78 protein-coding genes and 1 tRNA gene are annotated in these 87,466 nt (G+C 69.1%); 37 read left to right on the forward strand and 42 right to left on the reverse strand.

Going from position 1 to position 87,466, the window contains the following annotated elements; translation table 11 throughout:
• The coding region (locus AC07DF_RS14065; RefSeq protein WP_478970332.1) for a hypothetical protein at positions 1 to 194 on the forward strand (194 nt) is incomplete at its 5' end.
• A 31-nt stretch (positions 195 to 225) separates the two neighbouring features.
• Here AC07DF_RS14065 and AC07DF_RS14070 read toward each other — a convergent pair.
• Positions 226 to 1,191: an NAD(P)-dependent alcohol dehydrogenase gene (locus AC07DF_RS14070; protein ID WP_478970334.1), complete on the reverse strand. Its 966-nt coding sequence runs from the start codon at positions 1,189 to 1,191 to the stop codon at positions 226 to 228.
• A 107-nt stretch (positions 1,192 to 1,298) separates the two neighbouring features.
• On the opposite strand from AC07DF_RS14070, the gene AC07DF_RS14075 reads away from it, so the two are divergent.
• The gene (locus AC07DF_RS14075; protein WP_478970336.1) at positions 1,299 to 1,967 is read left to right on the forward strand and encodes a TetR/AcrR family transcriptional regulator; all 669 of its coding nucleotides are present in this window, start codon (positions 1,299 to 1,301) and stop codon (positions 1,965 to 1,967) included.
• On the opposite strand, the gene AC07DF_RS14080 is transcribed toward AC07DF_RS14075, so the two are convergent.
• A complete protein-coding gene (locus AC07DF_RS14080; protein ID WP_478970338.1) occupies positions 1,954 to 3,321 on the reverse strand; it encodes a hypothetical protein in 1,368 nt (455 codons plus the stop codon). The genes AC07DF_RS14075 and AC07DF_RS14080 overlap by 14 nt on opposite strands.
• A 114-nt stretch (positions 3,322 to 3,435) precedes the next feature.
• On the opposite strand from AC07DF_RS14080, the gene AC07DF_RS14085 reads away from it, so the two are divergent.
• Positions 3,436 to 4,659 (forward strand): molybdopterin-dependent oxidoreductase, encoded by a 1,224-nt coding sequence (locus AC07DF_RS14085; RefSeq protein ID WP_478970341.1) that lies wholly within the window; start codon positions 3,436 to 3,438, stop codon positions 4,657 to 4,659.
• A gap of 316 nt (positions 4,660 to 4,975) precedes the next feature.
• On the opposite strand, the gene AC07DF_RS14090 is transcribed toward AC07DF_RS14085, so the two are convergent.
• From AC07DF_RS14090 to AC07DF_RS14100, 3 genes are read right to left on the reverse strand one after another with little or no spacing between them, the layout of a single operon-like run.
• Positions 4,976 to 5,728, reverse strand: coding sequence for a class I SAM-dependent methyltransferase (locus AC07DF_RS14090; protein WP_478970343.1), 753 nt, complete (start codon positions 5,726 to 5,728; stop codon positions 4,976 to 4,978).
• Positions 5,725 to 6,342 (reverse strand): TIGR04282 family arsenosugar biosynthesis glycosyltransferase, encoded by a 618-nt coding sequence (locus AC07DF_RS14095; protein ID WP_478970345.1) that lies wholly within the window; start codon positions 6,340 to 6,342, stop codon positions 5,725 to 5,727. The genes AC07DF_RS14090 and AC07DF_RS14095 overlap by 4 nt, the downstream gene beginning before the upstream one ends.
• Complete coding sequence (locus AC07DF_RS14100; RefSeq protein ID WP_478970347.1) at positions 6,339 to 7,019, reverse strand: glycosyltransferase family 2 protein; 681 nt, start codon at positions 7,017 to 7,019, stop codon at positions 6,339 to 6,341. The genes AC07DF_RS14095 and AC07DF_RS14100 overlap by 4 nt, the downstream gene beginning before the upstream one ends.
• A 123-nt stretch (positions 7,020 to 7,142) precedes the next feature.
• Between AC07DF_RS14100 and AC07DF_RS14105 the strand changes: the two genes are divergently transcribed.
• Together AC07DF_RS14105 and AC07DF_RS14110 are read left to right on the forward strand one after the other, a co-directional pair.
• Positions 7,143 to 7,862, forward strand: a complete 720-nt coding sequence (locus tag AC07DF_RS14105; protein ID WP_478970349.1) for a response regulator transcription factor — start codon at positions 7,143 to 7,145, stop codon at positions 7,860 to 7,862.
• Between the two features lie 2 nt (positions 7,863 to 7,864).
• Positions 7,865 to 8,977: a sensor histidine kinase gene (locus AC07DF_RS14110; RefSeq protein ID WP_478970351.1), complete on the forward strand. Its 1,113-nt coding sequence runs from the start codon at positions 7,865 to 7,867 to the stop codon at positions 8,975 to 8,977.
• Positions 8,978 to 8,997: 20 nt separating this feature from the next.
• Here the strand turns inward: AC07DF_RS14110 and AC07DF_RS14115 are convergent, their stop codons facing one another.
• Positions 8,998 to 9,999 (reverse strand): NAD-dependent epimerase/dehydratase family protein, encoded by a 1,002-nt coding sequence (locus AC07DF_RS14115; RefSeq protein WP_478970353.1) that lies wholly within the window; start codon positions 9,997 to 9,999, stop codon positions 8,998 to 9,000.
• A 124-nt stretch (positions 10,000 to 10,123) separates the two neighbouring features.
• Here AC07DF_RS14115 and AC07DF_RS14120 point away from each other — a divergent pair, with 124 nt between their 5' ends.
• The 4 genes from AC07DF_RS14120 to AC07DF_RS14135 all read left to right on the forward strand — a co-directional run bounded on the left by AC07DF_RS14120 (position 10,124) and on the right by AC07DF_RS14135 (position 14,022).
• Complete coding sequence (locus AC07DF_RS14120) at positions 10,124 to 10,855, forward strand: flavodoxin family protein (RefSeq protein WP_478970355.1); 732 nt, start codon at positions 10,124 to 10,126, stop codon at positions 10,853 to 10,855.
• A gap of 169 nt (positions 10,856 to 11,024) precedes the next feature.
• Positions 11,025 to 11,462 (forward strand): NfeD family protein, encoded by a 438-nt coding sequence (locus tag AC07DF_RS14125; RefSeq protein ID WP_478970356.1) that lies wholly within the window; start codon positions 11,025 to 11,027, stop codon positions 11,460 to 11,462.
• Positions 11,463 to 11,491: 29 nt separating this feature from the next.
• On the forward strand, positions 11,492 to 12,616 hold the full coding sequence (locus AC07DF_RS14130; protein ID WP_478970357.1) for an SPFH domain-containing protein: 1,125 nt from the start codon (positions 11,492 to 11,494) through the stop codon (positions 12,614 to 12,616).
• Positions 12,617 to 12,777: 161 nt separating this feature from the next.
• Positions 12,778 to 14,022 (forward strand): ABC transporter substrate-binding protein, encoded by a 1,245-nt coding sequence (locus AC07DF_RS14135; RefSeq protein WP_478970358.1) that lies wholly within the window; start codon positions 12,778 to 12,780, stop codon positions 14,020 to 14,022.
• A 40-nt stretch (positions 14,023 to 14,062) separates the two neighbouring features.
• On the opposite strand, the gene AC07DF_RS14140 is transcribed toward AC07DF_RS14135, so the two are convergent.
• Positions 14,063 to 15,880: a thiamine pyrophosphate-requiring protein gene (locus tag AC07DF_RS14140; protein WP_478970360.1), complete on the reverse strand. Its 1,818-nt coding sequence runs from the start codon at positions 15,878 to 15,880 to the stop codon at positions 14,063 to 14,065.
• A 356-nt stretch (positions 15,881 to 16,236) separates the two neighbouring features.
• Here AC07DF_RS14140 and AC07DF_RS14145 point away from each other — a divergent pair, with 356 nt between their 5' ends.
• Both AC07DF_RS14145 and AC07DF_RS14150 read left to right on the forward strand, forming a co-directional pair.
• A complete protein-coding gene (locus AC07DF_RS14145) occupies positions 16,237 to 16,425 on the forward strand; it encodes a hypothetical protein (protein WP_189232018.1) in 189 nt (62 codons plus the stop codon).
• 54 nt (positions 16,426 to 16,479) lie between these two features.
• A complete protein-coding gene (locus tag AC07DF_RS14150) occupies positions 16,480 to 16,806 on the forward strand; it encodes a plasmid stabilization protein (protein WP_478970362.1) in 327 nt (108 codons plus the stop codon).
• A gap of 259 nt (positions 16,807 to 17,065) precedes the next feature.
• Here AC07DF_RS14150 and AC07DF_RS14155 read toward each other — a convergent pair whose 3' ends face one another.
• From AC07DF_RS14155 to AC07DF_RS14175, 5 genes are all read right to left on the reverse strand, one after another.
• A complete protein-coding gene (locus AC07DF_RS14155) occupies positions 17,066 to 17,803 on the reverse strand; it encodes a cation efflux transmembrane domain-containing protein (RefSeq protein WP_478970364.1) in 738 nt (245 codons plus the stop codon).
• Positions 17,803 to 18,138 (reverse strand): ArsR/SmtB family transcription factor, encoded by a 336-nt coding sequence (locus AC07DF_RS14160; protein WP_478970366.1) that lies wholly within the window; start codon positions 18,136 to 18,138, stop codon positions 17,803 to 17,805. Before AC07DF_RS14160 ends, AC07DF_RS14155 begins: the two co-directional genes overlap by 1 nt.
• A gap of 188 nt (positions 18,139 to 18,326) precedes the next feature.
• Positions 18,327 to 19,118 (reverse strand): ABC transporter permease, encoded by a 792-nt coding sequence (locus AC07DF_RS14165; protein ID WP_478970368.1) that lies wholly within the window; start codon positions 19,116 to 19,118, stop codon positions 18,327 to 18,329.
• Positions 19,115 to 20,137, reverse strand: a complete 1,023-nt coding sequence (locus tag AC07DF_RS14170; RefSeq protein ID WP_478970370.1) for an ATP-binding cassette domain-containing protein — start codon at positions 20,135 to 20,137, stop codon at positions 19,115 to 19,117. The genes AC07DF_RS14165 and AC07DF_RS14170 overlap by 4 nt, the downstream gene beginning before the upstream one ends.
• A gap of 17 nt (positions 20,138 to 20,154) precedes the next feature.
• Complete coding sequence (locus AC07DF_RS14175) at positions 20,155 to 20,826, reverse strand: DUF4097 family beta strand repeat-containing protein (protein WP_478970372.1); 672 nt, start codon at positions 20,824 to 20,826, stop codon at positions 20,155 to 20,157.
• Positions 20,827 to 21,051: 225 nt separating this feature from the next.
• On the opposite strand from AC07DF_RS14175, the gene AC07DF_RS14180 reads away from it, so the two are divergent.
• Positions 21,052 to 21,807, forward strand: a complete 756-nt coding sequence (locus tag AC07DF_RS14180) for a GbsR/MarR family transcriptional regulator (RefSeq protein ID WP_478970374.1) — start codon at positions 21,052 to 21,054, stop codon at positions 21,805 to 21,807.
• A gap of 85 nt (positions 21,808 to 21,892) precedes the next feature.
• On the opposite strand, the gene AC07DF_RS14185 is transcribed toward AC07DF_RS14180, so the two are convergent.
• From AC07DF_RS14185 to AC07DF_RS14235, 11 genes are all read right to left on the reverse strand, one after another.
• Positions 21,893 to 23,083: a cytochrome P450 gene (locus tag AC07DF_RS14185; protein ID WP_478970376.1), complete on the reverse strand. Its 1,191-nt coding sequence runs from the start codon at positions 23,081 to 23,083 to the stop codon at positions 21,893 to 21,895.
• A gap of 309 nt (positions 23,084 to 23,392) precedes the next feature.
• Positions 23,393 to 24,025: a potassium-transporting ATPase subunit C gene (locus tag AC07DF_RS14190; RefSeq protein WP_478970378.1), complete on the reverse strand. Its 633-nt coding sequence runs from the start codon at positions 24,023 to 24,025 to the stop codon at positions 23,393 to 23,395.
• Between the two features lie 25 nt (positions 24,026 to 24,050).
• Positions 24,051 to 26,183, reverse strand: coding sequence for a potassium-transporting ATPase subunit KdpB (kdpB, locus tag AC07DF_RS14195; RefSeq protein ID WP_478970380.1), 2,133 nt, complete (start codon positions 26,181 to 26,183; stop codon positions 24,051 to 24,053).
• Positions 26,183 to 27,880 (reverse strand): potassium-transporting ATPase subunit KdpA, encoded by a 1,698-nt coding sequence (gene kdpA, locus AC07DF_RS14200; protein WP_478970382.1) that lies wholly within the window; start codon positions 27,878 to 27,880, stop codon positions 26,183 to 26,185. The genes kdpB and kdpA overlap by 1 nt, the downstream gene beginning before the upstream one ends.
• Positions 27,881 to 27,886: 6 nt before the next feature.
• Complete coding sequence (gene kdpF / locus AC07DF_RS14205) at positions 27,887 to 27,976, reverse strand: K(+)-transporting ATPase subunit F (RefSeq protein ID WP_037672136.1); 90 nt, start codon at positions 27,974 to 27,976, stop codon at positions 27,887 to 27,889.
• 216 nt (positions 27,977 to 28,192) lie between these two features.
• Positions 28,193 to 30,034, reverse strand: coding sequence for an APC family permease (locus AC07DF_RS14210; protein WP_478970385.1), 1,842 nt, complete (start codon positions 30,032 to 30,034; stop codon positions 28,193 to 28,195).
• Positions 30,035 to 30,503: 469 nt separating this feature from the next.
• Positions 30,504 to 32,462 (reverse strand): APC family permease, encoded by a 1,959-nt coding sequence (locus AC07DF_RS14215; RefSeq protein WP_478970989.1) that lies wholly within the window; start codon positions 32,460 to 32,462, stop codon positions 30,504 to 30,506.
• Positions 32,463 to 33,201: 739 nt separating this feature from the next.
• Entirely contained in the window at positions 33,202 to 34,725 is a 1,524-nt protein-coding gene (locus AC07DF_RS14220; protein ID WP_478970387.1) for a pentapeptide repeat-containing protein, read from the reverse strand.
• A gap of 1,000 nt (positions 34,726 to 35,725) precedes the next feature.
• The gene (locus AC07DF_RS14225; RefSeq protein ID WP_478970389.1) at positions 35,726 to 36,574 is read right to left on the reverse strand and encodes a lipase family protein; all 849 of its coding nucleotides are present in this window, start codon (positions 36,572 to 36,574) and stop codon (positions 35,726 to 35,728) included.
• Positions 36,571 to 41,013, reverse strand: a complete 4,443-nt coding sequence (locus AC07DF_RS14230; protein WP_478970390.1) for a P-loop domain-containing protein — start codon at positions 41,011 to 41,013, stop codon at positions 36,571 to 36,573. Before AC07DF_RS14230 ends, AC07DF_RS14225 begins: the two co-directional genes overlap by 4 nt.
• Positions 41,014 to 41,348: 335 nt before the next feature.
• Positions 41,349 to 42,446, reverse strand: coding sequence for a DUF1152 domain-containing protein (locus tag AC07DF_RS14235; RefSeq protein ID WP_478970392.1), 1,098 nt, complete (start codon positions 42,444 to 42,446; stop codon positions 41,349 to 41,351).
• Positions 42,447 to 42,590: 144 nt separating this feature from the next.
• Between AC07DF_RS14235 and AC07DF_RS14240 the strand changes: the two genes are divergently transcribed.
• The 13 genes from AC07DF_RS14240 (at position 42,591) to AC07DF_RS14300 (ending at position 51,165) form a co-directional block, all read left to right on the forward strand.
• Positions 42,591 to 43,331, forward strand: a complete 741-nt coding sequence (locus AC07DF_RS14240; protein WP_478970394.1) for a GntR family transcriptional regulator — start codon at positions 42,591 to 42,593, stop codon at positions 43,329 to 43,331.
• A gap of 276 nt (positions 43,332 to 43,607) precedes the next feature.
• On the forward strand, positions 43,608 to 44,048 hold the full coding sequence (locus tag AC07DF_RS14245) for an ATP-binding protein (RefSeq protein WP_384153213.1): 441 nt from the start codon (positions 43,608 to 43,610) through the stop codon (positions 44,046 to 44,048).
• Between the two features lie 86 nt (positions 44,049 to 44,134).
• Positions 44,135 to 44,863: a GntR family transcriptional regulator gene (locus AC07DF_RS14250; protein ID WP_478970396.1), complete on the forward strand. Its 729-nt coding sequence runs from the start codon at positions 44,135 to 44,137 to the stop codon at positions 44,861 to 44,863.
• 135 nt (positions 44,864 to 44,998) lie between these two features.
• Entirely contained in the window at positions 44,999 to 45,349 is a 351-nt protein-coding gene (locus AC07DF_RS14255; RefSeq protein ID WP_037765211.1) for an SCO3933 family regulatory protein, read from the forward strand.
• Between the two features lie 5 nt (positions 45,350 to 45,354).
• Positions 45,355 to 46,728 carry an FtsK/SpoIIIE domain-containing protein gene (locus AC07DF_RS14260; protein ID WP_478970398.1) on the forward strand — a complete coding sequence of 458 codons (1,374 nt, stop codon included), beginning with the start codon at positions 45,355 to 45,357 and terminating at the stop codon, positions 46,726 to 46,728.
• Positions 46,729 to 46,808: 80 nt separating this feature from the next.
• Positions 46,809 to 47,465 (forward strand): DUF2637 domain-containing protein, encoded by a 657-nt coding sequence (locus AC07DF_RS14265; RefSeq protein WP_393067062.1) that lies wholly within the window; start codon positions 46,809 to 46,811, stop codon positions 47,463 to 47,465.
• An 18-nt stretch (positions 47,466 to 47,483) separates the two neighbouring features.
• Positions 47,484 to 47,675, forward strand: a complete 192-nt coding sequence (locus AC07DF_RS14270; protein WP_104783024.1) for an RING finger protein — start codon at positions 47,484 to 47,486, stop codon at positions 47,673 to 47,675.
• A complete protein-coding gene (locus AC07DF_RS14275; protein ID WP_030901893.1) occupies positions 47,675 to 47,866 on the forward strand; it encodes a mobile element transfer protein in 192 nt (63 codons plus the stop codon). Before AC07DF_RS14270 ends, AC07DF_RS14275 begins: the two co-directional genes overlap by 1 nt.
• Positions 47,867 to 47,875: 9 nt before the next feature.
• The gene (locus AC07DF_RS14280; RefSeq protein ID WP_030901895.1) at positions 47,876 to 48,070 is read left to right on the forward strand and encodes a hypothetical protein; all 195 of its coding nucleotides are present in this window, start codon (positions 47,876 to 47,878) and stop codon (positions 48,068 to 48,070) included.
• Between the two features lie 26 nt (positions 48,071 to 48,096).
• Positions 48,097 to 48,354 (forward strand): SpdD protein, encoded by a 258-nt coding sequence (locus AC07DF_RS14285; protein WP_393067060.1) that lies wholly within the window; start codon positions 48,097 to 48,099, stop codon positions 48,352 to 48,354.
• A 131-nt stretch (positions 48,355 to 48,485) separates the two neighbouring features.
• Positions 48,486 to 49,787, forward strand: a complete 1,302-nt coding sequence (locus AC07DF_RS14290) for a replication initiator (protein ID WP_478970402.1) — start codon at positions 48,486 to 48,488, stop codon at positions 49,785 to 49,787.
• Positions 49,784 to 49,996, forward strand: a complete 213-nt coding sequence (locus AC07DF_RS14295) for an excisionase family DNA-binding protein (RefSeq protein ID WP_086605896.1) — start codon at positions 49,784 to 49,786, stop codon at positions 49,994 to 49,996. Before AC07DF_RS14290 ends, AC07DF_RS14295 begins: the two co-directional genes overlap by 4 nt.
• Entirely contained in the window at positions 49,996 to 51,165 is a 1,170-nt protein-coding gene (locus AC07DF_RS14300) for a tyrosine-type recombinase/integrase (protein ID WP_478970404.1), read from the forward strand. Before AC07DF_RS14295 ends, AC07DF_RS14300 begins: the two co-directional genes overlap by 1 nt.
• Before the next feature lie 49 nt (positions 51,166 to 51,214).
• Here AC07DF_RS14300 and AC07DF_RS14305 read toward each other — a convergent pair.
• A tRNA-Gly gene (locus AC07DF_RS14305) sits at positions 51,215 to 51,288 on the reverse strand.
• Between the two features lie 559 nt (positions 51,289 to 51,847).
• Between AC07DF_RS14305 and dcd the strand changes: the two genes are divergently transcribed.
• On the forward strand, positions 51,848 to 52,423 hold the full coding sequence (gene dcd / locus AC07DF_RS14310) for a dCTP deaminase (RefSeq protein ID WP_454362213.1): 576 nt from the start codon (positions 51,848 to 51,850) through the stop codon (positions 52,421 to 52,423).
• Between the two features lie 56 nt (positions 52,424 to 52,479).
• Entirely contained in the window at positions 52,480 to 52,977 is a 498-nt protein-coding gene (locus tag AC07DF_RS14315) for a phosphoribosyltransferase (RefSeq protein ID WP_478970991.1), read from the forward strand.
• A gap of 65 nt (positions 52,978 to 53,042) precedes the next feature.
• Here the strand turns inward: AC07DF_RS14315 and AC07DF_RS14320 are convergent, their stop codons facing one another.
• The 11 genes from AC07DF_RS14320 to AC07DF_RS14370 form a co-directional block, all read right to left on the reverse strand.
• Entirely contained in the window at positions 53,043 to 54,062 is a 1,020-nt protein-coding gene (locus AC07DF_RS14320) for a Yip1 family protein (protein WP_478970407.1), read from the reverse strand.
• 83 nt (positions 54,063 to 54,145) lie between these two features.
• Complete coding sequence (locus AC07DF_RS14325; RefSeq protein WP_478970409.1) at positions 54,146 to 55,576, reverse strand: FG-GAP-like repeat-containing protein; 1,431 nt, start codon at positions 55,574 to 55,576, stop codon at positions 54,146 to 54,148.
• 17 nt (positions 55,577 to 55,593) lie between these two features.
• Positions 55,594 to 57,039: an FG-GAP-like repeat-containing protein gene (locus AC07DF_RS14330; protein WP_478970411.1), complete on the reverse strand. Its 1,446-nt coding sequence runs from the start codon at positions 57,037 to 57,039 to the stop codon at positions 55,594 to 55,596.
• Between the two features lie 68 nt (positions 57,040 to 57,107).
• Complete coding sequence (locus AC07DF_RS14335) at positions 57,108 to 58,526, reverse strand: hypothetical protein (protein WP_478970413.1); 1,419 nt, start codon at positions 58,524 to 58,526, stop codon at positions 57,108 to 57,110.
• Between the two features lie 35 nt (positions 58,527 to 58,561).
• Positions 58,562 to 59,968: an FG-GAP-like repeat-containing protein gene (locus AC07DF_RS14340; RefSeq protein ID WP_478970415.1), complete on the reverse strand. Its 1,407-nt coding sequence runs from the start codon at positions 59,966 to 59,968 to the stop codon at positions 58,562 to 58,564.
• Positions 59,969 to 60,598: 630 nt separating this feature from the next.
• Entirely contained in the window at positions 60,599 to 61,153 is a 555-nt protein-coding gene (locus AC07DF_RS14345; RefSeq protein WP_478970417.1) for a dihydrofolate reductase family protein, read from the reverse strand.
• A 23-nt stretch (positions 61,154 to 61,176) separates the two neighbouring features.
• On the reverse strand, positions 61,177 to 61,758 hold the full coding sequence (locus AC07DF_RS14350) for a dihydrofolate reductase family protein (protein WP_478970419.1): 582 nt from the start codon (positions 61,756 to 61,758) through the stop codon (positions 61,177 to 61,179).
• Between the two features lie 97 nt (positions 61,759 to 61,855).
• Entirely contained in the window at positions 61,856 to 63,148 is a 1,293-nt protein-coding gene (locus AC07DF_RS14355) for a glycosyltransferase family 2 protein (protein ID WP_478970421.1), read from the reverse strand.
• Position 63,149: 1 nt separating this feature from the next.
• Positions 63,150 to 63,308: a hypothetical protein gene (locus tag AC07DF_RS14360; RefSeq protein ID WP_478970423.1), complete on the reverse strand. Its 159-nt coding sequence runs from the start codon at positions 63,306 to 63,308 to the stop codon at positions 63,150 to 63,152.
• A 123-nt stretch (positions 63,309 to 63,431) separates the two neighbouring features.
• A complete protein-coding gene (locus AC07DF_RS14365) occupies positions 63,432 to 64,697 on the reverse strand; it encodes a nucleotide sugar dehydrogenase (protein ID WP_478970425.1) in 1,266 nt (421 codons plus the stop codon).
• Positions 64,698 to 65,586: 889 nt separating this feature from the next.
• Positions 65,587 to 66,195, reverse strand: coding sequence for a DUF2867 domain-containing protein (locus tag AC07DF_RS14370; protein ID WP_478970427.1), 609 nt, complete (start codon positions 66,193 to 66,195; stop codon positions 65,587 to 65,589).
• A 97-nt stretch (positions 66,196 to 66,292) separates the two neighbouring features.
• On the opposite strand from AC07DF_RS14370, the gene AC07DF_RS14375 reads away from it, so the two are divergent.
• The gene (locus AC07DF_RS14375; protein ID WP_478970429.1) at positions 66,293 to 66,850 is read left to right on the forward strand and encodes a TetR/AcrR family transcriptional regulator; all 558 of its coding nucleotides are present in this window, start codon (positions 66,293 to 66,295) and stop codon (positions 66,848 to 66,850) included.
• A gap of 125 nt (positions 66,851 to 66,975) precedes the next feature.
• Positions 66,976 to 68,073: a lysostaphin resistance A-like protein gene (locus tag AC07DF_RS14380; protein WP_478970431.1), complete on the forward strand. Its 1,098-nt coding sequence runs from the start codon at positions 66,976 to 66,978 to the stop codon at positions 68,071 to 68,073.
• Between the two features lie 41 nt (positions 68,074 to 68,114).
• Here AC07DF_RS14380 and AC07DF_RS14385 read toward each other — a convergent pair whose 3' ends face one another.
• The 6 genes from AC07DF_RS14385 to AC07DF_RS14410 form a co-directional block, all read right to left on the reverse strand.
• Positions 68,115 to 68,792 (reverse strand): HNH endonuclease family protein, encoded by a 678-nt coding sequence (locus AC07DF_RS14385; protein ID WP_478970433.1) that lies wholly within the window; start codon positions 68,790 to 68,792, stop codon positions 68,115 to 68,117.
• A 599-nt stretch (positions 68,793 to 69,391) separates the two neighbouring features.
• Positions 69,392 to 70,528 carry a patatin-like phospholipase family protein gene (locus AC07DF_RS14390; protein ID WP_478970435.1) on the reverse strand — a complete coding sequence of 379 codons (1,137 nt, stop codon included), beginning with the start codon at positions 70,526 to 70,528 and terminating at the stop codon, positions 69,392 to 69,394.
• Entirely contained in the window at positions 70,525 to 71,478 is a 954-nt protein-coding gene (locus tag AC07DF_RS14395; protein WP_478970437.1) for a diguanylate cyclase regulator RdcB family protein, read from the reverse strand. Before AC07DF_RS14395 ends, AC07DF_RS14390 begins: the two co-directional genes overlap by 4 nt.
• Before the next feature lie 44 nt (positions 71,479 to 71,522).
• On the reverse strand, positions 71,523 to 72,377 hold the full coding sequence (locus AC07DF_RS14400; protein WP_478970438.1) for a hypothetical protein: 855 nt from the start codon (positions 72,375 to 72,377) through the stop codon (positions 71,523 to 71,525).
• Between the two features lie 3 nt (positions 72,378 to 72,380).
• Positions 72,381 to 74,234, reverse strand: coding sequence for an Hsp70 family protein (locus AC07DF_RS14405; protein WP_478970440.1), 1,854 nt, complete (start codon positions 74,232 to 74,234; stop codon positions 72,381 to 72,383).
• A gap of 890 nt (positions 74,235 to 75,124) precedes the next feature.
• Positions 75,125 to 77,452 (reverse strand): (Fe-S)-binding protein, encoded by a 2,328-nt coding sequence (locus AC07DF_RS14410; protein ID WP_478970442.1) that lies wholly within the window; start codon positions 77,450 to 77,452, stop codon positions 75,125 to 75,127.
• 238 nt (positions 77,453 to 77,690) lie between these two features.
• Between AC07DF_RS14410 and AC07DF_RS14415 the strand changes: the two genes are divergently transcribed.
• The 7 genes from AC07DF_RS14415 (at position 77,691) to AC07DF_RS14445 (ending at position 85,668) form a co-directional block, all read left to right on the forward strand.
• Positions 77,691 to 78,683 carry an MraY family glycosyltransferase gene (locus AC07DF_RS14415; protein ID WP_478970443.1) on the forward strand — a complete coding sequence of 331 codons (993 nt, stop codon included), beginning with the start codon at positions 77,691 to 77,693 and terminating at the stop codon, positions 78,681 to 78,683.
• 140 nt (positions 78,684 to 78,823) lie between these two features.
• Complete coding sequence (gene dnaK, locus AC07DF_RS14420; protein WP_478970445.1) at positions 78,824 to 80,680, forward strand: molecular chaperone DnaK; 1,857 nt, start codon at positions 78,824 to 78,826, stop codon at positions 80,678 to 80,680.
• Positions 80,677 to 81,324: a nucleotide exchange factor GrpE gene (gene grpE / locus AC07DF_RS14425; RefSeq protein WP_454362170.1), complete on the forward strand. Its 648-nt coding sequence runs from the start codon at positions 80,677 to 80,679 to the stop codon at positions 81,322 to 81,324. The genes dnaK and grpE overlap by 4 nt, the downstream gene beginning before the upstream one ends.
• 36 nt (positions 81,325 to 81,360) lie before the next feature.
• Entirely contained in the window at positions 81,361 to 82,548 is a 1,188-nt protein-coding gene (dnaJ, locus tag AC07DF_RS14430) for a molecular chaperone DnaJ (protein WP_478970448.1), read from the forward strand.
• 5 nt (positions 82,549 to 82,553) lie between these two features.
• A complete protein-coding gene (locus AC07DF_RS14435; RefSeq protein WP_382492708.1) occupies positions 82,554 to 83,006 on the forward strand; it encodes a heat shock protein transcriptional repressor HspR in 453 nt (150 codons plus the stop codon).
• A gap of 277 nt (positions 83,007 to 83,283) precedes the next feature.
• The gene (locus tag AC07DF_RS14440) at positions 83,284 to 84,393 is read left to right on the forward strand and encodes a sugar ABC transporter substrate-binding protein (RefSeq protein WP_478970450.1); all 1,110 of its coding nucleotides are present in this window, start codon (positions 83,284 to 83,286) and stop codon (positions 84,391 to 84,393) included.
• Between the two features lie 237 nt (positions 84,394 to 84,630).
• Positions 84,631 to 85,668, forward strand: a complete 1,038-nt coding sequence (locus tag AC07DF_RS14445) for a helix-turn-helix transcriptional regulator (protein WP_478970452.1) — start codon at positions 84,631 to 84,633, stop codon at positions 85,666 to 85,668.
• A 12-nt stretch (positions 85,669 to 85,680) separates the two neighbouring features.
• On the opposite strand, the gene AC07DF_RS14450 is transcribed toward AC07DF_RS14445, so the two are convergent.
• Positions 85,681 to 86,625: a helix-turn-helix transcriptional regulator gene (locus tag AC07DF_RS14450; protein WP_478970454.1), complete on the reverse strand. Its 945-nt coding sequence runs from the start codon at positions 86,623 to 86,625 to the stop codon at positions 85,681 to 85,683.
• 367 nt (positions 86,626 to 86,992) lie between these two features.
• Here AC07DF_RS14450 and AC07DF_RS14455 point away from each other — a divergent pair, with 367 nt between their 5' ends.
• Positions 86,993 to 87,328: a Rieske (2Fe-2S) protein gene (locus AC07DF_RS14455; RefSeq protein WP_184594372.1), complete on the forward strand. Its 336-nt coding sequence runs from the start codon at positions 86,993 to 86,995 to the stop codon at positions 87,326 to 87,328.
• The last annotated feature ends 138 nt before the right edge of the window (positions 87,329 to 87,466 follow it).

Raw genomic sequence — 87,466 nt, forward strand, 5'->3', positions numbered from 1 at the left:
TGCTGCGCACGTTGCTGTCCCGGCGAGACCTCGGACCGGACGAGGTCCGTCAGACAGTCTCCTCGGCATTCACCTGGCTGGGTCGCCACGCCACGACCCGCAACGCTCACCTCGTCCTGAAGCCCCTGCAAGCCCGCATCGACCTCACTCCGGAAGATGCCCAGCGGGCAGCCGTGTTGGCGGCAGCAGAGTAAGACGGCCCACGTGGCATCCTCCCAGCGAGCCCTAGTCGACCCTGACCACGTACTTCCCCCGCACTCCGCCCGCCTCCAGCGCCCGGTGTGCCGCCGCTGTCTCCTCCAGCGGGAAGACCGTGTCCACCGCCGGTCGCAGCTTCCCCTCCGTCACCTGGCGGGCGAGGTCGCCGAAGAGCGCACGTTTGGGGTTGCCGCTGAAGAAGCGCACCCGGCCGCGTCCGTGGAGGGTGCTGGCCGCGATGTAGCCCAGTGAGGCGGCGGGCCGCGTCAGGTCGAAGGCGATGGTGACCATGCGACCGCCCGGCTTCAGCAGCCGCCGGAAGGTACGCAGGCCGGTGCCCGCCGTGTCGAGGACCACGTCGAACAGGCCCAGTTCCGCCGGCAACACAGCCTGGTGGTCGACGGAGTGGTGGGCACCGAGCGTGCGGACGAAGTCGAGGTTGGCAGCGCGGGCCAGGGCCGTGACCTCGGCGCCGTACGCCTGCCCGAGCTGGACGGCGGCGTTGCCGACGCCGCCCGCCGCGCCCCGTACGAGCAGTCGTTCGCCGGGGCGCAGCGCGGCCTTGTCGCGAAGGGCCGTGACGGCCGTGGTGGCCACCGGCAGCGCGGCGGCGGCCACGAGATCCAGCCCGTCCGGGACCCGGCCGAGCCGCTCGGGCCGTACCGTCACGTACTCGGCGGCGCTGCCGAATCCTGAGCCGCGGCCCAGGACGCCCCACACCTGGTCGCCGACCGCGACGCCGGTCGCGCCGGTGCCGAGTGCGGCGACCTCGCCCGTGAAGTCCAGCCCGACGCGCTGCGGGAACTTCCGGCCGGTGATGAGGCGGGCCCGACCGGAACGGGCCGCCAGTTCACCTCCGTTCACGCTGAACGCTCGCACGCGCACGAGGACCTCGCCGGGTGTGGGTACGGGACGTGGCACCCGGCCCACGTACAGCACCTCGGGGCCCCCGAAGCGGTCGAACAGTACGGCTTTCATCGTGCGGTTCTCCATCGCTCTCACCTTCGCCGACACCAGCGGCCGTGTGGGGGATCCGGGCGCCGAGCGTAGGCTGCCAAACGGACGAGATCGTCCACTTGAGCCGGAGGTGAGAGACAGTGGTGGGGGAATCCTCTCGGATCGCGGGTCAGGACGGGCTGCGGGCGGACGCCCGGCGCAACCGGCGGCGCATCCTCTCGGCTGCCCGCGCGGTCTTCGCCGAGCACGGCATCGACGCGCCCATGGCGACCGTGGCCCGACGGGCGGGGGTCGGTGTGGCGACGCTGTACCGGCGATTCCCGACTCGGGACGCCCTGGTGCGGGCCGCGTTCGCGCACCAGATGGACACCTGTGCCCGGGCGCTCACCGACGCGCTGGCCGACCCCGATCCGTGGCGGGGCTTCCAGCGGCTGGTCGAGACGGTCTGCGAACTGCAACGGGAGGAACGGGGCTTCCCGGCCGCGTTCGTCGCGGCCTTTCCGGACAGCACGCGAGAACACGCGCGAGTACGGGAACAGGCCGAGCGGGACTTCATGACCCTGGTCCGCAGGGCTCAGGCGGCGGGCGCGCTGCGAGCCGACTTCCACCCCTCCGACCTCGCCGTGGCCCTGCTGTCCCACTGCGGTCTGGTCACCGCGCTGCCGGGCGACCGTGCGGCGTCCCGGCGTCTGGTGGCGTACCTCCTCCAGTCGTTCCGTGCGGACGCGGCCCACGGGGCGCTCCCGGCGCCGAGCGCACTGTCACTGCGCAGTCTTCCGCTCACGCTCCCGCACGGGGTCACCACCCGGTGAGCAGCAGATGGTTGAGGAGGAGCGCGAGCACCGCCTGGGTCGCCAGCCAGGCGCGGGGACGGGTGAGGAACGCGCAGGCCGGCAGCAGCCATACCGCGAAGGGGAGCCAGATGCGTTCCGTCTCGGCCTTGCTCATGCCGGACAGGTCGGCGACCAGGAGGGCGAGGAGGGCCGCGGACACGAGAAGGGCGAGGCGGACGTGCCCGGGAGGTCCGGTGCGCCGCCGCAGCAGCACGCCACCCGTCCGCCGTAGCCCCGGTGCCGTCGCCAGGCCCGTGATCAGGACCGCGCAGGCGAGGTTCGCCCACACCCAGTAGCCGTAGGGGCGGGTACCGCCGACACCCTGGTGGTAGCGCGTGACGAGAAGCCGGTACGCCTCCCACCAGTCGAACCCGGCGAGGGTGAAGGCCGCCGGGACCACGGCCAGACCGGCGAGCAGCGGCAGGAGCAGCACCGGCCGTTCCCGGACGCGCCGCCGGCCGAGCAGCAGTACCGCCGCGCCGATGAGCGCGACGAGGGTGAGGCCGTACGAGAGGTAGCAGGTGAGCCCGAAGAGGAGCCCGGCCGCCGCCGCGCTCCCCCACTCCCGGCTCCGCTCGAGCGGCGGGACCCCCATCGCCGGCCTTCCGCTGACCGCGAGGGCCAGCAGCGCCACGGCCCACGCGGCGACCGCCGCGAAGTACGCGTCGGCGGAGGTGCCCATCCACACCGCGGCCGGGGCCAGGACCAGGAAGGCGGCAGCTCGTCGCGCGAGGCTCTCACCGGCCAGTGCCCGTACCGCGACCAGCACGGCCACGCATGCCGTGGCGCCGACGGCGACGCACCACACCCCGGCCCAGCCGCCGCCCCGCAGCCCGATCCGGTCGAGGAGGACGAAGGTGAGCGTGGCCGCGGGCGGGTGCCCGGCGACATGGGCGGGCCAGTTGTCGGGGGACTCCAGAAGGATGTGGTGGGTGAAGTCCCGCAGGGTCGCCGGGATGTCGTCGAAGCGGTCGATGACCTGGAGGTACTCGTGGCGGGTGGTGAGGCGGTCCGCGATGCCCCGCTGCCAGCCGTCGACCAGGGCGAGGGAGGCGATCCAGGCCGTTGCCGTCGCCCATGCCGCCGGGAGCAGGGCCCGCCAGGGCAGCCTGGCGGCGAGGGCGGGGCCGTACGCCACCACGGCCGCCGCCACGAGCAGGGCGGCCGGGGTGCCGGGGCCGGCATGGGGGTACCAAGTGGCGAGCACCGGGGGCCACTTGACGAACAGGGTGTGGTGGGAGTCCTGGATGTGCCGGCCGGCCAGCACGGCCGCCGTGACGAGGAGGGCGGCTGCTAGGGCGGCGTACAGATCGCGGAGGAGGGGGCGGGTCACATCCGCACGCTAGGCCGGGTGATGGGGGGAAGTACCTCCGTCCGGGCCGGATGTCAGCGTTTCGTCATCGGCCGCGCGGCCTTTTCGGGGGTGGGCCGGGCCTACGGTCGGGCCATGACACGGTCTCCTTCCTCGCCGGGTTTCTGGCGCAGCCCCCTGCGCGGCCCCTGGTTCACCTCGGTGCTGGGCGTCGTCCTGCTCGGCGGGATCACGGTGCTGTTCGTGACGGGGCTGGTGTCCTACGCCGCCTACAACCCGAACCTGTCGCCGGTGAACGACAAGACCCAGGACAAGGGGATCCTCGGCTTCTACCTGTTCTCCTGGCCGACCGACCCGCACTGGCTCTACCGGCTCAACCAGGGCGTCCACGTCACGCTCGGCATCACGCTGATCCCCGTGCTGCTGGCCAAGCTGTGGTCGGTGATCCCGAGGCTGTTCGCGCTGCCGCCGGCCCGCTCCCTCGCGCACGCGCTGGAGAGGATCTCGCTGCTGCTCCTCGTCGGGGGCGTGCTGTTCGAGTTCGTGACGGGTGTCCTCAACATCCAGCTGGACTACGTCTTCCCGGGCTCCTTCTACACCCTGCATTTTTACGGGGCCTGGGTGTTCTTCGCCGCGTTCGTCGCCCACGTCCTGCTGAAGATGCCGACGGCCCTGCGCAATCTGCGGCACCTGCGGGAGGAGAAGAACGACCTCGTGTCACCGCGTCCCGCCGAGCCGACCGTCTCCCGGCGGGGGGCGCTGTGGTTCGTCGGGGGCGGCTCGCTGCTGCTGTTCGCGACGACGGCCGGGCAGAGCTTCGACGGTCCGCTGCGGCGCACCGCCCTCCTGGCGCCCCACGGCGGCGGTGAACCCGGCAGCGGCCCGAACGGGTTCCAGATCAACAAGACCGCCGCGTACGCCGGGATCGACGCGGCCGAGACGGGCGAGGACGCGTGGCGGCTCGTCGTGACGGGGCGGACGGGCACGGTCCGTCTCAGCCGTGCCCAGCTCGCCGGACTCTCCCTGCACAGCTCGGCGTTGCCCATCGCCTGTGTGGAGGGCTGGTCGACGTCGGACCAGTGGTGGCGCGGGGTCCGGCTGCGCGACCTCGCGGCGCTCGTCGGGTACGACGACGACCCGCCGGACGTGTTCGTCGAGTCCCTTCAGGCACGCGGCGCCTTCCGCAAGGCCGCGCTGCGCGCCGACCAGGTGGCCGACGCGCGCTCCCTGCTCGCCCTGTACGTCAACGGCGAGGACCTGTCCCCCGACCACGGCTACCCGGCGCGGATCATCGTGCCCGCGGCGCCCGGTGTGCTCAACACCAAGTGGGTGGCCCGGATGACGTTCGGAGAGCTGTGATGCGACAGCCCAGGATCCCGCTCGGAAGTCCCTTCCAACTGCTTCTGCTCGCCTGCTCGTTCGCGCTCGCCGCCTACGCGGGGGTGCGGCTGCTCGCGGACGACTGGTTCGCCGTGGCCCTGTGGTTCGTGGGCGCGGCGCTGCTGCACGACCTCGTGCTGCTGCCGTTGTACGCGGCCCTTAACCGGGCGGTCGTGCGAGGGCTCGGTGCGGTCCGCCGCCGGGAACGGACGATGTACGTCCGCGTCCCGGCGGCCCTGTCCGGCCTGCTCCTGCTCGTGTGGTTCCCGCTGATCAGCGGGAGGGTGGACCGGCGCTACCGCCTGGGCACCGGGCTCTCGCCGGACGGCTTCCTCGCCCGTTGGCTGCTGATCACCGCCGTACTCTTCGGCGCCTCGGCGCTGCTGCTGGGCCTGCGGCTGCGCAGGGCGACGAAGCAGCGTCCGCCGGCAACCCACTGACCGGCGGCACGCCACCTCGCCCGGCGGGCGTGCCGCAGCAGGGCCGGGGTCCCGAGCCGCGCCCAGGGGAACGCACCGCCCGCTCCACAGCTGTGGACGACGTCGACGACCTGCACCTCGGCGCGCTCGTCGATGTCCAACGGGGCGGTCTCGGCGATCAGCAGGCCGCCGGGGCGCAGGACTTCGGCCACCCGGTCCAGCAGGGCGCGCGGATCGCCGCCGATGCCGATGTTGCCGTCCATGAGCAGGACGGTGCCCCAACGGCCCTCGCCGGGCAGGGGGTCGAAGACGGAGCGCCGCAGTGCCTGGCCCCCGATCCGTACGGCGTGGTGGACGGCGGTCTCGCTGACGTCGATGCCGAGGACGGCCCGGCCACGGGCGGCGAGTTCCGCGACCAGGCGGCCGGGTCCGCAGCCGACGTCCAGCACGCTGCCCTCGCACCGGTCCAGCACGTCCCGGTCGACGGCGTCGGCCTGCGCGCACCAGCGTTCGACGTCGAGCGGCAGCAGCCAGCCGTCGGCGCGGCGCAGGAACAGCGGGCCACGGCCCGCGCGCAGGGCGGTGGCGTAGGGGTCGGCGGCGGCCCAGGCCGCGGGCGCCGTGGTCATGGGCGCTTCGCCGTCCGGTACCGGGCCAGCCGGCCCGCGAACGTCCCGTGCGGGGCCAGCGCGGCGACCGCATGGGCGTCGGCGGCCGTGTCGACGTCCCGCAACCGGGGCAGGTCCCGCACCCGCAGGCCTGCGGCGACGAGCCTGCTCCGTTGCACCGCGCCCGTCGTGGACGTGGACATGGGGACGCCCCGCAGCAGGGCGGGGTCGGGGCGCGCCAGGCCGAGGGCCCAGAAGCCGCCGTCCTCGGCCGGGCCGAAGTGGGCGTCGCAGCCGGAGAAGTCCACGGTGAGCAGCTCCGGTGTCACCTGCGGGGTGTCCATGCCGATGAGCAGCGCCGGGCCGTCACAGCGCGCGAACGCGTCCGCCAGCCGCTCGTCCAGCCCGCCCGCGCACTGCCGTACGACGTCGAAGCCGGGCGGCAGCCAGGGGCCGGGCGCGCCGTCGAGCACGAGGACGCGCCGGGAGGCGGGCGTGCCCGCCACGGCCCGCAGGGTGTCCGCGAGGGACGCCTCCGCCAGGCCGGCCGCCTCCCCGGGCGTGAACGGCGGGGTGAGGCGGGTCTTGACCCGGCCGGGCCGCGGCTCCTTGGCGATGACGAGGAGCGTGGTCACCGCGGGGTCCTTCCGTCGGCCAGGACGCGGCTCATGTCCCGTACGGCCTGCCAGGTGCCGCGCCACGTGCCCGTCACCTTCGAGGCCCCGGTGCGCGGCAGGTAGGGCACGTCGTGCTCGGTGATCCGCCAGCCGTCGTCGGCCGCGCGCACCACCATCTGGAGCGGATAGCCGCTGCGCCGGTCGGTGAGGCCGAGGGCGAGCAACGGCTCGCGGCGGGCGGCGCGCAGGGGCCCGAGGTCGTGCAGCCGCAGCCCCGTGCGGCGGCGCAGCATCCGCGCGAGCGCGAGGTTGCCGGCCCGGGCGTGCGCGGGCCACGCGCCCCGGCCCTGCGGACGCCGTCGCCCGAGCACCAGGTCGGCCTCGCCGTCCCGCACTTCGCGGACGAAGGGGACGAGGAGCGACGGGTCGAGGGAGGCGTCGCAGTCGCAGAAGCACACCACGTCGGCGGTGGCGGCGGTCAGCCCGGCGTGGCAGGCCGCGCCGAAGCCCCGGCGCGGCTCGCTCACGACGGTCGCTCCGAACGCGCGGGCGACCTGGGCCGAGCCGTCGGTGGAACCGTTGTCGACGACGAGTGCGCGCCAGCCCGGCGGGATCCGTTCGAGGACCCAGGGCAGCGCCCGGGCCTCGTTCAGGCAGGGCAGCACCACGTCGACGTCCGAAGGAATCGTCGTCACGGTCTCACCCTACGAACGCGAAACGGGCATAGCGGACTTCTGCTCCTTACGAAACGCGGACGTCAGCGGCCCGGAGACCTCCGCCGCACGGCACCGGCGGGCGCCCGGTGCCAGGCTGGAGGCATGCAGCAGCCCCATCAGCACGAGGAGCACCTCGACGGGCCCCCGCGGATCCTGGTCGTCGACGACGACCCGACCGTCGCCGAGGTCGTCGCCGGGTACCTGGACCGCGCCGGTTACGCCGTCGACCGCGCGGACGACGGCCCGACGGCCCTCACCCGTGCCGCCGCGCACTGGCCGGACCTGGTCGTCCTCGATCTGATGCTGCCCGGGATGGACGGCCTGGAGGTGTGCCGGCGGATGCGGGGGCACGGGCCGGTGCCGGTCATCATGCTCACCGCCCGCGGCGACGAGGACGACCGCATCCTCGGCCTGGAGGTCGGTGCCGACGACTACGTCACCAAGCCCTTCAGCCCGCGCGAGCTGGTCCTGCGCGTGGAGTCGGTGCTCCGCCGCAGCAGGCCCGCCACGACCGGGCAGTCGCTGGGCGCGGCCGGCCTGACCGTCGACCCGGCGGCCCGCCGGGCCACCAAGAACGGCACCGAACTCGCCCTCACCCTCCGCGAGTTCGACCTGCTCTCCTTCTTCCTGCGCCACCCGGGCCGGGCCTTCGGCCGCGAGGACCTGATGCGCGAGGTGTGGGGGTGGGACTTCGGTGACCTGTCGACCGTCACGGTCCACGTGCGCCGTCTTCGGGGCAAGGTCGAGGACGACCCGGCCCGGCCCCGGCTGATCCAGACCGTGTGGGGCGTGGGCTACCGCTTCGACCCGGGTGGTGAGTGAGCATGCGGGACACCCTTCTCATCGCCGTCTACGCCTTCGCCGGTGCCGCCGCCACCGGGCTGGCCGGGGCGGCCGTCCTGCGCCTGATCCGGCGCCGCTCGCTCACCGCCTCGCTCGCGGTGGTCGCGGCGGTCGGGATCGTCGCGATGCTCGCGGGCACGCTGGCCGTGGCATGGGCGATGTTCCTGAACCGGCACGACCTGACCGTCGTCACGACCGTCGTCGCCATGGCGGCCGTGGTCTCCATGGCCACCGCTCTCCTCCTGGGCCGCTGGGTCGTGGCCCGCAGCCGCGAACTCGCGGTCGCGGCACGGTCGTTCGGCGACGGCGGGAGCTTCGCCGCCCCCGACGGACCGACCACCGCGGAACTGGATGACCTGAGCCGCGAGTTGGCGGCCACCAGCGCCCGGCTCGCAGAATCCCGCGAGCGGGAACGCGCACTGGAGACCTCCCGGCGCGAACTCGTCGCCTGGATCTCGCACGACCTGCGCACCCCGCTGGCCGGTCTGCGCGCCATGTCGGAGGCCCTGGAGGACGGCGTCGCCGCCGATCCCGACCGCTATCTGAAGCAGATGCGCACCGAGGTCGAACGCCTCAACGACATGGTCGGCGACCTCTTCGAACTCTCCCGCATCCACGCCGGCACGCTCCCTCTCACCCCCACCCGGCTCTCCCTCTACGACCTGGTCGGCGACGCGCTGGCGGGAGCCGATCCGCTCGCCCGGGAACACGGGGTGCGGCTGGTGGGCGGCCGGATCGAGCGGGTACCGGTGGAGGTGGACGGCAAGGAGATGAGCCGGGTTCTGGGCAACTTGCTGGTCAACGCCATCCGCCGGACTCCGGCCGACGGCACGGTCGCGATCGCTGCCGAACGCACGGCCGAGGGTGTGGTGCTGTCGGTGACGGACGCCTGCGGCGGCATCCCCGAGGAGGACCTGCCGCGCGTCTTCGACACCGGCTGGCGCGGCACGCACGCCCGCACACCCCCGGCCGGCGCGGGCCTGGGGCTCGCCATCGTCCGGGGGATCGTGGAGGCGCACCAGGGCCGGGCCACCGTACGCAACATCCCCGGCGGCTGCCGTTTCGAGGTGGTGCTGCCCGCCGCCGCTTCCTGATGCGGGCAGCACCACCGGTCCTATGCGCCCCGCATCTCGGCCCGTGCGAACTCCGCCATGCCCTCCTCGAAGCCGACCGCCGGCTTCCACCCCAGCCCGTCCCGCAGGCGCGACGAGTCCGCGGTGATGTGCCGTACGTCCCCGAGCCGGTACTCGCCGGTGACGACCGGCTCGGGCCCGCCGTACGCGGCGGCCAGGGCCCGGGCCATCTCGCCGACGGTGTGCGGGTCGCCGCTGCCGGTGTTGTAGGCCGTGAGCGCACCCCGCTCGGACTCCGTCTCCAGAGCCACCGCGCCCGCCGCCGCCACGTCCCGCACGTGCACGAAGTCCCGCCGCTGGCGCCCGTCCTCGAACACGCGCGGTGCCTCACCCCGGGCGAGCGCCGAGCGGAAGAAGGAGGCGACACCGGCGTACGGGGTGTCGCGGGGCATGCCGGGTCCGTACACGTTGTGGTAGCGGAGCGACACCGCCGACCCGCCGGTGCAGCGGGCCCAGGCGGCGGCCAGGTGCTCCTGGGTGAGTTTGGTGGTGGCGTACACGTTCCCGGGATCAGCCGGCGCGTCCTCGCCGACCAGACCGGGTGAGAGGCCCGCCCCGCACACCGGGCAAGGCGGCTCGAACCGGCCCGCGTCGAGGTCGGCGACGGCACGCGGCCCGGGCCGCACGACCCCGTGCCGCGGACACTCGTAGCTCCCCTCCCCGTAGACCACCATGGACCCGGCCAGCACGAGACGCCGTACACCCGCCTCCGCCATGGCGGCCAGCAGCACAGCGGTGCCCAGGTCGTTGTGCGAGACATACTCCGCCGCGTCGGCGACCCCGTCCCCGAGCCCCACCATCGCGGCCTGATGACACACGGCGTCCACGCCGGAGAGGGCCCGACGAACGGCCTCGGGGTCGCGCACGTCGGCGCCGGCTTCCTCCCGGACGTCGAGGACGACCGCCTCGTGCCCCCGCTCCCACAGGGCGCCGACCACATGGGACCCGATGAACCCGGCACCGCCGGTGACCAGTACACGCATACGGCCACGCTAGGCCCGCACCGGCGCCGCGCCACGGGACCGCGCCCGCTCGTCATGACTCCGTAAGGCATGCGAGTGTGCGTCGAACCCGGACAAAACGGAATCCACGCGAGACGCTGCACCCATGACAGCCGATGCCGCGACCGAATCCCCGTACCGCTTCGACGACCTGACCGCCCTCTACATCAACTGCACCCTCAAACCCTCCTCGCAGCTCAGCCACACCCAGGGCCTGATCGACAAGAGCGCGGAGATCATGATGTCGCGCGGGGTCACCACGTCCGAGATCCGCGCCGTCGACCACGACATCGCACCCGGCGTCCACCCGGACATGACCGAACACGGCTTCGCCACCGACGAGTGGCCCGCGCTGTACGAGCGGGTGATGGCCGCGGACATCCTGGTCATCGCGGGGCCGATCTGGCTCGGCGACAACAGCTCCGTGACGAAGAAGGTGATCGAGCGCCTCTACGCCTGTTCCAGCCTCCTCAACTCACAAGGGCAGTACGCCTACTACGGCCGCGTCGGCGGCTGTCTGATCACCGGCAACGAGGACGGCGTGAAGCACTGCGCGATGAACGTCCTCTACAGCCTCCAGCACCTCGGCTACACGATCCCGCCGCAGGCGGACGCCGGCTGGATCGGCACGGCCGGCCCCGGCCCGTCGTACCTCGACCCGGGATCGGGCGGCCCGGAGAACGACTTCACCAACCGCAACACCAGCTTCATGACCTGGAACCTGATGCACCTCGCCGCCCTGCTGAAGCGCGCCGGAGGCGTCCCCGCGTACGGCAACCAGCGCTCGCAGTGGGACGCCGGCTGCCGGCCGGGCGCGGACAACCCCGAGCACCGCTGACGGTCGGGCCCGCCCCGGCGCGCAGTGCTCGCACCCCGTAGTCGCTGACCTGTGCTCATGTGACTCGGCGGCGCGTCCAATGATCATGAACCGCGGATGTCGTGTCTGTTCTGCCCGGCGTGTCCGGGCGGTAGCTTGGTGGAGAGGGCCCGTGAAGGAGGGCGATTCGATGGCGTGGTTCGCATGGCTCCTCGCCGCCGCGGCACTGGGTGTCGCGGAGTTCTTCACCCTGACGCTGGTCTTCGGGCTCCTGGCGGGCGCCGCGCTGGTCGCCGCTGTTGTCGCCGGTGTGGGCATCGGCGTACTCGGTCAGTTCGTGGCCCTCGGAGTCGCGGCGGCCGCGGGCCTTCTCGTCGTCCGTCCTGTCGCGCTGCGGCAGATGTCACAGCAACCCCTCACCCGCGACGGCAGCGATGCGCTGATCGGTAAGCGGGCCGAGGTCATGCAGGAGGTCACCGCGACCCGTGGTCTGATCAAGCTCTCCGGCGAGGAGTGGTCCGCCCGCGCCTTCGACGAGAGCCTGGTGATCCCGGTGGGAGCGCTGGTGGACGTCATGGAGATCCAAGGCGCCACGGCCGTCGTCTACCCCCGCGAGCTTCTTCCGTGAACGGCTGAACGCATAGCAACGGAGGCACTGTGGATCCAGTTGTCGTCCTCGCCCTTGTAGCCGCCATCGTCGTCGTCTTCCTCGTGGCCTCCAGCGTGCGGATCGTCCCGCAGGCGCGCCGCTACAACGTCGAGCGGTTCGGCCGCTACCGCCGGACGCTGCAGCCCGGGCTGAACCTGGTCGTGCCGGTGGCGGACCGCATCAACACCAAACTCGACGTGCGCGAGCAGGTCTACTCGTCCGACCCCAGGCCGGTGATCACCGAGGACAACCTCGTGGTGAACATCGACACCGTGCTCTACTACCAGATCACCGACCCGAGGTCGGCGGCCTACGAGGTCGCCGACTACCTGCAGGCGATCGATCAGCTCACCGTGACCACGCTGCGGAACGTCATCGGCAGCATGGACCTTGAGGAGACGCTCACGTCGCGCGAGGAGATCAACTCCCGGCTGCGCGCCGTCCTCGACGACGCCACCGGCAAGTGGGGCATCCGGGTCAACCGGGTCGAGATCAAGGCCATCGATCCACCGCACACCATCAAGGAGGCGATGGAGAAGCAGATGCGGGCCGAGCGTGACAAGCGCGCGGCCATCCTGCACGCCGAGGGGGAGCGGCAAGCCAAGATCCTCACCGCGGAAGGCACGAAGCAGAAGGACATCCTGGAGGCGCAGGGCACGCAGCAGGCCATGATCCTGCGGGCGGACGGTGAGGCGAAGGCGGTGGAGCTCGTCTTCCAGGCCGTCCACCGCAACAACGCCGACGCGAAGATCCTGGCCTACAAGTACCTGGAGACGCTCCCGCACCTGGCGAACAGCGACAACAACACCTTCTGGGTGATCCCCGGGGAGCTGACCGAGGCGATCCGGACGGTCACCACCGCGTTCGGCGACCAGTCGACAGCGGGCCCGCCCCGATCCACGCGCCCCGAGCACCCCGAGGAAGCAGACACGGCCGACCCTGGCGACACGTCGTACGAAAGCCGGACCCCGGAGCTGGGCACCGGCTCGGCGGTTCAGGTTTCGCTCGATGCCGCCGCGGCCGCTGACGAGGCGGGGAGGCAGGCCGCCGCCGCGGTGAACGATGCCAAGGCCGAGGCCGAGGCCGCGAAGTCGCCTCAGTCACCGCGCCGGGGGCAGACGCCGGGGGGTTGACGCCGAACTCGGCGGGGTGCCGTTCCCACAGCGCCTCCAGGCCCGGTCCGTACACCCACTGGGCCGCTGAGAGGCCTTCCGGGTACTCCCCGACGACCTCCCCCTCTGAGCGCGTGCCATAATGCGTGCATATTGTCGCGAAAGGGACGTATGGACGTTCTATGACGGGGCCGCGCATCGCAACGAGGGCAGCCGTCGCCCTGGCTCTGGCCGGGGCGCTGGTCATGGCGTGCGGCGCCGACGGCGGCGACTCCAAGACGTTGACCTGGTCGATGTGGGCCAGTGGAGGCGAGGAACAGCAGGTCTGGCACGAACTCGCGGACCGGGTGTCCAACGAGGACCCGCGGATCACGATCAAGCTGGAGACCTCGTCCTTCGACGACTACTTCGCCAAGCTCGGCACCCGCCTGGGCAGCGGCGACGCCCCCTGCGTCGTCTCGATGCAGGCGCTGCGCACCACGGGCTACACCCAGGGCATGCTGCCGCTCGACGACCTGATCGCCGAGAACGATTTCGATGTGACGGACTTCGACAAGTCCGTCATGGACGGGCTGAGCGCGGACGGCAAGCAGTACGCGCTGCCGTACGACGTCGGTCCGGTGATCCTCACGTACAACAAGGACATGTTCCGGGAGGCGGGGGTTCCGGAGCCCAGGCCGGGGTGGACTCTGGCCGAGTTCGAGTCGGCCGCCCGTGAGCTGACCGGGGGCGGGAACTACGGGTTCGTGGCGGCGCCTCAGGATGTGTGGATGTTCTCCATGGTGCTGACCAAGACCGGGGCGCAGCCCACCGACGGCTCGGGCGGACTACGGCTCACCACGCCCGCCATGACCGAGGGCGTGCAGTGGTACGCCGACCTCGCGGCCAGGCAGAAGGTCGCCCCCCGTCTGCCGGCGGACGATCCCGCGTTCTCCGACCGGCAGTTCCTCAGCGGCGATGTGGCCATGGGAACCAACGGGCCGTGGGCGTTGCTGAACCTGAAGAACCAGGCCGGCTTCCAGGTGGGCCTGACCACGCTGCCCGCCGGCCCGGACGGCAGCAGGACGTACACGTCCGGCTCCGGGTTCGGCATCTCCAAGTCCTGCCCCGACCCGGAGGGGGCGTTCAGGGCGATCACGCTGATGACCGCCAAGAAGCAACTGGAGTGGCTCGGCGGGGTGGGACGTGCCTATCCGTCACGTGAGTCGGCACAGCACGCGTGGTACGAGAACGCCGGCCTCGCCGATGCCCGAGAGGTCCTCGAAGCCGCCGACGCCACAGCCGTTCCGCTGCGTACGACGAAAAACTGGGAGCGGGTCAACCAACTGCTCAACCAGTACGGCCCCGACCTCTTCAGCGGCGTGAGTTCCGCGCATCAGGTACTGGAGCAGGTGCAAAGTCAGGCCGGGCAGACGACACCGCCTTGAGCCGTTCCCCCGCCGAGCCTGCCCGGCCACGCCCACGCCCCTAGGTTCCGGGCCGGTCCTCGCGGCTGCGGTTGCGGTTGCCGGGCAGGAATTCCTGCACCTTGGCCTTGAAACCCTGCCGGACCATGCCCGCGCGGTCGCTGTCGCCCTTGAGGATCGAGGTCGCGGCAGCCTCGATCTGGTCGAGCGTGGCGTGCGGCGGGATGGGCGGTACGGCCGGATCGGTCACGAAGTCCAGCACGCAGGGCTTGTCGGCGGCCAGCGCGGTCTCCCAGGCGCCCCGCACGTCGCCCGGCTTCTCGATACGCACGCCCTCCAGGCCGGCCAGGCGGGCGGCCTCGGCGTAGGGGAAGTCGGGAAGGGACTGGGAGGCTTCGAACTGGGGAGCGCCCTCCAAGGCGCGCATCTCCCAGGTGACCTGATTGAGGTCCTGGTTGTTGAAGACGGCCACGATCAGCCGCGGGTCGGCCCACTCACGGTAGTACTTGGCGATGGTGATCAGCTCGGCCATGCCGTTCATCTGCATCGCCCCGTCGCCGACCAGGGCGATGGCCGGGCGGTCGCCATGCGCGAACTTGGCTCCGATCGCATACGGCACACCAGGCCCCATGGTGGCGAGCGTGCCGGACAGCGAACCGCGCATCCCGCCGCGCAGCTTCAGGTGGCGGGCGTACCAGTTGGCGGCCGAGCCGGAGTCGGAGGACAGGATCACGTTCTCCGGCAACAGGTCGTTGAGCGCGTGCACGACGTACTCGGGGTTGACCGGCTCGGCGTCGACCGCCGCGCGCCGCCGCATCACCTCCCACCAGCGGGCGGTGCCCTTCTCGATCTTCTTGCGCCAGCCGGTGTCCTTGGCCTCGTCGAGCAACGGCAGGAGCCGGGTCAGCGTCTCGCGGGCATCGCCGACCAGGTTGACCTCGAACGGATAGCGCAGCCCGACCATGTGCGGGTCGATGTCGATCTGCACGGCCCGGGCCTGCCCGAACTCCGGCAGGAACTGGGTGTAGGGGAAGGACGAGCCGATGACGAGCAGGGTGTCGCAGCCGGTCATCAGCTCGTAGGAGGGCCGGGTGCCCAGCAGGCCGATGGAGCCGGTGACGTACGGCAGATCGTCGTCGAGGGCGTCCTTGCCCAGCAGCGCCTTGGCCACTCCGGCGCCCAGCCGGTCGGCGAGCGCCATGACCTCCTGACGGGCCCCGCGGGCGCCCTGCCCGACCAGGACCGCGACCTTCTCGCCCGCGTTGAGCACCTCGGCGGCTCGGGCGAGGTCATCGTCGCTCGGCACCGGCGCGTAGTGCGGCATGCCGAGACTGGAGGGGACCATCTTGAAGGCGTGCTCGGGCGGTGAGTAGTCCAGTTCCTGCACGTCGGCGGGGATGATCACGGCCGTGACCGAGCGGCGGGCCATCGCGGTGCGCATCGCCCGGTCCAGCACGTTGGGCAGCTGCTCGGGGACGGTGACCATCTCGCAGAAGTCGGAGGCGACGTCCTTGTACAGGCTCACCAGGTCGATCTCCTGCTGGTAGGAGCCTCCCATGGCGCTGCGGTCGGTCTGCCCGACGATGGCGACGACGGGCACGTGGTCGAGCTTGGCGTCGTAGAGGCCGTTGAGGAGGTGGATGGCGCCGGGGCCGGAGGTGGCGGCGCACACTCCGACCTTGCCGGAGAACTTGGCGTAGCCGACGGCTTCGAAGGCGGACATCTCTTCGTGACGGGACTGGATGAAGCGGGGGTTGTCGCCGGCGCGGCCCCAGGCCGCGAGCAGACCGTTGATGCCGTCGCCGGGGTAGGCGAAGACATGCTCCACCTCCCATTCGCGCAGGCGCTCGAGGAGATGGTCGGAAACCTTCTTCGACATGTTCACGCTCCTTTCCGGTAGGGCGGTGATGCGTGCCGGGGGCTGGGGGAGGGCGTGCGGGTGCGAACCAGGGGCGGCGCAGCGCGCGCCGCGACCCGCCTTCCCGAAGCGCTGACCAGGTCCGACGACTGTTCGGCGGAGCGGCTCTCCGCCTTGCCACCGCCCCGGGTACCCGGCGTCGACGAGCGCAAGGGCGCGTACGGGGCCGCGGGGACCAGTGCTCTCACGGCGCCTCTGGGGTTCTCCGTTGCTGCACCACGACGCGAGCTGACATCACGGCCGCATGCTTCGGGTGGGTCGCCAGGGGAACCCGTCGCCCGGAACGACAACCTCCGAAACGAGCGAGGTGCCCGCAGATGTCCAATCCACAGCAGCCAGAACAGCGACGCAGCCAGAAGGGCGGCGGCACGCCCCAGCAGAGCGGCGAGAACAAGGCCCGGGAAATGGAGGCGAAGGGCCGGAGCGCCCACGGCACGGACAAGGGCGACAAGGGCGGCGGAGAAGGCGGCGGAGTGCCGCCGGACCAGCAGACCGAGCACCCGTGACCCTGCCCGACGACCTGTCGCAGCCACCGGTCCATCCGAGAAGGGAGATCCGCCATGCCGGCCGGATCCAGCTCCAAGCGTGAGCGCCAGTACGAACACATCAAGGAGGGCGCCGAGGACCGCGGCGCATCGTCGAAGCGCGCCAAGGAGATCGCCGCACGGACGGTCAACAAGGAGAGGGCCAGGTCAGGCGAGTCGAAGAGCGCCAGCAAGACCTCGACGCGTGACCCCAAGTCGGCCCCCCAACGCGGCGGGCAGCGCTCGCACAGCGGCCCGGAGGGCCCCACCAAGGATCAGCTCTACGAAGAGGCCAAGGAGCGCAACATCCAGGGCCGCTCCTCGATGAGCAAGAAGCAGCTGGAGAACGCCCTGGGCCGCTGACCCGAGGCTTCTCGCCGTCGGCTGGAAAGACGGACGGCACCGACAGAGGTCGCAGCCCGCCATCCGCGCTGGTGGCCCGGGTAGAGGCGCCGCCGCCGTTCGCACCGCTGCTGCTGGTCAATCACTGCCGCCGCGACGGTCCTCGGGAGCGGGTTCACGAGCAGCAGCCTGAGTCGCCTGTGCTGGGCTGCCCGCCGTGGATCCGAAGGAGGAAGTAGCCAGAAGCCCTACAGCGCCAGTGCCTACCAGGCCCAGCCGGTCATCGGGCGTCCGCCTCCTCGGCAGGGGCGCAGCAGGCGCGGCCCGCAGCGCACCCGCAGCCGTCCTGGCTCGCTGCCTTGGCTGTCATCGGTCCCATGGGCACCGCGCAGCAGTTGTCGCCGCGCCATGCTTCACGTCCTTCCTTCACCGCCACGGCGGCGATCACCAGGGCTGCGATCGGGTCGGCCCAGCTCCAGCCGAACAGGGAGTTGGCGAGCAGACCGACCAGGAGGACCGCCGAGAGGTAGGTACACAGCAGGGTCTGCTTGGAATCCGCGACAGCTGAGGCGGAGCCGAGTTCGCGTCCGGCGCGGCGCTGGGCGGCGGACAGGAACGGCATGATCGCCAGGGAGAAGGCGGCCAGCACGATGCCCGGCGTGGAGTGCTCGGCCTCGCCCGTGCCCGTCAAGGCGCGGATGGAGCCGACGGTGACATACGCGGCCAGAGCGAAGAAGGAGAGCGCGATGATGCGCAGGGCCGTCTTCTCGCGCGCCTCGCGTACGGCGTGATCGGCGGCGGAGAACTGCCACGCCACGGCCGCCGCCGAGGAGACCTCGATCACCGAGTCCAGGCCGAAGCCGATCAGGGCGGTGGACGAGGCCATCGTGCCGGCGGTGATGGCGACGATCGCCTCGATGACGTTGTAGGTGATCGTGGCGGCGACCAGCAGACGTATGCGGCGGGCCAGTTGGGTGCGCCGATTCGGCGTGGGGCTCAGGGATATCGGCGTCGCCATCAGCAGCATCCCGTCCTGTCGGCCTCTACGCATGTCCGGTCGGCCTCGACGGCGAGGACGGCGCCCCGCAGGTCGTCCAGGGCGCGGCCGAGACGGGCGTCGGCCAGTTCGTAGCGCATGCGCCGGCCCTCCGGGACGGCGACGACGATGCCGCAGTCGCGCAGGCAGGCGAGATGGTTCGACAGCCTGGTGCGGGAGATCTCCAGCCTGTCGGCCAGGTCGGCCGGGTGCGCTGGTGCCTCGCGGAGGGCAAGCAGGATGCGGCAGCGGATCGGGTCGGCGAGCGCACGGCCGAAGCGTGCGAGGGCGTCGATGTCGGAGGCGATGCTCAGCATGTCTCCGACAGTACAGAGAATCCTGGATTCAGGAAATCGTGGATTGTCGACGGAGGCCGGCGGACGGAGGCCGGCGGAGGGGATTGACGCACCTGTACGCGAACGGGGCGGCGTACTCCGATGTGGTGTCGGTGTACGCCGCCCTGGAGCGGTACGGGTTGCGGGAGATGGCCCGCGTGTCATGGCGGTTACTTCGGGTCGCGGTCGAACACCGACTTCGACCAGAAGTAGCCGAGCGTGGTGAGAGCCAGGCACCAGGCGACCGCGAGCCACCCGTTGTGGCCGATCTCGGTGCCGAGCAGCAGGCCGCGCACGGTCTCGATGGCCGGCGTGAACGGCTGGTACTCGGCGATCGGCTGGAACCAGCCCGGCATCGCGTCGACCGGCACGAAGGTGCTGGAGATGAGCGGCAGGAAGATCAGCGGCATCGCGTTGTTGCTGGCCGCCTCGGCGTTGGGGCTGACCAGGCCCATGCCGACCGCGACCCAGGTGAGGGCCAGGGCGAACAGCGTGAGCAGGCCGAACGCCGCCAGCCACTCCAGAACCGTGGCATCGGTGGAGCGGAAGCCGATGGCCACGCCGACGGCGCCGACGAGCACCACACTCATGAGCGCCTGCAGCACGCTGCCGATGACGTGCCCGATGAGCACGGAAGCACGGTGGATCGCCATCGTGCGGAAGCGGGCGATGATGCCCTCGGTCATGTCGTTGGAAACGGACACCGCAGTACCGATCGTGGTGCTGCCGATGGTCATCAGCAGCAGACCCGGTACGAGAAAGGCGATGTACTCGGAGCGATCGGCGCCGCCACCGCCGATGCCCGCGCTCATCGTGTCTCCGAAGATGTAGACGAACAACAGCAGCAGCATGATCGGCGTCAGCAGCAGGTTCAGGGTCAGGGACGGGTAGCGACGCGCGTGCAGGAGGTTGCGACGCAGCATCGTGGTGCAGTCGCGTCCGGCGAGGGAGAGGGTGCTCATCGGGCGGCCTCCTTGGGCTGGTTGGGCTGCTTGGGCCGGCCGGCCTGGCTCGGCACGGTGCCGGCGGTCAGGGCGAAGAAGACGTCGTCGAGGTCGGGGGTGTGCACGGTCAGCTCGTCCGCCTCGATGCCGGCCGAGTCCAGCCGGTCGAGGATGGAGCGCAGTTCGCGCTGGCTGCCGTCGCTGGGGATCTGCAGGGTGAGGGACTCGTCGATGGGGGTCCCCCCGCTCGAGCGCAGCCGAGAGTGGGGGAGGGCGACCTCGCTCAGGGTGGTGGCGGCACTGCGGTAGGCGGCGGGGTCGGTGAAGCGGAGCCGGACGTGTCCGCCGGGAATGAGGCGCTTGAGTTCCTCGGCGGTGCCTTCGGCGGCGATGACACCGTCGTGCAGGACGGCGATGCGGTCGGCGAGTTCGTCGGCCTCCTCCAGGTACTGGGTGGTGAGGAAGACGGTGACGCCGCCGGTGACCAGTTCGCGGATGATCTGCCACATGTTGTGGCGGGAGCGGGGGTCGAGGCCGGTGGTGGGTTCGTCGAGGAAGATGATCCGCGGGTTCCCGACCAGGGTCATGGCGATGTCGAGGCGGCGCTTCATGCCGCCGGAGTAGGTGGAGGCGGGCTTCTTCGCCGCCTCGGTGAGGTCGAAGCGTTCCAGCAGCTCGGCGGCCACCCGTCGCCCCTCGCGCCTGGACAGGTGGTGCAGGTCCGCCATGAGGAGCATGTTCTCCTCGCCGGTGATCAGGCCGTCGACGGCGGAGAACTGGCCGGTGACACCGATCGCCGCACGCACCGCCTGGGGGTCGGCGGCCAGGTGGTGGCCGCCGATGTGGATGTCGCCGGTGCCCGGACCGGCGGAGATCAGGGTGGACAGGATCTTCACGGCGGTGGTCTTGCCGGCGCCGTTCGGGCCGAGCAGGGAGAAGACCGTTCCTTCGGGGACGGCGAGGTCGACGCCGTCGAGCACGACCTTGTCGCCGTAGGACTTGCGCAGCCCGTGCGCCGCGATGGCCAGGTTGGTCATGACGGTCGGCTCCTTCTTCACAGGCCGCGGGCGGTGATGTCGCCCTGGCCGGTCGTCGCGTGGATGGTCAGGGCGGCGGCGTCGCCGTCGGCGTTGTTGAGCGCGTTGTGGATCCGGCCGTAACCGGTGCCGGCGTCCAGGGAGGCGGATACGCCGCGGGCGACGCCGACCGTCACGTCGCCCATCTGGGTGCGCAGCACGACCGGGCCGGTGGTGGCCTCGGTGATGTGGATGTGGCCCTTCTGGGTGCTGATCTCCGCGGGCCCGGTGAGGCGGCCGACCGTGATGTCACCGGCGGAGGCGGTCAGGCGGACTCGCGCGGCCTCGTCGAGCTTGACCGGGCCGTACGCGCCCTCGGCGACGACGTCGCCGAGCCGCCCGACGCCCCGGATGCCGGAGGCGGCGGCCTTCGCCTCGACGTGGGAGCCGGCGGGCAGCTGGACCGTCACCTCGACCGACCCGGACGGGCCGAAGTACTGGTTCTTCGCCGCCGGGGCCTCGATCCGCAGGACGCCGTCGGCGTAGACGACCGTGGCCTGCTCGGCCGCCTTCACGTCGCGGCTCTTGGTGGCGTCGGCGGGGAGGACCTCGACGGTGGTGTCGGCCCGGTCGGCGGCGATGAACCGGATGAGCCCCGCGGGGATGTCGAGGACGGCGGAGACGGGGGCGGGGGTGTCGAACTTCTGCATCGTGCTCTCCTTGGTGGCGTCGTTTCTGACAATGGAAAAGCTACGTTGCGTTCGAAGATTCGGCAACTAGTTCATTGCGTCTAGTTTGTATTAATGCAGTTCAGAGCGCAGTTTTCGTTGCGATGGGATGAGATTTAACGCAACAAGAGAGAGTCGATGTGTTGCATTGGAGTGTGGGTGAACGCTACGCTGACGGCATCAGGTGAAGCGTGAAGGGAGATCGCAGTGCCGGGAGGCAGGCTCAGTCAGCAGGAACGTCAGCAGATCGCCTCGGGGCTGGCCGACGGGCTTGCCTATGCGGAGATCGCCAGACGTCTCGACCGACCCACTTCGACGATCACGCGCGAGGTGATGCGCAACGGCGGCCCCACCGCCTACCGTGCCGACTTGGCTCACCGCGCGACCGAACGCCGCGCCCACCGGCGCAAGCGCACCCCGTCCCGAGGGCAGGGGGCACCGGTGCAGGGCTACGGGCGTGACGACGAGGCGGTGCGCGAGTACGAGGAGGAGTTCACCACTCTCTTCATGCGACAGGGCGTTCCCAAGATGACAGCCCGGGTGCTGACCTGCCTTTTCATCACCGACGCGGGCAGCCTCACCGCGGCCGAACTCGTCCAGCGTCTGGAGGTCAGCCCGGCGTCCGTCTCCAAGGCGGTCGCGTTCCTCGAGGAACAGGGCCTCATCCGCCGGGAGCGCGACGAACGCCGTCGCGAGCACTACTTCGTCGACGACGACGTCTGGTACCAGTCGACGATCGCCAGCGCCCGCGGCGTCGCCCAGGTCGCCGAGACCGCGCGGCAGGGCGTCAGCGTTCTCGGCCCCGGTACCCGGGCCGCCGCCCGCCTCGAAAACATCGCCCGCTTCAGCGACTTCATCAGCGAGAGCATCCTCCGCGCAGCGGAACAGGCCCGCGAAGTCCTCTACACGGCACCCGAAGAGAGCTCGGGCGACACTGCCACATCGGGTTCAGAGCGCGGATAGGGCGAGGCGGGCGCGACCGTCGCAGGCGAACATCCGCAGCGGTGGGGGGGCGACCGTACGGGAACTCCCCGTCACCGGTTCGCGGTCACGCGTCCCAGGTGACAGGGAGGCTCTTCACGCCGTAGATGTCCGCGGTCTCCGGGCGCAGGCCGACTTCTTCGGCCGGTACGGCCAGGCGCAGCGTGGGGAAGCGCTTGAGCAGCGCGGAGAATGCGATGCGCATTTCGATGCGGGCCAGCTGCTGGCCCAGGCACAGGTGGATACCGTGCCCGAAGGCCAGGTGCCCGCCGTCCTGCCGGTGGAGGTCGAGCACGTGGGGATCGGTGTAGCGCTCGGGATCGCGGTTGGCGGTGTGGTACGACAGGACGACCGTCGTGCCGGCCTCGATGCTCTGGCCGCCCACCTCGACGTCTTCCAGAGCCGTCCGCATGAACGACTTGGCGACGCTCAGATACCGCAGAAGCTCCTCCACGGCCTGGTCGGTGAGCGCTGGATCGGCGCGCAGCGCGGCCAGTTGGGCCGGGTTCTGCAGCAGCGCGAAGGTACCGAGGGAGAGCATGTTCGCGGTGGTGTCGAACCCGGCCGCCAGCAGGATCAGGCTGATCCCCTGAAGCTCCTCATCGGTCAGGTCGCTGTCGGTGAGTTCGCTGAGCACGTCGTCGGTGGGGTTCGCGCGCTTGGCGGCCACCAGCTCCGCGAGGTACTGCTGGGTCGCGGTGTAGGCCGCTATCAGGTCCTCGTCGCTGGTCTCCCCTCCCATGAACGTGTCGATCTGTTCCTGGAACGAATCCCGGTCCTGGTACGGCACTCCGAGGATCTCGCAGATGATGATGGTGGGGATGGGCTTGGCGAACGCGGTCACCAGGTCCGTCGGCGGGCCGGTCTTCTCCATCGTGTCCAGGCACTCGGTGGTGATCTGCTCGACGCGCTCGGCGAGCAGCCGCATCCGGCGTGCGGTGAACTTGCCCACCAGCGGTTTCCGGTAGCGCCCGTGCTGTGGTTCGTCCATGAGGAGGAACTCTCCGGGCGGTGCCGGAGGAAGCTCGAAGTCGACGACGTTCATGAGGTCCTTGCGCGAGCTGAACCGTGGGTCGGCCAGGACCGACCGGACCAGGTCGTATCCGGTGATCAGCCAGCCGGGCTTTCCGCCGGGGTGGGTGTAGCGGCTGATAGGTCCGTGCCGGCGGGCGTCGAGCAGCTCCGCGGGCGGGTCGAAGGGGCAGCCGGACTGACGCTCCGTCGGCGGTGTCGTGACGGTGTGGAGGGATTCGCTCATGGCCATTCCTCATCTCGCGAGAGCACGTGGTTGACGCATTTCGAAAGCTACGTTGCGTTTGAAATGTCGTCAATCACATGAATGGCGATGATGCAGCTAGGCTGAGGCAAATTGATGCAATGAGCCGAAGGGTGAATGCAACGTTGCGTTGCAATGATGACGGGTGAAAGGAGGTGCGGAGTCCTGCCCGGAGCGCGGTTGGTCCGAGGTCGAGCATCTCCACGTCGGGCTGACGGGCGGTGGCGAGACGGAGGGCCGTGGCGGAGGAAGAAGGTCCTCGTCTCCGCCGGCCCCCGCTCCTTCAGCTCGTCAGCCCTCGGCCACGAGGTCCTTGAGCGCGATGTTGAGTTCGAGCACGTTGACCCGGGGCTCGCCGATGAAGCCGAGAGTGCGGCCCTCGGTGTGGTCGTCGACGAGCCTCTGCACCTGGGCGACGGTCAGGCCGTTGCGCTCGGCGACGCGGTGGACCTGGAGGTCGGCGTAGGCCGGGGAGATGTCCGGGTCCAGGCCGGAGCCCGAGGACGTCACGGCGTCGGCCGGGACCTGGGACGGCTTGACCGTGTGGTCGGGGGTGGAGTTGTCCTTGACGACCTTCGCCTTGGCGTCCTCCACCGACTTGACGAGCTTGTCGTTGTCGGCGGACAGGTTGGTGGCGCCGGAAAGGATCAGCTTGTACTGGGTGTTGACCGAGTTCTCGCCGAGCCCGTTCGCCGGGCGGGGCTGGAAGTAGTCCAGGCTGTAGCCCTGTTGGCCGATCAGGGACGAGCCCACGACCCTGCCGTCCGCCTTGACCTCGGAGCCGTTCGCCTTGCCGGGGAACAGCCCCTGGGCGATGCCGGTGACGACCAGCGGGTAGATCACGCCGGTGACCAGGGTCAGCACGAGGAGGGCGCGCAGGCCCGCTCCGAGCAACCGGGCGGTGTTCACGACGGAGTTGTTCATGGTGCTTCACCACGCTTTCGAAGAATTACAGCCCGGGGATCAGGGAGATGAGCAGGTCGATGAGCTTGATGCCGATGAACGGGGCGATCAGCCCGCCCAGCCCGTAGATGGTGAGGTTCCGTCGCAGCATGCGGTCCGCGCTGACCGGCCGGTAGCGCACGCCCTTCAGGGACAGCGGCACCAGCGCGATGATGATCAGCGCGTTGAAGACGACGGCCGACAGGATCGCGGAGTCCGGCGAGGACAGGCCCATGATGTTGAGCTTGTCCAGGCCGGGATAGACCGCCGCGAACAGCGCCGGGATGATCGCGAAGTATTTGGCGACGTCGTTGGCGATGGAGAACGTCGTCAACGCGCCCCGGGTGATGAGGAGTTGTTTGCCGATCTCGACGATCTCGATGAGCTTGGTCGGGTTCGAGTCGAGGTCGACCATGTTGCCGGCCTCCTTCGCGGCCGACGTGCCCGTGTTCATCGCCACGCCGACGTCGGCCTGCGCGAGGGCCGGGGCGTCGTTGGTGCCGTCGCCGGTCATCGCGACGAGCTTGCCGCCCGCCTGCTCGCGCTTGATGAGGGCCATCTTGTCCTCGGGAGTGGCCTCGGCGAGGAAGTCGTCGACACCGGCCTCCTCGGCGATCGCCTTCGCGGTCAGCGGGTTGTCGCCGGTGATCATGACGGTCTTGATGCCCATGCGGCGCAGTTCCTCGAAGCGCTCCCGCATGCCGTCCTTCACCACGTCCTTGAGGTGGATGACGCCCAGGACGCGGGCCCCCCGTTCGTCGTCCACGGCGACCAGCAGCGGGGTCCCGCCCGCCTCTGAGATGCGGTGTGCGATCCCGTCCGCGTCCTTCGCGACCGTGCCGCCCTGCCCCTCGACCCAGGCGATGACCGAGGCCGTGGCGCCCTTGCGGATCTTGCGGCCGTCGACGTCGACGCCCGACATCCGGGTCTGAGCAGTGAACTCGATCCATTCGGCGTGCGCCAGCTCGCCCTGATGGCGCTCGCGCAGCCCGTACTTCTCTTTCGCCAGGACGACGACCGAGCGGCCCTCCGGCGTCTCGTCCGCCAGTGACGACAGCTGGGCCGCATCCGCGACCTCCGCTTCCGTGGTCCCGCGCACCGGCACGAACTCGGCGGCCTGCCGGTTGCCGAGGGTGATGGTGCCGGTCTTGTCGAGCAGCAGCGTGGAGACGTCACCGGCGGCCTCGACCGCCCGGCCCGACATGGCCAGCACGTTGCGCTGCACCAGGCGGTCCATGCCGGCGATGCCGATCGCGGACAGCAGCGCGCCGATGGTGGTCGGTATCAGACAGACCAGCAGGGCGATCAGCACCACCATCGTCAAGTGCGTACCGGCGTAGTCCGCGAACGGCGGGAGCGTGGCGCACGCGAGGAGGAAGACGATGGTCAGCGAGGCGAGGAGGATGTTCAGCGCGATCTCGTTGGGCGTCTTCTGCCGCGCCGCGCCCTCGACGAGGTTGATCATCCGGTCGATGAAGGTCTCGCCCGGCTTCGTCGTGATCTTGATGACGATCCGGTCGGACAGCACCTTCGTGCCGCCGGTGACGGCCGAGCGGTCGCCGCCCGACTCACGGATGACCGGGGCCGATTCACCGGTGATCGCCGACTCGTCGACCGACGCGACGCCCTCGACGACGTCCCCGTCACCGGGGATGACATCCCCGGCCTCGCACACCACGAGGTCGCCGATGGTCAGCTCGGTGCCGGGGATCCGCTCTTCCGAGCCGTCGGTGAGCAGCCGGCGGGCGATCGTGCCGGTCTTGGCTTGGCGCAGGGTGTCGGCCTGTGCCTTGCCGCGGCCCTCGGCGACCGCCTCCGCCAGGTTGGCGAAGACGACCGTCAGCCACAGCCAGACGCTGATCGTCCAGCCGAACCAGTCGCCCGGGTCCGTGAAGGAGAAGACGGTCGTCAGGACCGAGCCGATCCACACCACGAACATCACGGGCGACTTGACCATCACCCGCGGGTCGAGCTTGCGGAAGGCGTCCGGCAGAGACGCGACCAGTTGCCTGGGGTCGAAAAGGCCCGCACCGACACGGCCCTCGGCGGGCTTGGGCCCGGTGGGAGCGTCGCTGTGCGGCGCCCGGGTGGGAGTGGCTGTGGACATGGAGTCCTCTGACTTCTCTGTACGGGTGGTCATCACGCCAGCCCCTCGGCGAGCGGGCCCAGCGCGAGGGCGGGGAAGTACGTGAGACCGGTGATGATCAGGATCGCGCCCACCAGCAGGCCGGTGAACAGCGGCTTCTCGGTACGCAGGGTGCCCGCGGTCACGGGCACCGGCTTCTGCTCGGCGAGCGAGCCGGCCAGCGCCAGGACGAACACCATCGGCAGGAAGCGGCCCAGCAGCATCGCGAGCCCGGTCATGGTGTTGAACCAGTCGGTGTTCGCGTTCAGTCCGGCGAAGGCCGAGCCGTTGTTGTTCGCCGCGGACGTGAAGGCGTAGAGCACCTCGGAGAAGCCGTGCGCGCCGGAATTCAGCATCGAGTGCGGCGGGGTCGGCAGGGCCATGGAGACGGCGGTGAAGACGAGCACCAGTGCCGGGGTGATGAGTATGTAGCAGGCGGCGAGTTTGATCTCGCGGGTGCCGATCTTCTTCCCCAGGTATTCCGGAGTCCGGCCGACCATCAGGCCGGCGATGAACACCGCGATGACCGCCATGATCAGCATGCCGTAGAGACCGGAGCCGACCCCGCCGGGTGCGATCTCGCCCAGCATCATGCCGAGCATGGTGATGCCGCCGCCCAGACCGGTGAACGAGGAGTGGAAGGAGTCCACCGCTCCGGTCGAGGTGAGCGTGGTCGACACCGCGAAGATCGAGGACGCGCCGACGCCGAAGCGGACCTCCTTGCCCTCGTAGGCCCCGCCCGCGGCCTGGAGCGCCGGGCCGTGGTGGGCGAACTCGGTCCACATCATCAGGGCCACGAAGCCCAGCCAGATGGTGAACATCGTGGCGAGGATGGCGTAACCCTGCCTTACCGAGCCGACCATGACCCCGAAGGTGCGGGTCAGCGCGAACGGGATCACCAGGATCAGGAAGATCTCGAACAGGTTGGTGAAGGGCGTCGGGTTCTCGAAGGGGTGTGCGGAGTTGGCGTTGAAGTAGCCGCCGCCGTTGGTGCCGATCTCCTTGATGGCCTCCTGCGAGGCGACCGCGCCGCCGTTCCACTGCTGCGAGCCACCCAAGAACTGTCCGACCTCGTGGATGCCGGAGAAGTTCTGGATGACACCGCAGGCCACCAGCACGATCGCGGCGATCGCCGCCGCCGGCACCAGGATCCGCAGGGTGCCGCGCACCAGGTCGGACCAGAAGTTGCCGAGCTCACCGGTGCGCATGGGGGTCCCCCCGCTCGAGCGAAGCCGAGAGTGGGGGAGGGCGAAGCCGCGCACCAGCGCCACGGCGACCGCCATGCCGACGGCCGCGGAGACGAAGTTCTGCACGGCGAGACCGGCGGTCTGCACGACGTGCCCCATGGTCTGCTCGCCGTAGTACGACTGCCAGTTGGTGTTCGTCACGAACGACACGGCCGTGTTGAACGACTGCGCCGGATCGACGGAGGAGAACCCCAGCGAGCCGGGCAGAACGCCCTGGAGCCGCATCAGCAGATAGAGGAAGAGGACGCCGACGGCCGAGAAGGCGAGCACGCCGCGCAGGTATGCGGGCCAGGTCATTTCGGCGTCGGGGTTGGCACCGATGCCCTTGTAGACCCACTTCTCGACACGCCAGTGCTTGTCGGAGGAGTAGACCTTGGCCATGTAGTCGCCAAGGGGGATGTAGGCGAGAGCGAGCGCGGCTATGAGTGCGAGCAGCTGGAGCACACCGGCAAGTACGGGACCCATCGGGGCTCAGAACCTCTCCGGGAAGATCAGGGCGAGGACGAGATAGCCCAGCAGGGAGACGGCCACGACCAGGCCGACGACGTTCTCGGCGGTCACAGCTTCGTCACCCCCTTGGCGACGAGAGCCACCAGCGCGAACACCGCGAGCACGGTGACGACGAAGGCCAGATCGGCCATCGCGAACTCCTGGAGTGAGGTTCGGTGAAACGGACGCTTCGAGGAAAGCGCCGCTTTGGCCGGATCGGCCTCCCGTTGACGGCCCTCTTACGGCGGGACCCACGGCCTTGACGGAACTCTGACGCCGCCGCCTGGCTCAGAGGAGCCGGAAGCGGAGCCGGCAGATCACCGCGTCCGTCTCCCGCCGTACGGCGTGCGCGACGACCGCGCCCCGCTGGGTCTGCCACAGCCGCTGCCACAGCCGCTCCGGCTCGGTCTCCGGGATCAGCACGGTGACGCGCGTGCCCGGCTCGGCGGCGGCCACCCCACGAACGTACGCGGCGATCGGACGCCCCAGGCTGCGCCGCTCGCTCGACAACCGGACCAGAGGCACACCGGGATCCCATTCCGCCCAGGAGCGCTCCAGGGCGTGCATGTGAACCCGGTCCTCGGAGTCCGGGTAGCAGACGGTCACCGCACGCACCTCGTCGCCGAGGGAGGCGGCTGCCGTGAGGGCCTCCGAGGTCACCCTGGACAGCGACGAGACGGGAACGATCACCAGTGAGCGTTCGCGGTGCGGGGGTTCCGGAATGCGGCCGAGGCCGAGCCGCCCGCCGATCCGGGCGTAGGCGCGGTACACGGTCTCGAAGGAGACCACGAGGAGGGGCAGGGCGATCACGACCAGCCAGGCGCCCTCCTGGAACTTCTCCACAGTGACAACGACGGTGGCGAGACCGGTGAGCAGCGCGCCGAAGCCGTTGAGCAGCGCCTTGCCGCGCCACCCCACTCCCCGCTCCGCTCGCCAATGCCGGACCATGCCCACCTGCGCGATGGTGAAGCCGATGAAGACGCCGATCGCGAAGAGCGGCACGAGGGTGTTGGTGTCGCCGCCCGAGAAGACGAGCAGCGCGGCCGAGACGATGGCCAGAGCGAGGACGCCGTGCCGGTGGACCTGCCGGTCCGCCTTCAGGGCGAACACGTGCGGCGCGTAGTTGTCGCGGGCCAGCACCTTGAGCAGCACCGGCAGGCCGCCGAAGGAGGTGTTCGCCGACAGGGCGAGCAGCATCATCGTCGCGAACTGGATGACGTAAAAGGCCCAGTTGTGGCCGAGCGAGGCGTCCGCGAGCTGGGCGAGGACGGTGACGCCCTCGACCGGCTGGAGGTGGAAGCGCCCGATCAGCACCGACAGACCGATGAGCATCACGCCGAGGACGGCCCCGAGTCCGACCTCCGCGCGCTGGGCCCGCCTGACGCGCGGGACCCGGAAGGAGGGGACGGCGTTGGCGATGGCCTCGACCCCCGTCAGAGCGGCACAGCCGGAGGCGAAGGCTTTCAGCAGGAGCAGTGCCCCCACGGTGGTGGCGTCGTCCGCGACGACCGAGGCGTGCCCGTCCGCGGTCACCGTGCTCACGGGTTCGGAGCGGAACAGCCCGACGGCTATCAGGACGAGGATCGCGCCGACGAAGACGACCGTCGGCGCGATGAACGCCCTGGCGGACTCCACGATCCCGCGCAGGTTGACCCCCGTGATCACGGCGAGCACCGCCAGGCAGAGCCACAGCCGGTCGTCGTAGAGCGCCGGGAAGGCGGAGGTCAGCGCCGCCACTCCGGCCGTGACCGCCACGGCGACGTTCAGGACGTAGTCCAGGACCAGCGAGGCCGCGGCCACCAGACTCGTGCGCGCACCCAGGTGGGTCTTCGCGACCGCGTAGGAGCCGCCGCCGTCCGGGAAGGCCGCGATCACCTGCCGGTACGACGCCACCAGCACCGCCAGCAGGGCGGCGATGGCCAGCGTCACCGGCATGGTGAAGCCCAGGCCGTGGGCGCCCGCGGCGGCCAGGACGAGGACGATCGCCTCGGGCCCGTACGCCACCGACGCCATCGCGTCCAGCGACAGCGCGGCGAGCCCGGTGACGGTGGTCAGCCGGTGACGTTCACCGGTATCAGGGGGCTCTTCGCCGGCGGGGACGGCATTCGGCTCGGTGGTCAGGACGGACATGGATGCGAGCTCCTTCTTCCTCGGTCGCATCCAGGCTCGGCCCGTTACCCGCCATGCTGACGGTTCCTTGCGGCATCTTCGCACCCAACCGGCCGACCCTGACGTCCTCTTGACGGGCGGGTGACCTGAGCGGCTCCCGTGTGCCATCCGTGATGAGGTGCGTGACGGCTTCGGTGAGGTGACGAACGGCCTCGAGTGGACGCGGGACGTGCGGAGTGCCGGCCACGAGGGTGCGCGGAAGTCCGCCGCCGACGGCCTGCTGCTGTGCGGCGTGACCGCCATGCGGCGCGCGTCTCGCGGCGCGTGGAGCCGCTGCCTGACGTGCTGGTGTCGGCGTACGCCCGGGCGGCCGGGGGTTCAGGGCCGGTAGATCATCTCGATGAGACCGGCCGCAATCAGGGCCCAGGCGGCGAGCCCCAGAAGCCACAGCACTTCGGTCCGCCGCGATCCCCAGGCGGAGGTGACGGGCTCAGCCGCCGACGTGAATACCGGGACGGCGGTCCGGGTCGGGTTCGTTGCTGCGGATGATTTCGCGGGTGACGGGGGCGGTGTCACCGCGTCCGAGGAGGAAGTAACGGATCATGTGCACGAGGGGGCTGCCTTCGGCCCAGGCGAAGTAGCAGTGCGGCTGCACGTCGGTGGCGTCGCGCAGGGCGAGGAGGATGGCGGCGATGGCGTTGGGGGCGGCCGGCGCCTCGGCGCGCAGGATGCGGTAGCCGTCGACTTCGACGCCGTGGACGGTGAGGGTTTCGCTGAAGTCGGACGGGTCGACCACGTCGATCTCCAGGAAGAGCACGTCAGCGGGGCCCGGGACCGGGTTGGTGCCGCGTTGTTCGCGTTCCTTGGCGCTGTACTCGGCGGAGTCGCCGGCTTGGCGGCGGTTGGCGATGATGTTGATGGACTCGTCGTGGGCGAGGGTGTCGGCAATGAACCGGCGGGCGGCCTCGTCGAAGACGATGCGGTCGGCACGCAGTTCGGTGGTGCGCGAGACGCGGGAGATCAGCGACACGATGATGATGCCCATGATGAAGAAGCCGGAGATGGCGATGCCGTCGGGCTTGTCGACGATGTTGGCCACCAGAGCGTAGAGCAGCACCGCGGTGAGCAGGGCGAAGCCGACCGTACTCGCGCGACGACGATTGCGTGCCATGAAGACGGTCACGGCGAAGGCGCCGGAGACCATCATCGCCAGGATCCCGGTGGCGTAGGCACCGGCCTGGGCATCGACGTCGGCGTCGAAGGCAATGGTGATCAGGATGCACAGAGCGGTGTAGACGATGACGACCGGACGCACCGCGCGTCCCCATTCGGGGGCCATGCCGTAGTCCGGCAGGTAGCGGGGAACGATGTTGATCAATCCGGCCATGGCGGATGCACCGGCGAACCACAGGATGAGGATGGTGCTGATGTCGTAGGCGGTTCCGAACGCCTCACTGACATGCTCGTGGGCCAGCCAGGCCAGAGCCCGGCCGTTGGCCGCACCGCCGGGTTCGAACTCCTTCTCCGGGATGAGGACGGTGGTCACGAAGCTTGCGGCCAGCAGGTAGACGCTCATGATCACAGCGGCCGTGGTCAGAAGCCGGCGGGCATTGCGGATCCTCGAGCGAAGCCGCTGCTCGGCGTCGGCACCGTCGGCCGCCACGAGCGGCATCATGCTCACACCGGTCTCGAAGCCCGACAGCCCCAGCACCAGTAGAGGGAAGGCCAGCAGCGCCGGACCGGCAAGGTCACCGAAGCCGCCTCCGCCGTCGACGAGCGCGTCGGTCCAGGCCGACAGCGCGCCGTCCGTCGTGAAGACATGGACCAGGCCGACCGCGATGACGACCGCGTTGAGCGCCAGGAAGACGGCGACCAGCGGGATGGCGACACTGACCGCCTCACTGAACCCGAGCAGGAAAACACCTCCCAGGATCAGCAGCAGCCCCACGGTCAGGGCGACCTCGTGGCCGTGGAGCACGGAGGGGAAGAAGGGGTTCTCCACCACGTGTACGGAAGCGTCCGCCGTGGACAAAGTGATGGTGATGATCCACGAGGTGGCCACGAACCCGAGCAGGACCAGAACGAACAGCTTGCCCCACCAGAACGGCAGCAGATCCTCCAGCATGGCGACCGATCCCGCGCCGTGCGGACTCTCCTTCGCCACCTTCCGGTACATCGGCAGCATCCCCAGCAACGTCAACGCCACGATCAGCAGCGTCGCCAGAGGAGAGACGGCCCCGGCGGCCAAAGCGGCGATCGCCGGCACGTAGGCCAGACTGGAGAAGTAGTCGACCCCGGTCAGGCACATCACCTTCCACCAGGCATGTGGCTCGGCATGGCTCTCACCGGCCGCGGGCCCGACCGGCTGCACCCTGTGACGCAGCAGCCACCGCGCCGCCTTGCCTGTCGGCGGTGTCCGCAGAGCGGGACTGTCCACCGACTCCGGCATTATCGGCCGGTCGCCACCACTCATGTCCCCCATGCCCTTCCTTGTCTGTCCACCGAATCGGTCGCAGCAGCCACCGCCCTGACGCACCGCAACGGTCACCGAGTATGCGGCCTCCCTGCCCCGCCACCCAGTACCCAGGCACGTATGAGCCAGGCCGACGGCGGGACTTACGCGCCGACAGTGCGCTGACCGAGTTTCCAGGGGATGCGACGGCACCCAGCCGGCGGAGGAGCGGCTTCGTTCGATGCCCGGGCCGGGTGTGCCTCGGCAAGGAGCATCATGAGCGGCAGGGCGGTTACGGAGCGCGGCCGCTGCAGAGCGGGGCGGGCGTGGTCCAGAGCCCGATGGCCGCGGTGATGGTCTCGACGAGCGCCACGCCCAACTACATCTCTGCGTATGCGAGTAGCGCAGATTCGCATGTGTTGTGACGCGGGTCACGGAAAGTGCGTCTCGCCATTTGCGGCGCGCTGGCGCTTCGTCTCGGAACCCACCCTCAAATTGATCTAGACAATAAGCAAACCCCAGGTCGCTGACCTGGGGTTTCATCATGGAGCGGGTGACGAGAATCGAACTCGCGCTCTCAGCTTGGGAAGCTAAGGGTATCTGCGGCTTGTCTTGGAGCTGACCTGCGGCGGAGTAGCGTCGGACCCTAGTGGAAACGGTCGGCTGGTTCCCCGGCATTCCCCTTGGTTCCCCGCACGATCTGGCACGGGTCTGGCACGCCTCTGACACCGCCCGCCTACCGTTTCACTCGCCCCCGAATGGCGAGCGCAGCAAGACCGAGCAGCACCGGCTCGGAGAAGCGGGATGCCATCTCGATGTACCGGCCGGCTGTCGTCAGCTCCTCCCCGCTGGAGCGGAACACGACCGAGTTGAGCGTGACGCTGAGCGCCTTGTCGAAGCGCTCGCCGGTGAAGCGATCTCCTGTCGGATTCTTCGGATCGTCCTTGTCGATTTCGAAGGTCATCGTGCCGCCACCGGGCGGAACGGTGCCGGTAGCCTCCTGCTTGGGGGAGTTCTGGGGGAGGCCGAAGCCCATCATCAGCAAGATCGTCGTCATCATTGCGAGGGTGAGCCAGCCGAGCGCACGCGAGGCACGCAGGCCGTAGCCGGACAGCAGCCAATACGCCTGAAGCAGCCAGCGTTCTGCTGTCCCCCATCCTCTGCTGTGGCGGCGCATTTCCATTTCGCCGTAGTAGAAGTCTGCTGCGCCCGGTTCGTCCTTTGCATCCTCACGGCCCTTGCGGAGCTGACGGTAGATGATTGCGAGACTAGCGAGGCTCGGGACATCGTGTGGGTGCTCCGGAGCGGCGCCCCACCCACGATGCAGAGATGCAGGGTGGGATGGCAAAGCGCGCCACATGCGTTCCTCCTCGATCACCTGCCGCTGGTTCCAGCTGAATGGAATTCCCAACTGCCATTGTGTTCCTTGAGGAGGATTCGAGAATATCCATCGCCCCTCTAGCCTGAGTTGGTCAAGGTGAAGAGCGCCATCGAATCTGCATGAAGAAAGGTCGAGGTTTGACAGTGTGAGCCAAGCGCAGTCCACTCCGTCGAGTGAGACAATCTTTGCTTCTCCGCTATGAGTGGTACCAGCAAAAGATTCGGGTGGAATGTCATCGAAGGGGGTGGATGCGCTGACGATTGCTAGTGGTTGCGAGAGTACAGGATCTTCCAATAAGATTTGAGCATGGCGCGCTTTGATTTTTGCAACCGCCCCCCAGGTAGTCCTATAGCAGGCGATTCGCCTTGCTGTGACCTCTAGCGTAGTGGGTTTCGGAAAATTTGCTTCATACAGACTGAGTTCCCCTAGGCACATGAAGGGGCCTATTGGGGAAGCGCTTTGTAGTGTAGTGGAGTGTATCTTCAAGCCCTTATGGAATACCGCGCCGAGAAGCCATATCTCTCGAAGGGTGGCGTCAGTCAAGTCCACGTTTCCGAAATATTGAGCTGTATTTGAGAGTAGCCAATCGAAATCGGTTTCGCGTAGGTTCACTTCGTTCCTGAATAGCGCGCCCTCGAAGAAAGTGTCACCAGAGAACTTCCCTCGCCAGAAGGATGCGCCACCGAGGAATTCTGTCTGCTCCAGAGAGAAGCCGTCACCGAAATGAGACTCGCCGAAATCGACGTCCCCCTGGAACAGTGCATCGGCGAATGATGCTGCGCTGGCAGTGTCCGTCGCGCCGCCGAAACTTGCTTTTCTGAAAGCGGCGGGGCCGAAAGTAGACTTTCCTGTGCTGGGGTCTTTTACGGCATCGAGCACCTCATCTAGAAGATTCGCGTCGAATGCGGTGCCGCTTAGATTGATCGAGTCTCCTGGCCCCAAGGAGTCTAGGTACCGGCGCCTGATTTGTTCCGTAGTGTGTTCAAGACACGCCCCACCCGGGCTGATTTGAATGCCCAAGCATCCGATGGCGTCATTCGTAGAGTCGGCCCCGGTTCCGCAGTGCGGCCAGTCTGGAGGCTCGGGGGCAGGCGACGGCTCACTCATGCCCCTACCAATACCGCATCTGGCCTCGATGATCCGGGAGTTGGGAACCTTGGCGAACCTCCTGGCTTACACCGTCGCCGCTGTCTGGCGAGGCACCGGGACATTGCCGGCCCCCTCCGGGCTGCTGCCACTGAGCGCTCAGTGTTGCCCGGCAGTGCCCTGTGCTGCGTTGGTCATCGCTGAGCGCCCTTCTACGGCCCGAAGACGGCCGGCCCGGGAGCACGCCCGTCCATGAGCACCGCATTAGGAGTTCGAGCTACGCCCGCCCCTGGGGCCGTTGCTCGCTATTCCGACGGTCATGAGGGAGCGCTGACGTATGCCGCCGTCCGGGTCCGTTGATGTCAGTGTTGGATGTCACCGAAACAGCCCCGGAACTGGGCAGCCCTCCAAGGGTTCCTCGGGCCGGTTGGCCCACCGCCACCATGTGTGCCGCTCCACGTACCACCACAATGCGCGGCAGGCCCGTGAACCCGAAGATCAACCCGGGCTCCCCTACCCGCCGCGCCGTGCCGATCCGGTGCAGACGCATCGCACACCGACGCAGAGGCGAACCCTTTTGCGACCGCCTGAACCTCAGCCGCCGAAAGTCGGCCACGACGGCGGGTGCGTCGACCGACCACGCACGCGTGTGCCTCGCTGTACCCCCACCAGCCTCAGCCATGACATCGGGGTGTGTCGTCGACCAGAGCAATTGGGCACGGCCAGCGCGTGACGACGGCTGGAGCCCTCAGCTCGGGAAACGACGGCGTTTGCTTGTGGGGGCGAATAACCACTAAGAGGCGCAGTGCGGGGCAAGTGCCGCAGCGGTCAGACCGCAGGCGAGGTACATGTTCAGAGTGTGGAAGTCGGCCAATGCCATGTGGGTTTCTTCGTGGGCGTCGACGGGAAATCGGTCGCCGAGCCGCCGAGGCAGTGCCACGAGGTCACCGGCATCAGCGATGTTGATCCAGTGGCGGAGCTCTGGAGGACGTTCGCCGTGGCCGCTAGCGGGGGCGGGATCGAGCATGTCGAACACTGCTCCGGATAGTCCCAGCGGCGACCCCAAAGTGATGAAGACCTCAATGCCCAAGCCATCGAAGGCGTGCAGGGTTTCATAAGCGACTACCGATCCGAGGGAGTGCGCCACGAGTACTCTGGCGCCGGAGTCCTTGATGGCTTGAGCGACGGCTTCCTGTGCCCGTCGTCGACGGCTCGGGGAGGCGAGGTAGCTGTAGACCTCTGGCATAAAGGCGACGGCTATACGAGCCAGAGTCTGGGCGGCCACACCGCGTCTACGTGCCACGAGGTCAAGAGTCTGGCGCAGCGGCAGGCCGCCCCAGGACTGGCCTTCCGCCAGCTCGTTGGGCATGCCCAGGGCGCTGAGCCAGTGCAGCACGGCACGCTGCTCCGAGGGTGAAAGGTCATCGAGTCCAGGAGTCGCGCCCTGCGACTCGCCGTCGTGCAGTGTGTCCGCGTAGTAGGCAGCTGTGATCTCGGGTACCGCAAAGTGCTCGAGACGCGCGTCGCGATAGCCCGCGATGAGCTGCTTCGCCCAGGTGGCAGCGAGCATGTCTGCCGCTGAAGTCGCAGACAGGCCGCGTTTGTAGTTGCGGACACCGTGGACGATCACTACCCGACTCATGAACTCCCCTTTTCGGCGGCCAGATCAGACAACGTTGCGAGGTCCGTCCATGTGAAGAAGGCGACTCGGCTTTCGAACCCTGCGAAGACCCCGTCGTCGCACGCGCTGACGCTGACGAGGGTGCCGGGGAAGCTGGTTTCCGCGAGAAGGGTTCCCGGACGCCGAGGGTCCCACACGCGGATGGCATCGTCCGTTCCTGAGGTCACCAGCAAAGTGACACCTTGCGGCTGGACGAACGTGAGCGTTCCCAGCCGGCCTTCATGTGCCTGAAAGCGGCCCAACTCGTCGCAGTCCTCCAAGGAAAGGGCGACCACATACCCCTCGTCGTCGCCGTAGACAACGGCAGGGATTGCTTCCCATTCGCCCACTGCTACGCAGGCAATATCCGTCCGGGGATTCGCCAAGACGCGGGCCCCCTGGAGGGAATGGTGCATCGTAAGTACAGTTGCATCATAGGCATTGCCTTCCCATTCCAAGTAGTTGGAGGTGGCGACAATTGTGATGTCTTGGCCCTGGTGGGAACCCTGAGCGTAACAGCGGATCACCGCACCTTTCTCTTTGTTGGTGTCCAGCCGTGAAAGTGTTCCTCCTGGGTCACAGGTATAGATGTCGCCGCTCATTTGAATGGTGAGTGCGGTTGCGCCGTTGACAATGTCGATCGACAAGGCGTCCACCGCGTTCTTCACCTTGAGAGTGCTAGCAGCGGAAGTCGGGTCGGCCAGGTCAATGATTTCAATCATTGCATTCCTGCCCCAGCCGTGTGCCAGGACCACGACGCTCTTGCCGGCCAGTGTCCCGGCCGACACCGCTCCAACGGTGCTTCGGGTGCCTGATCGCAGAACAACTCCGTCAGCCGCATCCCAGGCCAGAAAAAACCCGTCTGCGTCCACGCTGATGGCTGGTACGAGACCCGTGGCGCCTGCATCTCCCACGGCGCTCAATTCCACGTCTGTATCGTGCTGGGCTTGCGTGCGTAGAGTGCTGTCGGCGCCGTCACCCGTCTGTGAGAGGAATACCGGACCAACCCGCGTCCGGCCTGCTGCAGCTACCTGCGCTCCGGCTATCGCCAGTGCCTCAAGACCCGAAACTTCCCGAGGAAGCGCGTAGTAGGGGGCAGCGAGGATATGCTCGTCACTGAGATCTCGGAGAATCACTCCAGCACTTGAGCTGAAGTGAGCCAGGCCGGGCCTACCAGTGTCATCGAACTGGGGAACTGCGAGTTGAAGGCCGACGGTCAGTAGGAGCCGTTCAGTGCCCGCTCGTATATCCCACACTCCGACTCCGTATTCGCCGCCCGTGATCACGAACGGTCCTCCGGGGCCTTCCAGTAACTGCAGGGAATTGATGCGGCCAGCACTGCCAGGCCACCTTCGATGGCGGCTTCCGCCAGCCTCCCATACATGTATAGAGCCATCGATGGCTCCCGCAACGAACACGGGTGTTCCATCCAGCACAGTGGTGGCAACCGCTGTGCAGTCGTACCCCTCGATATCCAAATCTGGTTCCCATAGGTCGTCGACACGCCCCTGGATTTCCAGAGAAGAGAGCCACTCGCCGAGCACATCCAGCGAGGCAACCCGCTGCCCTGACAGGTTGTATGCGACGACCTCGCCACCACCACAAGTCACGATGAGATCGCTGTCGGCCCACCGAACGATTGCGAGGGCTACAACAGCATTGGCGTCTGTCTGCACCTCGACCGTCAAAGCACCGGTATCGAGATCCCACGCGTAGATACGGCCCTCATCGGTTCCGGCTACCGCCAGGGCCATTTCTGAGGTCTGCCGCGTAGACAGAGCGGTGAGCGCAGAGTCTTCAGGGAAATTCAGGACAAAGAGGCGGACACCCATGCGGACATCCCAGACTGCTACGCCCCCCTGGAAATCGCTCGCTACCGCAAGCCAGCGGTCCGCGTGACGTATGAGTGACACCTTGTCAATCTCAATGGGACTGCGGGGACGATTTAGGAGATCAGCGGTACCCCATTGGAAGTCCAGCACTGGGTGTTGCGTTGGCCGCGCTGTGTGCTCATCGAGGGCGTCGAGTTCATCCACCAGCCATGTTTCTCCCCAGACCATGGCTGTGTTGCGCAGCCACTGACGTCGCTGCCACGGCTCATGAAGGGGTGAGAGCGTGGAGTCGCTGATGATCGCTGAGAGCTGGGCGCGCAGCGTTCTGGCTATCAGGTGCTCTCGCAGCAACTGTGGATCGCAGTGGATCAAGAAGGATGCGGACAACAACAGGCGGTCCAGCATCCGTGCATCGGCAGCGTGCTGCGCCGCGTGCCGCAGAACGTAGGGCAGAGCAAGCCCGAACCTGCGAAGAGCCGGCTCCCCGGAACCTGGCACTGTGTCTAGGACGCGACCGAAAATGTCACGACGACTGATGTGTGTGTAGCCGCGACGCAGGTGATCGACGAGGCTCTGATGGTAGAAGCGATAGAGGCGTTGTGCATCACTGTCAGTGTCGAAACGCAGGTAGAACGAAGCCGCTTGCAGGGCTTTGCGGATGTCATCTACGTCTGGTGTCGTCACATCGGCAGGAAGGAAAGCAGATGTGAGATTGACGATGACCTCGAGCGGTATGCCTTGGCCGTAGCCATGAGCGATGGCCGCGAGGATTGCAGGCATCGCCGGATGTTCACGCTGGAGAACTTCCAGATGTAGATCCAGCATGCCGGGCAGATCGGCCGGGATGCGTGCCATGACCTGTTCCACCGGCAGGGCTGCGTCCTGATGAGCGAGGTAGTGAGCGAATAGCGACGCCAGCAAGAAGGCGCCGCGGTCGTGATGCTGACCAAGTCGCTCGGCAACTGCTGCCGCGGTGGCTTTGCGGAGAGCCGCAACGCCCACTCCGCTGTATACCTTTGATGCGGCCAGTACGTCGCATAGGTAGTTGGTGAGCTCGCTAATCCTCTGCTTGGCGGGGATCTTGTCTAGATTGATGAGCTGCTCGGGGCTGTCCAGCTCATCAATCAGTTGCCCGTATTGGTCCCACCACGGTCGCGTGCCTATCAGCACACGGCACAGCACGGGGTTCTTCCCTGGCGCCTTCTTGTCGGGCTGACGACGGGTGCGAGCCAGCGGTAGGAGAACCTCATTGAGAAGCGTCCTGTCCAAGGAAGCCTCATCCAGTGCGTCCACCACAACCGTAACGGGGCTTTCCCGCTGCTCGGCGATCCGGTCCAGCACTGCCCGGGTGGTCCACCCTCGGCTGGGTTCATCGCCTAGCTTCAGTTGGGTCGCCACCGACGACAACACCTCGCTGGGACCTCGCTGACGGGCGTGGACGGCAGCCAGGTCCGGAATGGGTTCGGGTCTGACGTCGCGATCTACGACAGCCGCGATCTGACCTGTAACCTCACGTAGTTGAGGGTGAGCCAGACAGGCCACCACACCCAGCAGTGCTGACTTACCTGACCCTGGGCTGCCAGTAATTACAAGGAGAGATGGTTCACCGTCACCCTCGAGCCATTCCTTGATCACCTTGAGCTGTGGCACTCGCCCGGTGAAGAAGCAACTTGGTAGAACGCCCTGCTGTTGAGGTGAGCCGGAGGCCCGCGAAATGAAGTGCAGTGGGTCGAGCCCTGGATCCACGGCTGCCGCGAACTGCCACAGGCCGGTTTCCATGGCTTGACGGAACTGGCCCCCCGGCGTTTCGCGGTACGACGGATTGAGAAGGAAAGGAGGCACTTGCGTACGAGCTTCAGGGTGTGCGGTGCGCAGCACACTCTGGGTCGGATAGCCCTCGGCTACTGCTGACCTTGCCAACTCACGGTCAATCTCGCGCGCTAGGGTCTCCACCGGTACGTGTTCGACAGCTGGTGACAGGTCGAGTTGCCCCTGACGTAGCCGCTCAAGCACGGTAGTGGTCGCCCCGGTGAACCGTGCTCTGAACGTCTTCTCATCCGCGGCGCACGCAGCGATAATCCATGTCCGGCGATCCTCGACTCTGATTCCGTCGAGAAGCTGCTGGACCACGGGGCGTCCGGCCCCACACACATCCAGCAGTAGCAGGACGGGAGGCCCAGGCGGCAAACTCTCGACCTCTCCCAGCCATGTGCCCACCTGAGGAGCCGTCCAGGTTATATTGTCCCGATCGGTCTCCCGTGTGGCCAGGAACAGCGTTTGGTTCCCGGGACCGGGAATGCCATGACCTGCGAAGTGCACGATGAGTGCCTCGTGGGACCCGCTGTCCAACATTTCCCGACAAGCGTTTCGCCATAGCTGGGTGAGTGTTGCCATGTCAGGGTCGTGCGAGGCTCCGCCGCCCAGCACCTTCAGCCCCTGTGTCTTTCCCATTTGCGCTGCCAAGGCGGACACTGCGGGAGCGATAGAAGGTAGAGGGTCAAGACCCTTCGAGACGGCAAGCGGATCCGAGGTCTCATTACCACCGTCGCTGTCAAAGTCCCCGACACCGACGACGAGCACTTGTGCCACAGGCTGACCTTACCCCCTCCTCCGTACTCCCACATCCTACGAGTGAGAGGCCTCGGAGGGGCTTGGACTTGGTTGGGCATCTGTTCCGTCACTGCCTCATCCCCGCCTTCGGTGCCTGCGACCTGACGAGATCGCCGCTTCCTTTCGCTCGGCCCGATCCACTTCTCCCGTACGAGCGCCGGGCAGCCTGTGGACCTGCTGGTACTGCATGCTTTGAGCGCGGCACGGGCGCCGGCCGGGCTGGAGCGGGGCGGAGACTGGAGCGCAGGCCCGGCCGGGGGCCGGGCCGCGCGCGGTGAGCGGAGCGAGCCGCCTTGAACCCGTGAAGAAGGTTGTTACTCAGGAGTGGCTGTGATGCGCCACAAGGGAGCGTCGTACTGCTTCGGACGGCCGTTGATGAGCAGCTGGCGCAGGTCCTCGCGCAAGGAGCCGTTGAGGTTCAGGGCCTCAGTGATGCGGCGGAACGTCGTGTGGGTGACTCCGCGGTTCCGGGCCTCGGCTTCGAACTGGTCGAGCTGAGACAGTACGGCCTCACGGTCGAGCGGTGCCGGTGGCTCGTCCTTGAGCCATGCGGCCTTGTTGCGCTCGTAGTCGATCTCCGAGTAGCCGCAGATTTCGCGGCTGTGTGCCTCAACCTCGTCCAGGTTGGCGGTCGTCAGGATGGCGCGGGCCAACTGGTTGCGGGTCAGTGCCTCGTCCAGGTCGACCTCATGGACCGTCGGTCCCTCGCCACTGAGCGGCACAGGAAGGCCAGCGTCTCGCATCTCGCAGGTGCCGCGTACGCCTCGGGCTGTCGCCGCGAGCATCCCGGTTGCCTCGGAGGGGTGCCACTCCAGGATCGAGCTGATGGGCTCGACGTTCTTCGTGGTGAGGGTGTGGATGAGCGGGCCGAGCATGCCGCGCAGTTCGTCGAGGGGAAGTTCCCCGTCGAGGCCGGGGCCCGCCACCAGGAGGCGAACAGGAGCGTTCACCTGGCAGCACGCGGCGAGGGTGACGGCATCGGCAAGCGGGCTCTTCAACGTTGGCTCATCGCCGCGGGCGAGGATGTCGCCGCCCACGTCCAGGAGGTCGATCGACTCTGGTGACAAGTGGTCCACCAGCTCTTCGAGTTGGCGGGTGACGCCTTCGACCCCGTGGCGCGGATCGATCAGCGCGAACGTGTGCCGGAGCTCTGCTGCGAGTCGGGGGAGAGTCGAGCCCGCCGGAGCGATCGGGCGAGCTTCGGCCGGCACTGCCCAGACCGCTGGGGTGAGGGGCTGGAGACCGGTGAAGTTGTTCGGTCCTCGGGGACCGGGAACCGGGTCGATCAGGAGGCGGTCCCATGCGTACGTGAGGATCACCGCCTGCTCCTCGTCGCCGTAGAGGGCGGCGTGAATCATTGCGGCGGCGACTGCGTCGCCCCCTCCTCCTGCTGCGACGATCAACCGCGTCATGCGGATCAGCCTACGGGGTAGGGGGTTGACCACTCACCCTATAGTGGCTAGAGGCCATAGCCACTTTTATCGAGAAGCAGGCCTCAGCTCGGTAGCGGGGTGCCCGCCTACTCGCCTGGGGCTCGCCTTGGGTGAGGAGGACTGATGCCGCAGATCGAGGAGGCTCAGCCGAAGTATCTCCAGATCGCGCACTACATCCGTGATCAGATTCTTCGGGGTGACCTGCGACCAGGAGACGAAGTGCCGTCCGAACGGCAGTTGGCGGCGGACTGGAAGGTCTCCCGGCCCACGGCCGCGCGGTCGTTGGAGGCGCTGAGTCATCAAGGGCTTGTCGAGAAGCGTCAGGGGTCGGGCACGTACGTGCGGAGCCTCGAAGTCAACCGGCGGGCTCGTGAGTTGTACGGGCGCGCTCGGCAGACCGGGAAGATCTACACGCCTGGTGAGTACGCCGTGATCGCCTCTGCCGGTTGGCTGGAGGCGCCGGATCACGTCGCTGAGGCGCTGGGCCTGGTCAAGGATCGCCGTGCGGTGCATCGGCGGCGGGTTACCAACAACCAGGACGGGCCGATCACGCTCTCCACCTCGTGGTTCGCTCCGGATGTCGGTCAGCGCGCGCCGAAGCTTCTGGAGCCGGAGCGGATCCAAGAGGGGACGCTGCTGTACGTCGAGAACATGACCGGACGGCAGGGGAGTTACGCGGAAGACCGCATGTGTGCGCGTGAGGCGACGGAGGGAGAGGCCGAGGATCTGCAACTTGCGGCCGGGTCTGCCGTGCTGATCGTGCACCACGTCGTCTTCGACCTCCAGGACCGGCCGTTGGAGTTCGCTGAGGCCACCTACCCGCCGCATCGCTGGGCGTTCGAGCAGGGCTACCCCCTCACCTGAGGGGGCCAGTTGCGGCGAATCGCTTGCGTCTGCCAAGTGGCTAATGCCACTATCCAGAAAGTGGCTAAGGCCACTTCACTGGGAGGAGGCGCGGTGTGACGAGTCAGCGGCCGGATCAGGGCACGCACTTACCTTGCCGAGGTTGCCGGGGGCGCGGCTGGAAGCGTGTCGGCTCACGAACGACCCTGGCGCTTGCCACCGCCGCCGATCGCACCCGCGCCACATCGAAGCGGCGCTGCCTCGACTGCGACGGTAGCGGCAGGAAGTGAGCACCTGATGGCCTACATGATCGACCGCTATCCGTCTGAGGAGTCACCGCGTCTCGGTGCGATGACCTTGCACCCTGTCGCTGAGTCTGTGCCGCGCGCTCGGCGCTGGTTCCGCAAGTTCATCGCCCCGTACAACCCGGCCTGCTCCGTCGATGACTGCGCGCTGATGATCTCGGAGCTGGTGACCAACGCCATCGCTTATGGCCGGTCGGACGAACCCTGGCTCGTCCGGGTCGAGTGGTTCCGTGAGGGGACCTCGCTCCGGGTCGACGTGCACAACCCCGGCTTTCCGGCGAACGTGCGGCTGAGGCACCCCGACGCCAACGACTCCCACGGGCGTGGACTGCTCCTCGTCGATTCGCTGGCCGAGTCGTGGCACGCCGCACCGAGCCGCTTCGGTGGAACCGTCGTCTCCTTCGTGGTGGCCGATGCCTGGCCCGGAAGGTAAGAGTTCGCTCCGCTTCTACTTCGACAATCGGAGATTCGCTAGTCTGGTTGACCAGTTGACTTGGCCAATCCCGACGGGCGGCGTTCATGACGTATGAAGTGGAGCCACCGAAGTACGTGCGCCTCGCGCAGACGATCCAGCGCCGCATCGAGGATGGCACGTACCCGCCCGGCACGCGGGTTCCCAGTGAGAACCAACTGGTGCAGTCCTTCGGGATGTCCCGGCCGACCGTCGTCCGGGCGCTGGAGCTGCTGAAGCGTGACGGCTGGGTGGAGTCCCGGCAGGGGTACGGCACGATCGTGCGGGGCCGCCCGGCTGTCGTCGAGCAGAAGGACCGCCGGGGGAGTGAGACGCTTACGCGCGACGAGTCGCAAGCGGCGGGGCGGTTGGTCGAAGTCGGTTACGTCCCCGTTCCGGTGCGGGTCGCCTCCGCCCTTGGGCTGCCCAAGCGGGCCAAGATTCTCATGCGCCGCTTCCTGGTGGAGGAGGATGGCGAACCGGTGGAGCTGGTGTCGTCCTACTTCCCTGCCGGCCTGGTCGAAGGCACGGAGCTGGAGAGCGCTGATGCGCTGACGGGCGGCACTCGCGCACATCTGGAGACGCGCAAGAAGGTTCGCTTCGACCACGTCACGGAACGGGTTTCGGCCCGTCTGCCGGAGCGCGCCGAAGCGGAGCTTCTGGATCTCCCTGAGGGTGTTCCGGTCCTCAGTGTCTTGATCGTCGCGTGTGACGCTTCGGGGCAGGCTCTGCAAGTCTCCGACGTGCTGCTTCCTGCTGACCGGCAGGAACTGGAAGACACCTACCGTCTGAACTGAGCCCGATCCGCTGCAAGTTCGCCGTCGACTCCCACCTCGATTCGCACTTGACAAGTCAACTTGGCATCCCTAGCTTCGAACTTGCTAAGTCAACTTGTCAGGTTGGCAGGTTGGTCGACTCAGGAGGAGAAATCTGTGCGTGTGATTCGTATTGACGCCTCGGCCGCCACAATCCTGCTCACCGAAGCGCCGGCGCCGAAGGTGCGTGACCGGCAGACCGGTGAGATCGCCAAGGATGCCGTGAGCGGTGAGGCGCTGATGACGGTCGGCGTCGTCTACATCGACGAGGGTGAGTCGTCGCTGATCCAGGTCACCGTCCCCGAGAGCGGTGTGACGGACGGGCTGACCGTCGGGGCGCCGGTCTCGCTGCCGGGGCTCATCGCCCGGCCGTGGGAGAGCGTCTTCAACGGGCAGCAGCGGCACGGCATCGCCTACCGGGCGACCGCTGTTGCGCCTGGCGCCTTCCCGATGGAGCAGGCGGGCTGATCGTCGTGACCGACCTGGTGACGTGGGCCGAGCTGGGCGGGTCGCTCGCTGCGATAGGCGGCGCGGCCTACGCCCGGCATGCCCATCCGGCGGCGTACTGGTCCACGGTCGGGCTGCCCGTCTCGGTGGCCCGGCTGCTGGCCTCGTACACCTCCACCATGGACGCGTGCGGCCTGACGGTCGAGCCGCCCCGGTGGCGGGCCCTGGCCGTCAAGGCCACGACTCGCCGTGAGGTCCGACCCGTGCCTCCCCGCCGGGGCATGATCCGGCCCACCTCGACCGGCCTGCGGCTCCGTCTGCGGCTGGCTCCGGGCCAGGAACCGGCGGACGTGGCGGCCTCGGCCGAACGGCTTCGGCATGCCTGGGGTGTTCACGCCGTGTACGTGCGGGACGTCAAGCCCGGTGTCGTGGAACTGCGGCTCGTCGGCTTCGACGTCCTGCGCAAGGTGCGGATGCCTCGCCGGACCGATACCGGTCCGCTCCGCGTGCCGGTGGCTCTGCGGGAGGACGCAACCGCCTTCGTGCGGGACTACCGGGCCGTACCTCACGAACTCGTGCTCGGCGCCACGCTGTCCGGCAAATCCATGTTCCTGCGGAACCTGCTGGCCGGGCTGGCCGCTCAGCCGGTGGTCCTGGTCGGGATCGACTGCAAGCGCGGGGTGGAGCTGGCGCCGTTCGCTCCCCGGCTCTCGGCGCTGGCGACCGACCCGGAGCAGGCGTCCGAGCTGCTGCCCGTGCTCGTCAAGGAAATGGAGGACCGATACGACCTGATCAAAGCGCGGCAGGGCATCGCGCCTGGCACCCCGGATGAGCTGATCACCTCGGACGTCTGGGGCCTGCCGGAGGACGAACGTCCGGCTCCCATCGTGCTGTTCGTAGACGAAGTGGCAGAACTCTTCCTCGTCGCGACCAGGAAGGAGGAAGAGCGGCGGGACGAGATGGTCACCCAGCTCATCCGGCTCGCCCAGCTCGGACGCGCAGCCGGCATCTACCTGGAGGTCTGCGGGCAGCGCTTCGGGGCCGAGCTGGGCAAGGGAGCGACCATGCTCCGGGCTCAGCTCACGGGCCGTGTCTGCCACCGGGTAAACGACGAGGCGTCCGCGAAGATGGCGCTCGGTGACATCGCCCCTGAGGCTGTGCTGGCCTCCTGTGCCATCGCTGCCGAGTTGCCCGGCCTCGCCGTCGTCGGCGATACGTCCGGCGGCTGGTCCCGCATCCGCACTCCTCACCTGTCCCTCGCCGATGCCGCGGCCACCTGCCGCGAAACGGCACACCTCGCCCCGGACGTTCCGGCGCTCGCGCCGTTCCGGCCCTATGTCCCGCCTGTGCCGGTGAAGGAGTCCGGTCCTCTGGCCGCTCCTCAGCCGATCACCGAGTAACCGACCCGTGCACACCGTCGGCGCGGCCGTCCCGCGCCAAGTCCCTACCCCACCCATGCCCGGAACTGGAAGGAGTGGCCGTGCGCGCCCTGCCCGTCCGTGTGGACGCCGTGCTCGTTCAAGCGGTGATCGCCGCCGCACTGTCCTTCGCTCACCTGCATGACCTGGCGCTCGCTGCCGGACAGGACGGCTGGAAGGCGTGGGCCTATCCGGTCTCCGTCGACCTGCTGTTGGTAGCGGCCTGGCGGCGCCTGCGCTCCGGTGAGTCGAAAACGTCCGGGTGGTGCTGGTTCCTCGTCGCACTGACGGCGTCACTGGGCGCCAACGTCGCCACCGCCGGTCTGCTCGACCTGGAGAACGTACCGGCCTGGCTCCGCATCCTCGTCGCCGGCTGGCCCGCGGTCGCCTTCCTCGGCGGCACGCTGCTCGCTCACGGAGCAGCGCATCCCAGCGCGGACCCGGCGACGGCACCGGAACCACCTTCGACAGCACAGGCGCCGGAACCGACCGCCGCAGACATCGAGTCGCCCACGACTGCGTCCGAACTGCCCGCCACCGCACCGGAGTCAGCTCCGCCGCCTCCATCCCCGGTATCGCCCGCGCTCGTCACCCTCGCCCGGAAGGTCGCCGACGAACACCGCGCCCGGACCGGAACCGACATCGACACCTCCACCCTTCGCGCCCGGCTCGGTGTCCCGATGCCGCTCGCCGAAGCCATCACCACCCAACTCACCTGACCCGGAGGAATCTCTCCCTTGCGCCCGTCCACGCTCCGCGCGCTGAAGCGCGCTGCCGAGCTGACCCGACAGAACCGCCTGACCGAAGCCGTGCTGATCGCCGAACCGGTGATCCTCGCCGCCGACAGCTACGAGGGCGACGAGATCTTGCGCTGGCTGGCCGACCACGTCACCGACTTCACCGGCGAGACCGACAAGGAGATGCCCTGATGTCCGCCAATCGCCGTTTCCGCCGCGTCGTCCGCATCGGTCCCGTCCAGGTCGCCACGTACTACGACAGCCGGGGCCGCGAGAAGCACACCGCCGCCTGCACGGCTCCGCGGTGCGGCTTCTCCACCGACTACGACAGCCGCGCCGCCGCCGAGCTGGCCGCGCGCACCCACCGCTGCCGCGTCCGCTGAGGAGTTCCCGTGACCGTCTCGCTGCCGCTCGTCTTCGTCCTGGGCGTCATCGCCTGGGCCGCGATCAAGTTCCTCGGCATCCGCCTCTGGGTCGCCGTCGTGATCGCGCTGTTCGGCTTCTGGCTCTCGCACACCATCCTCGCCCCGGCCATCGAGTCCGGCACCCGCTCCGGGGTCGACGTCGTCAACGGCACGCGCGAATGACACCCCGACTGACAAGGAGTCCTGCGATGTTCCGCCCAACGCTGCCCGACACCCCGCACGTCCCGAGCATCACCACCCACATCCCGCAGGATCACGCCCCGGTTCCCTCCGCGGGCCGCTCGGTCGCCCCGTTCGTCGGGGTCGGCGCCGGTGCGGTCGCCGCCGTGGTCGTCGTCGGTGTCGTCCTCACCGCGCTCCTGGCGGCGGTCGCCGTCTCGGCCGTGTCCGTGGCCATCGCCGCCGTGGTCCTGCGCTCCCTCGTCACCGGCGCCAACAGGCGCTGACCGGCCGCCGGGGCGGCAAACGCCGCCAAGCATCCCGCCGCCCCCGGGGCCGTCCCTCCCAACCGCCGAAACAGCCGAAAGGAAGACCCATCATCACCCGGCAGACTCCGCCCCCGCTGGCGGAACTCTCCATGCTGGCCTCCCTCGGCACCATGCCCGAGCTGGCCCGCCAACTCTCCGGCCTGGGCGGCTGCACGAACCCCGTGCGCCTCGACGGCCACCGAACCGAGTACGCGGTCGACCGGACGACCGGAGAGATCGGGCGCGTCCTCCACCACCTCGACTCGTCCTCCCTGCCCGCCGGAAGTCTCCTCGTCCGCTGCAACAACCGCCGTGCCACCCGCTGCACGGCCTGCGCGGAGGTCTACCGCCGAGACACCTTCCACCTGATCACCGCCGGACTCCGTGGCGGCAAGGGCACCGCCGAACAGGTCGGCACACACCCGCGCGTCTTCGCCACCCTCACCGCTCCGAGCTTCGGCCCGGTCCACAACCGCCCCTCCAGCGGGCGGCCCTGCCGCTGCGGTGCCCGGCACGACGACACAGACCCGGCCCTCGGGACGCCCCTCGACCCCGACGGGTACGACTACGAAGCGGCTGTCCTCTGGAACGCCCACGCCGGGGCTCTCTGGCGGCGTTTCTCGATCTACCTGCGCCGTGAGATCGCCAAGCGCGCCGGCCTCACCCAGCGCGCATTTCGGCATCACGCACGCGTCTCCTTCGCCAAGGTCGCCGAGTACCAGAAGCGGGGCGCCGTCCACTTCCATGCGGTCATCCGCCTCGACGGCCCGGAGGGCGGCGACACGGCACCTCCGGCCTGGGCGTCCGCCGAACTGCTGACCGACGCCATCCATGCCGCCGTCACCGCCACCCGCGTCAACGGACCGGACGTCGACGGCCGCACCCACACCTTCACCTTCGGCCGCCAACTCGACGTGCGCACCATCCGCTCTGCCGACTTCGACGGCGGCCAGGAGCTGACCGAACGGGCCGTCGCCGCGTACATCGCCAAGTACGCCACCAAGGGCGCCGAGACAGCGACCGGCACCCTGGACCGACCGATCCGCTTCCTTGCCGAACTGGCACAGGCCCGGCTCAACGACCACGCCCGCCGCATGATCCGAACGGCGTGGACCCTCGGCGCGCGCAAGGACCTCGAACACCTCCGACTGCGCGCCTGGGCCCACATGCTCGGCTTCCGCGGCCACTTCTCCACCAAGTCCCGCCGCTACTCCACCACTCTCGGCGCCCTCCGCGACGCCCGCGCCGAATGGCGCCGCACTCAAGCTGCCACGGCCGCTCCCCAGGACGGCGAAACCACGCTCGTCCTCGCCCACTGGGTCTTCGCCGGAACCGGCCTCAGCAACGGTGAGCAATGGCTGGCCGCATCCCTCGACCCCGCCCCCGGAACGGAAGGAGAGCCCACCACATGAACGACCGCTACCTGTCCGTCGACCAGGTCGCCGAGCTGCTCGGCACGACTCCCCGCTTCCCCCGGCGGCTCATCGAGGAACGCCGCATCCGGTACGTGAAGGTCGGCCGGCATGTGCGCATCCCAGAAAGCGCGGTGGAGGAGTTCATCCGGTCCCGCACGGTGGAGCCGCTGAGGCGCCCCCGGCCGCGCTACGGAAGGGCTGCCTGATGGCCAACAACAGGGGCAGGCGTCGCCGCTTCGGTGCGATCAGAAAGCTCCCCTCCGGCCGGTACCAGGCGCGCTATCCGGGGCCCGACGGGGTGATGCGCCCGGCGCCGTTCACGTTCGAGACGACGGCGGACGCGGATGACTGGCTCGCCGAGAAGCAAACCGAGATCCGCCGTGGTGAGTGGCGTGACCCCGATGCGGGCGCGGTGAGCTTCCGGGCCTACGCGGAGAAGTGGGTGGAGGAACGGGAGCTCGCGCCGCTGACGCAGGACCTCTACCGCTACCTCCTCGACAAGCACCTGTTCGCCTTCGCCGACTTGGACTTAGACGAGATCACCGCGCCCAGAGTCCGCGAGTGGCGGGCTGAACGGCTGCGGCTCACGGGTGCCAAGACGATCACGGCCAAGGCGTACCGGCTCCTCAAGGCCATCATGGAGACGGCCGTGGACGACGAGCTGATCACGCGGAACCCGTGCCGTATCAAGGGCGCCGGTAAGGAGAAGGCCGCTGAGCGGCGCATCGCCACCGTGGGCCAGGTGGACGCCCTCGCCAATGCGGTGGGGATGCGGTGGCGGCTCATGGTCTACCTCGGCGCGTACGGTCCACTCCGACCGGAGGAGCTGGCCGGTCTCCGGCGCCGGGATGTCGACCTCGACAACTTACGCCTCCGCGTCCGCCTCGCCGAGCCGGAACGGATGAACGGGCGCCGCGTTCAGGGCGACACCAAGTCCGAAGCAGGCACCCGGACTGTGATTCTTCCCGCGTTCCTCCGTCGAGAGCTCCGCTGGCATCTGGAGTCCTACGCCGAGCCGGGCCCGGACGGGCTGCTCTTTGTCGGGGAGAAGGGGGCTCCCTTCCGGCGCAGCACCTTCGGGCGGAAGTGGCGGAAGGCCCGGGAGGTCGTCGGCATGCCGGAGGGCTTCCGGTTCTACGACCTGCGGCACACCGGGCACACGCTCTCCACCCAGTCGGGCGCCACCCTGAAGGACACGATGGTGCGCGCCGGACAGTCGTCCGAGAAGGCCGCGCTGATCTATCAGCACTCCGACGAGGAGCGACAGGAGGAGGTCGCCGCCGGCCTCGATGCCACCGTCCGGAAGGCCCGGGAAGAGGCTGCCCGGAAGACGGCCGAGACACCTTCTGGCACGAATCTGGCACGCGGCCAGTGATCACCCCGGACAGCAAAACGGCCCAGGTCTCTGACCTGGGCCTTCTTCGTGGAGCGGGTGACGAGAATCGAACTCGCGCTCTCAGCTTGGGAAGCTGATGTTCTACCATTAAACTACACCCGCGTAAGACGCCGACGGAGTCGGTGTGCGAACGTTCGCCACTTTACCTCATGTCAGGCCCCGGGTGTTGATGCCGCGGGGCCTGAGGGCGTTTCAGGGGCGGGATGCGGCTGCGGGTCACCGGAGTTGGGGCGTACGGTGGGGGCGTGGGCGAGGGTCCGGGCGGGACCGGAGCGCCGCCTCGAAGGCCGTTCCTTTGATCCCGTACTGTGGCTTTTGTCGTCAGGCAAGCACCAGCCAGACGCGGCTCTTGGGGAAGGGACTCTTGGACTTGATGGAGCGCACCGTCGTCCGTTGTGCCGATGGGCACGTGTTCACCACCGCTTCGTTCCCGATGCAGCAGGCCGAGCGACTCGGCCCCGGCCGGCTGCTCCGGTGCCCGCGGTGTACGCGGCTCCGGAGCGTCGTGCCCGTCAGCTACCAGAAGCGGTAGCCAGCGGCAGCGAGCGTGAGTGAGCAGCGCGAACAGCGCGACCAGCGGACAAAGACATAGCCATAGGGCATAAGGCGCGCGGAGTCGTCCGGTTGTGGGCGCTCCGCGCGCCTTGCGTATCCTCGGGGCGTGCTTCTCTCAGACAAGGACATCCGGGCCGAGATCGACGCCGGGCGAGTGCGTATCGATCCGTTTGACGACGCGATGGTGCAGCCGTCGAGCATCGATGTGCGGCTGGACCGCTACTTCCGGGTGTTCGAGAACCACCGGTACCCCCATATCGACCCCTCCGTCGAGCAGACCGATCTGACCCGGCTCGTGGAGCCGGAGGGGGACGAGCCGTTCATCCTGCACCCGGGGGAGTTCGTCCTCGCCAGCACGTACGAGGTCATCACGCTGCCCGACGATCTCGCCTCCCGGCTGGAGGGCAAGAGTTCGCTGGGGCGGCTGGGACTGGTGACGCATTCCACCGCCGGGTTCATCGACCCCGGGTTCAGCGGGCACGTCACCCTCGAGCTGTCCAACCTCGCCACCCTGCCCATCAAGCTCTGGCCGGGGATGAAGATCGGGCAGCTGTGCATGTTCAAGCTCAGCTCGCCCGCCGACTTCCCGTACGGGAGCGAGCGGTACGGGTCGCGGTACCAGGGGCAGCGGGGGCCGACCGCCTCCCGGTCCTTCCTCAATTTCCATCGGACGCAGGTGTGAGCGACCCCGGCATGAGCGACCCCGGCATGAGCGACCCCAGCACGAGTGACACGAGCATGAGCGGTGAACGGGAGAATCTGACCTACGAGCGGTTCGGCGTCGCCGTGCGCGAGCTGGCGCAGGCCATCGCCGACGACGGGTACGAGCCCGACATCGTGCTCAGCATCGCCCGCGGCGGTGTCTTCGTGGCCGGCGGGCTCGCCTATGCGCTGGACTGCAAGAACATCCACCTGGTGAACGTCGAGTTCTACACGGGCGTGGGGACGACGCTCGAGATGCCCGTCATGCTCGCGCCCGTCCCCAACGTGATCGACTTCTCCGAGAAGAAGGTGCTGATCACCGACGACGTCGCCGACACCGGCAAGACGCTCAAGCTGGTCCGCGACTTCTGCCTCGACACCGTCGCCGAGGTGCGCAGCGCCGTGGTCTACGAGAAGTCCCAGTCGCTGGTGAAGTGCGAGTACGTGTGGAAGCGGACCGATGAGTGGATCAACTTCCCGTGGTCCGTGGAGCCGCCGGTGGTGCGGCGGGCCGGGCAGGTCCTCGACGCCTGAGAGGCAATGAGAAAGGGGCTCCTCCAGGAGCCCCTTTTTCCGTTCCCGTCCGTTCTCCTGCGACCTCAGACCGTGCCCAGCTTCACGATCGACAGCAGGGCGATCAGCTGGATCGCCGACGCGCCGAGCGCCTTCGGCCAGGGCAGGTCGTGGGAGCGGCTGACCATCAGGGTCAGGAGTGCGCCGCCCGCGACCCAGGTGGCCCAGCCCAGCAGCTGCACGAACGTCGCGTCGCCGCCGGCGAACATCGCGAAGACCAAACGGGGCGCGTCCGTGAGGGACATGATCAGCATGGACAGGCCGACCGTGGGCTGCCAGGCGCCGTCACCGCCGAGCTGGCGGGCCAGGGTGTGGGTGACCACGCCCAGGATGAACGCGCTGAGCGCCATCGCGACGGCGGTCGTCAGGACGATCGGGACCGCGTTCGACAGGGTGGCGTTTATCGCGTCCTTGCGGGCGCCGTCGAAGCCGAAGACGGCGAGCAGGCCGTAGAGGAGCGTCACGATGAGGGCCGGGACCCACATCGAGTAGTCGCGCATCTGGAGGAACGTCTGGTTGGGGGAGAGGACGATCCCCCGGAGCAGGGCCTTCCAGTGCAGGCGCGGGCCGACCGGGCCGGGCGGCGGGGCCGCCGCGCCGGCGCGGTAGGTGTCGCCCTGGTTGTAGGGGTCCTCGCCGACCGAGAAGGCCTGGGTGTGGCCCGGGTTGTTCGCCGCGTACGGGTCCGGCGGGCCCTGGGGGCCGGGCGGGTACGCGCCGTCGCCGAAGTACTCCGGCTCGCCCTGACCGCCGTAGCCGCCGCCGGGGCCGCCGGGCCCGGCGTTCGCCTGCGGCCAGGTGGGGCCGCCGCCGTTGCCGTACGGCTGCTGCTGCGGGTACGGCTGCGGCGCCGGAGGGTAGCCGTACGACGGTCCCTGCGGCGTCTGCTGCCCGTACGGAGGGTCTTGCGGTCGCGTCTGAGGAGCGCCGTTGTTCCGGCCGCGTCCGATCCTGAATCCAGCCACGTCTTCGAACGTACCTGGTCCCGGGCGGTGGCGGGCCGGGCCCGGGCTTCCGGGCCCGGCTTTGCGGCCGAGCTGTGACATCCCTTAGGGGTAAGGCCCGTTGGCGGCCCATGGGTTGTCAGGGTTCGGCCGTACGGGCCGCGCCGGGGCCCCGCACCGTGGGGTCAGCCCAGCATGTCCTGGCCCAGCCTCAGGTAGTCCGTCGTCGACATGCCCAGGGAGCCGGGGCCGAAGCTGATCGCGTTCTTCGTGATCACGCCCGAGGCCGAGCCGCGCAGGCTGTAGAGGGAGCCGGAGGGGTGGTTCTCGCCGTCGGAGCCGACGGACAGGTCCGCCTTGCCGTCGCCGGTGAGGTCGGACAGGCGTACGGACGCACCGAAGCGGTCGGCGGACTCGGCGGTGCCGGGGACGCCCTCCGTGTTCTGGGTGAAGGACTGGGCCCCGGTGGTGGTCAGCCCGGTGGACGAGCCGCGCAGGACCGTGACGCTGCCGGCGATGTCCGCGGTGCCGACGTCCTCGTGGATCGTGCCGATCGCCAGGTCGCCGTAGCCGTCGCCGTTGACGTCCGCGATGGAGAGGTCGTTGCCGAACCAGTCGTCCTCCTCGTCCGCGCCCGGGACGCCGGGGGTGTCCTGGTTGATCGTCGTCCGGGGACTGGTGCGGGCGCCGTCGGCGCTGCCGGGGTAGACGCTGACCGAGCCGCCGAGGCTCTTGGCGTCGCCGCCGTAGTCCGCCGTGACGACGTCGTCGTAGCCGTCGCCGTCGAGGTCGCCGACAGTGGCCAGCTCCCAGCCGCCGCTCCTGAGGAACGTCTGGTGGGTGAGGCCGGCGGCGGAGCCGAGGAAGACCATCGCGCCGTCCTCGTACGTCGACGCCTCGCTGCCGGTGGCGACCAGGTCGTCGGTGCCGTCGCCGTTGATGTCGCCGGCCGCGAGGCTCTGGGCACCGGCGAGGCCGGCGCCGCCCCGGAGGCCGGTGGTGAGTTCCTGGCGGGCGGTCGGGCCGGAGGCCATGGTGAAGTGCTGGTGGATCCAGACGTCGCCGCCGGTGCTGCCGACGGCGAGGTCCGGGCTGCCGTCGCCGGAGAAGTCACCGACCGTGAGGGACATGCCGTACTCGTCGTGGGCCGACACCGCCGGGTCCGGGACGCCCTTGCCGCCGGACAGGCCGCTCTTGCCGCCCCAGACGACGGTGACGGAGCCGCCGTCGGCGTCGGAGTCGACGTCCTCGCCGACGCTGCCGATCACGAGGTCGGCGTACCCGTCGGCGTTCAGGTCGCCGGAGGCGAGGGCCTTGCCGAAGCGGTCGCCCTGCTCGGCGGTGCCGGGGACGCCGGCCGTGTCCTGGGTGAGGACGGTACGGCGGGCGGCGCTGATGCCGTTCGCCGAGCCGTAGGTGATGACGACGGCGCCCGCGTCGGTCTTGCCGCCGACCGGGGTGTAGGGCGCGGCGGCGGCGAGGTCGCGGTAGCCGTCGCCGTTGAAGTCGTCGGCGTACTTCGCGGGCGCGGCCGAGGCGGGGGCGGTGAGGAACACGGGGGTGACGCCGGTCGCCAGCAGGGCGGCGACCAGGGCGGTCGTGGTGGATCTGCGCATGCTGTCTCCCTGGCCGGTCAGCCGATGAGGTTGGCGCCGAACGCGCCGTACGAGCGGACCTGGCCGAGGCTGCCGGGGCCGAAGGAGCGGGCTCCGTCGGTGACGGGGCCGGTGGCGGAACCGCGCAGGGCCGTGATGGCGCCGATGCCCTCGTCCTCGAAGCCGGAGTTGATCGTGAACTCGGCGTGGCCGTCCTTGGTGACGTCGGCCAGCAGGACGTCGGAGCCGAAGTAGTCGATGGCCTCGGCGGCGCCCGGGACGCCGGCGGTGTCCTGGGTGAAGGTGCGGGCGCCGGTGCGCGAGACGCCGGAGGCCGCGCCGTTCATCAGGATCGTGGCGCCGGTGTCCTCGATGGTGCCGACGTCCTCGAAGACGACACCGATGGCGAGGTCGCCGTGGCCGTCGCCGTTGGTGTCGCCGATGGAGACCGCGTTGCCGAAGCCGTCGTTCGCCTCGTCGGAGCCGGGGACGCCCTCGGAGTCCTGGGTGAGCTCGGCCATGGGCGCGTCGCCGTTGACGGGGCCGCCCTCCGAGCCGCGGATGACGACGACCTTGCCGCCGAGGGAGCCGCTGTGGTCGTCCTCCTTCGAGAAGACGTTGCCGATGGCGATCTCGTCGTAGCCGTCGCCGTCGATGTCTCCCAGGGCGAGGGAGGTGCCGCCGTTCAGGGGGCGGGGGACGGAGGTGTCCAGGCCGGTGGTGGTGCCGAGGTAGGCGACGCCCTTGGACCAGCTGTTCACCTCGCCCTCGTCGAGCTGGACGCGGTAGGTGAGGACCAGGTCGGACCTGCCGTCGTTGTTGGTGTCACCCGACTCCATGGCGTCGACGCTGTACGACGTCTCGGGGGTGGTGATCCGCTGGACGGGGCCGGTGGTGCCGGTGGTGGTGAAGCCGCCGCGGATGACGTACGTGTCGGCGTAGGCGCCCGCGGCCAGGTCGGCCTTGCCGTCGCCGTCGAAGTCGCCCGCGGTCAGGAGCTTGCCCCAGTTGTCGTGCGCGGAGACCGCCGGGTCCTTCACCGTGGTGCCGTTCTTCAGGCCGCTCGCCGAGCCCCACAGGACGGTGACGGAGCCGCCGTCGACGTCGGTGCCGACGTCCTCGCCGGTGGAGCCGACCGCGAGGTCGGTGTAGCCGTCGCCGTTGAGGTCGGCCATGGCGAGGGCGTCGCCGAAGGTGTCCTCGGCCTCGGCTTCGCCGGGCACGCCCGCGGTGTTCTGGCTGACGACGGTGCGCTTGGCCGGGTCGAGGCCGGTGGCGCCGCCGTAGACGACGGCGACGTAGCCGGCCATGCCCTTGCCGTCGACCTTGGCGTACGGGGCGGCGAAGGCGACGTCGCCGTAGCCGTCGCCGTTGAAGTCGGCGGTCGGGCCGGTGGTGGGGGCGGCGGTGGCCGCCGTCGTGGGCAGGGCGGTGAGCAGGCCGGTGGTCAGGGCCGTGGCCAGGAGGAGGGTGCGTCTACGCATGTGTCGATTCCCCGTAGTCGGTGAGCAGGAGTCGGTGATCAGGTGATCAGGTGAGCAGGAGCCGGTGATCAGGAGTTGAGGGCCGTGCCGTACGCCGGTGCGCCGGCCGTCGAGACGCCCGTCGTGCCGGGGCCGAAGCTCGTCGAGCCGGTGGCCGTGAGGCCGGTCGCCGTGCCGCGCAGGGACCAGACCGCGCCGTCGCCGTTCTCGCCCGGCGCGGACACGGACAGGTCGGCGCGGCGGTCGCCGGTGTGGTCGGTGAGCGTGACGCGCTCGCCGAAACGATCGCCCGTCTCGGAACCGCCGGGCACGCCCGCGGTGTTCTGGGTGTACAACGTCGCGCCCTTGGTGGTCAGGCCGGACGCCGAGCCGTACAGCACGGTGACGGCACCGGCGGCGGAGTTCTCGCCCGCGGTGCCGATCGCCAGGTCGGCGTAGCCGTCGCCGTTGATGTCGCCGAGCGAGACGCCGCTGCCGAAGCGGTCGCCCTTCTCCGAGGCGCCGGGCACACCGGCGGTGTCCTGGGTGAGGACGAGCGGGGCGCGGCCCTTGTCCCGGCCGTCCGGTCCGCCGTAGACGACCGTGACCTTGCCGCCGAGGGCGCCCGCCGGGTCGGCGGAGGTCTCGCGGTCGTTGCCGACGGCGATGTCGGCGTGGCCGTCCTTGTCGATGTCCGCCACGGCGGAGACGTAGCCGGCGGGCAGTTCCTGCAGCCAGTCGTTGTAGTTGCCGATCTCCATGTCGGCCAGGGCGGTGGCGGCGTCGTCGGTGCCCTTCGCACGGCTGTGCAGGATCGCCTGGGGGTGGCCGTTGCCGGTGACGTTGCCCGCGGACACGTGCGTGATGCCGTACGAGGTGGACCAGGCGTCGTGACGTGAGCCCAGACCGCCGCCGTGCGCGACGGACTTGGTGATCGGCCCGGAGACGAGGGAGAGGGTGACGGGGCCGGTGGAGCCGGCCGCCACGTCCAGGACGCCGTCGGCGTCGAAGTCGCCCGCGGCGAGGGTCTGGCCGTAGCGGTCGGCGTCGGAGCTGAAGAAGTTGATCAGCGAACGGGCGCCCGACAGGCCGGACTTGGAGCCCCAGACGATGGTGACGGTGCCGTCGTTGGTGTCGTAGCCGTCCTCGCCGGGCGTGCCGATCAGCAGGTCGGCGTAGCCGTCGGTGTCGAGGTCCGCCGAGGCGAGCGCCGAGCCGAAGGCGTCGTCGGCCTCGGCGGCGCCCGGCATCCCGGCGGTGTCCTGGGTGAGGAGGGTGCGCGTGGAGGTCTTCGGCCCGCTCGTGCTGCCGTAGACGACGGACACGGCGCCCGCCTTCGCCTTCCCGGCGACCGTGGCGCCCGGGGCGCCGATCGCCAGGTCCTTGCGGCCGTCGCCGTTGAAGTCGTACGGGGCGGCAGCCGTGGCGGCGTGGGCGGTGGGGACGGTGAGGGCCAGGGTGAGCGGGGCGAGGGCCGCCACGAGGAGAGCGACACGGCGCAGAGGCATGTTCTTCCTTGCCTGGTAGGGAGGTTGACGGTCGGTCACTCGGCGATGGCCCAGGCGAAGTCGGCGCTGCCCTTGAGGGACACATCGCGGGCCGAGAGGAACTTCGCCCCGGAGGTGGTCACGCCGGAGGCGGTGCCGCGCAGGACGGTGACCGCGCCGTAGCCGTTCTCGTAGCCGGCGCCGCTGACCAGGTCCGCCTTGCCGTTCTTGTCGAGGTCGACCAGACGCACCGACATGCCGAAGGCGTCCATCGTCTCGTTGCTGCCGGGGACGCCGGCGGTGTCCTGGGACCAGGACTTGGCGCCCTTGCCGGTCAGGCCGGAGGCCGAGCCGAACAGGAGGGTCACCGAGCCGGCGTCCTCGACCGTGCCGATGTCCTCGGCCCAGGCGCCGACCGCGATGTCGGCGTAGCCGTCGCCGTTGACGTCACCGGCGCTGATCGCCGAGCCGAAGAGATCGCCGTGCTCACCGGCGCCGGGCACGCCCGTGGTGTCCTGGTGGATCACGGTCGGCTTCTGCGCCGGGTCGGGGCCGGTGGGGCCGCCGTACCAGACGGTGATCTGTCCGCCCTTGTGGCCGCCGGGCTTCTCCGCACGCGGGTCCTGGTAGTCGCCGAGGACGAGGTCGCCGTAGCCGTCGCCGTTGACGTCGGCGATGGTGCCCTCCTCGCCGTCGGCCTGGGGCAGGTAGGTGCGGGCGTACTTGGTGCCGGTCCAGCGGTGGTAGCTGATCTCGCCGCCCTCGTCGCCGGTGACGAGGAACGGGTACACGCGCTCGGCCGCGCCGTCGCCGCTCATGTCACCCGCGAACACCTCGTACGTCGATCCGAACTCGCTGATGCCGGTGTGGCTCGCGGGGCCGTTCGTACGGCTGAAGGGGCCCTTGTAGAGGCGGGTGTGGCTCTGGCCGGTGATCGTCACGTCCGTCGCGCCGTCACCGTCGAAGTCGCCGGTCGCGACGCCGGAGGAGAAACCGCCGCCCTCCGAGAGGGTGGACGGCTGGGGCAGGCCCTTGCCGCCCGACAGCCCCGACTTGCCGCCCCAGATGACGGTGGCCGAGCCGACGCCGTCCCGGTCCCCGATGGCCTCGTACTGAGCGCCCACGACCAGGTCGGAGTAGCCGTCCTTGTCCAGGTCGGCGGCGGCCAGGCTGTTGCCGAAGCGGTCGCCGTACTCGGCGGCGCCGGGGACGCCCGCGGAGTTCTGCGTGATCACGGTCTTCTTCGCCGCCGAGACGCCGGACGACGAGCCGTACAGCACGACGACGGCACCGGCGCTCTGCACCGAGCCGACGTCGGCGTTCATGGCGCCGATGGCCACATCCCGGTATCCGTCGCCGTTGAAGTCACCGGCGAGGCCGGAAGGGGCGGCGGTCGCCGGGGTGGTGACGGTGAGGAGGCCGGTGGTGAGCGTGGCGGCCAGGAGGAGAGTGCGGGTGCGCAAGGCGGGGCTCCGGGTGGGGAGGGTGGAGTGGGGTGGGCCGGGCTGAGAGCAGGGCCGTTCCCGGTGTGGACGAGGGCGGGGTCGCGGGGGCGGGGCGTGCGGGAGGTCAGGCAGGGTGGGCGGGGCCCCGGGAAGGCGCCGTCGTCCTGGCGGACGCGGTTGTCCTGGCGGACGCGGTCGTCTTGGCAGACACCGTCGTCCTGGCCGGTGCGGTCGACCTGGCCGGTGCGGTCGCCACGGAAAGTGCGGTCGCCACGGAAAGTGCGGTCGCCACGGAAAGTGCGGTCGCCACGGAAGGGGTCGGCGCCGTCCCGGCGGTCGCGGGCATGAGCAACCCGCCCGTCGGCGTGGCCGCCGGGGCGGTGGCCGTCGCGAGGGCGGGGCGCGGGTGCGGACGCCTCTGCGGGCGCCGCCTGTGCTGGTCCTGGTCCATGCGGGAGTCTCCTGCGGCACGCGGGATGCCTGGCGGGCATCCACCGTCGATGAAGTGCCGGGACCGTCCGTGTTCGCCGGGAGTTGTACGGGCGTTCACGGGTGGTCGGCGATCAGGAGACCTGTGTGGGGACGTAAGGGTTGTACGTGAGTTCGGTTAATTCTTGAGGGTTGGACTTCCGAGGCGGAGGCGCCGTGTCACCCGGTCCGCACCGGCCGGTACCGCACGTCCACCGCGGCCTTGCGCTCCTCCCCGACGAGCAGCTCCAGCGGCACGGGCGCGCCCCCGGGGTTGTCGAACAGCCGGATCCCGTCGCCGAGCAGCACGGGCGCGATGTGCAGGTCGATCTCGTCGAGCAGCCCGCGCTCGAGGAGTTGTCGGCCGATGCTCGGCGAGAAGACCTCCACGTTCTTGCCGCCGGCGGCCTCCAGGGCGACGCGCAGCGCCTCGGCGACGTCGCAGCTCAGGAACGTCACGCCGGGCGTCGGCTGCGCGTCCTCCGGGTGGTGCGTGAGCACGAACACGGGGCCCTGCCAGGCGCCGCCGTAGATCCCGGTGGGGTCGGGGTACGCGTCCCAGCCGGCGCGGCCGCCCAGCACGGCGCCGGTCGTCTCGGCGTACTCCTGGACGAGGCCGGGGCGGAAGGTCGCTCCCGTCATCCAGTCCATCGTGTGGTCAGGGCCCGCGACGAATCCGTCGAGGGACATCGTGAAGTGCCAGAGCACCTTGCCCGCAGCGGTCTGCGGTTCCATGTCGGCCGGCCTCCGCTGAACGGTCACGGCTGCTTGCGGACGCGGTAGCGCAGGTGCAGCACGCGGTCGCCCTGGATCACGGTGTGCGGGTCCTCGAGGAGGTGCTGGGTGTCGACCGACCCGAAGTACCGCTTGCCCGAGCCGAAGACGACGGGCACGACGTCCATCGCCACCTCGTCGACCAGCCCGAGGGCGAACGCCTGCCCGCCGACGTCGCCCGCCGCCACGCCGACGTCATGGTCCTCGCCGGTCAGCTCCTTGGCCTTGACGACCGCCTCCTCCACCCCGTCGACGAAGTGGAACGGCGCGTCCGGGTGCCAGTCCTCGGGCCGGGGCCGGTGCGACACGACCACGATGCGATCGCCCGCAGGCGGGGTGCCCTCCCACCCGTTGGTCATGTCGAACACGTGCCGCCCGACCACCAGCGTCCCGATCCTCGCCAGGGTCGGCTTCACGTAGTCGGCCGAGACCTGGGACACCTTGGCGTACTCGTTGAGCCGGACGTCGCCGTTGCCGTACCAGTCGAAGAGAGGCCCGACCTGGTCCTCCGCGTCGGCGATGAAGCCGTCCACGGACACGACGTTGTGCATCACGACGGTGGTCATCGCATCTCCCATGGGTACGGGGGCCTGGGTGGCCCTTCCGCATGTGCAGACCGCTCGCGAGCCCGGAACTCATCGGAGTGCTCGAGCGTGTGTTTGCTCAAGGCCGCTCTGCGAGCGGCACCGGCAGGTTCACCTTGCGCGTGCCCCAGTGGGTGGTACGGGCTTGGGTGAGGGCCCAATACATCGCAGGGCGGACTATGAACAGGTTGAGCAGTGTGACCAGTGGAGTGAGGAAGAGCCAGGCCACGATCTTCTCGCGAGCTGACAGCTCGGGGCGCAGGGCTGCGTACATTCCGGTCTGGGCGTAGGTCATGATCAGCCAGTAGCCGAGGCCTTGCAGGAACAGCAGCTTGTGCTCGGTGTGGTACGGCAGGACGAACAGGACCCAGGCGTACAGGATCGGCATGGTGGCGGTGACGACCAGGCCGTAGAGGCGGAAGAACAAGGGGGCGGCAGAGAAGTTGGTGAGCTCCCAGCCGACGTAGCGCCAGTAGGACTTGAACCACCGCACGCGCTGCGTGAAGAGTTCGTTGAGGTCGGTGGGCATGTTGCTGTAGACCCAGGCCTCGTTCACGGCGACGACCTGGCCGCGCTGGAGCGCGTAGTGGGTCAGGCGCCGGTCGTCTCCCGCCGTACCGGAGGTGACGTAGTCGTTCAGGTTCTCCAGGACGAGTTCCTTGCGGTAGACGGCGAGGATGCCGGAGGTGGGGGCGACCGCGCCGACCTGGGAGCGGGCCATCCTGGTGACCAGGCACCAGGTGACGATCTCGACGTCGATCACGCGGGTGAGCAGGTTGTGGGCGTAGTTGGAGACCAGCGTCAGGCCGGTGCAGGCCTGGACGCGAACATCCGACATGGCTTTCAGGCAGTGCCACAGCCCCATGCGGTGGACGACCGAGTCGGAGTCGACGGTCATGATGAGGTCGTACGTCGACGGATCGACGGTGCGCAGCACGTTCGCCTGGGCCTCGCGCTTGCCCGCGTTCTCCTGGCGGTGCCAGGTGACCAACGGGTGGTCGAACGGGACCACGGGGATCTTGGAGCCGTCGTCGACGACGTGGATCGCGTCGGGCGGGCGGACCTGGTTGATGAGGGCCCAGACGGTCTTGTTCAGGGCTTCGGGAGGTTCGTTGTACGCCGGGACGATGGCCAGCACCCGGCCTTCGTGAGCGGGGAGGTGGGTGAAGCTGCGGCCCTTGACCACCGCGGCCAGGGAGTAGATGAGGACGGCGGTGATGGCGCAGTAGAAGACCAGCGCGGTTCCCCAGGGCTGGGTGCTCCAGTAGAAGTGGTAGACGAGGGTCCAGGCGGTGGCCGCCAGAGTGGCGGCCACACAGACCCAGGTCTGCCACGGGGCGCTGAGGCCCCGTTTGGACGTGCGGTGGGACATGTCAGGCACGTCCCCGCCGGGTGACGGTCCGGTAGGTGAAAGCGCCGACCAGGACGAGTGTCACCGAGATGGCGAGGATCCAGTTCAGCGAGACGCTGGCGCCGAACAGGGTGATGGCTCCCACGCCGGTTCTGGCGAGTGCTCCGTCGTCGTAACCCATGTTGTCTTCCTTCCGGTGTTTTCAGGCAGCACGAAGCTGCCCTCCTGGTGCTGTGAGTTGGTGGTCGTACGAGCGCGCTGGGAAGGCCCCGGTCAGGGCGCGTAGGTCGTCGGGCCCTGTGCCTCAGAGACGCTCGACGTGTGGGGCCGCTGCCATGACGCCTCGGGTGTCCAGCACGTAGGCGGCCTCGGCGGCGACCTGGGCGAGATCGAACTCGGCGTGCGGCGTGAGCAGTACGACGGCATCGAAGTCCGCGACGGCCGTGGCCGCCCCCGAGTCCTGCGCGGTGAAGGGGATGGTCTGGCTGCCGCCGTCGGGCAGGTAGGGGTCGACGACAGTTACGTCCGCGCCCATGGTGCGCAAGCGGTCGATGACCTCGACGGCCGGCGACTGGCGAGCATCGGCAGTGCCCGGCTTGTACGCGGCGCCGAGCGCGAGAATCCGCGCCCCGTGCACGCTCCGCCGGAACCGTCGGCTGAGGGCGTCCTGCAGACGGCGCACCACATAATCCGGCTGGGACTCGTTGATGTCCTGGGCCAGTTCGATGAGCCTGAAGGTCTGCCCGTGCCGTGCCTTGACGTGGTGGCTGAGGTAGACCGGGTCGATGGGCAGGCAGTGTCCGCCCACGCCGGGGCCGGGCAGGAACTTGGTGAAGCCGAAGGGCTTGGTCGCCGCCAGCTCCAGGGTGTGCCAGACGTCGACGCCCAGGGTGTGGGCCATCCGGGAAAGCTCGTTGACCAGGGCGATGTTGACGTGCCGGTAGGTGTTCTCGAACACCTTGGCCAGCTCGGCCTCCTCCAGCCCGGAGGCCGGCACGGTGACATCGGTGACCGAGTCGTAGAAGGCCTTCACCTGCCGCAGACAGTCGTCCGTCAGCCCGGCGACGATCTTCGGCGTGTTCTCCAGCCGCCAGTCGGGATTGCCCGGGTCGATGCGCTCGGGGCTGAAGCCGACGTGGAAGTCGCGCCCGGCGACGAGGCCGGAGCCCTCCTCCAGCAGCGGGACGAGCACGTCACGGGTGGTGCCGGGGTGCGTGGTCGACTCGAGTACGACGGTGGCGCCCGGCTCGATCCACGCGGCCAGCACGCGGCCGGCGTCCCGGACGCAGCTGAGGTCCGGTGCGCGGTCGGTCAGCGGAGTGGGCACGGTGATGACCGCGACGTCGAAGCCCTTGAGGTCCTGCGGGTCCGAGGTGGCGGTGTAGCCGCCCGAACCCAGTACCGCCTGAAGGCGGGTGGACTCGATGTCCTCGACGTACGACGATCCGGCGGCCAGCCTCTCGCAACGCGACCGGTCGGGTTCGTAGCCGGTCACGGTGTGACCGGCCTCGGCGGCCCTCACGGCCAGGGGCAGGCCGACATAGCCCTGCCCCAGCACACATATGTGCATGGTGGTTTCCTCACCCCTGAAGTACGGCCGCCTGTTCCTGAAGCAGGCGGCCGTGGCGTGGTACTGCGTGAGAAGCGGTGTGGGAACGGCACCATCACCGCATCGCCGGCTTGTCCGGGCCCCCTTGCCCGCACGTGCGCGAAGCGCAACCAGCGATCTTCACAAATCCCCCTCATCTGTGGACCTTCATGGTTCAACAAAAATTCGCTAGGCGGAACCCCCTTTACTGATTCGATATCTGTGAAGTGTGCCGGGGGCGCCGGTCATTGAGGGGTGATGCATGGTCAAGTGGCTCTTCGCCGGACCTGTTGTTGCTGGCGCAATGGGGTGTGACGGGTGGCCGGGACTACTGGAGACGAAGAGGGGATCTTCACAATTCCCGGACGGTGTGAGCGCAGGGAACTGCGTCCGCTCGGATGCACTCGCGAATTTCGCGCGCCCCCTAATGCGCCCCCACTCCACATCTCGCACCATCGCCCGTTACCCAGGGTTCGCCCAGGCGGAAGCGATGGGGGCGCGGCCGGCGCCGACGGGCCTCACTCTGTGCGCGCATCGATGGTGCGGTCGATGTCCGGGTCCCGATATTGCCGAACACCCAGCGGAGCAGCATGAGATCGGCCGCCGCGGAGACTCACCACCCGCGGCGGACCGGGAGGGCAGTCGTCCCATGCCAGTCGGATCCGCTCCCGCACGGTCCACAGTCGCCGGCCGAGGGGCGACCCGGGAGCGTCGTAAGCAGTGCCTGGTCCATGGCGGTCCCGTCGTTTCGAAACCGGGCTGCGGGGTGGCGCGTGGAACAACTCCACCACGATCCCTCGCGCCTTCGCCCAAGCCCCGCCGTTGGAGGAGCGGGGGTTGGGCCGAGCCTGGGTCGCGGGGAGGGGAGGTGTCAGCGTGCCGTTCGGTGTGCCGTGTTCTCCTCCCACTCCCGGCCGATCGATCGCATCAGGGCCGGGTACACCCCCAGGTACCGGAAAGGCTTGATGCCGAGCATGTACAGGGCGCCGAGGCGGCCGTTGGGCTTCACCAGGACGGCCATCTGGCCGCGGTAGCCGCCGTTCCCGTCGGGGACCCAGCCGATGTGCATCACCCCGTGCATGGTCTTGTTGGCGTACTCGGCGGCCCACTCGTCGTGTGTCTGGAAGACCGATGTGAAGGGCGCCGCCCTGAGGTCGGGCCCCCGCGGCCCCTCGCGCAGGTCGTCCGGCAGCCGGTCGCGCAGCGTCGCCACCCTGCCGCCGACGCCCGAGTCCGGCTTGTCCCAGCCGAGCAGCGCGCCGAGCTTCCAGCGCACGGCGAAGAGGAAACGGCCCACGGGGTTGCCACCGTCCGGACCGTCCTTGCCGTCCGCCATCTGCCGGACCAGGTGGTGCAGGTCGTCCGGGCCGCCCGGCGTCGGCAGCGCCCACACATCCTCGAGCCGGAAGTCGCCGGCGATCTCATGGATCCGCCAGGGGCGGGACGTGTGGTCGGTTGAGGGAAGGCGCAGATCGCTCATGGCGGATCCTTGTCTATACGGTGGCGTATAGATCGAGCATAGACCCATCTATACGGCTCCGTATACTGGGCCGGGACAGGTGAGGGGGAGACACGGTATGGGCGCGATCCGTACGCCGCGGGACAAGTGGATCGAGGAGGGGCTGCGGGCGCTCGCCGCCGGCGGCCCCGAGGCTGTCCGGGTCGAGGTCCTCGCCCAAGCCCTCGGCGTCAGCAAGGGCGGCTTCTACGGCTACTTCCGTAACCGCGCCGCCCTGCTGGAGGAGATGCTCGACACCTGGGAGCGCGGGGTCACCGAGGACGTCATCGAGCGGATCGAACGCGACGGGGGCGACGCCCGCGAGCGGCTCGGGCGTCTCTTCGACTTCGTGGGGTCGGGCGAGACGCACGTGACCAGCGCCGGGGTCGAACTCGCGATCCGCGACTGGGCCCGGCGCGACGAAGGCGTCGCGCGCTGCCTCCGCCGGGCCGACAACCGGCGCATGGACTATCTGCGCGAGCTCTTCGGGGCCTTCTGTCCCGACGAGGGCGATGTCGAGGCCCGCTCCCTGATCACCTTCTCACTGCGCATCGGCGACCACCTCATCGCAGCCGACAACGGCCCGCGCAGCCGCACGGAGGTCCTCGCCGCGGTCAGGAACCGGCTGTTGGGCTGAGCGGACTGGTCGATAAGTACCAGGTCACAGTGTGTGTGGCTCCGGAGCATCCACCCTGAGACCGAGCGACCGCTCCTGCTGCGGGCGGACGCCCGGGGCGCGCCCCGTTTGGGAAGCTGTCGATCATGACGACCGCCATACCGCCGGGCCCCGACGGCCTCCCCTATCACCGCCTGGGCCACCTCACGGGCCGTCATCGCTGGTGGCGGCCCTTGGTCGGCACTCTGCTGTTCTTCGGCGCCTATCTCCTACTCGTCCTCTTGCTGATCGCCGTCACCTACGTCTTCGGCGCGTTGGCCGGCACCCCCGACCTCCCCGACGGCGGACCGGACTTGGGACCGCTCGGCAACACGGCGATGGAGCTGACGTCCATAGCGGTCGCCCTGCCGCTGGTTCTGCTGGCCGTGTTGTGGCCGGGGCGGCGGCCGGCCGGCACCGTGTCCTCGGTTGCCGGACGGCTGCGGTGGCGCTGGCTGGGGTGGTGTCTGCTGGCGGCGGTGGTCCCCGTGGCCGTGCTGACAGGGACCGCTTTCCTCCTGCCCGAGGGCGAGAGCGGCTCGGGGGAGTCCGAGGTGTGGGTGGGCTGGGGGTCGTTCCTCACGTCCCTGGGCGTGCTGGCCGTCTTCGTCCCGGTGCAGGCCGCGGCCGAGGAGTACGTCTTCCGGGGCTGGCTGACGCAGGCGGTCGGCGCCTTCGTCCGTACTCCCTGGTTCGCGGTGCTCCCGCAGGCCGTGCTGTTCGCCGCCGCCCACGGCTGGGGCACCACCTGGGGCTTCATCGGCCTGCTGGTCTTCGGTGTGGTGGCGGGCTGGCTGACCATCCGTACCGGTGGCCTGGAGGCAGCCGTCGCGCTGCACGTCCTGAACAACCTGGTGGCCTTCGGCACCCTCGCCGCGGTCGTCGACGGGCTGAACTCCGACGAGACCGCGGCCGACTCGCCCTGGCCGCTCGCCCTCGCGGACGTGGCGACGACCCTGCTGTACGCGGCGCTCGTGCTGTGGCTCGCCCGACGCCACCAGCCGCAGCGCCTCGCGCCGCCGGCGCCCGAGCCCACTCCGCACCATCCGCAGTACGCCCCGTACCCGCCGTATGCCCCGTACCCGCCGTACGGCATGCCGTACGGGGCCATGCCCGGCCACACCTTCGGCGCCCCGGGCGGTGTCACGCCGCCGGAAGCCCGAACCGCACCTCATGACGATGTCCCGCCTGCGGCAGGGCCGTAGCCCCAAGGCCACGCTGCCGAGGCGGGATCACGTTTCCTGTTCTACGGCGCGGGATCGTACGTCACGCTGGTGTCGGGGCAGGACTGCCCGAGCCGGGTGAGTGCCTCGAACTCGACGGCGTCGGCACTGAGGCCCCAGCGGAGCTTGGTCGCGACCCACTCCGAGGCGTACCGGCACGTGACGCCGGCGGCCGGCGGCAGCCACTCGGCCGGATCCTTGTCGGCCTTGCTGCGGTTCGAGGCCGCGGTGACCGCGATGAGGGAGGTCGGGGCGCCGAGGTCGTTGGCGTACGCCTCACGCCGCTGGGCGGTCCACTGCGACGCCCCGGAATCCCAGGCCTCGGCGAGCGGCACCATGTGGTCGATGTCCAGGGAGCCGGCCTCGGTCACCCACCGGGCGTCGTAGTACGACCACCACCGCCCGCCGGAGAGCCTGCACCCGGCGAGGACCTCGGGCGGGTCGACCGCCTCGGCGAGGAGCACCTCCGCGCGGGTGTTGCAGCCGTCGGTGGGGATCTGGCCCGCGTTCCAGTGCCGGAAGCTCGTGCGCTGATAGCCCTCCCGCACCTCCTCCGCGAGGGGCAGGACACCGACCGCGGTCGCCATCGGCAGCGTGCGCGGCTCGGCGGCCCGGCCGTGCGCCTGGGCCGGAGTGGACGCCAGCAGGGGAAGGACAACGAGTGCGGCCGCGAGCGCGGCACGCCTGAGGTTTTTGATCACGCATCGCAGAATCGATCGCGTGTACTTCGTTCGAGGGGTTCAACTCGAACGAATGCGCCATATGGGTGCGCGGGTTCACCGGGCAGGTGTTCCATGAGGCACTCGATGGAGAGAACGACCACGGTCTGACTCGGGCCGGTCACCGGTTGTGGGCCAGGGGCCGCCGACCGCACGGAAGTCGAGGTTGGTGACGCTGTTGTGCCAGGCCAGAGTCACGATGCGCGTGCGCGTGCGGCGGCCACTGCAGCATCAGAACGATGTGGAGGACGTCGATGAGACCGACGCCCAGGCAGGCGATGAAGGTCGCGGCGCGCTGCCGGCGGGCGGTCATGTGCGGGTTGGAGACCGTGCGCTGGCGGTGACGCCGCGGACGGCGCGGTCCAAGCGGGGACCGCTCGGAGGTTCCACCGCGTCCCCGAGCGCCTCCTCGAGGGTGAGGATGGAGCGGGCCCGGACGGCAGCAGGCCGATGGCCCGGCCCAGCAGATCGAGCCTGTCCCAGAAGTCGATCGTGCCCACGAGGTACGTGACGGCGGCACCCATGGTGGCGAGGCTGACGGTGAGGGTGCCGGAGCGATCTGAGGCTTCTCGGCACGCGTTTCACGACGTCGGTGATATGCCCCTCAGCCGCTCCAGGGCGGACAGCATCGCGGACTCGGCTTCATCGAGGGCGCCTCGGCGTCCGAGCAGCCGCTCGGTCTCGTCGAAGCGGTCGGCCGCGTCGCGATAACCCAGGGCGCGCAGGGCGGCTACGCGATCGGGCGAGAAGTTCAGCAGACCGGTCAGCGGCCCGAGCGGGCCCGGCGGGACGACCGGGAGGCTCGGCCGGATGTCGACGCGGACGAGGCCGGTCGCAGCGCCCGGCGCCACCCGGGCATCGGGATGCAGGTGCAGGACGACGAGGATGTCGCAGTGCTCTTCCGAGGCGAACGCGCGCACGGGGGTGCGGTCACCGCGGCCCAGGCCGCCGTCGAGGTAGGCGCACCCGTCGATCACTCGGGTCGGGAAAACGAACGGGAGCGCGGCGCTGGCCAGGACCGCCTCTCGGACCTGCGGTGCGGCCAGGTCATTGAGCCTGATGATGGTGGCCCGGGCACCGCCCATCCACCGACCGACCTCCCTCAGGTGCCGCAGTCGCCGGGGCACCTCATGGTGGCCCGTCAGGGGATAGGCGGTGACCCACAGGGGCAGCCCGGCACGGATGCGTTCGGCGTCCACAGCCTCGTCGATCAGTTCTTCGAGCAGGGCAGTCCGCTGCTTGAGAGCCCGCAGGCGCGGGCCCAGACGCCGTATCTGGCGTGCCGTGCTCTCCATGGCCACCCCGGCCTCGTCCAGCGGCAGCCCCCGGGCCTCGGACGGTGCGACTCCCATGCGGACGGAGAAGCGTTCCCAGAAGGTGGCCAGCCGTTCGACGCCGTGGAAGAAGGACTCCCCGCTGGCCAGCACGGCGCCGTTGAGGGCACCGATGCTGGTGCCGGCGATCGCGGACACGCGGGCGCCTCGCTCCGCCATGTAGTCCAGAACTCCGAGTTCGTAGGCTCCCTTGGCCCCGCCTCCGGCCAGCACCAGCCCGATGCGCACGGAGGTGTGCGGGGTGTCTGTCGCCCGGGATCGGCCGACCGGGCCGGGGGACGGGTCCTGGTGCGAAATCCCCGGGCCCGGGTGCGGAGTCCCCGGGCGCCGGGCCACCTCCAGGGCCTTTCGTCCGAGTTCGGTGAAGTCCGCCGAGCCGGTCATGAGGCGCTCCTCGCCTTCTGGAGCCGGGAGCGGCGAGCGGCCGCCTCCGCGAACTGCTCTGCGACCAGTTGCCGCAGCAGTTCCTCCGCGGTCAGGCTGGCGGCCACGTAGCGGGTGCCGTTGCGGACCGCGCCGCGCAATGACGTTCTCGCCACGGCGTCGGGGTCCGCGCCCCGCACCGTGGCCGCCGCCGCTGTGCTGAGCGCGATGCTCAGAGGCCCGCGCGCACCGGTCAGCTCCTCCCGCAGCCCGTCACCCAGCAGTTCGGCCAACATGGCCCTGTGGTCGTCGCCAGGTAGGTGGCGGGTGGCCTCGGCCAGCAGTCCGGTCACGGATCTGACGCCGTCGTACCACGGTGTCGGCGGGTCCTGAAGCATGCGGTCGACCAGCTCCCCTTCGACCTGGGCGCCGCGTTCGGTGTCGGAGAACTCTCCGGCGGGGCCGGCGGCGACCTCCCGGGCGAGGAGTACGGCCCCGAAAAGGCGGCCCAGTCCCGGATCGGGGCGGGGGTGGCGCCAACGTCGGACCGCTTCGTCGATGGCGAGCCTGCTCTCGACCTTGCGCAGCCGCTCGTCGTGCTCTGCCAGCCCGCGCCCGGTCTGTTCGGCGAGTTCCGCCAGCACGAGGGCGAGTTCGCGGATATCGCCCTCGGCCCATTCCAGGCGGCTGTCGAGTTCCTTCACGTCCTCGCGGACCCGGGTCACCTCGTCGGTGACCTCGGCGACGACGAGGTCGGTGACCGCGAGCCGTGCGGTGAGGCTGGACAGCCAGGCCAGGGTGTCGCGTTGAGCGCCGACGATGGCTCCGGTGACGGCGAGGTCCTGTCTGCGTCGTCGTCCGGTGACCTGGCCCAGCAGTCTGGCGAAGAATCCCTGGCGCACCGTGGCCCGCACGAGGTCGTCAGCGGTGTGCAGGTCGTTGAGCAGTTCGAGGAGCAGTCGGTCGTCCACCAGCGGGACGCCTCGGGCGACTTCACGTGGGTTCAACGGCCGGTTCACGGGCGGCCCGTCGGCGCCACGAACACGATCGGCCGGCTGAGGCTCTGTGGCCGGTCGCCGCCCACGACGTACGCGGGAGCGATCAGGAACTCCGGTTGGGCATCGTCGGCCTGCTGCTGTTCCCAGGGCTGGTAGTGGTCCGCCGGCAGGGCCGTCAGATCGACGGCGAAGTCGAGTTCGGCGGTGAGCGCAAGGCCCGCCACGCCCTCGCGCAGTTCCGCCGCCCTCCGGAACACGGCGGCGAACTGGCTCCGGAACTGCGTCCCCTCGGTTGCCAGACCGAGCGCGCGCAGCCGGGCGACGAACTTTTCTTGGGTGCCGGACATCGGCTGGTCGAGCGGCTGGAACAGGAGCACGACGAGGTGCGCGACGGCCTGGGCGCGCCGCCGCGCCAGCTCCGTGCGTCCTTCGTCCCCGTCCTTGGGGCACAGCAGGCGTCCCAGATCGCGCAGGGCCTGCGTCACCAGCGTCCGGTACATCTGGGCGAGTTCGAGGTGCCGTCGATGGACGTCGGAGGTGGCGCGTCCCGCGTCGATCGCGTCGCGCACTCCCTGGTTCCGCAGGGCGTCCAGAAGCAACTCGACGTTGTGTGCCACAGCGTCGAGCCGCTCGCCGAGGCTGTCCACCCTGCGAAGCAGAGCTTCCGTCCCTGCTTCCGTCCGCGTGGTGACGGCCTCGGTCTGCCGCTTGATGTCCTCGGCGACCTGCTCGCGCAGCCACCGGCACAAGGCAGCGGTGTCGCGCTGGTTCTTCTCTTTCTTGCCCGAACCCCACCCACGCGTGGAGCCCGGTTCCAAGAACTCGTCGTGTTCGTAATCTTCGGAGTCGAAGTTGTAGTTGCCCCGGTCCATGGATCACCCACCTGCCTTGCCGTGCCGTCCGTACAGTTCCGTGAACGTGATCGTTGCCTTGCGGCGCGCGCCACTTACCCGGTCGCGGGTTTCGACCGCGATCTCCGAACCGCCGAACGCGTAGTAGATGTCGAGCCTTCGTTTGGACGAGGGCAGGTTCACGGAGCCGGACACATCCGCGGTGACCGTCCCCACGAGTTCACAGCCCTCCTCGTCGGTGTACTGCGGATCGTCGCTGAAGGTCACGAACAAGCCGATGTCGAGGCGGCGGAGGTCGCGTTTCGTCACCCCGAGGGTGTCCTCGACTACCCGGTCGACGGGGACCAAGTCGCCGCGCCGCACCATGACGCTGAATCGCTGCCTGCAGCTCACGTCCCCTTCATCGTTGATGAAGTGCTTTTCCGCCGGGTCCACCCCGTCACGGAAAGGCATGGAGCAGCCGAAGCCGTAGGTGTACTTCGAGCGGCGTCCCCAGATGACGGACGGGTCGTAGGCGAAGTGCACGGCCCCGCCGAGGACGGCGACCGCGGGATCCTGCGGGATCACTACCTTGATCTCGCCGCCGAACCGGTGGGCGATCCGGTCCCGCAGATAAGTGGAGCGGGCAAATCCGCCGACGATGAGGATCTGGTCCACGCTCTTGACGGGCCCGCCGCCGAGGACGATCCGACACTGCCGTTCGATCGTTTCCAGAACCGGCTCGACGACCGAGTCGTGGAGTGCGGTGACCTCCTCAGGGGTCAGGACGAGGTGATAGGGGTCGTCGAAGGCCAGTTTTGTCAGCCGCTCCTTGGTGGAATCCGTGAGTGCCTCCCAGAGCCGGCCGGGTATTTCGATGTCGCAGGGGCTGGTGAGGGTCGGTGTGCCGTCAGGGCCCGTCTCGGAGTGCAGGCCGAGCTTCTGCTCCTCCCAGCGGTCCTCCAGCATGGCGATCTCCCGCGGGTGGGAGACCGTCAGTGCCTTCAACTGCTCGACGCCGAAGCGGTCGGCGAGCACCTGCTCGACGAAGTGCTGATTGATGTAGGCCGATCCCAGTGGGCCGCCGTCGGCGATTCCGATCTCGGCCAGCCGGTTGTGGCTGACGCCTTCCGGGCGGATCTGGTAGCTGGTGATGTCGACGGTGCCGCCCCCGCAGTCGACCACCATGAAGCGGCTGCCGGCCGTCGCGACGTCGAGACGGCCTTCGGGCCGCGTCGGTCCGAGCAGGGTGCCGGGGGTGAGCGCGCAGTAGACGGCCGCTGCCTCCGGTTCGCTGACGAGCAGCAACCGTTCCGCGTCGGCGGGCATGCCGGCCTGTGCAGCGGCGTCACGCATCGCCCGTTTCTCGGAGTCCTTCCAGATCGCGGGTACCGTGATGCACCAGCGGATGTCGTCCTCCGTGAATCCGATACCGCGGTAGCTCGTCGCCTCGATCTCCTTGAGGGCTGTCCGGTACAGCTTGCCGAGACAGCCCGCGATCAATCCCCGCACCGCTTGGCGGTCGCCGCCGGCGAGGCTGCCGTGGAAGCGGGGGATGTCGACCCGCGGGGCGTCGGACCGCAGCGCCATCTTGAACCTGGTGGCGTATCCGAGACGGCTCGGATTTCCCCGGCTGAGCTCGGTCTGCCAGCGTTTGCGGGCCTCGAACCCGAACTCAATGGCCGTTCCGTACTGATCCACCAGGACAGCCGTCAGATCCTTCGGATAGGAACTGCTGCCACCGTGGGGCACGAAGTCCTGGTAGACGATGTAGCGGTTGTTGATCACGTTCTGCAGATTCGAAACAGTCGCCCAGGCGAATCCTGAGCCATGTGTTCCGAAGTCGATGGCAGCGACGACCTTGGGCACGAACGTGCTGACGGACGGTGAATGGCTCAACCCAGCCCTCCCCCTCAGACCGGATGCGGGCAGGGGACAAGAAGACTCGCGCTGTCAGGTCCCCACCCTCGTACGCGCGAACCGGCCTGCGGAGTGGCCGATTCAACGCGTTCTTCATTCCCACGGGGCCGCTGTGAAAACACACAACAATGTTGTCAGTCGGGAGATCTCGCAGACTCGTCTCGCGGGAATTTCCTAAGGTGCCGCTGCTCGTAGACCACACCTACCGCACCGGCTGCTGACCGCCGATGACGAGCGGTCCGAGCGATTCTGCTCGAATGAGTCAATTTTCTGTCGGATGTCTTTCGTCTGTGCCTATGCGGCCGTCGAGGCCGGTCACGTCATCAAGGACGGAAGCGAAGGTGAATACCGCACCGAGTCGTACTCGCTGAAGCGGGAAGTGGGACACATTTCGCTTGCCAGAAAGCGAGTAAGCCTTGGCTTGAGCATCCCGCTGGGATCGGAAAGCAGCTCAACGGCCGGTGGCGAGCATCCGGCGCGCGCCCTTCGGGCCATCGGGAAGGTAGCGCACCGGGAGCCCACCACCCGAGGGTGCCGAACTCGGTGGACAGCTCGACGAGGGACGGCACCCGGCTGCCGACGGCATAGGACCCGTCGTCGATGCGGGCGGTGATGGCGGCTGCTACAGCGCAAGCAGAGACCCCCGCGACGGGTGGAGCCGTCCGGGGGCGTGGCCACCATCCGAAGCCGGACGGAGCTGATGACGTGATCGACCTTGTCTGCCGCTTCCTTGTGCGGTCGGGCCTCTTGGCCATCCCCCGCGAGAGGAGCTGTCGCCCCGTTCACCCACCCCGATCCTCGGAACGACGACGTCCCCTGCTGTTCCATCACAGCAGGGGACGTCGGAAACAACCGCGACCAGGGAAGCGCTACTTCACCGGCTCCGGCTCCGGCGCGTTCTCCGAGTCCGACGTGCCCGCCGGCGGCTCGCCGCCGTCGTTGTCGTCGTCACCGTCGGAACCCTCCGCGGGGACCGGTGTCTTGACGGAGTCCAGCAGGAGCTGGGCCACGTCCACGACGGTGATCGACTCCTTGGCCTTGCCGTCGTTCTTCTTGCCGTTCACGGAGTCCGTGAGCATGACGAGGCAGAACGGGCAGGCCGTGGAGACGATGTCGGGGTTGACGGACAGCGCCTCATCAACCCGCTCGTTGTTGATGCGCTTGCCGATGCGCTCTTCCATCCACATCCGGGCGCCACCCGCACCGCAGCAGAAGCCGCGCTCCTTGTGGCGGTGCATCTCCTCGTTGCGGATGCCCGGGACGCTGGCGATGATCTCGCGCGGGGGCGTGTAGATCTTGTTGTGGCGGCCCAGGTAGCACGGGTCGTGGTACGTGATGATGCCCTCGACCGGCGTGACCGGGACCAGCTTGCCCTCGTCGACGAGGTGCTGGAGCAGCTGCGTGTGGTGGATGACCTCGTAGTCGCCGCCGAGCTGCGGGTACTCGTTGCCGAGCGTGTTGAGGCAGTGCGGGCAGGTCGCGACGATCTTCTTCGCGGACTTCGGCTTGCGGGACTCGTCGGTGACCTTGCCCTCGTCGTCCATCTCCTCGCCGAAGGCGGCGTTGAGGGACATGACGTTCTCCATGCCGAGTTCCTGGAACAGCGGCTCGTTGCCCAGGCGGCGGGCGGAGTCGCCCGTGCACTTCTCGTCGCCGCCCATGATGGCGAACTTGACGCCCGCGATGTTCAGCAGCTCCGCGAAGGCCTTGGTGGTCTTCTTGGCGCGGTCCTCGAGGGCGCCCGCGCAGCCGACCCAGTACAGGTACTCGACCTCGGTCAGGTCCTCGATGTCCTTGCCGACGACCGGGACCTCGAAGTCGAGCTCCTTCAGCCACTCCAGGCGCTGCTTCTTCGCCAGGCCCCAGGGGTTGCCCTTCTTCTCCAGGTTCTTGAGCATCGTGCCCGCCTCGGACGGGAACGAGCTCTCGATCATCACCTGGTAGCGGCGCATGTCGACGATGTGGTCGACGTGCTCGATGTCGACGGGGCACTGCTCGACGCAGGCGCCGCACGTGGTGCAGGACCACAGGACGTCCGGGTCGATGACGCCGTTCTCTTCGGCGGTGCCGATCAGCGGGCGCTCGGCCTCCGCCAGAGCGGCCGCGGGCACATCGGCCAGCTGCTCCTCGGACGCCTTCTCCTCGCCCTCCATCGTCTTGCCGCCGCCGGCCAGCAGGTACGGCGCCTTGGCGTGCGCGTGGTCCCGCAGGGACATGATCAGCAGCTTGGGGGAGAGGGGCTTGCCCGTGTTCCAGGCGGGGCACTGCGACTGGCAGCGGCCGCACTCGGTGCAGGTGGAGAAGTCCAGCAGGCCCTTCCACGAGTACTGCTCGACCTGGGAGACACCGAAGACGTCGTCCTCGCCCGGGTCGGTGAAGTCGATCGGCTTGCCGCCGGAGGTCATCGGCTGCAGGGCACCGAGGGCCGTGCCGCCGGTCGCCTCGCGCTTGAACCAGATGTTCGGGAAGGCGAGGAAGCGGTGCCAGGCCACGCCCATGTTGGTGTTCAGGCTGACCGTGATCATCCAGATCATGGTCGTGCCCAGCTTGATCATCGCGAAGAAGTAGACGAGGTTCTGCAGCGCGGCGAGGCTCAGCCCCTTGAACGCCAGGACCAGCGGGTACGACGCGAAGTACGCGGCCTCGTAGCCCTCCACGTGGTGCAGCGCGCCTTCGAGGCCCCGCAGTACGTAGATGGCCAGGCCGATGGTGAGGATGACGTACTCGACGAAGTACGCCTGGCCCATCTTCGATCCGGTGAAGCGGGACTTGCGGCCCGGGCGCGACGGCAGGTTCAGCAGGCGGATCACCATCAGCGTGGCGATACCGACGGTCGTCATCGCGGCGATGAACTCGATGTAGAGCTCATAGGGGAGGAAGCCGCCGATGACCGGCAGCGTCCAGTCGGCCTGGAACAGCTGGCCGTACGCGGTGATGATCGTCGGCGGCAGCGTCAGGAAGCCGATCGCCACGAACCAGTGGGCGATGCCGACGATGCCCCACCGGTTCATGCGTGTGTGCCCGAGGAACTCCTTCACCAGGGTCACGCTGCGCTGGTAGGGGTTGTCGGTCCGGGTACCGGCGGGGACCGGCTGGCCCAGCTTGAAGTACCGGACGAACTGGCCGATCGCGCGTGCGAGCAGCGCGACGCCGACCACGGTCAGAACCAGCGACACGATGATCGCGGCGAGTTGCATGGGGGCTCCTCGGGCCTGCGAGGGGTTCGCGGGAAACCTGTCGTTCTTGAAGGTTCCCGAAATTACTAAGCGGTAACTTATGCAGTCCGTCTGAGACTACCCCTATCCTCCGCCGCACTGTAGCCGGGTGGGGGGTGATCTGAATCGCTGAGGGTTGCCTCAGGTCCGGACGTGATCCGGGCGCGATCCAGTCGTGTTAGTCGTACCGAAATGTCATAGTCCCGCCTAATTTATATCCGTGCTCTACGGGATCAGTGCCGCCGCCATCGCCCTTCTGCTCACCGCCCTGCTCGCTGCCCTCCTCCGGGCGCCCGCCCGGTGGTCGCGCCTGGTGGACCGGCGGCGGCAGCAGGAGGTGCCGCTGTCCGGTGGTGTGGCCGTCGTGGTGGTCACCGGGGTGGTGGTGTGGGCCTACGGGTGGGTGGAAGGTGTGCCGACCGGGGGCGAGGTGCGGGAGTTGCTCGTCGCCGGGGGTGTGGTGGCCCTGCTCGGACTGGTCGACGACGTGTGGCGGCTGCGGCGGCGGGTGCTCTTCGCCGGTACGGCCGTGGCGGCCGCGTGTGTCGTGCCGTACGGGGAGACGGGTGTGGGGACCGGGCTGCTGGCCGTCGTGTGGGTCGCGGGGATGGCCCTCGGGTTCCGGGGGGTCGATCACGCCGACGGGCTCGCCGGGACCGTGGGAGTCGTGACCGCCTTCGGGGTGGGGGTCTGCGCGGCGGTCGAGGTGATGGACGGGATCGCCGTGCTGATGAGCGTGCTGGCCGCCGCGCTGACCGGGTTCCTGATGCACAACTGGCATCCGGCCCGGGTCGGGCTCGGGGCGTGCGGGGCCATGCCCGCGGGGTTCGTGATCGCCCTGGGGGCCGTGTACGCGCGGGCCGGGTCCGGGATCGGGGAGAGCGCGGGGGTGCTGTTCGCGCTGACCGCCCTGGTGTGCGCCGACGCCGGGCTGGTGCTGCTGTCGCGGCGGATGGCCGGGCGGGCCGTTCTCCGCAGCGGCCCGGACCATCTCGCGCACCGGCTGCGGCGGCTCGGGCTGACCGCGCCCGGCGCGAGTCTGCTGCTGGGCGCCGGGGCGTTGGCCGGGGTGGCCGTCGGGGTACTCGCGCACGCCGGCTGGGTCGGCGGCGACGCGCTGTGGTGGGTGGCGGGCACGGCGCTCGCCGTCGTCCTCGCTGTGTCACGCGTCTCGGTGTACGCCTCCCGACTGCCCCCGGGCTCCTCGCCGTGAGATGTCGCCGCAGGTCAGAGCACCGTTGCGTGTAAGGAACGGATAAGACTTGAGTCCGGTCGACTCAGCTCTGTTGACCGGTCGGGGGCCGTCGTGCACACTTGAGTCCGTTCCACTCAAGTCAGCTGGAGGAATCAACCATGGCACGTGCGGTCGGCATCGACCTGGGCACGACTAACTCCGTCGTCAGCGTTCTGGAGGGCGGCGAGCCCACCGTCATCACCAACGCCGAGGGCGCCAGGACCACGCCGTCCGTCGTCGCCTTCGCCAAGAACGGTGAAGTGCTCGTCGGAGAGGTGGCCAAGCGCCAGGCGGTCACGAACGTGGACCGGACCATCCGCTCCGTCAAGCGGCACATGGGCACGGACTGGAAGATCGAGCTCGACGGGAAGCCCTTCAACCCGCAGCAGATCAGCGCCTTCGTGCTCCAGAAGCTGAAGCGGGACGCCGAGTCCTACCTGGGCGAGAAGGTGACCGACGCGGTCATCACCGTCCCGGCGTACTTCAACGACTCCGAGCGCCAGGCCACGAAGGAGGCCGGCGAGATCGCGGGCCTCAACGTCCTGCGCATCGTCAACGAGCCGACCGCCGCCGCGCTGGCGTACGGCCTCGACAAGGACGACCAGACCATCCTGGTCTTCGACCTCGGTGGCGGTACGTTCGACGTCTCGCTGCTGGAGATCGGCGACGGCGTCGTCGAGGTGAAGGCCACCAACGGTGACAACCACCTCGGTGGTGACGACTGGGACCAGCGCATCGTCGACTACCTGGTCCAGCAGTTCCAGTCCGGCCACGGCGTGGACCTGGGCAAGGACAAGATGGCCCTGCAGCGTCTGCGCGAGGCCGCCGAGAAGGCGAAGATCGAGCTGTCCTCGTCCACCGAGACCTCGATCAACCTGCCCTACATCACCGCCTCCGCCGAGGGCCCCCTGCACCTCGACGAGAAGCTCACCCGCGCCCAGTTCCAGCAGCTGACCGCGGACCTGCTGGAGCGCTGCAAGACGCCGTTCCACAACGTCATCAAGGACGCCGGGATCAACCTCTCCGAGATCGACCACGTCGTTCTCGTCGGTGGCTCCACGCGTATGCCCGCCGTCGCCGAGCTGGTCAAGGACCTGACCGGCGGCAAGGACGCCAACAAGGGCGTCAACCCGGACGAGGTCGTCGCCATCGGCGCCGCCCTGCAGGCCGGTGTCCTCAAGGGCGAGGTCAAGGACGTCCTGCTCCTCGACGTCACCCCGCTGTCCCTCGGTATCGAGACCAAGGGCGGCATCATGACCAAGCTCATCGAGCGGAACACGACGATCCCGACCAAGCGGTCCGAGATCTTCACCACCGCCGAGGACAACCAGCCCTCCGTGCAGATCCAGGTCTACCAGGGCGAGCGCGAGATCGCGGCGTACAACAAGAAGCTCGGGATGTTCGAGCTGACCGGTCTGCCCCCGGCGCCCCGCGGCGTCCCGCAGATCGAGGTGTCCTTCGACATCGACGCCAACGGCATCATGCACGTCACGGCGAAGGACCTCGGCACCGGCAAGGAGCAGAAGATGACCGTCACCGGCGGCTCCTCGCTGCCGAAGGACGAGGTCGACCGCATGCGCCAGGAGGCCGAGCAGTACGCGGAGGAGGACCACAAGCGCCGCGAGGCCGCCGAGTCCCGCAACCAGGGCGAGCAGCTCGTCTACCAGACCGAGAAGTTCCTCAAGGACAACGAGGACAAGGTCCCGGGCGAGATCAAGACCGAGGTCGAGGAAGCCGTCGCCGAGCTGAAGGAGAAGCTCAAGGGCGAGGACTCGGCCGAGATCCGCACCGCCACCGAGAAGGTCGCGGCCGTCTCGCAGAAGCTCGGCTCGGCCATGTACGCCGACGCCAACGCCGCGCAGGCCGACGGTGCCTCCGCCGGAGCCGGCGCGGCCGGTGCCGGTGACGCCAAGGCAGACGACGACGTCGTCGACGCCGAGATCGTCGACGAGGACCGGAAGGACGGTGCCGCGTGACGGAGGAGACCCCGGGCTTCGACGAGCAGCAGCCCGACGTCCCTTCCGGCGCCACCTCCGATGACGCCGAGCCGAAGGCCGCCTCCGAGGAGGGGGCGGCCCCGGCCGGGGACACGGGCCAGGACGTGGCCCTGGTGGCCCAGCTGGACCAGGCCCGCACGGCGCTCAACGAGCGCACGGGCGACCTCCAGCGCCTCCAGGCCGAGTTCCAGAACTACCGCCGCCGGGTCGAGCGCGACCGGATCGCGGTCAAGGAGATCGCCATCGCGAACCTCCTGACCGAGCTCCTGCCCGTGCTCGACGACATCGGCCGCGCCCGCGAACACGGCGAACTGGTCGGCGGCTTCAAGTCCGTCGCCGAGTCGCTGGAGAGCACCGCGGCGAAGATGGGCCTGCAGCAGTTCGGCAAGGAGGGCGAGCCCTTCGACCCGACGATCCACGAAGCCCTGATGCACAGCTACGCACCCGACGTCACCGAGACGACGTGCGTGGCGATTCTGCAGCCCGGGTACCGGATCGGCGAGCGCACCATCCGCCCCGCGCGGGTGGCGGTGGCCGAACCCCAGCCGGGGGCACAGACGGTCAAGGCGGACGAGTCCGCCGACGCCGACGACAAGGAGAGCGGTGGCCCGGACGAGGGCTGACGTCATCACGGACGACAGGAAGGAGGGGCGTCGAGGATGAGCACCAAGGACTTCATCGAGAAGGACTACTACAAGGTCCTCGGCGTCCCCAAGGACGCCACCGAGGCCGAGATCAAGAAGGCGTACCGGAAGCTCGCCCGCGAGAATCACCCGGACGCCAACAAGGGAAACGTCAAGGCGGAGGAGCGCTTCAAGGAGATCTCCGAGGCCAACGACATTCTCGGCGACCCCAAGAAGCGCAAGGAGTACGACGAGGCACGCGCCCTCTTCGGCAACGGCGGCTTCCGTCCGGGGCCCGGCGGGGGCGGCGGTTCCTTCAACTTCGACCTGGGCGACCTCTTCGGAGGCGGCGCCCAGGGCGGGGGGCAGGGAGCCGGCGGCTTCGGCGGCGGGATCGGTGATGTCTTCGGGGGCCTGTTCAACCGCGGCGGTGCGGGCGGTCCGGGGACGCGTACGCACCCGCGGCGCGGCCAGGACATCGAGTCCGAGGTCACGCTCAGCTTCACCGAGGCGATCGAGGGCGCGACGGTCCCGCTGCGGATGTCCTCGCAGTCACCCTGCAAGGCCTGTTCGGGCACCGGCGACAAGAACGGCACGCCCCGCGTGTGCCCGACCTGCGTCGGCACCGGGCAGGTCGCCCGGGGCAGCGGCGGCGGGTTCTCCCTCACCGACCCCTGCCCCGACTGCAAGGGCCGCGGCCTGATCGCGGAGAACGCCTGCGAGGTCTGCAAGGGCAGCGGCCGGGCCAAGTCCTCACGGACCATGCAGGTGCGCATCCCCGCGGGCGTCAGCGACGGCCAGCGGATCCGGCTGCGCGGCAAGGGCGCCCCCGGTGAGCGGGGCGGCCCGGCGGGTGACCTGTACGTGGTCGTGCATGTCGACGCCCACCCGGTGTTCGGCCGCAAGGACGACAACCTCACGGTGACCGTTCCGGTGACCTTCGCCGAGGCGGCCCTCGGCGGCGAGGTCCGGGTGCCGACGCTGGGCGGCCCGCCCGTCACGCTGAAGCTGCCGCCGGGCACGCCCAACGGCCGTACCATGCGCGCCCGGGGCAAGGGCGCGGTCCGTAAGGACGGCACCCGCGGGGACCTTCTGGTCACCGTCGAAGTGAGTGTTCCGACGGACCTGACGGGGAAGGCTCGTGACGCACTCGAGGCGTATCGCGAGGCGACCGCGGGTGAGGATCCGCGGGCGGATCTGTTCCAGGCCGCGAAGGGAGCATGAGTCAGATGGACGGTCGTCGGCGCAATCCGTATGAACTGACCGAGGAAACCCCGGTCTACGTCATCTCGGTGGCGGCTCAGCTGTCCGGCCTGCACCCGCAGACCCTGCGCCAGTACGACCGCCTGGGCCTGGTCTCCCCCGACCGCACCGCCGGCCGGGGCCGGCGCTACTCGGCCCGCGACATCCAGCTGCTCCGTCAGGTGCAGCAGTTGTCGCAGGACGAGGGCATCAACCTCGCCGGCATCAAGCGCATCATCGAACTGGAGAACCAGGTCGCCGCGCTTCAGGCCCGGGCGGCCGAGCTGCAGAACGCGCTCGACGGCGCGGCGGCGGCGATGCGCCAGCGCGAGGCGGCGGTGCACGCGTCGTACCGCCGCGACCTGGTGCCGTACCAGGAGGTCCAGCAGAGCAGCGCGCTGGTGGTGTGGCGGCCGAAGCGGCAGCAGCAGTCGGACTGACTGCCTGTCCACAGTCTGTGGAAGGGGCCGGGAGGCAACTCCCGGCCCCTTTCGCATGCCTTGGGACGATTTCGCTGGGTCTCCCGTCGATGGGTGGCCCGTGCAGGGAACCTGGAGATGATTCCGCAGAGTCTTCACAACGCTTGCGGAGCGTGGTGTTGTCATCTCGTTAAGTGGTTCCGCTTGACGCTGGGGGCCGCGTCCGCGTTGGCTTTTCAGTCACATGGGCCACAAAGCTGTGCCCACGTCCGAATCACACGCGAAGTGAGCTCCCGACATGCGTCGTCGTATCTCCATATCCGTGGCCGCGGCCGCGATGTCCGTCACGCTCGCCGGCTGCGGCGCGCTCAACGCGACGGGGAGCAGTGACGACGCGAGCCCGGCCAAGGGCAACGACATCACGGTGGGCCTGCTGCTCCCGGAGAAGGCGAACACCCGGTACGAGAACTTCGACTACCCGATCATCAAGACGAAGGTCGAGTCCCTCACCAACAACAAGGGCCGCGTCGAGTACGCCAACGCCGAGGCGGACGCCGACACGCAGGCGGGCCAGCTGCAGAAGATGATCGACGACCGAGTCGACGTGATCCTGCTGGACGCGGTCGACTCGCAGGCCATCGCGAGCGGCGTCGAGAAGGCCAAGGAGGCGGGCATCCCCGTCATCGCCTACGACCGGCTGGCCGAGGGCCCGATCGAGGCGTACATCTCCTTCGACAACGAGCTGGTCGGCGAGGTCCAGGGGCGGACCCTGCTGGAGGCCATCGGCGAGGACGCGAGCCTCTCCGACAAGATCGTCATGATGAACGGCTCGTCGACCGACCCGAACGCCAAGCAGTTCAAGGCGGGTGCGATGTCCGAGCTGAACGGCAAGGTGACGATCGCGCAGTCCTTCGACACCAAGGACTGGAAGCCGGAGAACGCGCAGGCCAACATGGCCGAGGCGATCGAGAAGATCGGCAAGGGCAACATCGCCGCGGTGTACTCCGCCAACGACGGCATGGCGGGCGGCATCGTCAAGGCGCTGGAGGCCGCGGGTGTGACCGAGCTGCCGCCGATCACCGGGCAGGACGCGGAGCTCCCCGCGGTGCAGCGGATCATCGCCGGTGAGCAGTACATGAGCGTGTACAAGTCGTACCCGCAGGAGGCCGAGAACGCCGCGGAGATGGCCGTGGCCAAGGTCCAGGGCCGGGACATCCAGTTCGCCGCCCTCACCCGCGACAAGGTCGACAGCCCCACCCACAAGGGCATCCCGGCCCAGCTGGTGCCGGTGGTCGCGCTGACGAAGGGGAACATCAAGGACACGGTGGTCGCGGACGACATCTACAAGCTGTCGGACATCTGCACGAGCAAGTACGAGGCGGCCTGCCGGGCCATCGGCCTGAAGTGACCATGTGACGGGCCGCTTCCGGTGCGGCCCGCTGTACTCGGTCCTGTCCGGCCACCCCCCGACAGGATTCGGTCACCCCCTGGCCATTTGTTGCAACGTGACGAGCTGAGGCTCGGCGAAACCGGTGCGTAGCGGTGTTTTCCGGTGGTCACGGCGCGGGAAGCCGTGTTGCGGAGCAGGTCCGGTCCGCGCATAGTTGCGCTGCGGTAGTCGGCGAACCGGGGGGTGGGATGGGCGATGGCCAGGCACGGCGCGCAGGAGCATCCACACGGTGCCGACCGACTGTGCGAGGCCGGGGATCGCGTGTATTCCCGGGCCGTACGGCGGGGCCGCGTGCCGCGCGGGGATGCCGAACCGGTGCCCTGTCTGCTGGAACTCGCCCTGCTGCACCCGGACCCCGACGACATGGACTGGCTGGTGCCGACCTCCCCGCAGGAGGTCATGACCCGGCTGCTGCGCGGGATGTACGACGAGGTGAGCGCCAGTCAGCGGCGGGTGGGTTCCGCCGTGGCCGCCGTCGAGTGGTACGCCGGTCTCGGCCGCCGGGTACGGCCGGCCCCGCCGGCGGGCGAGGGCCCGGCGATCCGGGTGCTGGACGGGCTCGCCCGGATCCAGGCCGCTATGGACGAGGCGACCCAGGCCTGCACGACCGAGGTGCTCACGGTCCAGCCCGGCGGCATCCGGCGTGAGGCGGAACTCTCCGAGGGGCTGCACCGGGCGATGGCGCTGCGCGGCCGCGGGGTGCGGATGCGCGACCTGTACACGCATGTCGCCCGGCACGGGCAGGGGCTGCTCACGTACCTGGAGCTGATGGGCGACGCGGTGGAGGCCCGCACGCTGGACGAGGTGATCGACCGGCTGATCCTCTTCGACCGGACCGTGGCCTTCGTCCCCGCCAACACCGACCGCACCATGGCCCTGGAGCTGCGGCACCCGGCGCTCATCGAGTACCTGGTCACGGTGTTCGAGCGGCTGTGGCGCCTGGCCACCCCGCTGACCGCCCCGCTCCCCGAGACCGGCATCGAGGGCATCTCCCACCGGGAGCAGTCCATCGCGGCCCTGCTGGCGGAGGGCCACCAGGACGCGGTGATCGCGGAACGGCTGGGGATAAGCGTCCGGACGTGCCGGGCCCATATCGCGCGGCTCTCGGAGACGCTGGGGGCGGCCAGCCGTACGCAGTTGGGCGTCCGCATCGCCCAGGCAGGCCTGGACGGCCCACCGCGCTCCGCCGCGTCCCTCAGGGTTCCCGGCCAGGAATCCCCGACCGTGAGATGACTTCCTTGCTGTTCAGTGCTCCTGCTGCAGGATCCCCGACTGCGCTATCAGGTAGCCGAGTTGCGCCCGGCTGCCGCTGCCCAGGGCCGAGGCCAGCTTCGCTATGTGCGCACGGCAGGTGCGTACGTTCATGCCCAGCCGGCGTGCGATGGCCTCGTCGACGTGGCCCTCGACCAGGAGCTTGGCGATGGAGTACTGGATGTCCGTGATGCCGCCGCGGGCGGTCTCGTACGGGGTGCCCGTGCTCAGCGGTACCGAGCGGTCCCACAGGTACTCGAAGAGCTTGATGAGGTAGCGGACCAGGCCGGGGTGGCGCAGTTCCAGAGCGACCTGCTGGTCGTCACGGGCCGGGATGAAGGCGACCGACTCGTCGCAGATGATGAGGCGCTCGACGAGTTCGTCGATGGTGCGGTACTCCGCCTTGCCGTCGGAGAGCTGGGCGGCGTAGGCCAGCTGCTCGGGGTTGTAGTGCGCGGTGTGCTGGTACAGGGTGCGGATGCGCACGCCGCGTTCGATCAGCGGCCTGTCACGCTCCAGTCCGCGCAGCAGGCTGCGTTCGGACATCCGGTCGCTCGGCTGGACGGTGAGCATCTCCGCCTGGCACTGGATGGTGGCCATGTTGAGCGCGGCGTTGATACGTTCGCCGCCTTCGAGCACAGTGATGGCGTCACTGGTGGCGGCCAGCTGGGTACCGAGAGCCATGAACGGCTGAAACGTCTCGGCGAGGCCGGTTGCCAGACGACGGCGGTCGGCTATCTCCTGCTCCAGCGGGTTGAGCTGCCGGGACAGGGCGACCGCCGGGGGCACCGGCCGCAGCCAGTTCGGGTCGTCCGGATCGGGATGAAGCAGGGCGAACTCCACCAGGCAGGGGGCGGGCTCCGCATCCGCACGAGCGATGCGTCCGGCGCGCAGTGCGGCGGCATACAGACGGCCGCCCTCCTCGCACCACTCGGTCATCGCATGGGGATGTGTCGCCTTAGTCCGATTCGCTGCCAAATCTCCACCCCCCAGGGTCCTGAACATGCAGGAACATGATGCATCGATTGTGTGGCCATGACGTGCCCGAATAAGCCATCGTCGTACCTGACGGGGGAAAAGGGGACCTTCAAGTGAGGACGAAGCCGACTATGCGTAACAGAATGCTTCGCTCGGTGCTTGTCGCCGCCTTCTCCGTCGTTGTGGCCCTCGGCACCCTGAGTGGCTTCTCCGATGCGAAGGACGATGTTCGGGCGAACAGCAGCTGGCCGTCTGTTGCCGTGAACACCAACGGCGCGAGTAACAGCAGTTGGCCGAGTTCCGGGGCAGCGGAATCCGGGAGCTGACCGTGACCACTCCACCCGACGACCGCTCCTTCCGCAGAGAAATGGCCACCGCCTACCGCTCCGGCTGGCACTTCATCGACCTGGTCACCGCCATCCCCCACAGTGGTGACTCGTTGATGGTGACCGTGTTCGGCGAGCCGGTGGTCGTCACGCGGGACGAGGACGAGGACGTGCGGGCTTACCGGTGTCTGCGGCGGCCTCGGGGGGCGCCGCAGCCCGTGCGATGTGCCGTACGGTACGGAATGATCTTTGTGAACCTGGACCAAAGGGACCATGAGCAGGTGGACGCCGAATCCCCTGCCCCGAGGACCATCTCTGCCACCCCCCGCAGTGCCTGACGCGATTCCCCCGTCGTAACAGATCGCTCAGGTGCTTCCCCCCGCAGCGGGGGGGGAGGGGGGGGGGGAGGGGGGGGGGGGGGGAGGGGGGGGGGGGGGGGGGGGGGGAAGGGCAAGGAGCGGAACGGGATGAAAGGG

Source organism: Streptomyces sp. NPDC044719 (assembly GCF_056433405.1).

Bases quoted from the DNA above. Each gene is read 5' to 3' on its own strand.
- AC07DF_RS14145 (WP_189232018.1), top strand. From the start codon at position 16,237: ATGTCCAATCCACAGCAGCCAGAACAGCGACGCAGCCAGAAGGGCGGC.
- AC07DF_RS14210 (WP_478970385.1), bottom strand. From the start codon at position 30,034: ATGTCCGTCCTGACCACCGAGCCGAATGCCGTCCCCGCCGGCGAAGAG.
- AC07DF_RS14170 (WP_478970370.1), bottom strand. From the start codon at position 20,137: ATGACCAACCTGGCCATCGCGGCGCACGGGCTGCGCAAGTCCTACGGC.
- kdpB (WP_478970380.1), bottom strand. From the start codon at position 26,183: ATGACCACCCGTACAGAGAAGTCAGAGGACTCCATGTCCACAGCCACT.
- AC07DF_RS14235 (WP_478970392.1), bottom strand. From the start codon at position 42,446: ATGACGCGGTTGATCGTCGCAGCAGGAGGAGGGGGCGACGCAGTCGCC.
- AC07DF_RS14275 (WP_030901893.1), top strand. From the start codon at position 47,675: ATGTCCGCCAATCGCCGTTTCCGCCGCGTCGTCCGCATCGGTCCCGTC.
- AC07DF_RS14355 (WP_478970421.1), bottom strand. From the start codon at position 63,148: ATGTCCCACCGCACGTCCAAACGGGGCCTCAGCGCCCCGTGGCAGACC.
- AC07DF_RS14240 (WP_478970394.1), top strand. From the start codon at position 42,591: ATGCCGCAGATCGAGGAGGCTCAGCCGAAGTATCTCCAGATCGCGCAC.
- AC07DF_RS14225 (WP_478970389.1), bottom strand. From the start codon at position 36,574: ATGAGTCGGGTAGTGATCGTCCACGGTGTCCGCAACTACAAACGCGGC.
- AC07DF_RS14365 (WP_478970425.1), bottom strand. From the start codon at position 64,697: ATGCACATATGTGTGCTGGGGCAGGGCTATGTCGGCCTGCCCCTGGCC.
- AC07DF_RS14125 (WP_478970356.1), top strand. From the start codon at position 11,025: ATGGCGTGGTTCGCATGGCTCCTCGCCGCCGCGGCACTGGGTGTCGCG.
- AC07DF_RS14350 (WP_478970419.1), bottom strand. From the start codon at position 61,758: ATGACCACCGTCGTGATGCACAACGTCGTGTCCGTGGACGGCTTCATC.
- AC07DF_RS14380 (WP_478970431.1), top strand. From the start codon at position 66,976: ATGACGACCGCCATACCGCCGGGCCCCGACGGCCTCCCCTATCACCGC.
- AC07DF_RS14450 (WP_478970454.1), bottom strand. From the start codon at position 86,625: ATGACCGAGTGGTGCGAGGAGGGCGGCCGTCTGTATGCCGCCGCACTG.
- AC07DF_RS14215 (WP_478970989.1), bottom strand. From the start codon at position 32,462: ATGCCGGAGTCGGTGGACAGTCCCGCTCTGCGGACACCGCCGACAGGC.
- dnaJ (WP_478970448.1), top strand. From the start codon at position 81,361: ATGAGCACCAAGGACTTCATCGAGAAGGACTACTACAAGGTCCTCGGC.
- AC07DF_RS14390 (WP_478970435.1), bottom strand. From the start codon at position 70,528: ATGACCGGCTCGGCGGACTTCACCGAACTCGGACGAAAGGCCCTGGAG.
- AC07DF_RS14085 (WP_478970341.1), top strand. From the start codon at position 3,436: ATGACACGGTCTCCTTCCTCGCCGGGTTTCTGGCGCAGCCCCCTGCGC.
- AC07DF_RS14070 (WP_478970334.1), bottom strand. From the start codon at position 1,191: ATGGAGAACCGCACGATGAAAGCCGTACTGTTCGACCGCTTCGGGGGC.
- AC07DF_RS14410 (WP_478970442.1), bottom strand. From the start codon at position 77,452: ATGCAACTCGCCGCGATCATCGTGTCGCTGGTTCTGACCGTGGTCGGC.
- AC07DF_RS14290 (WP_478970402.1), top strand. From the start codon at position 48,486: ATGCTGGCCTCCCTCGGCACCATGCCCGAGCTGGCCCGCCAACTCTCC.
- AC07DF_RS14090 (WP_478970343.1), bottom strand. From the start codon at position 5,728: ATGACCACGGCGCCCGCGGCCTGGGCCGCCGCCGACCCCTACGCCACC.
- AC07DF_RS14150 (WP_478970362.1), top strand. From the start codon at position 16,480: ATGCCGGCCGGATCCAGCTCCAAGCGTGAGCGCCAGTACGAACACATC.
- AC07DF_RS14115 (WP_478970353.1), bottom strand. From the start codon at position 9,999: ATGCGTGTACTGGTCACCGGCGGTGCCGGGTTCATCGGGTCCCATGTG.
- AC07DF_RS14330 (WP_478970411.1), bottom strand. From the start codon at position 57,039: ATGCGTAGACGCACCCTCCTCCTGGCCACGGCCCTGACCACCGGCCTG.
- kdpA (WP_478970382.1), bottom strand. From the start codon at position 27,880: ATGGGTCCCGTACTTGCCGGTGTGCTCCAGCTGCTCGCACTCATAGCC.
- AC07DF_RS14375 (WP_478970429.1), top strand. From the start codon at position 66,293: ATGGGCGCGATCCGTACGCCGCGGGACAAGTGGATCGAGGAGGGGCTG.
- AC07DF_RS14155 (WP_478970364.1), bottom strand. From the start codon at position 17,803: ATGGCGACGCCGATATCCCTGAGCCCCACGCCGAATCGGCGCACCCAA.
- AC07DF_RS14110 (WP_478970351.1), top strand. From the start codon at position 7,865: ATGCGGGACACCCTTCTCATCGCCGTCTACGCCTTCGCCGGTGCCGCC.
- AC07DF_RS14320 (WP_478970407.1), bottom strand. From the start codon at position 54,062: ATGTCACAGCTCGGCCGCAAAGCCGGGCCCGGAAGCCCGGGCCCGGCC.
- AC07DF_RS14400 (WP_478970438.1), bottom strand. From the start codon at position 72,377: ATGGACCGGGGCAACTACAACTTCGACTCCGAAGATTACGAACACGAC.
- dnaK (WP_478970445.1), top strand. From the start codon at position 78,824: ATGGCACGTGCGGTCGGCATCGACCTGGGCACGACTAACTCCGTCGTC.
- AC07DF_RS14285 (WP_393067060.1), top strand. From the start codon at position 48,097: ATGTTCCGCCCAACGCTGCCCGACACCCCGCACGTCCCGAGCATCACC.
- AC07DF_RS14105 (WP_478970349.1), top strand. From the start codon at position 7,143: ATGCAGCAGCCCCATCAGCACGAGGAGCACCTCGACGGGCCCCCGCGG.
- AC07DF_RS14160 (WP_478970366.1), bottom strand. From the start codon at position 18,138: ATGCTGAGCATCGCCTCCGACATCGACGCCCTCGCACGCTTCGGCCGT.
- AC07DF_RS14370 (WP_478970427.1), bottom strand. From the start codon at position 66,195: ATGAGCGATCTGCGCCTTCCCTCAACCGACCACACGTCCCGCCCCTGG.
- AC07DF_RS14300 (WP_478970404.1), top strand. From the start codon at position 49,996: ATGGCCAACAACAGGGGCAGGCGTCGCCGCTTCGGTGCGATCAGAAAG.
- AC07DF_RS14445 (WP_478970452.1), top strand. From the start codon at position 84,631: ATGGCCAGGCACGGCGCGCAGGAGCATCCACACGGTGCCGACCGACTG.
- AC07DF_RS14360 (WP_478970423.1), bottom strand. From the start codon at position 63,308: ATGGGTTACGACGACGGAGCACTCGCCAGAACCGGCGTGGGAGCCATC.
- AC07DF_RS14315 (WP_478970991.1), top strand. From the start codon at position 52,480: ATGAGCGGTGAACGGGAGAATCTGACCTACGAGCGGTTCGGCGTCGCC.
- AC07DF_RS14185 (WP_478970376.1), bottom strand. From the start codon at position 23,083: ATGAGCGAATCCCTCCACACCGTCACGACACCGCCGACGGAGCGTCAG.
- AC07DF_RS14245 (WP_384153213.1), top strand. From the start codon at position 43,608: ATGGCCTACATGATCGACCGCTATCCGTCTGAGGAGTCACCGCGTCTC.
- AC07DF_RS14190 (WP_478970378.1), bottom strand. From the start codon at position 24,025: ATGAACAACTCCGTCGTGAACACCGCCCGGTTGCTCGGAGCGGGCCTG.
- AC07DF_RS14175 (WP_478970372.1), bottom strand. From the start codon at position 20,826: ATGCAGAAGTTCGACACCCCCGCCCCCGTCTCCGCCGTCCTCGACATC.
- AC07DF_RS14335 (WP_478970413.1), bottom strand. From the start codon at position 58,526: ATGCCTCTGCGCCGTGTCGCTCTCCTCGTGGCGGCCCTCGCCCCGCTC.
- AC07DF_RS14120 (WP_478970355.1), top strand. From the start codon at position 10,124: ATGACAGCCGATGCCGCGACCGAATCCCCGTACCGCTTCGACGACCTG.
- AC07DF_RS14345 (WP_478970417.1), bottom strand. From the start codon at position 61,153: ATGGAACCGCAGACCGCTGCGGGCAAGGTGCTCTGGCACTTCACGATG.
- AC07DF_RS14440 (WP_478970450.1), top strand. From the start codon at position 83,284: ATGCGTCGTCGTATCTCCATATCCGTGGCCGCGGCCGCGATGTCCGTC.
- AC07DF_RS14325 (WP_478970409.1), bottom strand. From the start codon at position 55,576: ATGCGCAGATCCACCACGACCGCCCTGGTCGCCGCCCTGCTGGCGACC.
- AC07DF_RS14435 (WP_382492708.1), top strand. From the start codon at position 82,554: ATGGACGGTCGTCGGCGCAATCCGTATGAACTGACCGAGGAAACCCCG.
- AC07DF_RS14140 (WP_478970360.1), bottom strand. From the start codon at position 15,880: ATGTCGAAGAAGGTTTCCGACCATCTCCTCGAGCGCCTGCGCGAATGG.
- AC07DF_RS14135 (WP_478970358.1), top strand. From the start codon at position 12,778: ATGACGGGGCCGCGCATCGCAACGAGGGCAGCCGTCGCCCTGGCTCTG.
- AC07DF_RS14165 (WP_478970368.1), bottom strand. From the start codon at position 19,118: ATGAGCACCCTCTCCCTCGCCGGACGCGACTGCACCACGATGCTGCGT.
- AC07DF_RS14250 (WP_478970396.1), top strand. From the start codon at position 44,135: ATGACGTATGAAGTGGAGCCACCGAAGTACGTGCGCCTCGCGCAGACG.
- AC07DF_RS14295 (WP_086605896.1), top strand. From the start codon at position 49,784: ATGAACGACCGCTACCTGTCCGTCGACCAGGTCGCCGAGCTGCTCGGC.